Raw genomic sequence first — 111595 nt, 5'->3', positions numbered from 1 at the left:
CCCTACATCAGGATTATCGACATTTGGCCGGACAATCGGGCCGTTCCGCCTTGGCATGCCAGGCGCACGTTCAGACACTCTTCCAAACTTCGACGAACCCGAGCCGAGGCGTGCTGTCGCGCGTCTTCGAGCTCACGTGCACTGATGCATAAACTCAAGGAATACTGCCATGATGACGGGCACCGTTAAGTTCTACAACGATCAAAAAGGCTTCGGCTTCATTCAGCCGGACAACGGCGAGAAGGACGTGTTCGTCCACGCCACGGCTCTCGAGCGTGCTGGCCTGCGCGGCCTCCGCGAAGGCCAGAAGGTCTCCTTCGACACCGCCGAGGATCGTCGTTCCGGCAAGGTTGCCGTCAACAACATCCAGACGGCCTGAAGAATGACGGGCGCCTCATACAGCGCCTGACGATGAAGCCGCTCCCGCGTGGGGCGGCTTCTGCTTTGTGCAACCCCATCTTCGATGGGCTACCGGCGAGGACGCGATGAACACCTTTCGAAAAGCAACTGCAGCGAAATCCGTGATGTTCGTGGTGGACTATGCCGACGCTCGCAGGGCCTATCTCTGGGTCGACGATCCGGGCAAAGCCAGCGACCCCCGCGCTGTCGGGTTGATCGCGCGCGCCCAGCAGGAGCAGGGCACTCTTCCCGGCGGCGACATCGCCAGCATACGGCGCGTCCGGTAATCGGCCTTAAAGTTCGGCGAAGCAGCAAACAGGAACAATGAGCGGAATGAAGCATCAGGATCTCGGCGAACGGCTCAATGCGGCCAAGAACGCGAAGCAGGCCATGGCAGAAAAGTTCCGGCAGCGCCCGGGACTTGATGATCCTGCGGTTGCTGAGCGGCGGGCTGCTAGGGCGTCGGTGAGCGCCGCGCGTGATGCGAGGGCCGTCGAGCGCGAGGCCAAGCGCCTCGCGGAGAAAGCCCGTATGGTGGCAGAGCGCGAAGCCCGCGCGGCCGAACAGGCGGAGCAGGACGAGCGGATGGCGGCTGAGAAGGCCGCGGACGCCGCAAGGCTCGAGGTCGAGCGCAAGGCAGCTCGCGATGCCCGCTACGCAGCCCGCAAAGCCCGCAAGTAAGAGAGGAGATCAACCGATGTCTCACAAGTTCAAGGTTCGACAGATGGTTCGACTGGCGCAGCCCGGGATTTCCGATACTCGGACGAACTCCCCCACGGTCTACGAGGTCGTGCGGCTCATGCCCGCCGACCAGACTGGAGAGGTCTCGTACCGCATCAAGTCGGGCGCGATCGAGAGGGCCGTCCGCGAGGGTGAAATCCGCAGCGCCTAGGCGCCTGCGCCGAAAACCCTCGTTCAACGATCCGCAAGGCCAAGGCCCGAGCGGAGCAACACGCTACTCTAGAGAGAGGACATCCATTGCAGGTTCTGGTACGCGACAACAACGTCGATCAAGCCCTCAGGGTTCTCAAGAAGAAAATGCAGCGCGAAGGGATCTTCCGCGAAATGAAGGCGCGGAAAGCCTACGAGAAGCCCTCCGAGCGCAAGACTCGTGAGAAGGCCGAGGCCGTCCGGCGTAATCGTAAGGCTGCCCGCAAGCAGGCCATCCGTGAAGGGTTGATCGCGGCTCCCAAGCCGAAGCCCCGTCCCGGTGCCGGCCCCCGCCGACCGATGGCGGCCCCGAGCGCTGCGCCTCGCACCGAGGCTGCAGAGTAAGGACCCACAACAGGGTTCTCATGAGTTTTGCAGGCGGCGCATGTGATCATGCGCCGCTTCGTTTTTTGTTGATCGTGAGCCGGTATCGCGGCAGAGCGTGATGCGCATCGAACGCTGATTCATCTCAAGCAATTTACCGTTATGCAGTTTCTCCGCTCCAAACTCTTCGATCTTTATCTGGCTCTCTGGACGGGCCTCTTCGCGCCCGTGCTGGCCGGGCTGTGGCTGTGCGGCTCTCCCGAGCGTGGCGTGCGCTTGGCGTCGCGGCTGTGGGCGCGGGGCATCTTGGCCGGCCTGAGGTGGATCGTCGGGCTGAGCTACACCGAGCGTGGCCTTCACAACATTCCTGACGAGCCCTGCCTGATCATCGCCAATCATCAATCGACCTGGGAGACCCTGGCGTTCCTGGCGCTCTTTCCGGATGTGGCGATCGTCGCGAAGCAGGAGCTGCTGGGCATCCCGGTCTTCTCGTGGTTCCTGCGCAAGTCGCCGATGATCCTGATCGACCGGGAGAGCGGCTCGAAGGCTGTTCGGAAGATGGTGGACGAGAGTCGCGCCGCACTGGCCCAGGGGCGCTCCGTGCTGATTTTTCCCGAGGGCACCCGAAAGCCCGTTTCCGAACCGATCGCGTTCAAGCGCGGCGTGGAGCTTCTCTATGCCAAGCTCGACCGGGTGGTCCTGCCAGTGGCCTTGAATTCAGGACATTTCTGGGGGCCGGACAGACCGGTGAAAAGGGGAGGGACCATCTCGGTCTCCTATCTCGATCCCATCGAGCCCGGCCTGCCCGGCAACGAATTCACCCGCAGGGCCGAACAGCTTCTCGAGACGGAGAGGCAGCATTCATGGCCTCAGGCTGCCTGATCTTTGAGCAAAGAGGTTCAGGCGATGGCCCGCGCGGGCTTTTGAAGGCCTTCAACCTCCGCCATGAACGCCGCAAGCGCCTCGCGCGGCATGGGCTTGGCAATCAGATAACCTTGAGCCTGTGAGGCGCCGGCCAAACGCAGGGCGTTGAGCTGCTCATGCGTTTCGACGCCCTCGGCCGTCGTGCTCATCTTCAGGTCGTTGGCAAGCCCGATTGTCGCCTTGATGATCGCGCGGCTGCCCGCCGAGTCCATCATGCCGCGCACGAAGGACTGATCGATCTTGATCTTGTCGAAGGGGAAGCTTCTGAGATAGCTCATCGACGCATAGCCGGTGCCGAAATCGTCGAGCGAGATCCCGACGCCCAGGGTCTTGAGCCGCCTGAGCGCCGCGGTCGCCTCGTCGTTAAGCTTGACGGATTCCGTGATCTCCAGGACGAGGCGATGGGCCGGCAGACCGGACAGGTTCAGGGCCTTCGTGACGCTGGCGAAAACGTCGCGGCGCTTGAACTGCACCGGCGAGAGATTGACCGCGACCTTTAAAGGACGATCCCAGGTCATGGCCGTCACGCAGGCCTCCTCCAGGATCCAGTCGCCGATGGGCGCGATGAGGCCGGACTCTTCGGCGGTCGGGATGAACTGCAGGGGCGGGATCATGCCTTTCGTCGCGTGCTTCCAGCGCACCAGGGCTTCGCAGCCCCACATGCGGTTTGTCGCGAGATCGAGGATCGGCTGGTAGAACAGCTCGAACTCTCGGTTGTCGAGGGCGGTTTTGAGGGCTCCTTCGATGGCGCGGCGCTCGGCGCGGGAATCCTGGATTTTCGGGTCGTAGAACCGGTAGCTGCTGTCGGCGTCGGACTTTGCCGCGAAGAGTGCGACGTCGGCCGCTCGCATGAGTTCGGTCGAGGTCTTGCCGTCGGAGGACGCGATGGCAATGCCAGCCGTGAGCCCCACGTCCATCTCCGTGCTGCCGATTGTGCAGGGCGTCTTCATGGCGGCCTGGATGGCCATCACGAGGTCTGTAACCTGCTGCTTGCCCCTGACCGGTCGTTGAATGATGGCGAACTCGTCTCCGCCGATGCGAGCGATGAAATCGCCTTTCCGGACACGCTCGCGCAGGCGCCGCGCAACGGTCTGGATGATCTCGTCGCCCGCGCTGTGGCCGTGATTGTCGTTGATGTCCTTGAAGCGGTTGAGATCGAGAAGATGCAGGGCGAAATCCGTACCGGATCGATGCGAAGCGAGATAGGTCCGCTTCAGCTCCTCGATGAAGAACGGTCTGTTGGGAAGCCTGGTCAGGACATCGTGACGCGACAGGTAGCTTTCGCTCGCGGCGCGCAGGATGCCGGTTCTCACATGCCTCAAGCCCATTAGGCTCGCCGTGTCGACCGCAACGCCCATGAGGTAGGCGATGAACCCGACCACGCGTGCTTCGAGCCTCTGTCCGGCCATGAGCTCCGCCACGGTGCGGCTCACCGCAATGCCGCCCGGGTGATTGGCGAGCGGATGCAGCGCGAACAGCCGCTCCTGCCGGTCGATCCAACTCACGTCGCGGATAAGCGTCGGGCTGTTCTTGGCAATCATCCGCTGCAGCGGCGTGTCCGGTTTCCAGATCTTGCGGCCCAATGCCCGCTCCGACAGCGGGCTGTGCGCCAGCACGATCCCGTCGCGTCGGTAGAGCGTGACCGCTGATGAAGGTTTACGCAGATGCTCCTTGAAGAGAGTCTCGAAATGGCTGAGATCGATGGTGGAGACGACGATGCCGAGAAGATTGCCTTCGGTGTCGTTGATCCTGCGCGCGAGCGATAGAACCTTCTTGCCCGTTGTGCGGATCCGCATCGGCTCGCTCAGGTACGAGGTGAGCGCCGGATCCGTCGAGAGCGCCTGGTAGTAGGACGCGCCCGTCAGGTAGATGGGGTCGGACATCGGCCTGGGGTTCGATGTGCCGACGAGCCTGCCCTGAGCATTGACGAGATCGATGCGGACGATCTGAGGCAGGGAGCAGGACGCTCCGACCAGAACCGCCTTCGTGGCCTGCGACCTGGCGAAGCCGTCGAACTCGCTGGCCCGAAGGCTCGCCTGCGGAATGCGCTCGACGAGATCGCGCAGAACGCCCTCGATGGACTGCAAGATGCCGTCCGTCCGCTCCTGAAGGGTCAGGGCGAGGTTCGCCAGGTCGCCTTCGGCGCGCGCGAGATCGTCGGTGTGGCCCCGCACCAGAAGGAGCACGGCGCCGACGATGACGGCAGCCGCGAGAACGACGCTGAGGACGATGATCAGGGTGGCGGGCACGACGGGTTTCGATGAAGCCTTTGAGCGACGATCTGCGTCACCATCGGCCCGGAGGTGTAGTTATTCCGTTAACTTCTGCCGGAATCCGGCTTCCGTTAGGCAAAAAAGCAAAGCTTCCGGCTTTCTACCGGGCTCAATCCTTCTCGGTCCCACGCAGGCACCCGATCTTCGTCTGATCTCTCCTGCCCTTGAGGGCGTTCGGATGGGTCGCGGCGCATGCGTCATGGGGCGCAAGATCGCCTTGCGATCAGCGCTGGCCGCCCATGCGCCGGCTCAGCCACTCCTCGGCGGCGCCCAGATCGGCGAAGGTAGGGTGGCTGGGGCCATCCAGGCGGCCAAAGCCTACTTCCAGATACCAGTGCCCGGACACCCCGCCATACTGATCTCCCAGGTGGGTCAGCACAGCCACGAGACGTTTCCCGCCGTTGAACACCAGCATGCCCTCCTCATCGCTGCCGGTCGCTACTCGCACAGACTCGAAAATCAGGGTCATGCCGCCACCTCGTCCGGATTCTCCAGGTGGAGGTAAGTCGGGTCGAACTCGCCTGCCTCCTTCAGTTTCTCCCAATCGGGAACGGTCAGGCGATTTCCCTTCGTCTGGATCAAGCCGGCGACCCGCAGCTGCTGCATCATCCGGTTGACATGGACCGTGGTCATGCCGAGCGCGTCCGCGAATTCGCCCTGGGTGATCGGCAGCTCGCAGACATGGTCCTCGGCCAAGCCCATCGCCCGCAGGCGCACCAGCAACTCGCACAAGATGTGGGCCAGGCGCACGTAACCTTCGCGGCGCCCGACATTCATCACCCATTCCCGGAAAATGGCGGCATCGATCAGGGTCTCGCGCCAGAGGGCGGCGGCGATGCGAGGCCAGCTTCCGCAGAGATCGTGCAGGTCGTAGTGCTGGATGAATCCCACGCTGCATGGACTGATCGAACTCACGCCGGTGTCGAGCACCTTCAGGTGCAGGCTCTGAAGGTCGGGAATATCGCCGGGGACAGTAAAGGACACGATCTGGCGCCTGCCCGCGGCCGTGAGCTTGTAGGCGCAGGCAAAGCCGCTCAGGATCAGGCAGGAGCGGTTGGGGCGGTCGCCCTCGCGCACGATGTCCTGGTTCTCCTTGAGCGCCACTACCTGCATGGGCAGGCCCAGGAGCGCCTGCCTCTCATCGTCGGTGAGCGTGAAGATGCTCTCCAGCTTGCGGATGAGCGGATTGTATTCGGGATGGAAGGGGGTGTGCATGTTGCGCTCCTCCTGTTGCAGGCGGGAGCACACGACTCTCAGTCACCAGCGCCCAAGGTTCGTGGCCGGTAATAAAACAATCGTCTCATGGATATGACCGACGGTCCCTAATGTATGTTAATTTTTGAACTGATGGTGATCGAACAAAAGCTTCGATGCGTCAGCCTGTTCGCTTTGAGGCCGTATTGCGCAGCCTGAAGCTTCAGAAGGGCAGGGAAGGCTCGCCTGTCCTGCACCTCCGCACACGGTTATCCTAGGTTAATGGCAACGCTCTCGGGCTCGGGTAAGGCAGAGTGTCCTGGTACGCGATTGGCGTGCAGGGCAGCCTGGCTGTGTCTGGAGAAGCGAGCGTGTCCAAAAAAGACCCTATCAACAGCATCGCTCTGGAAAAGCCGGATTCCCTTGAAGACCTGCTGAACGTCAACGGTGACCCCGGTCCGGAGCCAGCCCTGCCGCCCCATGTGGCGACCTTCCTGGGCGAGCAGCTCCAGGCCTATTACGCCCAGCTGATGAGCGAGCCGGTGCCCGATTGCCTCGTTCAGCTCCTTGCGCAACTGGACGGAAAAGCGGGCGGTCACGATGGCGAGTGAGGATCCCATCCGCCAGTCGATGCTGGAAGCCATTCCGCACCTGCGCGCCTTCGCCATCTCGCTCACCGGCAATGTGACCTATGCAGACGATCTCGTGCAGGCGGCGCTTCTGCGCGGGCTCGAGAACCTCGACAAGTTCCAGCCTGGCACGAGCATGCAGGCTTGGCTCTTCACCATCCTGCGCAACCAGTTCTACACGGATATGCGCCGCAGCCGCCGGGAGGTGGACGATCCGGACGGAGCACTCGCCAGCAAGTTGGCGGTCATGCCGGAGCAGGGCGCGCGCCTGGACTTCACCGACATGCAGGTGGCTCTCGCCAAGCTCAGCGTCGAGCAGCGCGAGGCGCTGCTGCTGGTGGGGGCAGAGGGCGTATCCTACGAGGAGGCGGTTCAGATCTGCGGCACCAATCTCGGCACGATCAAGAGCCGCATCAACCGCGCCCGGACACGCCTGGCGGAGCTCCTCGCACTTGATGCGCAGGAGGATCTCGGTCCCGACCGCCTGGTCAAGGCGGCGCTGTTCGTGCAGACGCCCTGAGCCGTCTCTGTTACTTGCCCGCTGCCTTGCGGAGGGCCGCATTGATGCGGTCCTGCCATCCCGGACCATCCTGCTGAAAGTATTCGAGCACATCCTGGTCGATCCGCAGGGTGACGCTCTCCTTCACGCCTGGAATGGACGGAGCCTTCGCGGGTCCCTCGATGGGCTTGGTCGTGACCTTCTTGAAGGCAGCCTCGGCCGCCTTCAACGGATCGGCCGGCCTGCGTCCTCCTGGTGATCTCGACATGTTCATCTCCCCCCGCGGATGCTGCTTCTGCGCATCCAGAATAGTCGAGATGGGGTGCCGGGCAAAGGCCGCATGGCCTCACGTGATCTCGGACAAGGCAACAAAGATCGATTATAATGCCTGCTCGGACTGATATCTGAGCTTGAGGCGAATTCGGCGCCACGCAGGATCCCGAACTTCGAGTGTTAGGGAGAGGCCTCCTCCATGATTGCGCAAGCGTTGAACTCTCTCAGGTGACAGGGGTCAAGAGCAGGCACACGGCGACGGAGGAGAGGAGGTTCCGTTGTCCGCGTTGCGCGCCAGGAAGTTGACCGAGTCGAACCGGGGGCTGCTCTGCGGAGGAGACCATGGCAATTTTCTATGGAGATGACTGGCGGGACATCATTCACGGCACCAATGCCAGTGACCTGATCTACGGCTTTGGCGGCGATGACGACCTCTTCGGCAATGATGGTGATGACGACATCTATGCCGGCTGGGGCTACGACATCGTGTACGGCGACGCCGGTGACGACTACCTCAACGGCGGCGAGGGCCCCGACGACCTTTATGGCGGATCGGGGCAGGACCGCCTCGTCGGCGGCAGTGGCTACGACATCCTTTTCGGGCAGTCCGGCAACGACGATCTGTATGGCGGATCAGGCTACGACGACCTCTACGGCGGCTCCGGTCTCGATTACCTGAACGGCGGCTCCAGCGACGACTGGCTGGACGGCGGAAGCGGACGGGACTGGCTCGTGGGCGGCACGGGCATCGACGTGTTCGTGTTCAACCGCGGCTCCTCCGGGATCAGGACGACGAGCGCGGATACCATCGCCGACTGGAATGCATCGCGGGACTGGATCGAGACGCCCATCCGGGGCACGTCGACGAACTATCGTGAGGCCAGCACGACCGCGACCTCGATCGAGGCGGCAGCCTCTCAGGCTGAAAGCACCTTCACGAGTGCCAGCATCGCCCATGTCTTCCTGTACAATTCGGCGATCGACCAGGGTTATCTGCTGTCCGACCTGAACAACGACAATCGCTTCGAAACGGGCGTGATCTTGCGCGGTGCGGGCAGTGCAGGCGATATGAGCTATCTGTTCATCGTCTGATCGAAGGAACGGCAGAGGCGCCGATCAGGCGCCTCTTGCGCTCATGTCACTGAGCGCATCGTGCGCTCACGGGGTCCGATGCTTTAGCCGCGGCTGGCGCCGTTCAGTATTCGCAAACCTGAACGCTGCGACGGACGACCCGGCCCCAGGGGTCGATGACCCGGCGCCGGACCCAGTAGCAGTCGTCCTCATAACCGACCCCCGAATAGAGGTATGGATCATCGTAGCCGTAATAGGGATAGCTCAGGGCCCCGAGCGTCAGGCCGGCGAGCAAGGCTCCGCCGTAATAGGGATAGCCCCAGCCCCGGCGATAATAGCCGCCATAGTACGGGTAGCGCCCATAATACGGATAGCGCCAGCCGCCCCGATAGCGTCCCACATTGGCCACCCGGCCATAGCCGCCGCGGAAACCCGGTGCGGCGAAGGCTGGACGAAAGCCTCCGGGACCAACCCCGATGGCGCCTCCGCGGAAGGCCGGCCGACCGGCGAACGCAGGGCCGCCGAAGCCGCCCCCCATCCCGATCCGGGGAGCCATCATTCCGCCGCCGCCCCGGAAGCTTGGTGCGCCTCCACGGAAGCCAAACCCACCCCTTTGGGCGGCCGCATCATCGGGGATGAGAAAGACACTTGCTGCAAGAATACCCAACACCACGAGAGATCGTTTCATCGCTCTCCTCCGTGTCACGGTGAGGTAGGGCATTCTAGCACGGCGCACGTTTTCACGAGAGTTGAATTCGGGATGAGCGGACGCTTTCCCGGCCTGCTTCGAGGCTAAAGCATCGTGCGGACCCAGCGGGTCGCGCCCAACGATGCTCTCATCCAAGAAGGAAGCATCGGATGGATCCAAAAAGTGCAAATCCACTTTTGGGTCCGATGCTTTAGTGCGCTGGTCTTCCAGATTTCCTCAATGGGATTGCGGGTTGAACGGGATCGCTTCCATGAAGGGGAATTCCAGGACGATCTCGTCAAGATCGTCCCTGACCTCGATATGCGACGCGGCCCAGTTCACCGGCTGCTCGAACTCGGTGCCCATCAGGTTCTGCGCCATCGCCTTGGCCACTTCCCAGGCCTGATCCGCATCGCGCAGATCCTGCCCCTCGGGGTCGGGCAGGGCATCCTGGCCGATATGCACGTTGAAGAAGTAGCGCGGCATGAATGTCCTTGGCTTGAGTGGTGAGAGGCCAATCAGGCGGGATGCGTTCGGTTCCGTCTGGTCTCCGGAATTGGCCTCAGGCGGGCTATCGCTCGGCGAGCGTGAGCCGCGACGACCATAACGGGCGGAGAAGCGGTTCGGCCACAACACCTCCGATCAAGGCAAAGGCCATCAGGATGAGGCCGAGACGGCCATAAAGCGCAACGCGATTCTTACGGGCCATGAAACCCTCGCAATCGTGGGCTGGAATCAGATCACCGGATCCTTGTTGCCGATTGTGGCGACAATACTGCTCAGGTGGACCGGGATACTGCGCACGGGGCGCGGAGTGGCAGCAACGCTATACCAGTCTTTAACCATGCGACAACAAACGCATCCGCATGCCGCTCCATCGGCAGACGCTCGGCGGAACGGAGGTCGGACGGAACTGTTAGACAATCTCGCGGGGCGGCTGGGGAGCGGGTCCTTTGAGTTCTTACCTACGATAATGGCATTGCGTGTATCAGAATTGTCCTCCAGTCATGTTGCCGACCACCTGAGTGCTCTTACCGAAAAGGTCGATGAGATTGCCCAGCGCGCCGGTGTGCCCGCTGTTGCGCGGTTGGATCTTGAGACCACTCTGGCGGCATTGCCGTGGCCAAGCCGACGGCGCCTCGGGCTGGTTCTTGAGAGCGCCCGTGTCGGCACGAGCGACAAAGCCGTGCGCGAGGCTGTCGCGGTGATGCTGGCGGTGGCGGCCGACGTCTGGGCCCGTACCCCTCCACCGGTCGAGAACGGCCGCGGCGGGTTGCAGGAATGAGGCACGCCGCTCACGAGAGTCTTGAATACGCGTCCCGTCCAGCATCCCAGACCACGATCCGCTCGTCGCCTTCTTCCATCACGACGCCCGCGGCCTTTCCCAGGCGGGCCGACGCTTCGGCCACGACGACAGCCGCTTCGATGGCCTTGGGCCGGTCATCGAAGCGGGCCAGGATTGCGTGAGCGAGGTGAACGGCCCAGCCCTGCCCGGACGGGCGAATGATATAGAGATCCTGCTCACGCATGAGGGCCCTCCTGATCGTGCCGTTTCCGGCGTGAGGAATAACGGCCGGCCGGCAAGGTTTATTCCCTCTGAGCCTCTCAACGCTTCGTTCTATTGGCGGAAACCCGGCCGCCGCTAGATTGTCTGAAGCGGATCCTGGTCCCCTGGTCGTCGAAGGCATGGGGTCTGGGGCGGCCCTGCGCCGGCTCAAGCGATGGGTGGTTGATGCGCTGCTACTTTCATCTGGTGAACGGTGACGAGGTCATCGCGGACGATACGGGTGTTGAGATCATCGACCTGGCAAGGGCGCACGAGCTCGCCCTGCAAACCATCGAGGACATCCGCGCCGAGACAATCCAGCTTGGCGATTCCTGGCAGGGCTGGCGGCTCGAGGTGGTCGATCCATCCGGCGCCGTCCTGCTGTCCATTCCGCTGGATCCGGTCCTGCATTGATCGGGCAGGGAGCCTTTACCACCATCCAGCAGTCCGACGTTCTAGCCGCGTGGTGCAGGCCTGTGTTGACCGGCCACCAAGGTGAACGAGACGATCGCCAGCAATGAGCAGATCGTCATGATGACGATCAGCGGCCAGACGGTTGAACTGAGGGCCGCGCCGACGATGGGGGCGGCGACCGCACCGAACCCGATCTGGAAGCTTCCCGACAGGCCTGACGCGGCTCCTGCGAGATCCGGCCTCACGCTCACGGCACCTGCAATGCCGCTCGGCAGGACCAGCCCGTTCGCCACGCCGATGAAAAGCATGGGACCGAACAGGGCAACCGGGACCAGGAATCCTGCGGCGATCAAAGCGGCCATGGCCGCGATGCTGGTCAGAGACAGGAGCGTCCCCGCCAGGATCATCCGGTTCGGCCCCATGGTGGCTGCGATGCGGCCCGTGGCGAAGTTGCCGAGCATGTAGCCGCACGGCACCATGGCGAAATAGAGCCCGTACTCCGCCGGGCTGCGGCCGAACAGTTCGATCATCACATAGGGGGCGCCCGCCAGAAAGGAGAAGAACATGGCCGACACGAAGCCGGTCACGAGGGTGTAGCCCCAGAACTGGCGCGAGCGAAAGAGGCTGCCGTAACCCTGCAGGAGTTCACGCGCAGCCTCCCCCGAGGCGCGATTGTGATTGGTCTCGCTCAGCCGCCAATACGCGAACACCAGGGCGAGCCCGCCGAAGCCGATCAGAAACGCGAACGAAGCGCGCCATCCGAAAAACGTCTCGAGCAGGCCGCCGATGGTCGGTGCGATCATGGGAGCGACCGCCATGCCCATGGTGACATAGGCGATCATGCTGGCCACCTGATTGCGCCCGTAGAGATCGCGCACGATGGCACGGCTGAGCGTGACCCCGGCACAGCCTCCGAGGGCCTGCACGATGCGGCCGAAAATCAGGACGCCTATGCTCTGAGCCGTCAGGCACAGGGCGGAGCCCGTCAGGAACGTGAGAAGCCCGATCAGCAGTACGGGCCGGCGTCCGAACCGATCGGACAGCGGACCGATGATCAGCTGCCCCAGCGCCATCGCGCCGAGATAGAGCGACAGGGTCAGCTGGATGGTGGTGAAATCGACACCGAGCGCCCGCGCCATTCCGGGCATCGAGGGCAGGTACATGTTGATGCCCAGCGGGCTCACGGCCGAAACGGCGATGAGCAGCGCAATAAGGCCAGGCTTCACGGCAGGCCGAGCCTCTGCGGCATTGTGATGGTTCATACGGTCAAGATCGCTTCCGGCTTTGCCCGAGGTCAGCTTGGCAGGTGGGCATCCTTTTGCACAAGCCAGGACGTCTATAGAACCGTGACAGTGCTCGGTCTCTTCGACCGGTGCAAGACTGACCTGCGCGCATTGCAATCGTGGTGCGCCGCAGTTCCGCGTCAGATCCGGTGGTCGGGCGAGACGGGAGGGATCACGGGGCTCTGATCGACGCTCGTGTCCCTGGACGGAGATTGAACCGGGAGGTTTGTCGGGCCGGCCGCGAGGCGCTGCTCCAGAGCAGACACCTGCCTGGCCAGATTGTCGATGGCTGCCTTGAGAGCCAGAACATCGGCGGCATCCGGAATGCTCGACACCGGAGCTGCCGCCCGGCTTGCAGCCGGCTGGGTCACGGCCGGTTCGATACGGTTGTGGCCGGGCTCATCGGATAGGGACGGCTCCACCCGTCTCTCCCGGGGCGAGAAGAGACGGCGCAGGGCCCGCCAGATCAGCCAGAGCACACACGCGGCCAGAAAGAGCGTGAGCAAGGCAGCCGGCAGATTGTCGAACATGGTTGTGGTCATTCCCGTGCGTGTCGATGAAGCTCTGGGGCAATGCCACAGCAACGCTTATCGTTCCCAACAAGAGGCCGATGCTTCCCTCGCCGTTGCTCCTGAGTGCCATTGCGATCGAGGGTTGATGCCTAATGAGGCATCGCGGCTTTCTCTTCGATATGAGCGCTGGAATAGATCCTGTGAGCAAGAGCCGCCAGACCGAGCAGCGTCACGGCCGCGAGGGCGCAGCAGGCCGCAAAACCCAGCGAGAAGCCGCTGCGTGCCACGTCCAGCCACGCCGGTGCGGTGTCGCCCATCGCCTTGGCGGTCTCGACCGCGCCGGCAAGCGTGGAGGAGACGGCAAGCTGCTGCGCGGCGTTCAGCCCGCTCAGGTCCACGCCATCCATCGTCATGCGGTAGACCAGTGTGCCAAGGCTTCCGAGAATGGCGACGCCAAGCGCGCCGCCGAACTCCGCGCTTGTCTCAGAAATCGCGGAGGCGGAGCCTGCCTGCTCGGGTGGCGCGGTGCCGACGATCAGGCCCGTCGTGGTGAGGACCACCGGCACGAAGCCGAGGCCCACCAGCATGCTGGCCGTCAGCACGCCGACGAGGCTCTCGGCATAGGCGGCAAAGGCCATCGCGGAGACGCCGATTGTATAGACGAGCAGCCCAAAAAGAACGGTCCTGACCGGCCCGAGCCGGCTCGTGAAGCGGTACGCCTGGAACGACATGACCGTGAAGACGAGCGCTGACGGCACGGACCACACGGCCGCCTCGAGCGGCGACAGGCCGAGAACCAGCTGCAGGAACAGGTTCTGAAACAGGAACACGCCGAACACGAAGAACATGCCGGCAAGATTGACGATCAGGGATGCCGTGAAGGCCGGGATGCGGAACAGGCGCAGGTCGATCAGCGGATGCGCGAGGCCCTTCTGGCGGCGCACGAACAGCACGCCGACCAGCAGACCGGCCGCAATAGCCACCAGTTGGCGCGGCGCGAAGCCATCGGCCGCCATGTGCTTGAAGCCGTAGATGATCGGCAGCACCGTTCCGAGCGACAGCGCCACGCTGAGGAGATCGAGCTTTTCGCCGCCCTCGTTCCTGTATTCCGGCAGCAGGAAGGGTGCGACGACCAACAGCGCGAGCATGACCGGGATGTTGATCAGGAACACCGATCCCCAATGAAAGTATTGCAGCAGCGCCCCGCCGATCAGCGGTCCCACCAGCCCGCCCAGCGCGAAGGCGCCACCCCAGATCCCGATGGCGCGGTGCCGCTCGTTTTCGTTCGAGAAGAGATTGACCACGAGGGACAAGGTCGACGGAGCGAATGTCGCGCCGGCGATGCCGAGCAGGGCGCGCGCCATGATGAGCTGCTGCGCGGTGCTTGAGAATGCGGCGAGCGCCGATGCCACGCCGAACGCCGAGGCGCCGATGAGCAGCACGCGCCTGCGGCCGATCCTGTCGCCCAGCGTGCCCATGGTCACGAGGAAGCCCGCGACCATGAAGCCGTAGATGTCGTTGATCCAGAGCAGTTCCGATGCCGATGGATCAAGATCCGCCACGATGGCCGGCATGGCCAGAAAGAGAACGGACAGATCCATCGAGTAGATCAGGCAGGCGACCGACAGAACGCAGAGCCCGATCCACTCGCGACGTCCAGCAAGCGGCTGGTCTTGAACAATGGCCTCTACTTGCATGGATCGACTTTCATCTTGGCAGGGGCAGGTTCTTACACGCCCCTGCGCGGATTCGGCAACCCGAACAGCCCTGATCTCCGGATGTGCTAGTCCAGTACCACCACGGCTTCGACCTCGAACAGCATGGGCTCGATGGCGAGCTTGGGGACGGGAACCAGGGTCTGCGCCGGCAGTGCCGCGCCGAACATCGCCTTTACGTTCCGGGTCAGCACCTCGAGCTTCGACATGTCGTGATCGACCACGTAGACCGTGAGCTTGGCGACCTGATCGGGCTTTGCGCCAAGCGCCTCGATGGCGGCGCGCAGATTGGCATAGGCCTGCTCGACCTGGACGGCAAAGTCGGGTGACAGGCCGCCCGTGCTGTCCTGGCCGCCCTGGCCTGAAATGTACGCCACTCTGGCGCCGGCGGGCACGATCACCGCCGTGCTGTAGCCGTTGGGCGACGGGTCGTAGAGGTTCTTCGGGTTGACGATGGTTGGCTTGCGGCTGGTCTCAGTCGCTGTGGCTGCCTGGGAAACACCCATGCTCATGATGATGAACCCTCCTATAAACAGATGTTTGATGGCGCGTGACATGATGGTCTTTCGGCTCCGCCGACCGGGAGCATTGAGCCCTCGTAGCCGGCGGGATTGAACTTCGAGCCGCCGCTGCTAGACTCTATCGTACGGCGTACGAGTGAATGACATCGTACGGCGTACGAGTCAATGGTGCGGGATCGACAAGCCTCAGGGTGTCGGTCTAGACCGGCGACCTGAACGGCATGGAAAGACGATGGCAGTCAAACGCAGCAGCCCCGGGAGCAGGAAGCCTCGAAGGACGGGCGTATCCCCAAAATCCGGGCAGGAGCCGGCAGGCGAGGCGTCGCTGTCTCTGGAGCGGATCGTGGCGAATGCAGTGGACCTGCTCGACACGCAAGGCATCGACGGATTGACCATGCGCCGGCTGGCCGACCGGCTCGGCGCGGGCGCCATGAGCCTGTACTGGCACGTGGACAGCAAGGAGGCGGTCTTCGATCTCGCGCTCGACTCGGTGCTCGCCTATCGCGAGCCGGCGCAAACCGGCAAGGCACAACACTGGCGCGCAGACGTCATTCACATGCTCGAGGACTGGCGCGCCTGCATGCTGCGCCACCCCTGGTCGGCCTCGCTGCTGCCGCGCCGGGCGCTCGGCCCGAACATCCTCGGCCGCCTGGAACGGCTGGCCAGGACCCTGTCCAGAGCCGGCGTCGCGGATGCGGATCTGAACGCAGGAATCTGGTCGCTCTGGAACTACGTGATGGGCGCCACCGTCACCCGGGGGAGCTTCGACCGCTCCGACGATGACAGGGCCGCCGCGCAGCAGCGCTTGAGGGATCTCAGCCAACACTACCCGACCATCGAGCGCTCGCGTCTCCTGCTGGATGACGATTGGGACGGCGCCTTCCGAAGAGGCCTCGACTTCCTGCTCGACGGCATCGCGCCGAGGCGCAGCAAGGCTCAGCCAAGATAACGCGTTTATGCCTGCACCCAGTGACCTGACGTCAGGCGCACAAGGCATGCGGGTTTTACCATGACGAACATCCAGCTTCCCGATATCGGCGTCACCATGGCCCTGGTGGCCAATCTGCAGGCGAGCCTGCCGGATTTCGGCCGCATCGTCGATCGGTTCGGGCACCCGGCTCCCGCCCTGCGCAAGCTCGGTCTCATGCATTGGGAGAACGGACGGTTCGACACGGCCGCGCGCACCTTCGAGGCAGCACTGTCCCTGACCCCTGAGGATCCCGATCTCTGGCGCGATCTGGCGAGCGTCTACAGCGCCTCGGACCGCGACGAGCAGGCCCTGACGGCGATCCGGACCTCTCTCGATCTTGATCGGAACAGCGCCCCCTCCTGGCAGGCATTGGCCAGCATTGCGGACCGGCTCGACGCTGCCGAGACGGCGGAGGAAGCCTATCGCTGCACCATCGCGCTGGATCCGCAGGCGTCCGCGGCTCATCTCGGGCTCGGCCTGCTGCTGTTCAGGAAGAAGCACTATGAGGAAGCGCTCGCTGCCGTGCGCATCTCCGTCGAGCTCGATCCCGTCAATGGCCTGGCGCATTTCGCCCTCGGCCATCTGGCCTTCATCGTGTGCGATTTCGCTGCCTGCGCGCGCGCCTTCGACACGGCTGCCCGCCTCACCTTGGAACTCGATCAGCCTTCCCGGCAGAAGCGGGCCCGCGCCATCACGTTCCAGGCCATGATCGAAGGGCGCGTTCAGGAGGCTCTTCAAAACTACGGTGCAATCGCCGGCGAGGACCGCGAGGATCTCGACATCATCGCGCGCGATGCCTTTTCCGTGCTCAGCGCCTCCGGCCATCTCGAAGCCGCCGCCGAAATCGGCAGGATGCGGTTGGCCGAGAAGCCCGACGATCCGGTCCGGCGCTACCTGCTCGATGCCGTCCTCGGGCGGAGCGTGACGGGCGCTCCGACGGACTACATCGAAACCTATTTCGATCTTTTCGCGCCCCAGTTCGACAGCAAGCTCACGGAGACGCTCCAGTACAACGCTCCGCGCCAGATGGTAAAACTCGTGGCCGGACATCGGACCGGCTTCAGCCACATGCTCGATCTCGGCTGCGGCACCGGGCTTGCCGCCGCAGAGTTGCAGCCGCTCGGCGAAAACCTGATCGGCGTCGATCTGTCCTCAGGGATGCTGGCCGAGGCGGCAAAGCGCGGTCCATACACTGAACTCGTCAAAGCGGAGGCCCGCGCCTATCTGGAGGCCGCGCAGAGCCGCTTCGATCTCATCTTCGCGGCGGATTCGCTGATCTATTTCGGCGATCTTAAGCCCCTGATGCGCGCTGCCGCCGACGCACTGGTGCCAGGGGGGATCTTTGCGCTCAGCATCGAGCTTGCCGCAGGAGACGGCTTCACCCTGCAGCCCTCCGGCCGCTTCGCCCACTCCCTCGACCACCTCAAAGTCGCGGCGGCCTATTTCGCAATCCTGGAGACCCAGGAGAGCACCATCCGGCTCGAGGCAGGCAAGCCGGTGCCAGGTCTTTACATCGTCATGCAGAGGCAGTGACGCGGCAACGACTAGAGCATTGAACGCAAAAGTGGGCACCGGTTTTGCGTGGAAAGATGCGTCAAACCAAAAAACTTAAAGCATCGAATGTGAGTTCGAATTCACGGCCGATGCTTGAGATACCTCAGGGGCGCGGCATTCAGCGACCCTGACGCTTGTGCCGATGAACGCCAATCAGGCTGGTGCTGCAGGATGGCAGCCGGCTGAGCCCTCCGAAGGTCGCTGAACAATCATTGTCGGTTTCGGCGTGGGATCATTCCGGTCCCGTCAGCGTTTTCCTCCGCCTCCGTTGCCGCCACCATTCCCTCCGCCATTGCCGCCCCCGCCATGGCTGCCGCCGTTCCCGCCGCCGTTGCCATTACCACCGCCGCCTGCACCGGAGCCGCCGGAGCCACCACCATGTCCGCCGCCGTGATCGCCACCTCGGCCGCCGCCCTGATTGCCGCCGCCGTTGCCTTTACCGCTGTTGCCCCCATCGCCTGAGCGATTGCCGGAGGACCCGCCCTGGTTGTCACGTCCGCGGGCGCCACCCGGCGCAGAATCCTGCCGGGAAGGACCGAAACCTGGATTGGGATCGCGCGGTCCGGTCCCGCGTCCCCGCGCATCCGCCGGCGTGCTACGCGAATTGCCGCTCTCCACCCCTTGGGTCGATCGGCCCGATGGCGTCGGTTTTCCTTCGAGGGACACACGCTCGACGCCGAGACGGCCTCTCTGATCGCTCACGACCGTCACCACCGCCGGGGCATAGGAGCCGACCGGCAGGGTCGCGGAGGGGCGGCCCGTTACCTCAAGTCCGGAACCGAGGCGCAGCCCGGTTCGTGTCCGCTCCACATAGGCCTCGATGGAGAACCGCCGGACATTCGCCCCCAGGAGATCCCGCTCCTTGGCCGTTCCGGTCACCTGGAGCGTGCCGTTGGCATAGGCTCCCTCAAACACGGCCCGGGTGCCGACGAGGGCTGGATCAACGCCAGTGAGCTTCAACGTCCCGATGCCGAGGTCACCGTTGCGCGATCTGCTCACCTGGCCGGCGACCCGCTCAGGCCCGCCCTCCCGGCGCTCGATCAGGCTTGCGACGATCGTGCCGTCCGGCCGCCGCAGGCCGAACACCGCCACGCGGTCGCCGCGCTGCCACGAGCCTGCGGCGGTGAGCGCCTCCGTGGAGATGGTCTGCCCGAGCACCTTCAGGCTCGTCCTGTCGGCTGTCTCGACCGGGCCGACAACCTCGCTGGCAACATCGATCTGCCGTGTGGCCAGCCTGCCGTTGCGGGTCTCGGCGACCACCCGCACCACATGGCCGATCTTCAGGTCGGACACCGCACGGGGCTGCCCGTCGATCCGCACCGGCACGTCCGGCGCGTAGTTCACGTGAAGGCCATTGACGATGATGCTGCCGAAGCCGCGGATGCGGCCCATCATGCCGGTGCCGCCGATGCCCCGGTCGCCGTCCTGATCGTCGGCCACGACTCCGGTGCCGCCGATGCCGCGATCCTGCCCGTTCTGACCCCACGCAAGCGTCAGCGACGCGACAAGCAGCATGAGGACCGCAAGCCAGCCAGCGGAGGTTCGCGCAAGAGAAGCGGCGTGGTTCCTCACGGCTTGGCTCCCTTGTCGCTGGTGTCGGTGGGTGCCGCGGCAGCGGGTGGCGGCGGCACCTCTTCGGAATAGACGTAAACGCCGAAATTCCACCGCCACTGCCCCGGAGGAGCCTTGTCGCTGGCGGCGTGGGCTTCCCGGTTGAGCGTATGGAGAGCCTCCATGGCAACGTCGCGGGAGCGCTGCTGCAATTGCTCGGCCATCTCCTTGGTCAGCCCGTCATAGTGGACGGCCCGTTCCAGGAAGGGCGGTGACCCGGCTTCCACATTCGCCACCGCGGCGGCGATGTGGTCGTGCAGGTTGCGTCCGAGATAGTAGAGCTGCTGATCGTCTCCGCCGCGCGGCACGTAGGCCGCCTCGGCCAGGACAGCGCGATCCTCAGCGTCCAGCACCACCAGCCTGCGGTCGAGCCATTCGTCCAGCACGGCGCGGGGCCGCACGTCGCGCGTGACCGAGGCGACGAGGCGCTCGAAAGATGCTTGCGACGGCTCGGCTGTGCGGGGGAGGGGCAGGGGGCGCCCATCGGGGCCGGTGAAGTCCGGGTCCGCGAGCCAGCGGGCCAGGATGCGGCTCGTCTGCGAGACCGTCGCCGGGACCGCGTTGACCGGGGCTCCCGCGCCCCGCAGCCGGCGGACCTCCTTGCGGTGGATGCCGGTCAGCAGGCTGACGCGGCTGTCCGTCTGCTCCTTGCCCTGAAGGGCGAAATCGTACTCGGCCACATTCACGTAAAGCTCGCGCAGCAGCTCCGCCAGCATGGGGAACGTAATCCCGCTCCGGATCAGGAGCCGCACGAGGGGGCGCAGCAGGCGCGCCAGGGGCGCGTGCAGCTTGGCTGGGTCGAGGGAGCGGGGGGCGTCGCCGGACATAAGGTCTAAGTAAGCCGATCAGACGTGGGAAGCAATCCCACAACCAGGTTGACGTGGGAAAATTTCTCACATAATTCTTGAGACAAGGGGGCTGATAGGCTCACACGTTTTGGAAGGAAACCTCATGACACGACGTCTTGCTCTGACTGTTTCGGCGCTCGCCTTAGGGTTCGCCATCAGCCTGCAGCCGCTGTCGCTCGATCTCACCTCGCTCAAGCTCGACAAATCTCAGGCTCAAGCCAAAGGCGGCGACGGCGGCGGTAACGGGGGTGGAAACGGCGGCGGCAATGGCGGCGGCAACGGCGGAAATGGCGGTGGCAACGGAGGGGGGAACGGCGGCGGCGGCCATGGTGGCGGCAACTCCGGTGGCGGTGGTGGAAACGGCGGCGGCTCCGGTGGTCGCGGCGGCGAGTCGCGGGGTGGTGGGGCCGAGAATTCCCGCAGTGGCGGCGAGCGCAGCGGCCGCAGCTCCGGGGCTGGCGATGCAGCCTCGAAGGGGCAGGCCAGGGCCGAGCAGGCGCACAGCACCCGCGATGCCAGGCGCGAGGCCAGAGAGACCGATAAGACCATCTCGTCCGACGCGAAGAAGGCAGCCTCCAGCGCCAAGACCATCGGCCTCGACACCGCCAAGCTCGGCCGCATGAATGCGGTGAATGCCTCGGCGACGGCCCGGCGGAATGCTGCGCCGAATTCGACGGTCGGGCTGATCGCCGCCTACGAGAAGGCTCTCACGCTCGGCACGGATGTCGAGGACGAGATCACCGATGCGGAGATCACCGCGGCCGCCACGGCCTTGGCTCAGCTGTCGAAGCCCGGCGTGCCGGAAGAGCCCGTCAAGGTGCTCAACGAGCGGCTCGGGCTCGACATCGATCCGGAATCCGCGGTGTTCGATGAGATCGTCGCCGAGGCTCGCGAGATCCAGGCCTCACAGCCGTAACGATCCTGGCGTCCTGCCGCCGACCGGCGGCAGGACGCATCTTCCATCACGATCCACCCAGCGCCGGCGGGCTCACATGCAAGGATCCATTCATCACGTCCGGACCATCGGGGAAGCGCCCATGCAAACTGTCCGCAGCCCGCGTGTTCTCGTCGTCGAAGATGAGACCCTCGTGTCGATGCTGATCGAGGACATGGTGTGCGATGGCGGCGGACACGTCGTCGGCCCTGCCGCCACCTTCGAACAGGCGATCACGCTGGCGCTCGAAGAGGACCTCGATCTCGCCATCCTCGACGTCAATATGGCGGGCCTCGTGGTCTATCCCGTGGCCGACATCCTGCGCCACCGGGGCATTCCGTTCATCTTCGTGACGGGCTACGATCCCGGCATCATCCCCGCACGCTACCGGCATGAGCGCGTGCTCCTGAAGCCATTTGCGCACGAGACGTTCAGCGAGGCGTTCGACACCATTGTGGCCGAACGGGCTGATGTGATGGCGCTCTCCTGAACCCGCGGATCGTTCCTCCCCGATAACGCGTCATCGCTTTGGCCACGTCCCAGGCCTGATCCACATCGCATCCATCGCGGCTGTCGACTGTCCGAAATTGTCAGCCCACTGTCCCGTCCGGTCAAGCAAGTTCGTCAGCTTCGCCTATGATGGATGACCAGCGACGGCACCCGACAGCCTGGGAGGGACGGCATGCTCCGGATCGCAAGCCTGATAATGTTGCTGCTGGCCACCCCAGTCGCATGGGCGGAGGAGCTCCCGCGGTTTGACATCGCGGCGATGTGCAAGGCCGCCCCGCGCCTTGAGGCGAGCGACAAGGACACCGATCAGAACTGCGTCCGCGACGAGACCGAGGCGCGCCGCCAACTGGAGCAACAATGGGCGAGCTTCGATCCCCGTCAGCGTGAGATGTGCGCCCGGGAGACCACTGTCGGCGGCGCCCCGAGCTATGTCGACGTCCTCACCTGCATCCAGATGGCGAGCGGCAATGCCCCGCCGGCCTCGACCCGGCGCGCACGCGGCAATCCATGAGCCAGCAGGCACCCTGCTTCTGTTGAAGTGAGTGAACTGTCGTCACGACGCCGATCAACCTCAGCCCATCGATACCTTGGCACCGGCGCATGGGCGCATTTCAGGGAGTGGCCATCTCATGTCCCAGCTTCTCAATCACACCACCAAGTGGCTTGGCACCGCGGTTCTGGTGGGCGCCGTCGGGATCGGAGGTGCCGTAACGAGCGCCTTTGCGGTCACCGAGCAGGAGGCTCAGGACATTGCGGTCGAGGCTTACGTGTATTTCTATCCGCTGGTCACCATGGACGTGACACGAAAGCAGCTCACCAACCTCGAGCCCGGCAAGGTCCCGGGCCGCGGTCCGATGAACATGTTCAACAACCTGCCTGCCTATCCGTCTCCCGATGACAAGGCCGTCGTTCGACCGAACTTCGATACGCTCTATTCGGTCGCCTATCTGGACCTCGCCAAGGAGCCCGTGGTCATCTCGGTCCCTGACACAGGCGGGCGCTACTATCTCCTGCCGATGCTCGACATGTGGACGGACGTGTTCGCGTCGCCGGGCTGGCGCACGACGGGAACCCAGGCGGGCGAGTTCCTGGTTGCGCCAGCCGGCTGGCGTCCCGACCTGCGAGACAGGTTCGAGGAGTTCCGGCTGCCCGCCGGGACGCAGCGCATCGACGCCCCGACACCCTATGTCTGGATCATCGGCCGCACCAAGACGGACGGCCCGCCCGACTACGATGCAGTCCACAGGGTTCAGGCAGGGTTCAAGATCACGCCCCTGTCCGACTGGGGAAAGCCTCCACGGGCGCCTGACGTGAAGATCGACCCGAGTGTCGACATGAAGACGCCGCCAAAGGAGCAGGTCGACACGATGCCGGGCGTCAGGTACTTCGCCTACGCGGCGGAACTCCTGAAGGTCAATGGCCCCCATGTCACCGATGAGCCGATCCTGGCGCGCATGAAGCGGATCGGCATCGAGGCGGGCAAGAGCATCGACGTCGAGAAGATCGACCCGGTCGTCAGGAAGGCGCTCGATGCCGCGCCGGAGAGCGCCCAGAAGCTCATGGAGTGGAAGATCAGGACCATCGCCCGCGTTGCGAACGGCTGGTCCATGAACACCGATACGATGGGCGTCTACGGCAACTACTATCTCAAGCGGGCCATCGTGGCCCAGCTGGGGCTTGGCGCCAATCTACCGGAGGACGCGATCTATCCGCTCAATCTGGGCGACGCGGACGGCAGGCCGCTCGACGGCGCGAACAGGTACACGATCCACTTCGAGAAGGGCAAGGCGCCCCCGACCGCCGCGTTCTGGTCGATCACGCTCTACGACCCGGATGGCTTTCAGGTTGCGAACACTCTCAACCGCTTCGCGGTGAGCAGCTGGATGCCCTTCAAGTACAATGCGGACGGCTCGCTCGACCTCTATTTCCAGAATGAAAGTCCCGGCAAGGACAAGGAGGCCAACTGGCTTCCTGCGCCAAAGGGACCCTTCAACCTGACGATGAGACTTTACGCCCCGATGCCGGATGCCCTGACGGGACGGTGGAACCCGCCTCCGGTCACGAAGCTCGAAAGGATGCCGAGCATCGTCGTCCAGTGAACGGTCTTCCAGAGAATTGCACGTGAAAAGTGGATCTGCCGCTTTTCACGTCCGATGCTCCCTCTTTTGAAGAGCGCATCCTCGAGTCCAGACCCGCAGGGCCACGTCAGTAACGTCCGCTCCCAGCGTTCCTCGCAATCCCGCTCCTCGGGCTCGATGCGCTGAAGATGGCCCAAGAGTTCGTCACGCATTCGTGGCGGCGAGGAAGGGTGGGCGTGCCTGTCCATTTTCGCCGCGTGGTAGAGCATCGTGCGGAAAAGTGGACTCGGTTTTCGCTTGCGCGGCCCGCTGGGTCCGCCCGAACGATGCTCTCATTCAAGAAGAAAGCATCGGATGGATCCCAAAAGTGCAAGTCCACTTTCGGGTCCGATGCTTTAGCGGAACGAGCGCGTGTTCTTGAAGCCATTCGCACACGAGACGTTCAGCGAGGCGCTCGACAGCATCGCGGCCAACGCACTGATGAGATGGCGCTCTCCTGAACCCGTGCGTCGCTCGTCATCACGTGGCGCTCAGCTCGTCACGGGGGAAACCATCAGAACACTTTTCTTCTCGGGCTGAGAGGCGTGATCGAGCAGGCGGGCGACCTGCTCCTTGGACAGGGCTTTGGAATACCGGTAGCCCTGCAGTTCGTCGCAGCCCGCACTGCGAAGGAAGCGCTCTTGCTCGTGGGTCTCCACACCCTCGGCCGTGACCGTCAGGTTCATGGCCTGGCCCAGGGCGATGATCGCGCCGACGATCGCCGTCGCGCTGTCTTCCTTACCCAAGCTGCTCACGAATGAACGATCGATCTTGATCTTGTCGACCTGGTAGCGGTGCAGGTAGCCAAGGCTTGAGTAGCCGGTGCCGAAATCGTCGAGCGCAATCCTAAAGCCCGCCGACCGCAAAGCGCTCAGCGTCTGGGCGGTTTGACCGCCGTCCTCGAGCAGCACGCCCTCGGTGATCTCAAGCTCGATCCTGCCAGGATCGGTCCCGCTCTCACGGGCGATCTTGATCATGCGCTCCGCAAAGCCTTCGACGCGGAATTGAACCGGAGAGAGATTGACCGAGATGAAGAGGTTCGGCCATTGGCGCGATGTGGCGCAGGCATCCCGAAAAACCCATTCTCCGACCTGTGAAATGAGACCCGTTTGCTCTGCGACGGGAATGAACTGGTCAGGCAGGATCATTCCCCGGGTCGGATGGCGCCACCGCACCAGCGCCTCAAGCCCCACGACAGGCTTGCCGGCTCCGGCAACCTGAGGCTGGTAGGCAACCTCCAATCCTTCACCTGCCGCCAGCGCGTCCCGAAGTTCCTCCTCGATGGAGCCTCGCACCTTCACGGTCTCATCCATCTCGGCTGTGAAGGTGCGATAGCAGCCGCGGCCTTCTGCCTTGGCGCGGTAGAGCGCGATGTCGGCCTTCCGCATGATCTCGACACGGTCGGACCCAGCATCGGGCGCAGAAGCGATCCCGATGCTGATGCCCACGAAGGCTTGGTGGCCGAGAACGTCGAAGGGCTGGCGAACGGCCGCCAGAATGCGGTTGCACAGAGCGTCGATGTCCTTGTCACCCGCAATCCCCGTCTGGATGATGGCGAACTCATCGCCCCCCAGCCGGGCCAGCGTATCGCTGCTCCTCAACAGCTTCTGCAACCGTCCTGCGAACTCTCGGATGAGACTGTCGCCGGCGTGGTGACCCAACGTATCATTCACATGCTTGAAGCGGTCCAGGTCGAGCATCAGCACCGAGACCTTCTCACCGCGCTGGGTTCGGGCCAGGGTCTGATCAAGGCGGTCATCGAACAGAGCCCGGTTCGGCAGGCCCGTGAGCACATCGTGAAAGGCAAGATGCTGCGCTTGCGCCTCACTGGCCCTAAGCTCCACAACCATCCGCTGGAGAGCCGACATCGCGCGACCCAGCCAACCAAGCAGCAGCCCCATGAGAGCAAGGATGAGAAGGCTCAACAGCGCGCCGGCCGGCCCGATCATGCCGAGGATCTTCGTGCCCGGCGTTTCAGGCTTCCAGACGAGGTAGCCGATGAGGCTTCCCATATCCGATCTGAGAGGAACCGAGACTTCCTCCGAGTCCGTGTGGCCGGTGGGCGAGAAGCGCAGCCCCTCGATGAGGTTTCTCTCGGAGAGTTGCCGGAGGAAGGCTCCATCCAGAAAACGAACGCTGACGAGAATGAACTCGCTGCCGGGCTGCTGCGTCACCGCGTCTGAATGGGGAACAATCCGCATGGCGCTGACAGCGGCGGGCCGGCCGATCAGCTTCAGAAGGTGAGCATCGTACACGGCTCGCCCTGACGTCAGATGTTTGCCATCCGGTGCAGACTCGGTGGATTTCTTCAGAAACTGTCCCTGCTGTTCCCGTAATTCGGCAAGGTGACTTCCGAGATCCACCTCGACCTGGTTGAAGGTGCGCGTGTCAACCGGAGCACCGTCTGCGGCGGCAAAGACCGGCTCGTTCCGGGTGTTCAGAATGTAGACCTGATCATGACCATAGGTGCGGGTCAGCCAGGAACCGAGATTCTCGTCCAGCCATTGCGTGTCCAAAGGGCTTTTGTTGAGCTGGAGCACCGGATCGTCCCAAACGGCGACGACTTCCTGTTGCAGCGAAAGCTCGCGTACGATGCCCCGGACACTCCGCTCCGTCATCTGGAGCTGCCGCTCGATGGCGGCCGCGTCACTTTGGCGGACAGCCCAGAAAACGGCGAATGCCGCCAGGCTGAGCCCTGTCAGGGTGATCAAGGCAATCAACGGCAGAGCCTTACCTGAGACCTGCGGGCCCGCCAGGCGAATGGAGACAGATTCTTTACGCAATTGTGCCACCTATCGCGTAAGGGCGGTCAGTATCGTATCAGGCCCCCGTTACGCCGAATTGTTGTTCTTATGGCTTTGAATATTTGAGTATTCTGCTGATCGTGATGAGGAAGAAGGGTCTGTTCTGCCAGACCTGACAATGCCGGACTCTCACCGGCGCGGTGGGGCGGCGTCATGCCTTTGAGGAGGAGCGCACGGCTCGCTTTCCCAATCCAGCGCGATTGATCACTTTGAGCTTCGCTGATCCTGGCGACAAGTCAATATGACCGTGCCGATCGGTGCAGGAATTATGCCGATACGGTTAACCATCGGTCATCTTCGTCGCTGGACTGTCCCAGCCCGAACGGAGCAGCTGCGTGAGACGGGAGAGGGGCCGGAGACTGCGCCGGGAGGCCCGGGGTTGCCAATCGAGCCGTGCGACGGCAATCTGAAGCCTAACAAAGACGTTCAGCGGGTGGTTGCCGGAGCATGGTCTCGTCGGGCACCAGGACAAGGGAAGCGGCCCAATCATGATCATGGACGGTAGGAACGCCGGTGCCGGCGAGAGAGACGAGGCGGCTTCGCTCAAGGCTGGAACGGGGCTTCTCACCCGCCGGTCGTTCCTGGCCGGTTCGGCCGCCGGTCTCGGCGCGCTGGGACTGGCCGGCTGCATGTCATCCGACGGCATGAGCCATGCCGAGGCCGCGAAGCTCTACGGGCCGGTGCCCGACGAAAAATTCCCGATCCCGGCGATCGACGTCAGCAAGGTCGATCCCAAATACTTCCGCCGGACCGTCCGCTACGACACCAAGGAGGCGCCCGGGACGATCATCGTCGATCCCGGCAACTACTACGTCTACCGCGTCGAGGAAGACGGAAACGCCACCCGCTACGGAGCCAATGTCGGCCGCGACGGGTTCCGCTGGAGCGGGGACGCCTATGTGGGACGCAAGAGCGAATGGGCGACCTGGACCCCGCCCGCGGCGATGATCAAGCGCCAGCCCGAGGCGGCCAAATGGGCCCGCGGCATGCCGGGCGGCCTCGACAACCCGCTCGGCGCCCGCACGCTTCATCTCTACCAGAACGGCGCCTACACGCTCTACACGATCTATGCCAGCCTCGACGCGGAATCGATCGGCAACGGCATCACCAGCGGCTGCGTCGGCCTTCTCACGCAGGACATGATGCACCTGTACGACCGAACCCCGGTCAAGACGAAGGTGATCGTCCTGCCGGCTTAAGGCATCGGACCCAAAAGTGGACTTGCACTTTTGGGATCTATCCGATGCTTCGCTTCAGGTACGCCCTGCGTTCGTTTGCGACATGATGGTCCTCAGGCAGCGAGCAGGCCGTGCCAGCGCGTGTCTCGCGACGACGGGCGGCGGTGCAGACGACGGTCGAGCAACTCGCGGGCCTTCGCGGTCTCGCCGCTGCGCATGAGTGCCAGCAGCAGCATGTCCTCGATCATCTCACGCTGAGCGCCGCTGCCGCCGATGCGCACGACCTCGGCGGCGACCGGCGCGAGAGTGCGCACGCAGGCTGCGTAGTCCTCGTCCGCGAAGGCAAGCGCCGCGCGGCAGATCGCCGGCACCACCGGCCCCGCCGGCAAGGCTCCGGTATCGATCAACTCCATCTGAGCCTTCACACGTGCTTCGACTGCGGCCTTGTCGCCTGTCGCCGCCGCAATGAGAGCCATGTGCACGTCGGCAAAGGCGAAGCCGGCCTTCTGGAAGTAGCCTTCCGAGTAGGCCGCCGCGTCCTGCCACAAACCTGCCGGCACATTGTGGCCGTAAGCCTTCAGCCGCCACAGGAAGGAAGCGGTATCGCTGACCACGTTGACCGGCATCCCGGCCGTCACCGACGGCTGGATGTGTTCGGCGTAGATCGAAAGCGCCTGCTCCGGATCGCCGCGCTCCAGGGCGCCCAGCGCCGAGTGCCAGGCGATGTGGCCGTGAAGGATTCCGCTGCGGTCGTAGCGCGGGAGCCAGCTCTCGATCAGCCGCTCTGCCTCATCGTGCGCACCGCCCTCGTACAGGGCGTGCGAGAGCGCATGCGCCGCGTTGGCGTTCTCGGTCCGCAGATCGTAGCCACGCTGGGTGAGTGCACGGCCGTGCGCCACGTTGCCGTTCTCGGCATGCGCCCAGCCGCGGTAGGTCAGGAACCACCAGTCATTGTCATCGAAGTGCCGGGCATGGCGCTCGCAGAGATCCACGCGCGCCTGGTCATGGTCCGCCATGCCGGAGAAGGCGAAGAGCCCGAAGGCGCCGAGCGGCAGCGACAGGATGAGAACATCCCGCGGCCAGACCTCGGCATGCGCGAGCGCCCGCTCCAGCGCCTTGGCGGAGTTGCCGTTGATGGCCAACGACAGGATCTCCACATGGCTGCGCTCGCGCTCCGTGCCGCGCCGGGCGACGATCTCCTCCGCCGTGGCAATCCGTGCCTTGGCCTTGGCCACCTCCGTGCGGATCACGTGCAGGCGGGCCCGCGCGGCATGGGCGAGGGCGAAGTCCGGGTCGGCCGCGATGGCCTCGTCCAGGACCTCGGCAACGCCGGGCCAGGCCGAGAGGAGCAGGTCGACGCCCTCCCGGTAGCGTTCGACCGCGCGGTCGGAGGCTGTCGAGAGGGGCAGGCCACGGCTGTCGAGGCGGGTCATGACAGGGTCCTCGGTCTAAGGATCGGACGCGCATCGGCGCATGTTTCAGGCATCTATACGCACCTTCCTTTTGTCCGTATTTTGACAGCCGGCCATTCTGTATCGAATAACCGCCAAACTGGAGATCGGCATGACATGGCAAAGGATTCAGGCACCCCCCGGCCTCGACCCGCCCAGACCGGTCACCGTGCGGGCGCAGACGATCCCGGCACGCCACGTCTTTCCAGACCATGCCCATGACTGGAACCAGGTGGTGTACGCGATCTCCGGCGTTCTCACGGTCACGGTTGAGGGGCACTCCCTCGTGATCTCGCCGGAGCAGGCCGTCTGGCTGCCGACGGGCTTAAGGCACCGGGTCGGATCCCTGCTCGGAGCGGAATTCCGCAGCCTCTGGATCGCCAACGAGGTGGGTCGTGGCCTTCCGCAGAACCCGACCGTGTTCGCCGTCACGCCGCTGCTGAACGCGCTCATCGTCGAGGTGACCGCGCTCGACGGGGAAGAGGATGCGGACGGCTATGCCGGCCGCGTGACGGGCCTGATCCTGGACCAGCTCCGGCGGGCGAAAGCCCTCTTGGGCGCGCTCCCGTGGCCGCGTGGGGGCTCGTCCCTGACGGCGTTGTGCGAGGCGCTCTATGCGGATCCGGCCGACCCGCGTGGGCCGGAGGCGTGGAGCCGGGAGCTTGGGATGTCGGAACGGACGCTCGCCCGCCGCTTCGAGGCCGAGACAGGCATGAGCCTGCGCTCCTGGCGCCGGCGTCTGCGGCTGTTCAAGGCCATCGAACTCATGGGCGGTGGCCTGGACGTGACCCGCACGGCCCTGGAACTCGGCTACGGCTCGACCTCGGCGTTCGTGTATGCGTTCCGCACCGAGATGGGATGCAGCCCCCAGGCCTATATGCGCGGACGTAGGGCGGATATGCGGCACGGTTGATCTGCCGCGGCGGGGGGCGTACGAGGTCCTGATCGCGACCAGCCATCCGGCGGCTCACGGGCTGAGCCGGTTGAAGGCCTTTGCAAGGGACCCCCTCATGAAGAAGATCGGTTTTCTTTCGTTCGGACATTGGTCGCCTGCACCCGGATCGCAGACCCGGTCCGCCCGCGACACCCTCCTTCAGTCCATCGACCTTGCGGTGGCGGCCGAGGAGCTCGGCGCGGACGGGGCGTATTTTCGCGTACACCATTTCGCGCGCCAGCTCGCCTCGCCGTTTCCGCTGCTGGCGGCCATAGGGGCGAAGACGAACCGTATCGAGATCGGCACCGCCGTCATCGACATGCGCTACGAGAACCCGCTCTACATGGCCGAGGATGCGGGGTCGGCCGATCTGATCAGCGCTGGGCGCCTCCAGCTCGGCATCAGCCGCGGCTCGCCCGAGCAGGTGATCGACGGCTGGCGCTATTTCGGCTACGCGCCGGAGGAGGGGCTGAGCGATGCCGACATGGCCCGCCAGCACACGGAGGTGTTTCTCCGCGTCCTCAGCGGCGAGGGATTTGCCCAGCCGAACCCGCGCCCGATGTTCCCCAACCCGCCCGGCCTGCTCCGCCTGGAGCCGCATTCGGAAGGCCTGCGCGAGCGCATCTGGTGGGGTTCCGCGTCCAACGCCACGGCCATGTGGGCCGCGCAGCAGGGCATGAACCTCCAGAGCTCGACCCTGAAGGAGGACGAGACGGGCGAGCCCTTCCATGTCCAGCAGGCCAAACAGATCCGCCGCTACCGGGAGGCCTGGAAGGAGGCTGGTCACAAGCGCGAACCGCGCGTCTCCGTCTCGCGCTCCATCTTCGCCCTCGTGGACGAGCGCGACCGCACCTATTTCGGACGCGGCAAGGAGGGCGACCAGATCGGCATCATCGACAACATGCGCGCGATCTTCGGCCGCTCCTATGCGGCGGAGCCGGACAGGCTGGTTGAGGAACTGAAAGCCGACGAGGCGATCGCGGAGGCCGATACGCTGCTTCTGACCGTGCCGAACCAGCTCGGCGTCGCCTACAACGCCCACGTGATCGAGGCCATCCTGAAGCATGTCGCTCCGGCCATGGGCTGGCGGTGAGGATCGGTTCGAGGTTCAGGCGCGCCACCGGGTCGGTAGGGGCCGGCACTCGTACTTCCCTCGCGATGTTCCATGAAGAACGTCACGATCCTGAAGTACCGGAGCTTATGGGGACATTCTGGCTGGAAAGTACAACGATCGGAGCCCTGGGCCGCTCTGTCTTCATTTCAAAAGAAACGCCCCGCCAGACAGAGCCAGCAGGGCGTTCCTGTTCGTGATCTCGACATAGGTTAGATGATGAGGAAATCCTTTTCGGTCATCTTCAGGTGCTTGGACAGCTTGGCGAATGCAATCTGTCCCTGTCCGCCCACGCCATCCGCATCGTAGTACAGCATGCCCTTCTTGGCATTGTAGATGATGCGGTCCTCCTTGTCCGCCGCCTTGGCTCCGATGTGGAAGGCATCTGCCTTCAGCCAGCCGCGGCTGCCCACACCCTTGAAGATTGCATTCTCCAGCCAGATCGTATCGGGTCCGACATTGAAGTTCGTGAGCGTGTCGACCTCACCTTTGCCGAGCCGCGTGTTGAACACGATTGCGTCACGCCCGTAATTGTCGTCGATCACGTCGGCACCAAGCCCGCCATAGATGACGTCATTGCCTGAGCCACCGGTGAGCCTGTCATTGCCTTCGCCGCCAATCACAGTGTCGTTGCCGCTCTCGCCTGCCAGGATGTCATTGCCGGTGCCGCCATCAACACGATCGTTGTTGGACCCGCCATAGAGCCGATCACGACCGGCGCCGCCGCTCAAGCGGTCCTGGCCGCTGCCGCCTGAGAGATGATCGTCACCATCTCGGCCGGAGATCCGGTCATTGCCACTGCCGCCTTGCAGAAGATTGTTTCCCGCACTGCCGGTCAGGGTATTGTCGAGTGCGTTTCCGCGCGCACGCGCATTGCCGCCGGTGAAGGTAACGTTTTCGATGTTGCCCGGCAGTGCCACTGTTCCTGACCCACCGTACAACACATGATCCACTTCGCCCGTCCCCAGCGCCGCTGTCAGCTGCGACGGATCCGTGATGGTAATGTTCACTCCACCCTTTGCATTGGGCGTGATGATAGGACCTGCAGGCTTGTCGAGGAAGACGCTGAAGTTGAAGGTTGTGCCGTCCCCAATGCCCGCGAAGTTGTTGCCGGCAGAGTCCTTGAGAACCCCGGCGGATGCCGTGAGATAATAATGGCCGCTCCCGGTGCTGAGCGGGTTCGTGGGATCGATCGTGAGAACATTGCCCGAGATCGCAAGACGGCTGCTGCTCGCCGCATCGAAACTCTCGATGATGGCGCCGGTGCTGTCATGCAGCTTGATCGTGCCGTTGCCTCTATGAACCGCCTCTGAGAAGGTCAGCACTAGATTGGCCGTGGGAGCCACGTTCACAGCGTCGTCGGCAGGGCTGGTTTGCACAAGCGTCGGAGCAGCGACGTCAATGAACACGGTGAGGCCAGCGGATGCCGGCGATCTGTTGCCTGCTGCATCCGTCACCCTTGCGATGAGGGTGTGGCTGCCGGCGGCAAGAGGCGACGTCGTGATTGACCAAGCGCCTCCGGTTGCAACTCCGCTGCCAATTTCCGTGAGGCCATCGGTGTCATAGAGCCTGATGGTGGCACCGGATTCGGCCGTGCCGTTCAGGGTCAGCGCCGTGTTGTTTGTCAGGTTGTCTGAGTTGGAGTTTCCGCTGTCGCTGCTGGCGGCGAGATCCGGTGCAGACGGCACGCCCGGCGCCAACGTGTCGAAGTGCAGCGACGGCATTGCGCCAGCCGTTCCGACATTGCCTGCCAGGTCGGCATAGGCACCCGCATTTACGGTGATGCTGGCCGTGCCATTGTTCGTGCCGGCGGCAGGGGTGAAGGTTGCGGTGCGGGTGAGGCCTGAGCCCGACATGGCCGACAGCGTACCGCCAGTGACGACAACGTCACCCGCGCTGCCATCCCAGGTGAAGTTCGCGCCCGGATCTTCGGTGAACGTGAAGGTGATAGTGGCCGTCTCGCCCGCTTGCAACTGCGAGGCGCTGCTGTTGATGGTCACGCTTGGGGCGACAGTATCGAGCGTGTAGTTCCAGGTGCCCACCGGACCATTGCTGTTGATCGCGTCTGTCACGCGCACCTGAAGCGTATGGGCGCCTGCGGCCAGTGTGGTGTTCAGCGACCAACTGGAATCGCCTGTCGCGGCGGTGGCGGCCGTCCAGGTGCTGCCGTTATCGAACGAGACCTCCACGCGCTCACCTGCGGCGAGATTGGCGCTCAAGCCCCCAGAGATGGTCTGCCCGGCGACGCGGGTGATCAGGTCCGTGGCGGACGCACCGGTATCGGACGAGAAGGAGACACCTGTCACTTCAGTGACGGTGGCCTGAGTCTTGATCTCCACTGCAAGGGCGGGCGAAGCAGGGCTCTGGTTGCCGGCGAGGTCGGTCACCCTGGCGGTGATGCTGTGCATGCCATCGGTCAGGGGAGTGCTGGTGATGCTCCATGTGCCGCCGGTCGCGACAGCCGAACCGATGACCACCGCGCCGTCGTACAGGGTGACAGTGGCGCCGGCTTCCGCATTGCCGGTGAACGTTGGTGTCGTATCGCTGGTGACGTCGTCGTCATCGGCGCGGCCGGTGTCCGATGAGGCATCCAGATCGGGACGGGGCGGAGCCGCCGGCGCGGTGGTGTCGACCGTCCAGCTGTAGGTTGCCGGAGACGGGTCGACATTGCCAGCCGCATCAACGGCACGGATCGCGATCGTATGATTGCCATCGGCGAGCCCGGAGAAACTCAGGGGGCTTGAGGCATTTACAAACGAAGAGCCGTCGAAACTCACCTGGTATCCCACATCGCTCTCATTCGACGAGAAGGTGAATGTTCCCGACGATGAATTCGACAGGCTGGGCGGGCCGGACAGGATGGTGGTTTCGGGAGCCAGTTGATCGACCGTATAGACTTGCCCTGCGGAAAAGCCGCCAGCGATCAGGTTTCCGGCGGCATCGCTGATGCCGGTACCGCCAGAATTCAGTCGGATTTGAGCCGTTCCGTTGCCGGAACCCAGAGAGACGGTCACTGTGTATGTCGAGCCGCTTCCGGTGACCTGAGAGATGAAAGCGCCGCTGAGACCGCTGGTGACAAGAGTGAAGTCGCTGGCATCGACTCCCGACACACCTTCCGAGAAGGTGACGGTGTAATTGACCAGGCTTGAGCCTGTCGGGGAGGGATTGGACCGATTGATGCTGGCGACAAACGGTGCGGTGTTGTCGAAGGTGATAACGTTGTCGGCCACCGAGATCCGGCTGGCCGCGCCATTCACCGTGATCCAATACGCAAGTCCATCGACCGTATAGTTGAGGATATTGCCGGTAAGGCTTGCGGCCTGCAATGTGCCGCTCAACAGAGTGATGGTCTCACCATCCTGAATATCGGTGATGGTATCGCCCGCCAGCGTCTGAGCGGTTCCCTGGAACCGGTCCAGGCCTCCGCCGCCGGTCAGCGTGTCGAAGTTCAAGCCGCCGAGCAGATAATCGCGATAGTTGCCTCCGAGTAATGAAACTCGTCCTGTGTGTTGAGAAAAATCAAAGTAATATCCAGCATTCCCGAGCTGGGCCCACGGAAGGGATCCGAATGGTACGGGCTGTTCAAGGAACAGTTCTACGTAGTCTCCAAAATCAGTTCCATATACGAGGAGGCCAGAGTCATTGAAGATTTGGACATTTACTTCGAGGGGGTAAGCATAATTGGCCGTCTCGCCGCTGTGGAGATATAGGTAATCCCACTGCAAGGGATTGTAATCTCCGTATCGTGTCGCCCGTAATTGCGCCATGCCCGCCCCCGTGTGCTTCGCAGCACTTCAACTGCCGTTGTTTCCCTATGGGAAGGGGATAGCACATTTTCCTAGGAGGGGAATGACCGTTCGCCTTATGGGGCGCTACCCAGCGCCGCAAGTTTCAGCCGGAACACTCAATTTTCAGCACTGTGTCCTGCCGGCGACGCTCTCTCCCGCTCGCCGAGGGGACAGCGCAGACAGCCTCAACCTCCAAGCCGTTCACTGCGCCCAGCAATAGCCGAAGGCGCAACCGGAAATCGCGACCTTCTGCGAGACGGCGAAGGGGTTCGTGTCATCGAGGGTGATGCGGGCCAGCCGGGAGCGGTCGCGCGGGCGGAACATGTTCTGGAACTCCGCAGGCAGCGCATCGGCAACCGTCAGGATGGCGTCGATCCGCCCCTTCGCCGACAATGCTCCACCTCTCACGTTCACCGGCATGCCTTCGGAAATGTCGAACAGGTAGTCGTCGGGCAGGTAGGCGAGGATATAGGATCGGCCACCATTGATCTGCATCAGCTCGTCGCCGAACTTCATGATCTGTCCCGGTATCGGCACCTTCGCGCCGACGATGCCCGGTACGCCGGCCCGCAGATAGCCGTCGTCGTAGATGCCGTTGAGCTTGCCGATGGCTTCGCGGAAGATGGCGCGTGACTGCCGGAGAAGCTTCAGCTCGTTTTCGGTGGACAGCTTCTCGCTCTGCATCTGCGCCACCCGTTCGGCGGCCTGCAGGCTGTTGCGCAGGGCGTCGTCCTTGGACAGCGACGACACGATGCCCTTGCTCATCACGGTGTCGAACTGGGTCGCCGTCACCATGGTCTCGCGCGCCGTGCGCAGCGCCAGCGGCGAAACCGCCTCGAAGGCCGTCAGCCTGCCGCTGAGCTGGCCCTCGCGGATGGAAAGCTCGCTGTCACGCAGGGCAAAGTTGGCGAGCTCCTGCACCATCTCGAAGGATTCCAGCCGCAGCAGCGGCGTTCCGGCCTCGACCCGGTCTCCTTCCTTGACATAGACGTCCACCACCTTGCCCGGATAGCTTGCGCCGACGGAGTAGCGGTCGTTGAGCACCGTGCCGTCGATGGACAGCACGACCATGCCGCCGGCCAGGTAATAGGCGAGGGAGCCCAGGAAGAGAACGACCAGCCCAAGGTAAGTCAGTCGGCCGAGCCTGCCGGATGACGAGCGCTGTTGAGCATCAAGCAGGTCGATGCGAGGGTGTTTGCGGAGGCGCTTCACGTGATGTTCCGTTCTACCAGGGGCGTTGCATGCGGACTTTGGCCGGGGTGTAGTTGTCGCGGTGAGAGCCGGAGAACGCCCATTCGTCGATATAGGCGATCAGCCTGACGGGCCGCATGACATAGGTCATGAACAGGGAGTATCCCGGCACGAAGAGAATGTTTCGCAGGAAGATGTGACGGCCCGTGCTCCAGGCCGAAGCCGCCAGGATGAGCACGTCAATGGCCATGATCCCGATCTGCATCGCAACGAGGATGGCAGGCGCGAACGAGCCGTACTGCACGAAGAGCAAGGCTACATAGACCGGGAGGATGAGCGCGCCGATCACGTTGAACAGGATGAAGTCCCATTGATGGATCGCTTCGCCCAGGCGGAAATCGGGAGAAAACGGGTTCATCAGCTTGGGGTGCTTGCGGAAGCGGATCCAGATGGCGTCGCGCTCCCAGCGCAGGCGCTGGCGGATATACTGGTACACCGTCTCAGGAACATCCGTGTAGCACACGGCCTCGGGCGCGTAGGCGACCTGCCAGCCCTTGAGGCGCAGCCGGATGGTCATGTCGAGATCCTCGCCGCCGCCGACATCGAAGCCGCCGATGTCATCGAGCGCCGTGCGCCGGAACGCCCCGAAGGCACCGGACACGCAGACGACCTGATTCAACGCGTCGGCGATGCGCTTGCCGATGGAGATCGACTGCAGATACTCGATTTCCTGAAACTGCGTGATGACGCTCGCATGGCTGTTTCGGGGCGCGATGTCGCCGGAAACGGCGCCGATGCGCGGATCGGCGAACGGCTCGATCAGACGCTCGATGGCATAGCGGTCGAACGAGCAGTCGCAATCCACGTTGATGATGATCTCGCCGGTCGTGTAGGCGCAGGCCAGATTGATCCCGCTGGACTTGCCGCCCCTGAGATCCGTGGAAAAGACGCGGGTCGCGAGGCCGCGCTTCACGAGGTCCCGCGCCCGCTGCGACATGCGGTCGGTCGATCCGTCGCTGACGATGACGATCTCGAAGCCCGATATCGACTGCTCGTGCAGGGACCGCACGCAGGCCTCGAGAGACTCCTCCTCGTTGTGGCCCACCAGGATGATGCTGACGCTCGGCCGCGACGCTGCCTCCGATTCCGCAGGAACAGCCTCCATGTCGGGCGAGCGCATGGTGAGGCCTGCCACCATGAAAGGCATCATGTAGCGGGGGAACTCGAAGAGCAGGGTGTACCAGAAGACCGACAGGATGCTGAGGATCGACTGGCTCAGAAGGAGGGCGAAGCCGACCTCAAGCGTGTTCACGGCGCGGGGCTCCCGAAACGCTGGGCAATCGTCAGCTGCGCCCCGAGCCTGTGCCGAAGGAGTTCCTCCGCACGGGCGACAACCGCGCGGATTTCGCGCTCCAGGTCGTCATCGAACCGCTCCGCCAGAATATAGGCCGCGTCCGCGCCCACATGCAGCGAGGCAGCGCCTCCGAGTCTGTTGCGCACATCCTCGAAAAACAGATCGCTTGCTCGCTCGAACGCCGAGCGCCCGTGGCCGGCGATCAGCGCCTCCTTTTCGGAGAAGCGGATTTCGGCCACCGCCGCCTGCGCATTGATCGTCCCTTGAACCCGCGCGATCTCGCGCTGGAGCGACACCGGAAGCGTCGTGGCGAGGGCCGTGGTGCTCCCCCCGAGGAAGGCGATACATCCATCCGTCAGGGTGTAGCTGTAGAGATCGACCCGCTCGGCCCCTTCGCCATCCATGCGCGCATTGCAGTCGAGGCACACGAAGCCGACCTCCAGCTCGGACGAGCAGGTGTCGCAGGTGTTGCAGACATAGGCGTTGCCGGGCCGGTCGTAATCCTTGCCGTAATTGCGCATCTGGCGCTTGCACTTCGGGCAGACCAGGGCCGGGCCCTGGCGGAACTGCTCTTCCGGCAGCAGGGCCGCGCAGTGGAAGTGATGGATCAGCGACGTCTCGCGCAGATCCGCCGAGCGGCACGACGGGCATTCCTCGCGCACGCTGAGCCGGCGCGAGCGGCACGTCCTGCATTCATGCAGCCGGTCGAAGAAGGTCTTCTTGAGAAAGCCGCGCAGAACGAGCCGCTCGGCGATCTCGACCACCGTGCCGGCCGACATGAAGCCGGGATAGCACACGGCTTCCGGAGTCAGCGGGTAGCGCATGCCGCGCAGCTGGCGTCCGGACACGTACATATGCGCGAGAAGCTGAAGATCGGGATCCACCGTATGGCGGTATTGCGGTGCGAGGGTCTCGCGCCTCTGCCGGAACTTGATGATGCGGCGCGCCGTCTCGGTCCAGGTGCGCGGTTCCATCAGGTCGAAGTGAGCGTCGGCGAATTCTCCCGCGCGTCCTCCGAGATCGATCATCGGAACCTGGAGCCCGCCCGCGAAGTCGCGGATGTTGTGCAGAGGCGCGGAGCGCCGCTCGTCGGAGAACAGGATGACGTCGATGTCGTCGCCATCCGCGGGCTCGAACAGAAGGCTGAAAACCTCGTCAAGATAGACGGGGATGCGCGGAAACCAGCGGGCCTGCGGCTTCCAGTTCAGGCCGGCCTCGCGCCAGACCTCGAGAACCTGGTTGGCGAGCTGCTCGGGGGACGAGATCACCCCACCCAAGGAGAGGGCTGACCGGGCAAGGAGTGATGTCATGATAAAAACTCAGGTGTCGTTACAAAGAATCCGGCGGCCACGATGTGATCGCGCTGCCTGCAAATGTTCTATGAAGATGTTGTTGTGTAACAATCCGGATTTGCACCGGTATGGCGGAGCGGCATCATGCCTTTGAGGCAACACTCTCGGTTGCGTTGCTCAAACCGTCATACATATCATCAGAACAATTGTTCCTTTAATCCTATGCCCGAGTCAAAGCGAAGTTGATTTGACATAGATCATATTCACGTTGTCGTTAATTAAAGAACTCGATGCTGTATGTTACTTCATTTCTATGATGCGACGAGCAGCTCGCCGGGGAAGACCCGCGCCTCGAGACTTTCTGTTCGCCAGTATCGCGCCGAGGCAGCGAGAGCATTCGCCATCGCCTGTGCTGCACTCGGGATGTCTGGTTCAGTGTTTCTCAGGAGAGATTCTTCGGCTTCGTGAGATCGCGCTTTGGCGGAACGATCATCTGGCTCATAAAGAGATGCAGAGCCCTGCGCACAGCGATGGCGGGCGGTTCGGACGGATGCCATTCCGGGAAGTGGCCGTCGATGGCCATGCGGGCCAAGCCATAGACATAGGCGCGGGCGGCCAGAATGAGGTGGTCCAGGTCAACGTCCGGGGCAAGCTGACCTTGATGTTGGGCTCGGGTCAACAATTCAACCATTGTCTCACGAATGGCTCCGTTCTGGTCACGCAGACTAGAGGATTCGTCGAAGTCGATCAGCGTGCGGGAACTGATGATCTGGAAATGCGTGGGATTGGCCAGCGCCCATTCGAGATAGCCCTGGCCGATCGCTTCGAACGCCGCTGCGGGATCAGCGCTGTCGACGTCCGACACGGCTCTGGCGACTGATGCCGTGAGTCGATCCATCGCCTGTTCGGCGACAGCCGTCAGGAGCGCCGTCTTCGATCGGAAGTGCCGGAACGGCGCTCCGGGCGAAACGCCCGCGCGCTTTGCCACCTCGCGCACGGACAGTTGCTCGACCCCGCGTTCCTCGATGAGTTCGACAGTCGCCGCAATAAGCGCCTCGACCAGGTTGCCATGGTGATAGGGCTTGGGCTGCTCGCCTGCCTTCGTGACGGATTTCTTGGCCATTTCTGATCGATAGCACGCTTCGATGTAATCAGCGATTATTTTGTTGACTCGGTCTTTCCCGAATGTAATCAGTGATTACACCGCAGATGGAGACCCACATGTTTCGTTCCGCCTCGATGATCGGCCTTGCTCTCCTGGCATCGCCGATCGGGCTCGCCCGAGCCGAAGATCGGCCCACCTTGGAGATCGTCTGGCCGCGACCTGACACAGCCGTTGACCTCGGGAACGATCCTGAAAAGGCGATCGGCGTCGTGGTGAGGAGCAACTTCACACTGCTGCCCGCAGGCCAGTGCGGCACGAACCGCCAATGCGGCCATGTGCATATGAAGATCGATCCGGACGGCGATACGTGCAACATCCCAGGCAGACCATACAACAGCATGAACAGCGACTTCGGGGGCGACCTCATCAAGGCCCGCTTCGGCCATTGCCCAAAAACTGCCGGCCGGCACGTGATTGGCGTCCTTCTTGCCGACGATCACCACAAGCCCGTTCTCGTGGACGGCAAGCCGGTGACTGCCCTGGTGACCGTCACGACGAAGTGAGCCAATGGGGCGCCGTGTCGGAAAGACTCAACGGTCACGGCCCTAGAGCATCGAACGCGAAAGATGACACCGGTCTTACGTGAGAAGATGCGTCAAACCAAAAAACTTAAAGCATCGGACGTGAGTTCGGATTCACATCGGATGCTTTAGCCCAGCGCTCCGTATGGCGAGGGCCGACCTCGTCCCAATCACTCCTGTGTTTGATTTTGGCGGTCGCCTCAGGTGCGGCTGCAAGGATATCCGATGAACATTGCTCTCGATGACGATCCCGAAAAGTTAACTGTGCTGGTGACAGGCATTGGCGGATTTCTCGCTGGCCACATTGCTTTGCAATTGCTTGAGCAAGGGTATCGGGTTCGGGGCAGCCTGCGGCACATCGACAAGAGCGATGCGATACGCAGCGAACTTGGATCCCATACTCATAGGGATGTTGCGGAGAATCTCAGTTTTGTGCAGGCCGATCTTGACAGCGATGATGGCTGGGCTGCGGCTGTCAAGGATTGCCGATATGTCATTCATACGGCGTCGCCCTTTCCCCCAGGGTTTCCCGAGAATGAGCGTGAGCTGATCCGGACAGCCCATGATGGTGCGTTGCGAGTGCTCCGCACAGCGCACCAGGCGCGGGTGAAGCGCGTCGTGATGACATCGTCGGTGGCGGCCACGAACCATGGCGACGGCCAGGCGCCTTATACCGAGGACAACTGGACCGACCCGGAAAGCCCCCGTGCGACTCCCTATTACAAATCGAAGACACTCACCGAGTGGGCTGCCTGGAGCTTTGCGCGGGACGTCGGGCTCGACCTTGCCGTCATCAATCCCAGCGTGATCCTTGGGCCTTTGCTCAGCACGAAGATTGGGACATCCGTGGGCTTGATTCATCACCTGATGTCAGGGCACTTCGACGGCATCCCGCGTTTTGGCTTCTCCGTTGTGGATGTACGCGATGCTGCGGATGCCCACATCCGGGCAATGACAGTTCCAGCGGCTGGCGGCCAACGCTTCATTGTCGGCGGCGGGTTTTTCTGGCTCAAGGATTTGGTGGCCGTTCTTGCACGCTCCTTTCCCCACCATGCGTCCCGGCTGCCGATCCGTGAAGTTCCCGATGACGTCGTCAGAGATATGGCGAAGTCCGATCCCAACGCACGAACGATCGTTCACGAACTCGGTCGGGATCTGAGCGTCAGCGCAGCAAAGGCGAGGCGGATCCTGAACTGGAGCTCACGACCGGACGAGGAGTGTATCCGGGCCAGTGCACAAAGCCTCATCGACTTAGGCTTGGTGCCCGCCGTGAGGCCTGACCAGCACGCTTGACCCGCCGATTTCAACAGCGATCAATCGATCTTTTTTCCATCACGGAGAACACACATGACAATCCCGACCACCGACGCGTTCTCACCGACCGGCGACGCCGAAAATCTGCGGGAAACGGAACGTGCCAGGCTTCGCGCCCTGGTCAGCGCTGATATCGATCAGGCAAAACGCTTTCATGCTCCGGACTTCCAGCTGATAACGCCAATCGGCGTGGCTCTTTCAAAGCAGGACTATATGGGTGCCATCGCCTCCGGGCAGCTCAAGTACCTGACATGGCAGCCAGGCGACATCGCCGTGCGGCTCTACGACGGGGTCGCGGTTCTTCGATATCGCGCTCAGCTCGAAGTCGTCTTCGGCGGGCACAAAGTTCCCCTCAGTGACTACTGGCACACCGACACTTATGAAGATCGTGATGGACATTGGATGGTCGTCTGGTCGCAAGCCACGGCCATCCGGTAGTTGAGATCCTCTTGGCGCGCCATCTGCTACGACAGCTCTAAACACCGTCATCATATCATCAGACGGACTTGCTCAAGGTGCAGAACAAGGAGGAGCGGCAGACCGCGAAAAGCCTTTGCTGGGAGCCTGATCGAGCGTCGCGTCGCCAAGTGCGACTTCGCGAGTTTACTTCAAATCCCCGCCCCATTCTCGAACGTCCAGCGATAGCGCTCATCGTATTCCTTCTCCTCGCGCTCGATGCGCTCCAGATGGGCCACGAGCTCGGCGCGCAGCTCGTGGAGGCTGCGGCGGGGCTGGTTGTCGATCTCGTATTGCCCTGGCGGTAGAGGCGGGTGGACGTGCTTGTCCATCTCGCCGAGTGTCCGGGTGAGGCGGGCGAGGGGCTGGAGGGCGCGGTGGGCGTGGGCGATGGGCTGGTGCTCCAGTTCCTCCGCATGGCGTTCGGCGAGGCGCCAGAGCTTTTCCGTGATCTCCTGGCGCCGCTCGCCCGAAACAGGGCGAGGCGCTTTGCGCCGGCGCTCCGGCTCCGGGTGGCGCTTCCCTTTGCGGGTGGGCGTGGCCGCGCCGGGCGGACGCCTCCAGCCGCCTTCCGTGGCATAGCGCGACAGGGTGGAGGCCGAGACGCCCAGCGTCGCCCCGAGACGCTTGAAGGAGACAGTGGAGCCCTCCACCCATTCGCGCAGCTCGGCGATCCGCTCCGGGCTGAGCTTGTCGCGCAGGCTGGACGGGGCCGAGGGGCCGGGCGGGAGAGGGGCGGAGGCGGGGTCAGAATCCGTCATGGCGATCGCTTCTTCATAATCGACGAGTACAAAACAAGAACAAGATAATGTTCAGAGAGAAACCGTCAAGGTTGGCTACACCGTCATTCATCCCTGGAAGCGTCCAGGCTTGGCGGATTGTCATTCCCGGCCGGAGATGGCGCAGCCATCGGAGGGGAAGGGAATCCACTCACGGGCTCGGCGTCATGGATCCTCTTCCCGGTCCTGCGGACTGCCGGGGTTGACAAGGGCCGGACGGGCTCCTGCCTAGTCTCAGCAGCATTGCCGCGCTTACACCTGCGCCGTACACTCATCCAGGGGCGCGGAGGATTGTCCGATGCCGAACGAGCCGGGTCTGTGGGGCGCAGGCGAATCTTACGAACGCTACATGGGCCGCTGGAGCCGGGAGGTCGCGCCGCGTTTCGTGGACTGGCTCGCGCCGGGACCCGGCGGGGCTTGCGTCGATATCGGCTGCGGCACCGGGATCGTGACCTCCGCCCTGCTGGAGAGGGCCGCGCCGGCGCGGATCGTCGGGATCGACAGCGCGCCGGGCTTTCTCGAACTGGCGCGGACTCGGGTGTCCGATCCACGGGCGGCGTTCAAAGAGGGCAATGCGCTGGCGCTGCCGGAGGCCGACGATGCCTTCGACTTCGCGGTCTCGGGGCTCGTGCTGAACTTCCTGCCCGACAAGGCGGCGGCGCTGGCCGAGATGGCCCGGGTGGTGCGGCCCGGCGGCCTCGTGGGGCTCTATGTCTGGGATTATGCCGGGCACATGCAGATCATGCGCCACTTCTTCGACGTGGCGGCAGCCCTCGACCCGCGCGCGCTCGACTTCGACGACGGGGTGAAGGCGCCGGTCTGCCGGCCCGGTCCGCTGCGGGAGCTTTTGGCTGGCGCCGGCCTCGAGGGCGTGGAGGTGCGGGCCATCGACATCGCGGCCGCCTTCGAGAGTTTTGAGGATTACTGGACGCCCTTCCTCGGCGGCACCGGCTCCGCGCCGAAATACTGCATGTCGCTCACCGAGCCGGCCCGGGAGGAGCTGCGCGAGCGGCTCCGTGCCCGGCTGCCGACGGGGCCGGACGGGGAGATCCTGCTGGCGGTGCGGGCCTGGGCGGCGAAGGGGCGGGTGGCCGGGTAGGAACGGCCGTTTCAAGCCGTTCCAGAAGAGTTTCAAGGCCTTGGCGGGCGTTCCAAGCCGTTCCAAGGCCGTTCCAGGAGCATTCCAAAGGGCGTTCCAAGGGCGTTCCAGGGCGAAGCGCCGTTTCGGGTTCTCTCATCACCGTTTCAAGGGCAAATGATCAGATATCATCATTTGTCGTGATGGCTCATCGGGCGTATTCGGGTGGTCCCAAGAGGACCACACTGCCATGAGTCACGCCACCGCCGCCATGCCCGCGCAGAATCCGAGCCGGATCGACGGTTCCACCCTGGGCCTTTACGCCGCCACCGTTTTCCTGTGGGGCGTGAGCTGGATCGGCATCCGGGCGCAGCTCGGGGTGGTGGCGCCGGAGATGTCGGTGCTGTGGCGCTTCCTGCTGGCGGCCGTGCTCATGTGGGCCTGGGTGCTCGCCACCGGCCACAAAGTGCGCTTCGCGCTGAGCGACCACCTGCGCTTTGCCGCCGTGGGCTGCTGCCTGTTCTCGTTCAACTTCATCTCGTTCTATTACGGCGGTTTGAGCATCCCGTCCGGCCTGCTCTCGGTGGTGTTCTCGCTCGCGTCCGTGTTCAATCTCGTGCTCGGTTTCGTTATCTTCCGGCAGCGGCCTGAGGCCCGGGTGGCGGCGGGCGGCGTGATCGGGGTGCTGGGAATCGTGTTCCTGTTCTGGCCGGAGATCACGGGCGCGGGCTTCAATGCGGCGGCGCTCCAGGGGCTGGCGCTCTGCGTGATGGGCACCCTGTTCTTCTGCTCGGGCAACATGATCTCGACCATCGTGCAGCGCCGGGGCGTGCCGCTGCTCTCCGCCACCGCCTGGGGGATGACCTATGGCTGTGCGGTGCTGCTGGCGCTGAATCTCTTGCGCGGCAACGAATTCATCATCGAGCCGACGGTGAAGTATGTGGGCTCGCTCGTCTATCTCGCGGTCGGCGCCTCGGTGCTGGCCTTCATGTCGTACCTCACCCTGCTGCGGCGGCTCGGGGCCGCGCGGGCGGGTTACGCCACGGTGCTGTTTCCCATCGTGGCGCTCACGGTCTCGACCCTGATCGAGGGCTATGTGTGGACGCCGCTCGCCGTCATCGGTGTCGTGCTGGCGCTTGTGGGCAATGTGCTCGTGCTGCGGCGGCCCTCGAAAGCCTGATCACTCGGCAGCGATCGGCTGCACCGTGCGGGTGGAGCCGAGATTGTCGAGCGACTGCTTGATGTGGAAGCCGAGCGCATCCGCCAGCGGGTTCTCCTCGCTGCGGGCGCGGATGAGGCCGATCTTGCACGAGGGCAGGGCCGGGAAGCCGTCGGACGGCCCGAGGATCCGCATGCCGGGGCGCACGGCGCTCTCCGGCAGCACGGAGACCGCCAGTCCCGCCAGCACGGCCGCGCCGACAGCCGTCGAATGCCAGCTCACATAGGCGATGCGGAACGCGCGGTCGGCGGCCTCCAGGGCTTCGGTCGCCGAGTGGCGCCAGCCGCAGTTGGGGCGCCCCAGCGCCAGCGGGACCGGGCTCTCCTCGTGCACCCCGTGGCGCGAGGACGTTACCCATAAAAGCTGCTCGATGCGCACGATCTCGGACGGGCCGCGCCGGTCCACATGGGTGATGATCGCCAGATCGAGATCGCCGTGCTGGATGCGCTCGATCAGGTTGTGCGTCGGCTCGCACATCACCGTCACCTCGGCCTTCGGGTTGGAGCGCGAAAAGCGCGCCAGGATCTCCGGCAGGTAGCGGTCGGCGTAATCGTCCGGCAGGCCGAGGCGCACGCGGCCCGTGAGCTCGTTGTCGTTGAAGGACGCCATGCATTCGGTGTTCAGCCGCACGATCCGGCGGGCGTAGTCGAGCAGGCGCTCGCCCTCATCGGTGAGCTTCGACAGGCGCCCGTCGCGCTCGAAGATCGCCTTGCCGACCCGGTCTTCCAGCCGCTTCATCTGCATGGACACCGCGCTCTGCGTCTTGTGCACGATCTCCGCCGCGCGGGTGAACGAGCCGGTATCGGCAATGGCGACGAACGTTCTGAGCTGGTCAATGTCGAGCAGGTGCATGGCGCAAACCTCATCATCAATCACATTGATGATACATATCTCAAACAATCGTTTCAAGTGATGAAAGAGATCTGGTAAAACCTGTCACATGAAATTGAAAGACAAGCACAATCAAAGGCTTAGCTGAGAGCTTCCTGGCAGTCGCTCTCAGAAAGTCATTGGCAGGTGACAGGAAGATTACCACCCATCTTCCAAAACCAATGAATCAAGAGTGAGAGCAAGGAAACCAGCGATGACCAAGTCGATAGCAACCAGAATGATCTTCGCTGACATGACCGCTCTGGTGCAGGTCGTCCGTTCGCTGACGAATCTTGCCAAAGCTCTGAGGCATCGCCGCGAGATCAGGCACCTTGCCGAGCTGGATGAGCGGATGCTCAAGGATATCGGGCTCACCCCGAGTGATGTGTCGAGTGCTTTGTTGGAGCCGCTTCTGCGCAATCCGTCGTGGGTGTTGATTCGAAGTGCAGAGCGACATTCCCGAAGCGAGAAGGTCGATCACTCGGCAAGGCCTGCTCGACCGGTCGTTCCGTTCGTGACGCCGGCGAAGCGCTGCGCCTAAGACTTCTTGTCGTCGGCCTTGCTGACGTCGGAAAAAATCGACTGGAGGGACGCGAGATACTGCATCTGCATCTCGCGCCCTTTTTCCATCATCTCGTCGAGCGATGGGGACGAGGATGGCGGTTCCGGTTTCGGCGGCTCCGCCGGCGGAGGCATCTGGAAGAAACCTGCGACCATCTCCTCGAAGGGGTTGGCCGGCTTCTTCTCGGGCGAGGCGGCCTTCATCCAGTTCGTCCAGAGATCAGCCCATGGATTGGCTGCTGCTGAAGAGGCCTGCTGACTATCTTTCGACTGGGCGAAATTCTGAAAGGCCTGCGCGTGGGCCATCATCCAGTGGGACGTGCCGCCCGCCAGGATTCCGGCGAGCACCGGCAACAATTGCTGCATGGTGTCGGCACTAATGCCGGCATAGCTCGCCGCCTGGTGCGCCACGCGTCGGCTGACCTCATCGGAGCCGAAGATCTGGTCGAGCAGCTGTCGGCCTTCCTGCTGCGCCTGGGGCGTGAAGGGATTGCCGGCCGCCTGCCAGAAATTCTGATAGGCTCCTCCCATCAAGGATTGAAGCACACGGGCCGGATCGCTCGACGCCATGGCGTGCTGGAGCCCCATGGCGAAGGCCGGCATGAAGGCCGCCATGGTCCGCTGCGGCTGGTCGCCGGAAAGCCCGAACTGCCGTGCGAGGGCATCCAGGGCTGCACTGGTCTGCGCTTGGCGCATCAGATCGAACCAGTTGAACATTGCAGCCTCCTCGCCAAAACGTCCGCACCTGATGGTCAGGTGGACGGAGCAGCTTGCCTCTCAATGCGTCGGATTGTCCAGAACGCCGTGATGATCGCTGCAATGCCGAAGGCGACGGAGCCGAGGCCGATCCCCACGAGGGCTCCCTTCGGGCCCGCCATCTGAGCGCCGAAATAAGCGAACGGAATCATGCCGAGCGTCGCGCGTCCCCAGTTGAAGAAGGTCGAGAGCAGGGGATAGCCGAGATTGTTGAACGAGGCGTTCGACACCAGGACGAGCCCGATGAAGAGCCAGATAAAGCCGCTGAGCTGGCAGAAGAACTGCACGAGCTCGGCCGTCTCCTCAGGGGCATTGAAGGCCCGCGTCAGCGGAACCTGCACGAGGAACAGGATCAGCCAGACGCAGCCCACATAGACCACGGTGAGGGTGAGCGCATCCTTCAGGATCTGCTTCATACGGTCGTAACGCTGCGCGCCCCAGTTCTGCCCCAGCACCGGACCGATCGCGGCGGCGAGCGCGAACAGTCCGGCGAAGGCCACCGGCGTGACTCGGTCGATGATGGCGGAGGCTGCGATGATCTGGTCTCCGAACCGGGCGATGACACCTGTGAAGAAGGCATTCGCCGCAGGAGCCGCGATGTTGGTCAGGATGGCTGGAATCGCGATGGCCAGGAAGGGGCGCGCATCGTGCCGCATTCCTTTCCAGGTAGGGAGGGCGAGCAGGTTATGGATGCGCGTCACATACCGGAAGCTGATATAGACCGTGACAAACCGCGCAATGCTGATTGTCAACGCTGCGCCGTTCGATTGCATGTCGAGTCCGAAAATCAGGATCGGGTCGAGAAAGACTGTGACGACTGCAATGGACAATGTGGCGTACATGGCCCGCTTGGCGTCGCCAACCGCGCGCAACACAGTGGACAATCCCATGCCGAACGCCATCACGGCATTGGTCGGCAAGGCGATCCAGAGAAAGCTCAGGGCAACGTCGTAGGTCCGGTCATGCCCGCCCAGTGCTTTCAGGATGATGGGCAGCATGAGCAGAACGAGCAAGCTGATCGCAGCGGCGATCGCCGTCATGAGGATGCAGCACGAGGTTGCCAGACGCCGCGCATCGTCTGGCCGGCGCGCCCCGAGAGCGCGCGAGACGAGCGCTCCGATGGGGATCATCAGGCCTACATTGATCGAGATCGTGAAGAACATCACCACGGTGGCGAGGCCGACGCCAGCTGTCATGCTCGGATCGTTGAGCCATGAGATGTAGAGGAGCGACACCAGATCGACGATGAAGATCGCGACAAGCCCGGCCGCTCCCGTTCCCGTCATGACAAGCACATGACGCATGGTCGAGCCGACGACAAAGCGCGGCGTGTCGGCCTTCCGGCCCAGTTCTTCCGTCGAAGGACTTGCGTCCATCAGATGACCCCTTCGCCGAGGATGTCCCGTGTCTCAGGGCTGAGGGCTCTCGCCTTGCCGGCGGGAGCCGTGAGTGGCTCGGGGGTAATCTTGGAACCCACCACGAGTTCCGCTCCACCCATCGCGCCGACCTCCTTTTGGAGGACAAGGCGGGCAATGTCGCGCTTGCGGACATCGTTGGCCGCTTGGGCGGCCATTTCAGGATCCGTCCCGAGTTCCTCCAGGGCAGCGCGCCCGAATACGATGGCGGATTCGAAGACCTCGCGAATCTGATAATCGACATCGCGGTTCATGAGCTCAATCGCATGAATGCGGTCGTAGGCGCGCACGAAGCTGCGGGCGTTCTGGAAGTTCTCATGAATGATCTCGATGATCTTCATCATCGCTTCCTGATCGTCGATGCAGACGCAGATCATTTCGGCTTTTTCGGCGCCTGCTGCGCGCAGCACGTCGAGGCGGGTCCCGTCGCCGTAATAGACCTGAAGGCCGAAGCGTCCGGCATCCCGGATGCGCTCCACATCCCTGTCGATCACCGTTGCCTGAATGCCCTGTGCCAGCAAAACCTGGTTGACGATCTGCCCGAACCGGCCGAATCCGATCACGAGCACACGGCTCTCGAGTTCGCCTTCGGGAACATTCAGCCCATGCAGGTCAGGCTCGTCTGCGCTCCCGACATGGTTCTTGAGAAGCCTCTCGACGAGTGTGGACAGGAGCGGTCCCAACAGCATGGTGATGGCGGCCAGCGCGGTCAGCGGCTGCGCCTCGGCGGGCGACATGATGCCGAGGCCTGCCGCGACCGGGATCAGCACGAACGCGAATTCGCCGGCCGTGCACAGGATCGTGCCCGAGCGCAGACCATCGCGCCAGCTGGCGCCGAACAGCCGCGACAGGACCGCGATGATGAGGGTCTTTCCTAGGAGAACGACCGGCGCTGCAAGGGCGAGCATCACCCATTGCTCCCGGACGAGGGCAAGGTCGATCGACATGCCCACGCTCATGAAGAAGAGGCCCAGCAGCATGCCGCGGAAGGGCTCGATATCGGCCTCCAGCTGGTGCCGGAAATTGGACTCGGCGAGCAGCAGCCCTGCCAGGAAGGCGCCCATGGCCATGGACAGACCGATCTCCTGCATGAGAAGGGCTGCACCGAGCACCACAAGCAGCGCCGATGCGGTCATCACTTCGCGGGCGCCGCTGCGGGCGAGGATTCGGAAGAAGGGATTGAGCCCGTAACGGCCGATCAGAACGACGACAGCGATCCCGAGGAGTGCCTCGCTGACCGCCAGAAGGCTGTCGGCCAGCGAGCCTTGGTCTCCAACCTGAGTCGCGAGCAGCGGCAGAATGGCCAGGAGGGGAACGACGGACAGGTCCTGAAACAGCAGGATCGCGAAGGAGCGCTGGCCATAGGGCGTCGGCAGATCGTTGCGTTCCCCCAGCATCTGGAGAGCGATGGCGGTTGCCGAGAGCGCGACGGCAACCCCGGTGACGAAGGAGGCCGGTGGTGAGAAACCGAGGGCCATGGCCGCAGTGCCGAGGAGAAACGCCGTGATGGCCAGCTGGGCGAAACCGAGCCCGAAGATGTCGCGCTTCATCTCCCAGAGATGCGAGAGCTTGAGCTCGAGCCCGATGATGAAGAGCAGGAGCACCACCCCAAGCTCTGCCACCGTGGCGATCGTCTGCGGATCCTCCACCAGGCTCAGGCCCGATGGCCCGATGGCGACACCTGCCGCGAGATAGCCGAGCACTGCGCTCAATCCCAAGAGCCGAAACACCGGCACGGCCACGACCGCCGCGCCGCAGAAGGTTAGGATGGGTGGAAGAAAGCTGACGTGGGACGCGGTGGATGCCATGGGGATCAGGGAAGGTGAGAGGCTGCTGCACCGTTGTAGGGATTCTTGGGCGGAGGCGCGAGCGATTCTTGAGGACCATGCGGGGCATCCGGCGCTCCGAGTGCGCCTTGTCACATCCAGCCACTGCGACAGGTGAGGTTCTGTCCCTCTCCCGCCTGCGAGAGAGGATGTCCCGGTGTCATCCTCAGGCCAAGCCGGAGGCGAGGGAAGGGGATCCATAATGCTGAGGGTGCGGGTGGATTCCCTTCTCCTCCGCTGCGCTGCGGCCGGGAATGACACGGAGCTGGGATCACCCCCCGCCGCGAATAAGCGTCGCTCCCGCTTGACAGGAAGGGCCTCGTCTCGCCACATCGCCTCATCATGACGAAGCCACCCCTCGACATTCTGCTCTGTGCCCCGCGCGGCTTCTGCGCCGGGGTCGTCCGTGCCATCGATGCCGTCGAGAAGGCGCTGGCGATCCATGGGGCGCCGGTCTATGTGCGCCATGAGATCGTGCACAACAAATACGTGGTGGAAAACCTGAAGCGGAAGGGCGCGGTCTTCGTGCGGGAACTCGACGAGGTGCCTGACAACGGGGCGCCGGTCATCTTCTCGGCCCATGGGGTGGCCAAGTCGGTGCCTGAAGCGGCCCAGGCCCGCAACCTCTTCGCCATCGACGCCACCTGTCCGCTGGTGACCAAGGTCCATCGCGAGGCGCAGGTCCATTACAAGCGGGGCCGACACATCATCCTGATCGGCCATGCCGGCCATCCCGAGGTCATCGGCACCATGGGCCAGCTCCCCGAAGGGGCGGTGACCCTGGTCGAGACCGTCGACGACATCTCCCGGCTCGAACCGGAGGATCCCGACAACCTCGCCTTCGTGACGCAGACCACCCTGTCGGTCGACGACACGCAGGACATGGTGGATGCCCTCAAAACGCGCTTTCCCGCCATCGTCGGGCCGCACAAGGAGGACATCTGCTACGCCACCACCAACCGCCAGGGCGCCGTCAAGCGGGTAGCCCCGCAGGTCGACGCCATGATCGTGGTGGGCTCGCCTAATTCCTCCAATTCCCAGCGCCTGCGGGAGGTCGCCGAGCGGGAGGGCTGCCCTGTGGTCCGCCTGATCTTGCGGGCCGAGGACATCGACTGGTCGCTCTTCGGCAACATCCGGAGCCTCGGCATCACGGCCGGCGCCTCCGCGCCCGAGATCCTGGTGGAGGAGATCATCGACGCCTTCGCCGAGCGCTACGAGGTCTCGGTCGAGAGCGTGTCCACGGCGGACGAGAGCGTGTTCTTTCCTTTGCCGCGCGAGTTGCGTGAGCAGGCGGCGGAGTAAACGGTGGCGGTCTATACGGAAGTCAGCGACGAGGAGCTGTCGGCGTTTCTCGAAACCTACGACATCGGCACGGTGCTCTCCTACAAGGGCATCGCCGAGGGCGTGGAGAACACCAATTATTTCCTCCACACCACTAAAGGTTCCTACATCCTCACCCTCTACGAGAAGCGGGTGCGGGAGGACGATCTGCCCTTCTTCCTCGGACTGATGCAGCATCTGGCGCAAAAGGGGCTGAATTGTCCGTTGCCGGTCAACAACCGTAGGGGCGAGCCCTTAGGGAGGGTCGCCGGACGGCCCGCCGTGATCATCACGTTCTTAGAGGGCATCGCGGTCCGCCGCCCGACGGCCCAGCATTGCGGGGCTCTCGGCGGCGCCTTGGCGAAGCTGCACCTGGCCGGGCAGGATTTCGACGGGTACCGGCCCAACGCCCTGACGCTGGAGGCCTGGAGGCCGCTCTTCGCCCAAGCCGAGGCTCAGGCCGATACGGTGTCGCCGGGCCTTGCCGAGCGGACCAGGCGGGAGCTGGCGAACCTTGAGGCCTCGTGGCCGCGCGGCCTGCCCAGCGGCATCATCCATGCGGATCTCTTCACCGACAACGTGTTCTTCATCGGCCCGGAAGTCTCGGGACTGATCGACTTCTATTTCGCCTGCACGGATGCCTTCGCCTACGACGTCGCCATCTGCCTCAACGCCTGGTGCTTCGAGATCGACGGTTCGTTCAATCTCACCAAGGGACAGGCGATGCTTGCCGGCTATCAGGCCGTGCGGCGTCTGAATGCGGAAGAGGTCGAGGCGCTGCCAACTCTCTGCCGGGGATCGGCCATGCGCTTCATGCTGACCCGTCTGGTCGACTGGCTCAACGTGCCGCCGGGTGCGCTGGTGAAGCCGAAGGATCCGATGGAATACGACCGCAAGCTCAATTTCCACCGCCACGTGAAGCACGCGCGAGAATACGGACTTGAAGCATGAGTGATACCAAGCGCGTGATGATCTACACCGACGGCGCCTGCTCGGGAAATCCCGGGCCGGGAGGCTGGGGCGCGATTCTGTTCTTCAACGGAAGCGAGAAAGAGATTTCCGGCGGGGAGGCGCACACCACCAACAACCGCATGGAAATCCGCGCCGCCATCGAGGGGCTGAACGCCCTCAAGCGCTCCTGCGCGGTCGACCTGTTCACGGACTCCCAGTATGTCCGCCAGGGCATCACCCAGTGGATGCACAACTGGAAGCGGCGCGGCTGGCGCACCGCCGACAACAAGCCGGTGAAGAACGAGGATCTCTGGCGGGAACTCGACGAGGCGGCCTCCCGCCACGACGTCGCCTGGCATTGGGTGAAGGGGCACGCGGACGATCCGACGAACATTCGCGTCGACGAACTCGCCGTTGCGGCGATGCAGCCGTTCAAGAAGAATGGCCGGAGGGCTAGCGCCTAACCCTCCGGTGGGGTCGGATCAGAGATCCTTCATGAGGTTCTCGGCGCCGGAATGCTGCGCCTTCGAGGGGGCGTCCTCCACGTTGAGGGCCTTCACCACGCCGTCCTCAACCACCATGGAATAGCGCTGGGACCGGGTGCCGAGGCCGAAGCCTGCCCCGTCCATGGACAGGCCGATGGCCTTGGCGAAATCCGCATTGCCGTCGGAGATGAACTCGATGCCTGTGGCCTCGGAGGCCTTGCCCCAGGCCTCCAGCACGAAGACGTCGTTCACCGAAGTCACGAGGATCGCATCGACTCCTTTGGCCAGGATCTCGTCCTTCTTCTGCACGTAGCCCGGCAGGTGGTTGCGGTGGCAGGTGGGGGTGAAGGCGCCGGGGACGGCGACGAGAACCACCTTGCGGCCTTTGAAGAGATCGTCCGTGGTCTTGGCCACGGGACCGTCAGACGTCATGACGCGAAAAGTGACCTGGGGCAGGCGTTCGCCGACCTGGATGGGCATGGCAGGGTCTCCAAAGCTATGATGCTGAATGCTTTATCCCTAGCGCGGCTTCCCGTTCTCGTCGAGGCTGACTTCCGTCTCGACGGCCTTGTCCCCGGCCACCAGGGTCAGGTGCAGGGGAACAGGCCCCGAAACATCCTTCGGCTTCTCTTCGATCGTGACGGTGAAGCGGTCGCCCTCGGCCGGGTGGGACGCTGAGAAGAACCAGTTCTCCGGCCCCTCCGGGAAAAGAGCAGGCTTCGTACCGGGAGGCGCCTGGATGGTGACCGTAAAGGCCGGCTTGTCTCCGGCGACGGGAGCGATGGACAGGATCGACAGATCCGCCTGGGCTCCCAGCTTTTGAAGGAGTGGAACTTTGGCCAGTGCCGCCTCGATGGCCTTGCGCTCGGAATCGGCGCCGCTGAGGTCCAGGGTGAGATCCGCATTGGCCGGAATGCAGATGTCCTTGCAGACCCCGTATTCCAGCGCCAGGACGAGCCTGATGGGCTTTGTCGGGTCCTTGGGCTTCACAAGGACCGGAATCACCGCCTGCTTGCCGTAGACATAGGCGACCCCCGCCGCATCCTCATGCCGCTTGGGGGCCGGCCAGCGAATCTCGGTGCTGGCGACGTTCTCCGATCCGGACCAGTCGAACCGCGGGGGCAGACCGGAATCCCCAGGGGTCCGCCAATAGGTCTTGAAGCCCTGGTCGAGGGTGATCTCGATCCCGGCGAGCCAATGCTCGCCCTGCTGCCCGCCACCGATCAGGCGGGCACGGGAATGGAACCCTTGGGTCGAGGCGGAGGGCTTGATGGGTTGCGCGTCGGCTACGGCAATGGACAAAATACAAAAAAACGCAACCGAAGCGGCGCGGAACATGGATGCCATGGAACTGACGCCTCCCTGAGGCACTTCCCTTATGCGTTTATTCTCGGGTCTGCCATCCACGATCCTGTGATCGGGCGGCAAGTCCGGCAAGGCAGATTGTAGGATATGGGCTCTCACCTTTCACCATACGGCACCGAATCAACTTACCTCGACGGGCAGCTTCTCGTGGCGATGCCGGGAATGATGGACGAACGCTTCGCCCGGGCCGTCATCTTCATCTGCGCCCACTCGGCCGAAGGGGCGATGGGTATCATCCTCAACCGGCCTGCCGCCAACGTCACCATGCCGGATCTGCTGGTTCAGCTCGAGATCGTGCCCGAGATGGAGCGCATCCGCCTGCCGCAGAAGGTGGGGACCATGCAGGTGCTCATGGGCGGTCCTGTGGAGACGAGCCGCGGCTTCGTGCTCCATTCGCCAGATTTCCACCTCTCCCAATCGACCCTGCCCATCGACGACAGCATCTGCCTGACCGCCACCATCGATATCCTGCGCGCCATCGCGGCCGGCCACGGGCCTGAGAACGCGGTGCTGGCCTTAGGCTATGCGGGCTGGGGCGCGGGCCAGCTGGAGATGGAGATGCAGGCCAATGGCTGGCTCAATACCCCGGCCGATGCGGAGCTCGTCTTCAACACGGCCGCGGATGTGCGCTACGAGATGGCCCTGCGCCGGATTGGAATCGAGCCCGCCATGCTGTCCATGGAAGCCGGCCACGCCTGATCTGACGTGGCGGACTGATCACGCCGCCGCCGGAGCAGCCCCCACCAGCTGGCGCGCCTGGAGCGTCGACATCGGCTCGCCGAAGACGGGACCCTGTGCGTATTCGCAGCCGAGCTGGTAGAGCTCGATCGCCTCGGACTCGCTTTCTGCGCCTTCCGCCACGATCTCCATGCCGAGCTCGTGCGCCATCTTTACGATGGAGCGCAGGATCACGGGCCTGCCGGCCGCCATCTGGCGCACGAAGGACTCGTCCACCTTGATCGTGTCGAACGGGAAACGCTGCAGATAGGCGAGAGCGGAATAGCCGGTGCCGAAATCGTCGAGCGACAGGCCGGCCCCGAGGTCGCGCAGGCGCGAGAGCATCTGGGCCGAGTATTCCGGGTTCTCCATCACGAGACTTTCCGTCATCTCGATCTTGAGCGTGCCGGGAATGACCCCGGAGCGGGCGATCACCGTCTTCACGTCCTGCAGCAGGTCGTGGCGCAGCAGGTGATGGCTCGACATGTTCACGCTGGCGAAGATCGGCGGTTCGACCTCGAGGGCGTTCTGCCACGCGGCCAGTTCGCGGCCGGTCTGCTCGAGCAGGAACACGCTCAGCTTGACGATGAGGCCCGTCTCCTCGGCAATCGACATGAAGTCCTCAGGCCCGACACGCCCGAGCCGCGGATGATCCCAGCGCAGCATCGACTCGAAGCCTGCGATGGTTCGGTCTTCCAGGCGCACGATCGGCTTGAACAGCACCTTCATCTCCCCCCGGTCGAGGGCGTGGCGCAGGTCGGTCTCCATGGTGAAGTGATCGCTGCGGTCGGAGCGCATGGTGGGCCGGAACACCTCGATCCGGTCGCCGCCGTTGCGCCGCGCATGTGCCATGGCGATCTCGGCGTTGCGCAGCACCTCCTCGCGTCGCGCGGCGATCTGCGGATCGTAGAGCGCGATGCCGATGGACGCGGTGAGGAAGAACTCGCGCTCCGAGTAGGTGAACGGTGTCGTGACCACGCGCCGGACCATGTCGGCGAAGGAGATGATGCGGTCCGTCTCCCGCTCCGAGAGCAGGATGATCGCGAACTCGTCGCCCGAGATGCGCGCCAGCGTATCCTGCGGTTTCAGCAGGCGGCTCAGGCGGCGTGACAGGGTCAGCAGGATCGAGTCGCCGGCGGCATAGCCTGCGGTGGCGTTGGCGTCCTTCAGCTTGTCGATGTCGATGACGACGACGGTCGGACGTAAGGAATCGTCCTGGCTAGCGAAGGTGAGGGCCGCCTCCAGACGATCATAGAAGAGCTGGCGGTTCGGCAGGCTCGTCAGATTGTCGTGCACGGCGTCGTGCAGCAGGCGCTCTTCCGCGGTCTTGCTGTCCATGACGTCCGCGAGGGTGCCGACGATGCGCAGCACCTCGCCGTCAGAACCGATCACCGGGCGGGCCCGGAGCCGGAACCAGTGGTGCGCGCCGGTCGACGAGCGCAGGCGGAAGTCCTGGGTCAGGCGGCCGCGACGCTGCTCGATGACCGCATCGAGGGCGAGCCGGTAGCGGTCCTTGTCAAAGGGATGGATCAGGTCGAGCCACGCGGAGGCCGGCCCTTCCAGCGAACCGCGCTTGAGCCCGAGCTGATGCTCGACCTCCGGGCTGACGAAGATGTTGTCGGAGACCACGTCCCAGTCGAACACGATGTCGCCTGCCCCGGTGAGGGCCAGCGCCCGACGCTCCGTGTCGTTGACAAATCCGCGCGCGAAGCCGCCTCCGGCGAAAGCGTGCTGCATGACCGTGAAGCCGATGAGCATGACCACCAGCACAAGGCCGCCGACCAGGGCAGGGGGGACGAGATCGGAGGAGAGCTGGCCAACCACGGTGAAGCTCGCGGCCGTCACCCAGGCGACCAGGAGCAGCCAAGTGGGAACGAGCATCACGGCGCGGTCGTAGCCGTGCGTCGCCAGATGGATCACGAGAACGAAACCGATGCCGGCCACCGCGGCAATCGACATGCGGGCTACGCCCGAGGCCACCGGGGGATCGACGATGGCGAGCGCCACCATTCCCCCGAGGAACAGGAGCCAGAACGCCGTGACGTGGCTGTAGCGCACGTGCCAGCGGTTGAGGTTGAGATAGGCGAAGAGGAAGACGAGGAGCGTTGCCGAGAGCACCGCCTCGGCACCGGCGCGGTAGATCTGCTCGGTGGCTTCCGTGATCGGGAAGACGCGCTGGAAGAAACCGAAATCGATGCAGGCATAGGCCAGCACCGCCCAGGCCAGCGCCGCGGCCGCCGGGAAGATCAGGGCACCCTTCACCACGAACACGATGGTGAGGAAGAGGGCAAGCAGGCCCGCGATGCCGATGATGATGCCCTTGTAGAGCGTCAGGCCGTTGACCCGGTCCTTATAGGCATCCGCATCCCACAGATGAACCTGGGGCAGGTTCTCGGAGCGCAGCTCCGCCACGAAGGTGACGGTCGTGCCGGGATCGAGGGTGATGAGGAAGAGGTCGGCGTCCTCGCTGTCGTCGCGCTCCGGCCTGATTCCTTGGCTCGCCGTGATCGCCGCGATGCGGGTGGCGCCGAGATCGGGCCAGATCACCCCGGAACCGGTGAGGCGGAAATGCGGAGCGACCAGGAGGCGCTCGATCTGCTCGTCGGTGTCGTTGGTGAGCGCGAAGACCATCCAGTCCGGCCGGGTGCCGGCCTCGCGCGCCTTCACGGCGATGCGGCGGACGATGCCGTCGCGCCCCGGGGCCGTGGAAATGCGGATCTCGTCCCCGTCCGAGTTGTAGCGTTCGATGGCCGGGGTGAGGTCGATGGCCTTCATCTTGGGGTCGACGCGCACGGATTCCACGGCCCAGCCGCTGGTCGGCCAGGCGAGCCCCAGGAATGTCGCCAAGAGAAGGGCTATGGCGAAAGATACGATCCGCAATGCTTCGGTCTTTCGTCCGGTACTAAAACAAAGGAACAGGATTGGTACCGGTCAGGAGGCTTGAGAGCAAGGCGGAGCCGGAACAGGCCCCCACTTGTCCGCAGGACTCATTGGTTATTGTTACCATCGGGCCATGGGACCCGTTTACGGCGGGATTGAGGAGAATTGGGCGTGACCTAAAGGCAGGCGTGGCAGAAAAATCAGCCGCGCAGCCCCTGGGCGATGCTCTCCAACGAGGGCAGCGCCTTGATCGGACCAATCGCCGCGAGGGTGGGCGCACCCTGCAGCAGACGGCGACCCGCCTCGCGCACATGCTCCACCTTGAGGGCATCGACCTTTCGGACGATCTCCTCGCTGCCGACCACCCGGCCCCAAGACAGGAGCTGGCGGGCCACCCGCTCGATGCGGCCGCCTGGAGTTTCCAGGGCCGTGAGCAGGGCCACCTTCATCTGCGCCTTGGCGCGGATCAGCTCGATCTCGCTGATGTCCTGCGTGGCCTGGACCATGCAGGCCAGCGTCACGTCCATCAGTTCCCGCACGTCCGATCCGGCCGTTCCGGCGCCGATGCCGAAGAGGCCGCAATCGGAGAAGGGCCAGTGGAAGGAATCGATAGAATAGGCGAGGCCGCGGGTTTCGCGCACTTCATGCCAGAGCCGCGAGGTCAGGCCGCCGCCCAGCATATGGGCGAAGAGATGCGCGGCGTAGTAGTTCGGGTCCTTGAACGACAGCCCGGGCAGGCCGAGCACGATGTTCGCCTGTTCGAGCTTGCGGGAAATGCGCCGCTCGCCGCCGGTATAGTGCCCCGCCTCGGGCTGGCGGGCCGGAACAGTCGGCATGGCGCCGAACAGGCGCTCGGCCAGATCGACGATCTGGGCATGCTCCACGTCGCCGGCGGCCGCCAGCACCATCTTGCCAGGGGTGTATTCCCGCGCCAGGAAGGCGCGGATCGTCGCCTCGTCGAAGCTTTTGATGGTGTCCGGAGTGCCGAGGATCGGGCGGCCGACGGCTTGGCCCGCGAAGGCTGTTTCCATGAAGGCGTCGTAGATGAGATCGTCCGGCGTGTCCTCGACGGCGGCGTATTCCTGCAGGATCACGCCCTTCTCGCGGGCAAGCTCGCCCGCGTCGAAAGCCGAGTGGATGAGGATGTCGCCGAGCACGTCGAGGGCGACATCCACGTTCTCACCGAGGACGCGCGCTGTATAGCTCGTGTATTCGACGCTGGTGGCGGCATTGATGTCGCCGCCCACATTCTCGATGTCCTCGGCGATCTGTCGGGCGGAGCGCCGCGCCGTGCCCTTGAACGCCATGTGCTCGATGAGATGCGAAAGCCCATGCTCATGCGGCTGCTCGTGGCGCGAGCCGGTGCCGACCCAGACGCCGAGCGTCGCGGTGGCGATCTCCGGCATTCGCTCGGTGGCGACCATCAGGCCGTTGGACAGGGTGGTGATGTCGATCCGCTTCTCGCGGACGAAATGCTGGTTCATGCGGCAGCGCCTTTGACCGCCCGCGCGCGCTCGCGGATGAAGCGCTCGACCGCAGCCTGGTCGTTGGGAAGAACCGTGAAGCTTTCCCTGCGCTCCATCAGATCAGCCATGTGCGGCGGAAGTGCGGGGCGAACGCCAGTCGCACGCTCGACCGCGTCCGGGAATTTCGCCGGATGGGCCGTGGAGAGAGCCACGACCGGTGTTGCGGGATCTTCTTTGAGCAGGGCGCGTGCGGCGCGGGTGCCGACGGCGCTGTGCGGGTCGAGCACGTAGCCGGTGCTGCGATAGGTCTCGGCCATCTCCGCTATGACGTTGTCCTCGTCGACGGCCTGAGCCGAGAACTCCTCGCGGATGCGAGACAGCGGCTCGGCGTCGATGAGGAAAGCGCGGGACTGGTTGAGACTCGCCATGAGGCGGCGGATCGCTTCGCCATCGCGGCCGTAGGCCTCGAACAGCAGGCGCTCGAAATTGGACGAGATCTGGATGTCCATGGATGGCGAGGTCGTGGGATGCACACCCTTGATCTCATAGGATCCTGAGCCCAGCGTGCGGGCCAGGATGTCGTTGGCATTGGTGCCGATCATCAGCCGCTCGATCGGCAGGCCCATGCGCTTGGCCGCCCAGCCGGCGAGGATGTCGCCGAAATTGCCCGTGGGAACGGAGAACGAGACCGGGCGGTGAGGGGAGCCCAGCGCAACCGCAGCGGTGAAGTAATAGACGGCCTGCGCTGCCACGCGGGCCCAGTTGATGGAGTTCACGCCCGAGAGCTGCAGTTCGTCGCGGAAGCGGGCATGGTTGAACATGCCCTTCACCATGGTCTGGCAATCGTCGAAGGTGCCCTCGACCGCGAGCGCATGGACGTTGGGCGAAGCCACCGTGGTCATCTGCCGGCGCTGCACGTCCGACACGCGGCCATGCGGGTAGAGGATAAAGATGTCGACCTGATCGAGGCCCTTGAAGGCCTCCACGGCCGCGCTGCCCGTGTCGCCCGAAGTGGCGCCTACGATGGTGGCGCGTGCCCCACGCGCCTTCAGCACGTGATCCATGAGGCGACCGAGCAACTGCATCGCCACGTCCTTGAACGCGAGCGTGGGGCCGTGGAAGAGCTCGAGCACGAAGAGGTTGTCGCCAAGCTGCGTCAGCGGGCAGACGGCGGCGTGGCGGAACGAGGCGTAAGACTCGTCGATCATGCGGCCGAGCGCGGCCTCGGGGATGTCGCCGTCGACCAGCGGCCCGAGCACGGCTTTGGCCACCTCCGCATAGGGCTTGCCGGCGAAGCCGCCGATTGTCTCAGCAGTTAAGCTCGGCCAGCTTTCGGGCAGATAGAGGCCACCGTCCCGGGCGAGGCCGGTCAGCAGGGCATCACTGAAACCGAGCGCCGGGGCTTCCCCCCGGGTCGAGACATGGAGCACAGTCGATCTCCTGGAAAATTCGGCCGGACATTATGGTTATGAACCGGACACGGCAAGCCGCATCCGGTCGCAGAGTTCATGGTTTTATCCGGGCCATTGCATAGGCATCGGCGAAGGCGCCGCCCCGGAAGGCGAAATCCCTGTGCGTACCCTCGATCTCGAACCCATTGCGCTTGTAGAGCGCGATTGCGGCTACGTTATCCACATAGACGGTCAGTTCGATCCGTCTCAGGTTGAGCCAGTCGTCGGCGATCATGATCAGTTCACGCAGCAGCCTGGAGCCGATGCCGCGGCCGTGGAAATCGTCGTGCAGGCCCATGCCGAGATAAGCCACATGGGAGCGTCGGCCCTGGTGTCGCTCGAAGCCGCCGCTGCCGATGATCTGGCCGTCTCTCTCCACCACGAGACTGACATTGCTGGCCGGGTTGATGCCCTCAAGCCATTTCCGGGTGGCCTCGGGTGTCTGATGGGGCAGGCGCAGGGTGCCCCAGCGATAGCCGGGCATATTGCCCAAAGCGGCAATGCCTTCGCAATCGGTGAGACGCGCCGCGCGGATGACAATGTCGTCGGCGGAGCTGGGCGGATGAGTTGTTGGCTGAATGTCCATGTCGCTCTCCTCTGGATGAAGGCGGAGGCGAACCGAACCTTTGAGAAGCCCTGCTCGTCTCCGCAGGGCTTGTCGGGAATGCTCGACGCTGACTTAGACGCGCAAAGCCTCTCCCGTACGCCCTGCAAGGCGCATCGTGAGATGGGTTACGGTCATGAGCAGCGTGAACATGATCATAGAATAGCTCCGCTCGGCTGAAATGACAAACGTCCTATTTCAGCTCGGCTGAGTCCAGCCCCTTCAGGCGCCGCCAGGCAAAGGCCCCGAAGACGCCGATCAGGGTCAGGGCGATGCCGTACCACGTGACTGCGTATTGCAGGTGGTTGTTCGGCAGGGTCAGGGGTGTCTGCCCGCCCCGCGGCCAGCCGCCCGGATTGGGGCTTGCATCGGCGTCGATCAGGAAGGGCGCGACGCGCTCAAGGTTGTGGGCCGCCGCCATGGCCTGGGGATCGCGGGCGAACCATTGGTTGCGGGCCGGATCGTCGTTAGGCGTGAAGGGATTGCGCGCCTCGGGCGCCCGCACGAGGCCGGTGATCGTGACCTCGCCTGTAGGCCGGCTCTCGGGGCGCCGCGCCGGGTCGCGCAGGTCCGTCGGCACGAAGCCGCGGTTGACCATTACGATGGCCCCGGAGGCGAGCTTGAGAGGCGTGATCAGGTAATAGCCCTGGAGGGGCGCTCCCTGCCGCTCACCGCGGGCAAGGCCATAGACCGGGGCCTCGAACTCGTGAAGGAAGGTGCCGGTCACCCGCACTTTGCGGAACTCATCCTGGTCGGCGCGCCAAGCGGACCAATCCAATTCCGGCACGATCGGGCCGGGATCGCCATAGGCGCGGGTTTCGATCTGCTGGATCAGGTCCTCCTTCCAGGCCTTGCGCTGGAGCTGCCAGGTACCCAGACCGAGCAGGGTGGCAAGCGCCACCAGGGCCGCTAGGCCCGGAACGAGGAGGGAGCGGCTCCTGTGCAAGCGGGAGGCGGTCACTTCTCGAAGCGCCCTTCCTCGGCCTTGTGGTGGTACTGCAGGTTCATCAGAACGCCTTTGAGCGGCCGCACCAGGAGGAGGCTCAAGACGATGCTGAGCGCCGTCCACATGACGAGATGGAGCCAGATCGGCGGCTCGTAGGTGAATTCGGTCCAGAGGGCGAGAGCCACCACCACGATGCCGACGAAGGACATGACGAAGAACGCCGGGCCATCGCCCGTGTCCGTGAAGGCGAGGTCGAGGCCGCAGACCTCGCATTTCGGCTGCACCGAGAGGAAGCCCTTGAACACGTGCCCTTTGCCGCAGCGGGGGCAGAGCCCTTTAAGGCCGGTGGTGATGGGCGAGGGGGCGGACGGGTCGTGAGCCACGGCTTTTCTCCAGATTGGGCCGGCGGGGCTGACCGACAGATGGTGATGCAACCCCGAAAATGCGAAGGGCGGCCGTGAGAGCCGCCCCTGCCGAATTGATGCTGCGGTGAGCGGGATCAGTGACCGCCGCCGGCCACCGGTCCGCCGTAGCCCCACACATAGATGGCGGCGAAGAGGAAGAGCCACACCACGTCGACGAAGTGCCAGTACCAGGCGGCGAACTCGAAGCCGAGATGCTGCTGGGGCGTGAAGTCGCCGCGATAGGCGCGCAGCAGGCACACGGCCAGGAAGATGGTGCCGATGATCACGTGCGCGCCGTGGAAGCCCGTCGCCATGAAGAAAGTGGCGCCGTAGATGTTGCCGCTGAAGCCGAAGGCCGCGTGGCTGTACTCGTAGGCCTGCACGCAGGTGAAGATGAAGCCGAGGATCACCGTGAGCCACAGGCCCATCTTCAGGCCTTGGCGGTCGTTGTGCAGGAGCGCGTGGTGCGCCCAGGTGACCGTGGTGCCTGAGGTGAGCAGGATCAGCGTGTTGAGAAGCGGCAGGTGCCAGGGATCGAAGGTCTCGATGCCCTTCGGGGGCCAGACGCCGCCGAGCGTCTCGACGCGGGAGTAGAGCTGCGGGTCGCCGGCATAGAGGGCCGCATCGAAATAGGCCCAGAACCAGGCGGCGAAGAACATCACCTCGGAGGCGATGAACATGATCATGCCGTAGCGGTGGTGAAGCTGGACCACGCGGGTATGCGAGCCGGTATTGGCTTCCTTCACCACATCCGTCCACCAGGAGAGCATGGTGTAGAGAACGCCGATGATGCCCGCGCCGAAGACGAAGGGGCCGAGATGCATGCCGGCGATGGCGATGTCTTTCCACCAGGTCACGAACCCGGAGGTCAGCAGGAACGCGCTGACCGCGCCGATGAGCGGCCACGGGCTCGGTTCAAGGATGTGGTAGTCGTGGTTCTTGGCGTGGGCCTCGGCCATTTCGTGTCGTCTCCGTGCCTCGAAGGTGAACTCGCTTTAGGACGTTTCCGCCCAGCTTGTCACGTGTCTTATTGCGCGATGGGTGTGGTGGATGATGTCACTTCCGCCACCGGCTTGCCCCCCTTGGAGGGGAAGTAGGTGTAGGAGAGGGTGATGGATGAAAGGTCCTTCACGTCGCGATCCTGCACGAGGCGGGGATCGACGTAGAAGACGACCGCGGATTCCAGGGTTTCGCCCGGCTGCAGGGTCTGCTCGGTGAAGCAGAAGCACTCGAGCTTCGAGAAATAGGTGCCGGCGAGGTCGGGCTGCACGTTGTAGGTGGCAATGCCCGTGCTCGGCCTGTCGCCCTTGTTGGTGACCTTGTAGAGAACCGTCGTGGTCTCGCCGAGCTTGACCTTGACCTCGGGCGTTTCCGGCGAGAAGCGCCAGTTCAGCCCGGGCGCCACATTGGAATCGAAGCGGACGGAGATCGTCCGGTCCAGCACCTGCGATCCGTTGTTGTCGACCGCGACAGGCGTGCCGCCGAATCCGGTGACCTTGCAGAAGAGGTCGTAGAGCGGAACGGACGCGTAGGCGAGGCCGACCATGCCCGCCACGAGACCGACGCAGGCAAAGGCCGTGCGGTTCATCTTGCGCTGGATGTGCGGATTCTCAGCCATGTCTCACCTCACATGGGCCGTTGCAGGACGCCGGGTCCGAGCTTTGCCAGGGTGACGGCAAAAAGCAGGATGCAGAACACGCCGAGCGCAAGGGCCAGGGCCAAGGAGCGCTGGCGGCGTCGCTTCTGTTCCTCAGGGGTTAGGCGGACGGGAGGAGTGGGATCTGCCATCATCGATTACCCGAACACCGGCCGGAAGAAGCCGAAGCCGTGCTCCACGAGCAGGGTCGCGAAGAGCAGGAAGAGATAGAGGATCGAAAAGCCGAAAAGCTGCTGGGCGACCCGCATGGCAGGCTCGCCCTGGCGCAGGCGGTAGACCTGGACGGCCAGCGCCAGCATGCCGAGGCCGCCGACGAGCGAGATGATGGCATAGGCCAGGCCGCCAAACCCTAGGGCCACCGGAGCCATGCCCAGCGGAGCCAGAAGGATCGTGTAGGCGAGGATCTGGAACCGGGTGGCATCGGGGCCCGCCACGTTCGGCAACATGGGGATGCCGGCGCGCTCGTAATCGCCTGACTTCACGAGAGCCAGAGCCCAGAAATGGGGCGGGGTCCACATGAAGATGATGGCGAACAGCACCACGCTGTCCCAGGCCACATGGCCCGTGACGGCCGCCTGCGCGACGATCGGGGGGAGGGCGCCCGCCGCACCGCCGATGACGATGTTCTGCGGCGTCGAGCGCTTCAGCCACATGGAATAGACGACCACGTAGAAGAAGATCGTAAAGGCCAGAAGGCCCGCGGCCAGCCAGTTGCTCACGAGGCCCAGGATGATCACCGAGCCGACGGAGAGCGACACCCCGAAGGCCAATGCCTCGCCGGGCTGGATCTTGCCGGCGGGAATCGGGCGTTTGCGGGTGCGGGTCATGACCGCGTCGATATCCGCATCCCACCACATGTTGAGGCAGCCTGAAGCCCCGCCGCCGATGGCGATCATCAGCAGCGACACGAAGGCCACGACCGGGTGGACGTTCGAGGGGCTGATGACCATGCCGACGAGGGCCGTGAAGACGACGAGAAACATCACGCGCGGCTTCAGCAGGGCGAAGAAGTCGGACACGTCCCCCTGTGACAGGCCTGCCGTGGCGAGGCTCTCAACGTGGGATTCGGCCAGACTGTTCGACATGGTGCTCATCACAAAAATCCGAAATGCCGGGACGAGGCCGAAAAGGCCTCCGGGTGGTCGGCTCCTCGCCGGAAGGCTTGTTAAAGCCAAGCCCTCTGGGGAGGAGCCGGGCGGCGAAAGCCGCCCAGCTCAGCTGTTTGAGTGCATCGTGCGGAAAAGTGGATCCGGTTTTCCGCGTGCAACGATGCACTACTTTTTAGATCAAGCATCGGATCAATCCCAAAAGTGGGTTCCACTTTTGGGTCCGATGCTAGTGGCCCGTGTCGATGACGCGGGGCAGGGTCTCGAACTGGTGGTACGGAGGCGGAGAGGACAGGGTCCATTCCAGCGTCGTCGCACCCTCACCCCACGGATTGTCGGCAGCCTTTTCCTTGCGGATGAAGGCATAGACGACGCCGAACATGAAGATGAAGAGACCCGCGAAGAAGATATAGGCGCCGATGGAGGACACCATGTTCCAGCCCGCGAAGGCGTCCGGGTAATCCGCATAGCGGCGCGGCATGCCGGAGAGGCCGAGGAAGTGCATCGGGAAGAACAGCACGTTGGAGCCGATGAAGGCGACCCAGAAGTGCAACTTGCCGATCCACTCGGGCATCACGTAGCCGGTGATCTTCGGGAACCAGTAATACATGCCGGCGAAGATCACGAACACTGCGCCGAGAGACAGCACGTAGTGGAAGTGAGCCACCACGTAGTAGGTGTCGTGCATGTAGCGGTCGACGGGAGCGTTCGCCAGCACGACGCCGGTGACGCCGCCCACCGTGAACAGGAACACGAAGCCCACAGCCCACTGCATGGCCGCCGTGAAGCGGATGGAGCCGCCCCACATGGTGGCGATCCACGAGAAGATCTTCACGCCAGTCGGAACCGCGATCACCATGGTGGCGAACACGAAATAGGCCTGGGTCTGGAGCGAGAGGCCGACGGTGTACATGTGGTGTGCCCACACGACGAACCCGACTACGCCGATCGCCACCATGGCGTAGGCCATGCCGAGATAGCCGAAGATCGGCTTCTTGGAGAAGGTGGAGATGATGTGGGACACGATGCCGAAGGCCGGCAGGATCATGATGTACACTTCGGGGTGGCCGAAGAACCAGAACAGGTGCTGGTAAAGCACCGGATCACCACCGCCCGACGGATCGAAGAAGGTCGTGCCGAAGTTGCGGTCGGTGAGCAGCATCGTGATCGCGCCCGCGAGAACCGGCAGCGACAGGAGCAGCAGGAACGCGGTCACCAGCATGGCCCAGGCGAAGAGCGGCATCTTGTGCAGCGTCATGCCCGGAGCGCGCATGTTGAGGATCGTGGTGATGAAGTTGATCGCGCCCAGGATCGACGCCGCACCGGCAAGGTGCAGGGCGAAGATGCCGAAGTCGAGCGCCGGACCGGGGTGGCCGACTGTCGAGAGCGGCGGATAGACGGTCCAGCCGCCGCCGAAACCCAGCGAGCCCGGAGCACCCTCGACGAAGAGCGAGCAGAGCATCAGGGCGAAGGCCGAGACGGTGAGCCAGAACGAGATGTTGTTCATCCGCGGGAAGGCCATGTCGGGCGCGCCGATCATGAGCGGGATGAACCAGTTGCCGAAGCCGCCGATCAGCGTGGGCATCACCATGAAGAACACCATGATGAGGCCGTGGCCGGTCACGAAGACGTTGAACGCCTGCGGGTTCGAGAAGAACTGAAGGCCGGGCTCCTGGAGTTCCAGGCGCATCCCGATGGAGAGAAGGCCGCCGACGATACCCGCCGTGAAGCCGAAGATCATGTAGAGCGTGCCGATGTCCTTGTGGTTCGTCGAATAGAACCACCGGCGCCAGAAGCTCGGAAGGTGGTGATCGTGGTGATCCGCGTGAGCGGCATCAGCTGCATGTGCCATGATAGACCTCTGTGGTCCTTTTCAGATTACTGAGCGTTCGCGAACTTGACCGGGCCGGAGCTGTCCGTGGAAGCATAACGCTGCTTCGCCTCGGCCAGCCAAGCGGCATATTGCTGCTCGCTCACGACGCGGATTTCGATCGGCATGTAGGGATGGCCGTTGCCGCAGAGCTCCGAGCACTGGCCGTAATAGACGCCTTCCTTCTCGGCCTTGAACCATGTCTCGTTCAGGCGTCCGGGAATGGCATCGACCTTGATGTAGAAGGATGGCAGGGCAAAGGCGTGCAGCACGTCCGCGGAGGTCACCTGAACCCGCACGACCTTGCCTACCGGCACGACCATAGCGTTGTCGGCGCCCAGCAGGCGCGGCTGGTCCGGCTTCCGTTGTCCGTCTTCGGGGATCATGTTCGAGTCGAACTTGAAGCCGCCGCCCTGATCGGCCGGGTACTCATAGCCCCAGTACCAGGAATAGCCGGTCGCCTTCACTACCAGGTCGGCCTGCGGCGGCACGAGCTGCTCGCGCAGGAGGCGGAAGGACGGAATGGCAATCGCCACCAGGATCAGAACCGGGACGATGGTCCAGGCGACTTCGAGGAGCGTATTGTGGGTGGTTTTCGACGGAACCGGGTTCTTGTTCTCGTTGAACCGGGCGATGATCACGAGGATCAGGGCCAGCACGAACAGGCAGATCGCCGCGATCAGCCAGACCAGGTAGGTGTGGAAGCTGGACACGCTCTGTCCCAGCTCTGTTACCATCTCCTGCATGCCGGTTTCCCAGGGGGAGGGCTGCCCCGCGGCAGCCGACGCCACATTGATGCCCAACACAAGTGCGACCGCTGCCGTGGAGAGGGCGGTCACCGATCGACGTGCATTCTCGATCCGCATCGGTGTTCCAAAGCTCCTAAAGATGTGATGGCCCAGGGCCATGAAAGCATCGGGGAAGGCGCGGGCGTGCGAATAGCGGCGCCCGGCTTGCGCCATCACCTTTGATCTGCGTCAAAGACCACATGATCCGTCCAAGCGCAACGGTAGAAGCGTTCCAAACTGTGCGTCATAACCGCCAAAAAGCGTTTCAGCTCTCCAAATCGCCCCTCTCGCTTGACATTGCGCCCCCTGGCATGGTCCCAACGGGCCAAACTCGGATCGAAGCGGCGGCATGCCGCGACCCTTTGAGAGGGTTGAAGGAATGGAGAAACCGATGGGCGCATCGCAATGGGTTCGCCACGGCGCGGCAGTGGTCCTGGGGCTCACAACTCTGCTCGGCGCCAGCAACGCCGGCGCTCAGGGCATGGTCAAGAACACCTTCGGTGACTGGCAGATGCGCTGCGAGACTCCGGCCGGGGCCACTGCCGAGCAATGCGCCCTTGTGCAGAACGTCGTTGCGGAAGACCGCCCCAACGTCACCCTCGTGATTATCATGTTGAAAACCGCTGATGGCAAAAGCCGCCTCCTGCGCGTCGTGGCGCCTCTGGGTATTCTGCTGCCCTCAGGGCTTGGCCTGAAGATCGACCAGACGGATATCGGTCGGGCCGGATTCGTGCGCTGCCTGGCTTCGGGCTGCGTCGCCGAGGTCGTCATGGAGGAGAACCTGATCAATCAGATGAAGACCGGCCAGCAGGCCACCTTCATCGTCTTCCAGACGCCCGAGGAGGGAATCGGCATCCCCGTGTCCCTGAACGGGTTCTCGGCCGGGTTCGATGCTCTTCCGTAAGACATAAACAGAGGGTGGGGGGACAGTGATGAACAAGGGATTGAACCGCAGGGCGGGATTGGCCTTCGCCGTGCTCGGGATCTCGACCCTGGCCGGCTGCGGAGCGCCGGGCGAGGGCGGCTTCGGCATCGGCGACATGCTGCTCACGGCGGGGACGACCCAGACGCCGCCTCAGGCCGCCGAGACCCGCGACGTGTATTGTCCGGTCGTTGAGGTCATGGATGGCGGTGCGGTCATACGGGCCGGAGGCGTTGATGGCGGCTCCGTCCGCAGCCAGATCTCCCTGGGCGACTTGGCCCGCGAATGCGTCGGCCAGCCGGATGGCAGCACCCTCGTGAGGGTCGGCGTCGAGGCCCGGGCGCTCCTCGGCAACGCCGGGTCGGCGGGCCGCTATGACGTGCCGCTCCAGATCGTCGTCAAGGACGGCTCGACCGTCTTCGCCAACCGCTCCCGCCGGGTGGCGGCCGCAATTCCGGCCGGCCAGACCCAGACAATGGTCTCGGTCGTCGAGGAGGGCATCGTGGTTCCGGCGGCCTCCGCCGAGCGTTTCGAGATCCAGGTCGGTCTCGGCACCCGCGCGGCCGCAGGACGGCGGGGCTAAAACATTGATCCCAAAAGTAGACTTGCACTTTTGGGATCGAATCCGATGCATCAAGCCTAATACAGAACGGCCGCGCCTGCTCTCTGGTTGAGGGGCGTGGCCAGGACCTTGTCGATCCGGCGCTCGTCGAGATCGATCACCTCGAAGCGCCAGCCTAAGGTCTCCACGTGTTCGCCCGTGGTCGGCAGGTGCTGCAATTCGCTGATCACCAGGCCGCCGACCGTGTGATAGCTGCGGGTTTCGGGCAGGGTCATGCCGAGAATCTCGGCCATTTCGTCCACCGGCATGGAACCGGCGAGCAGCCAGGAGCCGTCCTCGCGTCGGATGGCGTCGGGCTCCGGCGCCTCTCCGTCGGACCGGAAGGCGCCGACGATGGCCTCCAGGGCATCGGCCGGGGTCACGACCCCTTCGAAATGGCCGTATTCGTCATGGACCAGCGCCATGGGCACCTCGGCATCCCTGAGAATCGCCAGGGCATCCAGCGCGTAAAGCGTATCCGGAATGACCGGCGCCTGCTGCAGGTGCTTGCGGATGTCGAGGGGCTGGCCCGACAGCATGGCGGCCAGAAGCTCCCGTGACTGAACGACGCCGATTACGTTGTCGGGGGTGCCTTCGCTCACCGGCAGGCGCGAATGCGGGGTCTCGATCAGCAGGGCCCGGATCGTCTCTTCGTCATCCTCGGTGTCGATCCAGTCCACGTCCGTCCGGGGCGTCATGAGGCCGCGCACCGTCCGGTCGCCGAGGCGCAGCACGCCCGAGATCATGCGGCGCTCCTCCTCCTCGATCACGCCGGCGCTCTCGGCCTCGCCGACCAGCATCTTGATCTCCTCTTCGGTGACGGTCGAGGAATCGTCGGACTTGGTGCCGAACAGGCTGAAAATCAGGCTGGTGGAGGCATTGAGAAGCCAGACGGCAGGGGCGGCCACTTTCGAGACGACCATCATCATTGGCGCCATCACGCAGGCGATGCCCTCCGGATGGCGCAGGGCCAGCTGCTTGGGCACGAGCTCGCCGATCACGATGGACAGGTAGGTGATGATGCCGATGACGATGCCGTAGCCGAGAGGCTCGGCCGCACCCTCGGGCATGCCCTGGGCGAGGAGGATCTCCGTCAGCCGGCCGCCCAAAGCCGCGCCCGAAAAGGCGCCGGCCAGGATGCCCACCAGGGTGATGCCGATCTGGACCGTGGAGAGGAAGCGGCCCGAATCCTCCATGAGGGTGAGGGCCGTGCTGGCGCCCGAGCGGCCCTGCTCGGCCATGGCCTTGAGCCGGGGCCTGCGGGCGGACACGATGGCCAATTCGGAAAGAGCGAAGACGCCGTTGAGGGCAACGAGAGCGAGAGCGATGATCAGTTCGAGCAACGATGCGTGGAGCTGCTGACCGGATCAGGCCGCGCTTCTCCCCTTCTGTGACAGATAGCCCTAAGATGGAGCCTGCGGAGCCTGCCGTCAATTAAAGGGTGAACAGGCCTGGCTTGCTTTGTTGACAGGCGGACATTTCCTCTTCAGAGGTTAGGCCAGCCGATGATCCCCGCGGAAGAGTCCGGACGACAGTCCGGCGCCGAAGGCGCAACCGCCCCGGAAACGCTCAGGCCAAAGGACCGCGTGGGAGCTGGCACTCTGGAAAGCGGCGGCGTTTGAAACGCCGTCCACCGACGGGCGTAACCTGGGGCTTAGGCCTTAAGGGAAATCTCTCAGGTCTCGGGACAGAGGGGGCGCAGAGCAACGGGCCGCAAGGCTCGATGGAACGCGCACCTTTGAGGGAAACCGATGGCCGAGCCAGCGCACAGCGACGAGCCGCTCCTGAAAACCCCGCTCCACGCGGAACATGTGGCGCTTGGCGCCCGCATGGTGCCGTTCGCCGGCTACGACATGCCGGTGCAGTACCCCACCGGCATCCTTACCGAGCACAACTGGACCCGCGAGCATGCGGGTCTGTTCGACGTCTCGCATATGGGCCAAGCCTTTCTCGTTGCAGAGGACAAGAGCCACGAGACCGTGGCCAGGGCCCTTGAGGCGCTCATCCCCGCCGATGTGCTGAATCTCAAGCCCAACCAGCAGCGCTATTCGCAGCTCCTGGCCGACGACGGCGGTATCCTCGACGACCTGATGGTGACCCGCGTCGGCGCTCCCGGTCATGAAGGCTGGCTCTACCTCGTCGTCAACGCCTCCATGAAGGAGCAGGACTATGCCCATATCGAGGCTCGCCTGCCGAAGGGCGTGAGCCTGAAGCGCAAGGACGAGCTCGGCCTGATGGCCCTGCAGGGGCCTTCCGCGGAGGCCGTCCTGGCGAAGCTGTCGCCCGAAGCCGCCGCGCTGTCCTTCATGATGTCCGCTGACGTGCAGATCGACGGCATTGGGTGCCATGTGTCCCGCTCCGGCTACACCGGTGAAGACGGCTTCGAGATCTCCTGCAAGGCCGAGGATGCGGCGAAGCTCTGGCGCGCCCTTCTTGCGGATCCAGAGGTGAAGGCCATCGGCCTCGGCGCACGCGATTCGCTGCGTCTCGAAGCGGGCCTCTGCCTTTACGGTCATGACATCGACCCCACCACATCGCCCATCGAGGCCGGCCTGATCTGGTCGATCCAGAAGCGCCGCCGCGAGGAGGGGGGCTTCCCCGGTGCCGCGCGCGTTCAGCGCGAGATCAAGGACGGTGCGGCGCGTGTTCGCGTCGGCATCAAGCCGGAAGGCCGCGCTCCCGCCCGCGAGGGCAGCGTCATCACCACGCCTGACGGGCGAGAGGTCGGCATCGTGACCTCCGGCGGGTTCGGCCCCACGGTCAACGGCCCGGTTGCCATGGGCTATGTGGCCAAGGACGTGTCCGCTGTCGGCACCGACCTGCATCTCATCGTTCGCGGCAAGCCGCTGCCGGCCAAGGTCGCGGCCATGCCGTTCGCCCCCCATCGCTACAAGCGCTGACATTCAAAAAGAGGGAATTCACATGACCACGCGCTATACCAAGGACCACGAATACATCCGCGTCGAAGGCGATGCCGGTATCGTGGGCATCTCCGACTACGCCCAGGGCCAGCTCGGCGACGTCGTGTTCGTGGAGCTGCCGAGCGTCGGCAAGACCCTGTCGAAGGGCGACGAGGCGGCCGTCGTCGAGAGCGTGAAGGCGGCCAGCGAAGTCTATGCCCCGGTTTCCGGCGAAGTGGTCGAGGTCAACAGCGAGCTCGAAGCCTCTCCCGGCACGGTCAACGAGGATCCGGCCGGCCGCGGCTGGTTCATGAAGATCCGTCTGACGAATGAGAGCGAGCTCGACGGGCTCATGACCGAAGAGCAGTACCAGGAATTCGTGAAGTCGATTTCCTAAGCGAGCTGCACGGCCATGGCGCACGAATACAGGGCGACGATCCGCTGGAAGCGGGGAGACAGCGAGAGCTTCTCCGACAACCGCTACAGCCGCGGCCATACGTGGTTCTTCGATGGCGGCATCGAAGTCCCCGGCTCCGCATCGCCCTCTGTCGTGCCCTTGCCCCTCTCGCGGGAGGATGCGGTCGACCCGGAGGAGGCTTTCGTGGCGGCAATCTCGAGCTGCCACATGCTCACCTTCCTGTCGATCGCGGCCAAGAAGCGCTTCACGGTCGATGCCTACGAAGACAAGGCGCTCGGCATCATGACGAAGAACGAGAACGGCAAGCTCTTCGTCTCCAGGGTCACCCTGGATCCAATGATCGAATTCTCCGGCGACAAGCTCCCCAGCCCTGAGCAGATAGCCGACATGCACCATCTCGCCCACAAGGAATGCTTCATTGCCAACTCCGTGCTCACGGAGATCGTGGTGGCGGGCCTTCCCTCGCATTAACAAACAAGGTTCTTTCGCCGATGCGTTATTTGCCTTTGTCCGACACCGACCGCAGCGAGATGCTCGCACGGATCGGCGTCAATCACGTCGATGAATTGTTCGCCGACGTGCCGAAGAACCTGCTCCTGAAGGAGCCGGTGGATCTGCCGCGCCGCAAGGGCGAATGGGAAGTGGAGCGTATCCTCTCCCGCATGTCAGCCAAGAACATCTCCGCTTCGAGCGTGCCGTTCTTCGTCGGCGCCGGCGCCTACAAGCACCACGTACCGGCCACCGTCGATCACCTGATCCAGCGCTCAGAGTTCCTGACGAGCTACACGCCGTACCAGCCGGAGATCGCTCAAGGGACGCTGCAGTATCTCTTCGAGTTCCAGACTCAAGTTGCCGCGCTCACCGGCATGGAGGTGGCGAACGCCTCCATGTATGACGGCTCCACCGGGACGGGCGAGGCGGTGCTCATGGCGCACCGAATCACCAAGCGCCGCAAGGCGGTGCTCTCGGGCGGCCTGCATCCGCACTATGCCGATGTGGTGAGAACTCTCTCCGAGATGTCGAGCGACGACGTCGTCACCATGGCGCCCGACGTGGGCGGCACCGAGGACATCCTGTCCCAGATCGACGACAGCGTCTCCTGCGTGGTTGTGCAGTCGCCGGACGTTTTCGGCAATGTGCGCGATCTGAAGCCCATCGCCGACAAGGCGCATCAGCATGGCGTGCTGCTGATTGCCGTGTTCACGGAGGCCGTGTCGCTGGGCCTACTCGCATCTCCCGGCAGCCAGGGTGCCGACATCGTGGTGGGCGAGGGCCAGTCGATCGGCAACGCGCTGAACTTCGGCGGGCCTTATGTGGGCCTCTTCGCTACCCAGTCGAAGTTCCTGCGCCAGATGCCGGGCCGTCTCTGCGGCGAAACCGTGGATGCGGACGGCAATCGCGGCTTCGTGCTGACGCTCTCCACCCGCGAGCAGCATATCCGCCGCGACAAGGCGACCTCGAACATCTGCACCAATTCGGGCCTCTGCTCGCTCGCCTTCACCATCCATATGACGCTGCTCGGTGAAGCAGGCCTCTCGCGTCTTGCGCGCATCAATCATGCCAACGCAGTAAAGTTGGCAGATCAGCTGGCGTCCGTGAAGGGCGTCGAGGTGCTCAACAAGACGTTCTTCAACGAGTTCACGTTGAAGCTCGCAAAGCCCGCCGCCGAAGTGGTCGAACGCTTGGTCGAGAAGGGCGTACTTGCCGGCGTGCCCGTGTCGCGCCTCCTGCCCGGCGCCGGCCTCGACAACCTGCTCCTCGTCGCTTCCACCGAAGTGAACACCGATGATGACCGTGCGGCTCTCTGCGCCGCCTTGAAGGAGGTTCTGTGATGTTGAACCGCCAGGGACGTCCCTCTTCTGCCGGCCAGGCCGGCACCACTGAACACCCGACCTTTACCGGCAACAAGGCGCTGGCGCAGATCGAGCCGCTGCTGTTCGAGATCGGCCGCTATGACACCACCGGCGTCGACCTTGACGAGCCCGAGGACTTCAAGCCGCGCCTCGGCGGGTTGGAGCGCCGGGAGCCCATCGGCCTGCCGGGTCTCTCCGAGCCTGAGACCATGCGCCACTACGTGCGCCTCAGCCAGCAGAACTACGGCATCGACACGGGCCTCTTCCCGCTCGGCTCCTGCACCATGAAGCACAATGCGCGCCTCAACGAGCGCATGGCCCGCCTGCCGGGCTTCTCCGACGTGCATCCGCTGCAGCCGGTCTCCACCGTGCAGGGCGCGCTGGAGCTCATGAACGAGCTCGGCCGCTATCTCGTCACGCTCACCAACATGACCGCCGTGGCGCTTTCGCCGAAAGCCGGCGCCCATGGCGAGCTCTGCGGCATGATGGCGATCAAGGCGGCCATCGAGGCCAAGGGCGAGGGCGCGACCCGCAATGTGGTGCTCGTGCCCGATTCGGCGCACGGCACGAACCCGGCGACCGCGGCGCTGATCGGCTTCAAGGTGAAGCCGGTGCCGGCCCGCGAGGATGGCTGGGTCCATGTGGAGGACGTGAAGGAGCGTCTCGGCCCGGACGTGGCGGCCATCATGCTCACCAATCCCAACACCTGCGGCCTCTTCGAGCCGCAGGTGGCGGAGATCGCCAAGGCGATCCACGATGCGGGCGCGTACTTCTACTGCGACGGCGCGAACTTCAACGCCATCGTGGGCAAGGCGAAGCCGGGCGATCTCGGCGTCGATGCCATGCACATCAACCTGCACAAGACCTTCTCGACGCCCCATGGCGGCGGCGGCCCGGGCTCCGGCCCGGTGGTGCTCTCCGAGCGCCTCGCGCCCTTCGCGCCGGTGCCATTCGTGCGGATGAAGGATGGCAGCTTCGAGCTGGTTGAGCAAAACAATGAGGCCGGCGGCACTGCCGCCCCGTTCGGCCGCATGACCGCCTTCCATGGCCAGATGGGCATGTATGTGCGTGCCCTGTCCTACATGCTCTCCCATGGCGCCGATGGTATGAAGCAGGCGTCCGAAGATGCGGTGCTCAATGCCAACTACATCCGCGCCGGCCTCGCCGATCTCATGTCGCTGCCCTTCGGCAACAAGCCGTGCATGCATGAGGTGCTGTTCGACGACGCATGGCTCAAGGACACGGGCGTGACCACGCTGGACGTGGCCAAGGCCATGATCGACGAGGGCTACCACCCGATGACCATGTATTTCCCGCTGGTGGTGCATGGGGCCATGCTGATCGAGCCGACGGAATCCGAATCGAAGGCGTCCCTTGACCTCTTCATCGCGATGCTGCGCGACCTCGCTTTTGCCGCGAGGAACGGCGACAAGGAGCGCTTCACCGGTGCGCCGTACCACGCTCCGCGGCGGCGTCTCGACGAGACGCGCGCAGCCAGAAACCCGGTGCTTAAGTGGACGCCGCCGTCGCCGGTGGCGGAAGCGGCAGAGTAACTGAGCTAAAATCGTGTTCTGGAAATGCCGCCTTAAAGGGCGGCTTTTTCATGTGCAGGGTTGCGGCCATATGCGCAGGCTGAGAACCTGTTCTTGAGTGACACCCTCTCCGTTCAGAGAGGAGGCAAATCGGCTGGCTCGGGTTAACCATGCTGTAACGTTTCGGCAACAGGCATGATCCGGCAGTCTTCGGAAAGATGAATTCTCCCTTTGCCTCACCCGGCTGCGGGTAGAGCGCTCACGTAAGCGGAGCATCCGTCAAGCAGAGCTGTGCTCGGACATCATGCTGGCAATGACAGCAATCGATGAGCGCCTTCAGCACCAAAACCTCCGGCTACCGTCCCGAGATCCAGGGGATTCGTACGATCGGTGCACTTCTCGTTGCCAGTTTCCACATCTGGGGCGGGCGGGTATCCGGCGGCGTGGATGTGTTCTTCGTCATCTCGGGTTTTCTGATCACTGGTTCTCTCTACAGAGAAGTCCAGCGCAACCAGACGATTGATGTCTTCGCCTTCTGGGGCCGCATCGCCAAGCGCATCGCCCCCATGGCCTATACTGTTATGGCCATCACGCTTCTCGCGGCCTTGCTGTGGTTGCCCCAGTCGCGCCAGCAGGGGTTTCTCACCGAGGTGATTTATAGCGTCCTTCATCTTGAGAACCTCAAGCTCATGATGAACGCGGTCGATTATCTCGCTCGCGACGAGGCTCCCAGCCCGGTCCAACAGTTCTGGGCACTATCGGTGCAAGTGCAGTTTTATGCCGTCTGGCCCTTCCTGCTGCTGGGCGTGACCCTTGCAGTGCGCCGGCTGGGCGGTGGAGCTTATACTTATGCTGCTGCCTTTGCGGCCGTATTCCTTGGCTCTCTGGCCTATTCGGTTGTACAGACTCGCCTTGACCCTTCGCCCACCTACTTCAACACGTCGGCGCGCGTATGGGAGTTCGCCCTAGGCGGCGTTCTAGCGATCCTGGTTCCCTATATTCAATTGCCGGAGCGGCTTCGCGAGATTGTGGGATGGGTCGGATTGGCGGCTGTGGTAAGCTGCGGCTTCGCCGTTCCGGCATCGGCTCATTACCCGGGATACATTGCGCTGTGGCCGACGCTCGGAGCAGCCTTGGTCATTCTCTCGGGAGGTGGCACGACGCGCTTCGGTGCCGATAGAATTTTGGCCGCAAAGCCGCTTGTCGCTATGGGCGATATCTCGTTCTCATTCTATCTCTGGCATTGGCCGGTTCTGGTTTTCGCCTTGATCGTTACTGGTCAGAAGCAACTCGGTCTCTGGGATGGGCTGGCTGTCATCGCGATCGCATTGTGCGGCGCCTATATGACCGCGCGCGGGCTGGAGCAACCGATTCAACGATCAGCACTCGGTAAGAGGAAGGTTTGGCACATTCATGCACTGGCTACGTGCTTTGCCATACCTATTGTCGTCACTGCCGCGGTATGGATCCTTCTGCTTGAAACCAAAGCGGATCCAGACAACCTTCCAATCGCAAATTACCCTGGGGGGACTCTGCCTGCATCCGTCGAGACTATGATAAAACCTGGTATCCCGTTGATGCCAGAATTTGCCAACGTGAAGCGTGATCTCGCCAGGGGATTGCTTAAGGAGTGCCATCAACGCGTAGATGAAGCGGCTGTTATTGAATGTGAATTTGGAAATCTCGGCGCCCCAACGAAGACTATAGCGGTTGTTGGCGGATCGCATTCATCGCATTGGTTACCTCCACTGGAAATTCTTGCGAAAAAGTACGGATGGCGGGTTGTCAACATCACGAAGAGTGCATGCCCCTTCACAGTGGGAGGAAAACTGGACCCAACTTGCATTGAGTGGAACAAGAACGTGATCGCCAATCTGGCGAGGCTGAAACCAGATGTTGTTTTCACACCATCAACCCGGAGGCAGTACATTCAGGGAAGAAAGGAAGAATACATCCCTGAAGGGTATCAGGCGCAATGGAACCGTTTGGCTGAAATAGGTGTGGAGGTGATTGCGGTTCGGGACAATCCATGGTTGGGTTTTCACGTTCCTGAATGTCTTGAAGCTAATTATCCCAACATTATGGCTTGCAGCCGTCCGCGCAATAGAGTTCTAAGCGATACTGACCCAAGTCGGCTGCTTTCCGCTCGTCCGTCAAATGTCAAATTCATCGATATGACAGATCGATTTTGTGATCAAAAGACATGCTTCCCAGTCTCAGGAAACATTATGATCTATGGTGACAAGCATCATTTCACGGTCACATTTTCCCGCTCTATGTCTACGATCCTGGGTGAGCGGATGAAACAAGTTCGACCTGACCTCTTCCCGTCGGAATCTGATGGGCAAAAGCAAGAGCAGCAAAGTGCGGATGTGGGGGAGTAGCCCCACGCGATTTTCGGAGAGCTAAGTGAGAGCGATCTAGCACTCATGCCTCTGTCCTAAAAAAGGATCGCACTTTTGTTTTTTTTCGCAAGTACTTTTGAGCGATAGGCGTAGACGGAACAAGCAATTCGGGTTTCTACCCTGTTGAGCCTAGTCATACGATTGATGATTGAACCTCGATCCTTCAGGAACACACGCTCCTAGAAGTGCGTTTCGCGAGAGATGCTGGCAGGTCATCCGTGTGCCTGAATTGGATTCTTCAACTGAATGACCGACTACGTTCTTGACGGCCTACGCTTGTCTAAGCGCGTCAGAAATTCTTTAAATGGATGTAAATCCGTCATTCGTCCGATAACGACGCATGCGCCTGCCTGTTGCAGCATCTCCGCATGTTCCGGTCCGCAATGTGAGCCACCGGCGAAGCCGATGACGCGCATGCCGGCTGCCAACGCGCCTTGAACCCCCGCGGCGGAGTCCTCGATCACTATGCAATCCTCTGGGCACGTACCCATCTGCGCGGCGGCGTGGAGAAACAGATCCGGCGCCGGTTTGCCGCGCGCGACCTGAGTGGCGCTGAAGACGTGGTCGAAAAGGTCGGACAATCCGGTGATCTGGAGCGACAGCGCAATACGGTCGGGTGTCGAGGAGGAAGCGACGCAGCGCGGGTAGGGGAGCGACAGGATAGTTTCGCGGACGCCCTCGATCGGCTTCAGGTGCGTTTCGAATTTGGCAAAGAGGGCGCGGTCGATCTGAGAGCCCAGATCGGCCGGAAGGGTGCAACCGTGCTCCGCCTCGAGGCGTGCCACCATGTCCTTGAAACTGACCCCGACGAATTTGCGCGCGATGTCCTGTGCCTGATAGGGCAGTCCGATCTCCGTGAGGATCTGGGCGTCGATCTCGCAGGCCAGGGCCTCCGAATCGACCAGAACCCCGTCGCAGTCAAAGATCAGCACCATGATGGTCTCCAGCAAAAAAGGCCGCCTCGAAGGGCGGCCTTTGAAATCTTCCGTCCGGAACGGAGCCCTTACTGCAGCTTCGTGCGCACGTCGTTGAGGCTGGACGAGACGAGCGAGGCGGCCGTGGCGCCGGTGATTTCGTCGCGCAGGACGCGCTCGGAGGCCTTGACGGCCGCATCGACGGCGGCGGCGCGCACTTCGGCGGAAGCCTGGGCCTCGGCCTGGGCGATCTTCGCCTCGGCGGTGGCGGTGCGGCGCTTCACGAAGTCGGCCATCTTCTCCTGGGCCTCGGCGGCAAGGCGCTCGGCCTCGGCGCGGGCGTTGGAGACGATCTCGGCGGCCTCGCGCTCGGCGGTGGCACGCTTCGTCTCGTACTCCTTGAGGAGCCGCTCGGCATCCTGGCGCAGGCGCTTGGCCTCGGCCAGTTCGTCGGCGATCCGCTTGCCGCGGGAATCGAGCTGGTTCATCACGTTACCCGGGACGCCCTTGTAGAACAGGATGCCCCAGAAGATGACGAAGGCGACCGCAACCCAGAATTCAGCGCTTTGGAACATGCGGATCTCCTGATCAGGCCTTGATCTGATTGAGAGCGGCTTCGACCTTCTGCGGGGCCGGAGCCTTGCCGGTCAGGCGCTCGATGATGGCGGAAGCTGTGTCGCGGGCGATGGCGTCCACGTGGCTCATGGCCTCGGTCTTCTTGGCCGAGATAGTAGCCTCTGACTCAGCGAGGCGCTGGTTGAGGTCGGCTTCGAGGGCCTTGCGCTTGGCATCACTCTCGGCGGACAGCTTGGCGCGGGTTTCCTGGGCCAGGGCCTGAGCCCGGCTCTTCGCCTCGGCCAGCGACTTCTCGTAAGCCGTGCCGGCCTCTTCCGCGCGGGATTTCATGGCTGCCGCGTCGTCGAGATCGCTGGCGATCATCGCACGGCGGTTCTCGATGATTCCGCCCAGACGCGGGAGAACCAGCCTCGAAAGCAGCGTGTAGAGCACCACGAAGGTGATCGCCAGCCAGAGGAGCTGACCGGCATAGGTTTCCGTCTCGAAGGGCGGGAAACCGACATCCGCATGAGCGCCGCCGGGGGCCTCTGTTGTGGCATGGGTCGTCTGAGCCTGAGCCATGAGCAGATCCTAACGGATAAAGAATCCTACAAACATGAATGACGGCGGTTGAGCCCGCCGTCACCCCTGTTGAGGCGAAGCGCGTGAAGCGCGCCTCAGCCTCCCGATCACCGTCTTGAGATTAGGTGAAGAGCAGAACGAGAGCGACGACGAGGCAGAAGATGCCGAGACCTTCCGCGAGCGCCGCACCGATGAAGGCGCGGGCGAACTGGCTGTCAGCAGCCGAAGGGTTGCGCAGGGCACCCGAGAGGAAGTTGCCGAAGATGTTGCCCACGCCCATAGCGGCGAGACCCATGCCAATGCAGGCGAGGCCCGCGCCGAGGAACTTGAAAGCAATCGGATCCATTGTGATCTCCTTGGGGATACTGTGATCGGGAGGGAAGGTTAACTCAGCGCAGACCTAGTGCCCCGGGTGCAACGCGTCGTTCAGGTAGATGCAGGTCAACACCGTGAAGACGTAGGCCTGCAGAGCGGCGACGAGGAACTCGAGCGCCATGAGAGCAACCGCCATGAGGAGCGGCAGCGGAGCGAGGATCGTCAGGGCGCCGCCGGCAGCCAGGAGGCTGACCACGAAGCCTGCGAAAACCTTCAGCGCGATGTGTCCCGCGAGCATGTTCGCGAAGAGACGCAGGGACAGCGAGATCGGCCGGGACAGGAAGGAGATGAGCTCGATCACCACGATGAAGGGCAGGAGCCAGCCCGGCACGCCCGACGGCACGAAGAGGCCGAGGAAGTGGGTGCCATGCTTCATGAAGCCGTAGACCACCACGGTGCCGATCACCAGCATCGCGAGGGCGAAGGTGACGATGATGTGGCTGGTGACCGTGAAGAAGCCCGGGATCATGCCGAGCAGGTTGGCCGTCAGCACGAACATGAAGAGCGAGAAGACGAGGGGGAAGAACTTCATCCCCTCCTTGCCGGTCGCGTCGACCAGGGTGTTCGCGACGAAATCGTGCAGGACCTCGGCCACCGACTGGGCGCGGCCCGGAACGACGGCGCGCTTGCGGGTGGCGTAGAGAAGGCCGCCCACGATCACGGCGGCAGCGCCGATCATGAATGCGGACGAATTGGTGAAGTTGATGACCGGAATGATGGGCTTGATCTGGAATTGTTCGATCGGGCTCGCCATGATCCGCTCTCAAAAGTTCGCTGTTGCCAATGCCGTACGGCGTTCGAAGTCGAGGTCTGCTACCGCTCGTCGTGATACCGGGCGGGTTTGACCACCCCGGCAGCTCGCATCAGATTGAGCATCCCGGCGCAGAAGCCGAGTATCAGACAAACGATCAGACCCCAAGGGGAAGATCCGAACAGGTAGTCGACGATCCAACCCAGGATCCCACCGGCCGCAACTCCTGCAACGAATTCGGCCGAGAGCCTGAAGGCCTGGCCGAGAGCAGTGGAATTGGACGTCGGGCGGGCGCGAGGTTCCGACTCGGCTCGTTGAGCGGATGCTTGAGAGATCCGCGCATCGAGCGATTTCAGTCTCGCTGACAGGTCGGCATCATCGGCGCTGCCCGGTTTCCTCTCATCTTCACCGTTCCGCTCGTGAGGGTCCGCCATTGCGATCTCCTGTGAAGCGTTGCGGGAAAATGCCTGGAAAACCAGCCCCGAAAGCCGGGCGCACCATATGAGCGGGGGTTACCCCTGTCAAGAACAGTCTGAAAAGAACTAAGTATCTGATATCGCTTGATTATAGATGTTTTTGCGCAGCCTGAGGCTGAAAGCGCACATGTTTTTGAGGCCGAAGCATGGCAGGGCCTGAAAACCTTAGGCTACCTCAAGAATGCGCTCGGCGCTCTGCAGGTCGACGGAGACCAGTTGCGAAACGCCGCGCTCGGCCATGGTGACGCCGAACAGTCGGTCCATCCGGGCCATGGTGATCGGGTTGTGGGTGATGACCACGAACCGGGTTTCGGTCTGGCGGGACATGTCCTCGAGCAGGGCGCAGTAGCGCTCCACATTGGCGTCGTCGAGGGGCGCGTCCACCTCGTCGAGCACGCAGATCGGCGAAGGGTTGGTGAGGAACACGGCGAAGATCAGGGCGGTGGCGGTGAGCGCCTGCTCACCGCCGGAGAGCAGGGTCATGCTCTGGGGCTTCTTGCCCGGCGGGCGGGCGAGGATTTCGAGGCCGGCTTCGAGCGGATCGTCCGAATCGACAAGGGTCAGCTCCGCCGTGCCGCCGCCGAACAGGGTGGTGAAGAGCTGCTTGAAATGGTTGTTCACCACGTCGAAGGCGGCGAGCAGCCGCTCACGACCTTCGCGGTTGAGGCTGCCGATCGCCTGGCGCAGGCGCTTGATGGCCTCGACGAGGTCGTCACGCTCGCCGGCAATGCTGTTGTACTTAGTTTCAAGCTCCGAGAGCTCCTCGTCGGCGCGCAGGTTCACCGCACCGAGGCGCTCCCGGTCGCTCTTGAGAGAGTGGAGCTTCGATTCGATTTCCGCATGCGGCGGAAGTTCGGTCGCCTCCTTCAGGCCCGCGAGTTCGATCAGCCCGGCGGGGGTCGTCTCGAGGTTCTCCGCGATGGTGCGAGTGATCTCGGCCAGACGTGCGACGGCGGCCTCGTGACGAGCCTGTGATCCGGCGCGGGCTTCGCGGGCGGCTGAGAGCGCCTCCAGGGCAGCACGGGCGGTGCGGTCGGTCTCGGCGAGGCCCGTCTCCGCATCGGCGAGGCGGTCGGCGGCTTCCTTGCGCTTCGCTTCGGCTTCCTCGACCTCAGCAATGAGGGCGCGGCGGCGCTGGAGATAGGTGTCGGGAGCCTCCAGCAGGCGCTGGTGCTCGTCCTGTGCGCGCTCCAAGCGCTCGCCCAAATCCTCGAAAGCCTTGGCGGCGCGGGCGGCGCGCTCGGTCCACAGGCGGATATCGGCGGCAAGCGCGTCCTGCCGGCGGCGGCGCAACTCGGCCTCGTGCGTGAGCGATTGCAGGGCTGCCCGCGCCTCGGAGGCGGCCGCCCGGCGCTCGGCCACGCGGGTGCGTTCCTCGAGCAGGCGGCTTTCGAGATCGGGTGCCGGAGCGAGGTCCTGCAGGGCACCTTCAGCATCCTGCACCCGCTCCAGCGCTTCCGCCTCGCTCTCCGAGAAGCGGGTCAGGCCCTCCTGGAGTGCGGAGCGGCGCTGGCCGAGTTCGGCTTCCTTGCGCTCGGCAGCCGTCAACCGGGTCCGGGCAGCGTCGAGGGCCTGCCGGGCCTGACGGGCAGCCTCGATGGCCTGCATCTCGTGGGACGCGGCCCGGCGCACGGCTTCCAGGGCCACTTCCGCCTCGTGGCGCAGGTGCTCGGCCTGCTCACGGGCTTCCTTCGCCTCGCGCTCCAGATCGCCGAGGCGGTTCTTTTCCGCCAGACGCCGAGCGGCCGGGGAGGGCGCTTCCGCCGCATTGGTGAAGCCGTCCCAGCGCCACACGTCGCCTTCCTGCGAGACCAGGCGCTGGCCAGGCTTGAGGAGGGCGCGCAGGCGCAAGCCATCGGCCCGGCTCACCACGCCGATCTGGCGCAGGCGGCGCTGCAGCTCGGCCGGTGCGCGGGCGAGATCGGCCAGCGAACGAACACCGTCCGGCAGGGTGGGATCGCCTTCGCCGGCGCCGGTCATTTCCCAGTGGGCGGGAGCGGAAGGATTGGTCGAGGCTTCAAGATCGTCGCCAAGCGCGGCGCCCAGGGCGGCCTCATAGCCCTTCTCGACCGTGATCTGGTCGAGGGCCGGAGGCCACAGGTCGCCGGTAGCGGAGGTCACGAGCTTGGCCAGCGTCAGCGCTTCGGTTTCAAGCCGCTGCGCCTTGCGCTCGGCCTCATTCAGAGGCTGGCGTAGGCGGTTCTCGGCTTCACGAGCAGCCGAGAGGGTCTCGCGCGCCTCGATCACGGCCTCTTCGGCCGATTGGGCACTTTCCTCGGCCATCGCCATATCCTCGCGCATGTCGTCGAGGGAGGGACCGTCCTCGGTTGAACCAGTGAGCGCCGCGATCTCGCGCTCCAGCCGCTCCTTCTCTGACCGGAAACGGGCGGCGCGCTCCATCTCCTCGCGCACGGCGCGCTCCAGGGCGGCGCGGCGGGCATTGAGATCGGAAGTCTGGGCCTGAAGGGCGCTTAAAGATGCCTCGGCCTCGTGCAGCTCCGCTTCGGCGGCGTGGAGGCGCTCCTCTGCCTCGGCGCGGGCATCGTCCGCTCCGTCGGTGGTGAGCGCAATCTCGTCAGCCTCGGACTGAAGGCGCTCGATGGTGGCTTGGGCATCCGTGCGCTGGGCAGCCTCACGGGCGAGGTCGCGGTTAAGGTCGCCGATATGGCGCTCGAGCTCCGTCACGCGCTCCTTGGAGCGGCGCTCCTCCGATTCGAGCTCGTTGCGGGCATGGGTCAGGCGCTGCAGAGCTGCCGCGGCAGCAGCCTCTTCCTGGCGCAGGCTGGGCAGGGCATGGGCGGCGACCGCCTGGGTGGTGGCGGCGCGGGTCTGCTCCTCGGTGGCGTCGGCCACGGCCTTGAGGGCGTCGGCCACTTGGCGCTCGGCGGTGGCGGCCTGCTCCCGGGCCTCGGCGAAGCTGATGGCGTACATCAGGGCCTCGAGCCGGCGGATCTCGGCGGAGAGGTTCTTGTAGCGCGAGGCCTGGCGGCCCTGGCGCTTCAGGCTCTCGATCTGGCTTTCCAGCTCGCGGATTACGTCCTCGACGCGGACGAGGTTGTCCTCGGCAGCCTTGAGCCGCAGCTCCGCTTCGTGGCGGCGGGCGTGCAGGCCTGCGATGCCGGCGGCGTCTTCGAGGATGCGGCGGCGGGCCTGGGGCTTGGCCGAGATGATCTCGCTGATCTGGCCCTGGCGGACGAGGGCGGGCGAGCGGGAGCCGGTGGCGGCGTCGGCGAACAGGATCTGCACGTCACGGGCGCGCACCTCCTTGCCGTTCACCCGGTAGGTCGAGCCTTCCTCGCGCTCGATCTTGCGCGAGATTTCCAGGAGATCGCTGTCGTTGAAGGCGGCGGGCGCGGTGCGCTCGGCGTTGTCGATGGTGAGCATCACCTCGGCCCAGTTGCGGGCCGGGCGGCCGCCGGAGCCGGAGAAGATGACGTCGTCCATCCCCGTGGCGCGCATGTTCTTGAAGGAGTTCTCCCCCATGACCCAGCGCAGGGCCTCAACGAGGTTCGACTTGCCACAGCCGTTCGGCCCGACAACGCCGGTGAGGCCCGGCTCGATCAGGAAGTCGGTGGGCTCGACGAAGGTCTTGAAGCCTGCGATGCGAAGGCGCGTCAGCTTCATGAACGCGCCTTCCCGTCCCGCCCGAAGAGGGCAGGGCCGCGGAGGTTACTCTCCGAGAATTGGCTTGATGACCTTTTCAATCTCATCGATCGACAGGCTTCCAGGATGACGCTGACCATTGATGAAGAAAGTCGGCGTGGAGTCCACACGGAACTGCTCCATACCTCGGTTCTTCACCGCGTTGACTGCGTCATATAGTTTCTGGTCCTTGAGGCAAGCGTCAAATTTTTCCTGTGAAAAACCGGCCTGCCGCATCAGGCCGCGCAGGGCGTCGAGGGGCTTGTCCACAAAGGCCCAGTTCCGCTGCTGCTCGAAGAGCAGGTCGGTGATCGGGTAATATTTGTCGTTCCCATCGCAGCGGGCGAGCATGAAACCGGCGGTAGCAAGCGGGTCGAGGGGGAACTCGCGCAGGACGAAGCGGACCTTGCCCGTGTCGATGTAGCGCTTCTTCAGCTCCGGCCAGGCAGTCTTGTGGAAATTGGCGCAGTGGGAGCAGGTGAGCGACGCGTACTCGATGATGGTCACCTTGGCGTTTTCCGGGCCCAGGGCCACGTCGCCGAGGGGGCCCTGGACCGCGAGGTCCGTAGCGGCCACGTTCTGGGCGAGAGCCGGGAGGCTTGTGGCGAAGTAGGCGGCCGCGGCTGCGGTCCCGAGAAGCTGAAGCGTCTGACGCCGGGTGATCATCGTGGGAAGGCTCCTGAAGAGATTTCGTCCTGCGGTAGAATGACTTGTCTTGCGAGGCAAGCGCCAGATATCTCACGCTTTCGTGCGTGAACCGGAGCTGACGATCGCCTGACCGAGCCGGTCGAGGGCGGCCTTGAGGGCCTCCTCCTCGATGGGCTGGACGGCCCGGTCGACCTTCTCCCGGTCCGCCGGGGTGAGAACGGGAGCGGCCGGTCGCTTCTTCTCAACCCTCCGCACGGGTCCTTGTTTCAGCACGATCTTCCCGATGCAGCGCCAGCCGTAATAGGTGTTCACCCGGTCGATGACGGTGGGGGCCATGTGCTGCAGTTCGAGGGCGAAGGCGCTTTCCACCCGGATCACGAGGGTCGCGGGCTCCGGCCGCGCTTCCGGATCGGCATGGGGGGCTTTTCGCTTCCATTCGATCTTGAGGGGCTGGGTGAAGGCGGCGAGCCGCTCGCCGACGATCTCGGGCCAAGCCATGATGACGTCCGACGTGGCAAAGCCCTGCGCCGCCAGACTGGGGGACAGGCAGACATCGAGAAACTCGGCGAGGGGGCGGGCAAGGGGCCGCGGTCGTCTCATGTTGAATGTCCAAAAGCCGCGTTGGAATATTCCGTGTAGAACGCTATTCCGAATCTCATGTTAACGCCCGCCTCGAGCGCGACCAAGCCCGACCCGCAGGATCTTCTCGCCTGGTACGACCGTCACCGGCGGGATTTGCCGTGGCGCGCCATGCCGGGCGTGACCGCAGAGCCTTACCGCGTCTGGCTGTCCGAGATCATGCTCCAGCAGACGACGGTTGCGGCGGTCAAACCCTATTACCTCAAGTTCCTGGAGCGCTTCCCGACCGTCGAAGCCTTGGCCGAAGCGCCATCCGACACAGTCATGCATGCCTGGGCGGGGCTCGGCTATTATTCCCGCGCCCGCAACCTCCATGCCTGCGCCAAGGCGGTCGTGGAGAAACATGGTGGGCGCTTTCCCGCTACGGAAGCCGAACTCCTGAAGCTTCCCGGCATCGGCGCCTATACGGCAGCGGCCGTGGCGGCCATCGCCTTCAACGAGAAGTCCGCGGCGGTCGACGGCAATGTGGAGCGGGTCATGTCCCGCCTGTTCATGGTCGAGGAGCCGCTGCCGAAGGCCAAGCCACTAATCCGGAGCCTCACAGAGGCGCTGGTGCCGGAGGGCCGCCCCGGCGATTTCGCCCAGGCCGTCATGGATCTCGGCGCCACCATCTGCACGCCCAAGCGTCCGGCCTGCGCGCTCTGCCCCTGGATGGTGCCCTGCCGGGCCCGGGCCGAGGGGCTGCAGGAGACCTTTCCGAAAAAGCAGAAGAAGGAGGCCGGGCAACTGCGCAAAGGGGCGGCCTTCGTGGTTCTGCGCGCCGACGACACGATCCTGCTGCGCACTCGCCCGCCCAAAGGATTGCTCGGCGGCATGGTGGAGCCGCCGACGAGCGAGTGGGTGCCGGATTACGAACCCTCCCGCGCCGTGCTCGACGCCCCCATCGAGGCGCGCTGGCAGCGCCTGCCGGGCACGGTGCGGCACGTCTTCACCCATTTTCCTTTGGAACTCACGGTGCTCTTCGCCAAGGTCGCTAAGGGCACGCCGGCTCCGCACGACATGCGCTGGACGCCGCGGCTGCAATTGCACGAGGAGGCGTTGCCCGGCGCCATGAAAAAGGTGCTGGCGCATGCGCTTGGGGATTTGCCGGGGGCAAAGAAGTCTTCGGCGAAGCCGCAGGCCTGATCAGCCTCCAACCAGCGCCTTCTGATTGCGCTTGAACAATGCCGCGAGCGCATTCGCCACCCGCGTGACGTTCGGACGGTTGCGGCTGCGGCGGTGCATGACGAGGAAGACATCTTCGATCAGGTCGCCCTCGGGCTTCATGACCTGCACGAGGTCCGGGTCCGAATCGCCGAGCCAGCAGGGGAGGAAGGCGGCGCCGAGCCCTGCCTTGGCGGCCTGGTAGCGGATCGGCATGTCGCCGATGCGGGCCGCGATGGTGCGGCCTTGCGCGAACTCCGCCACGTAGGCGGCCTGCCGCGACAGGGTCGGGTCCTCCGGTGGGGCGATGACGGCTTGGGGATTATGGTCACGGGCATAGATCGCAAAGGCGATCTGCCCGATCTTGCGGGCGACAAGATCGTCCGTGCCCTCCGGCAGAGTGCGCATCCGCAGGCCGATATCTGCTTCGCCGGACGCTAGATCGAGCCGTTGCCTCGTCGGGATATAGGCGATCTCAACGGGCGCTGCAGCTTCGTGCAGCTCCGCCGAATGCAGCGACATGAACAGGGTGACCGAGGCTGTGGCCGTGATCCGCACCGGGGCGTCGGGGTCGGGCCGGTAGGCCGCGGCCGTGCGAGACACGATGGCGGCGGCCTCGCCCATGGGAGCGGCGGCTTCGAGAACGGCGTGCCCAGCCTCCGTCAGTTCGAGATTGTTGGGGCCGCGCTGAAACAGGGTGAGCCCGAAGGTTTCCTCCAGCACCTTGATGCGCCGCGCGATGGTGGGCTGGCTCTGGCCCAACGCCTTGGCGGCGCTGTTCATCGATCCATGAGCCACCACGGCAAGAAAGATCCGCAGATCGTCCCAGGACGGTTCGGTGAGGGCGAGGCGGAAGGGGTCGAGAGACGAAGAAGCCATGTGAGAATGCTAAAACGTTGAACCGGGTTCGGCATAGCGGGATCTTCAAGCCTGGGGACAAGCCGCACCATCGCTTGAGAAACGCAGCCTCGCAGCCCGACAGGAGCGTTGTGCACCTCTTCATTTTTGTGGGAGGGCCTTCACAAACCTTTCCGTTTAGGCGAGAAGGGCCACCCCGACAGCGAAGGACATTCACCGTGCGCCTGATCCGTTAGCGACGCGATCCGACAACAACATTGTGGCCGAGGAGCCACGACTTGTTTGTGCCGAAACATCCGTTTCGGCCGGATCATGACGCATGGATGAAGGAACCATCATGTCTGACAGCAATCGCGCCATCGTGCGCGGAACCATCCACTCGGGCCCGTTCGAGCTGGCCTATTCCATCGAAGGTGAAGGAACGCCCGCCCTCGTCATCGGCAGCGCGGTCTATTACCCGCGGGTTTTCTCGCAGGATTTAAACCAATCCCTGAAGCTCATCTTCGTCGATCATCGCGGATTTGCGCGACCGACAGGCGAGATGGCGCCCACGGACTACACGCTCAATGTCGTGCTCAACGACGTCGATCTCGTGCGGCGGCATCTCGGCTTGGAGAAGGTGATCATCATCGGCCATTCCGGCCATGGATACATGGCGCTCGAATATGCCAAGCGCTATCCGCAGCATGTGTCCCATGTGGTGATGATCGCCACCGGCCCGAGCCATAGCGCCGCGCACCAGATGGCGACGGAGCAGTACTGGCAGGAATCCGTCTGCCCCGAGCGGAAATCGCAGCTCGCAAGAGATTTGGCGATGCTGCCGGCAGAGATCGAGGCTGCGCCCGACAAGCGCTTCATCGCCTTCTGCGTGAGGATGGGCGCGCGGAGCTGGTACGATCACAGCTTCGACGCCGCGCCCCTGTGGGACGGCGTGCATGTGAACATGCCTGTCTTCGACCACCTCTGGGGCGAGGTCTTCCGCGACATCGATGTCGCGCAGGGGCTGGAGCATCTTGACCGGCCGGTCTTCCTCGCACTTGGCCGGTACGATTACCTCGTTGCGCCCTATGCCACTTGGGCGCCGTATCGCGAGCGCTTCAAGGACCTGACTGTGCGCGTGTTCGAGAAGAGCGGACACACGCCGCAATTCGAAGAGAGTGCTCTCTTCGATGCGGAACTGCTGCAATGGCTTTCGACGCGGTGATGCTCTGAAGATGCGTCATGGCCGATTCGTTCCGGCCATGACGCCGGCAGTTCAAGCGCTCAGGGCCGGGCGAGGCTTGAGCTGGCCGATCGGTCCTGTGCGGGCGGGTATTCGGTCCGGCTTGCGGGCGGAGAATGCCGTGCCTTCCGCCTCGATATGCCAGGGCAGGGTGCCGTTCGGCAGGTACCGGCCCAGTGCATTCAACGCGAGCATGGCGAGGGTAACGACGGCCACGATGACAATGGCAACCGCCGAGGCCTGGCTTGCGAGGCCCGCCTCTTCGAGGTTGTAGAGCACCACCCCGATGGTCTCCGTACCGGCCGACCAGAGCAGGGCCGAGACAGTGAGTTCGCTGAAGGCGAGCAGGAAAGCCATCAGCCCGCCCGCGACCGCTGCTGGAAGAAGCGATGGCAGGATAATATCGGTGAGGCGGCGCATGATCGTTGCGCCATCGAGCGCTGCGGCCTCCTCCTGCGCCATGTCGACCTGAGTCATGCCGGCGAGCACAGGCTTGAGCACCACTGGCAGAAAACGGGCAAGGTAGGCGAACACGATGATCCATGGCGTGGCATAGAGAGAGGCGCCGAAGAGCGGCAGCGGCTTCAGGAACAGAAGGATGCACGCGATGGCCAGCACGATGCCGGGGAGCACATAGGAGATCTCGAGAAGGGCCGTAGCGAGGATCCTCATCGGTCCCATCAGTCTGACCAGACCATAGGCCATCGGGACAGCAAAACATGCGAGCAGGCAGGCCGCGCCGCCTGCGTAAAGCAGCGAATTCAGGAAGGCCCGGATGGTGACCTCCTGCCGCGCCAGCACCTCGACGAAGTTGCCGAGAGTGATGGTCGAGAGCGTCAGCGGCATGCCGTAGGACGGTACCAGGGCCGCAGCGAAGAGCGACAGCATCGGCAGCACCAGCGTGACGGCGATCACCGCGATGACGAAGATCTCTGCGACTGCGCCGGCGCGTCCCAGGCTCCAGAACGGCTGAAGCGGAGCATCCTCTTCCAGGAGTACATCGCCCCGGCGGCTCAGGAACTGGCTTGCCGCAACGCACACGATGGCGATGACCGCCACGAGAAGGCCGAGCGCCGCCACGTCGCCGAGGATGCCGGTGCCGAAACTCGACAGACGGCGATAGATGAGCACCGGCAGGGTGAGATAGTTCACCGGTGCGCCGAGAAGTGCGGGAATGCCGAAGTTGCCGATGCCCGCCACGAAGGCGAGCAGGCCCGCGCTCAGGAGATGCGGCCGCAGCAGCGGCAGGAGATGATCGGTCACGACCCTGAGCGGCGGCGAGCCGTCCATGCGCGCCGCCTCGACCACCGCGAGCGGAATGCGCTTCAGGCCCGCGCTCATGATCACGTAGACGAGGGGCGCATGGTGCAGCCCCAGCACGAGAATGATGCCGAGGCGCCCGAGCATCGGGTTGGCGCTGCCGGCCTCGGGTGCAATTCCCAGGGTGTTGAGGATCGGTGAGGCCGGGCCTGCAAGGTGCAGGAAGGCGAGCGCGATCACCTGGGGCGAGATCATCAGCGACAGGACGAACAGGAACGACGCGACCTGACGCCTGCGGATGTCGGTGATGCCGAGCACCAGGGCCATGAGCGTGCCGAGGGGCAGCGCCAGCAGGGTGGAGAAGAAGGCTGTCTCCAGCGTGGCCCAGGTAGCGCGGATCGCCGATCTGCTGGCGAGCGCCGAGAGCGCCTTGTCGGGATCGAAGACTCCGCCGGGCGCAAGTGCCGTCAGCAGCAGGCGGCCTGCGGGCAGCACGTCGAAGATCACGACCGCCAAAGCAATGGGAGCGAGAAGACCGAGGCCTCCCCGCTCCAGGAACGATTTGGCGTGTGCGCGATGTCTCACTGGCCAAAGATGTCGGCGAAGGCCGCCTTGTTCTTGGTCTCGTCGGCGAGCGCCCTGGCGGCGTCGAAGCCCATGACCTTGATCTGCTCGCGCGGCGGATAGCCGGCGGGCAGCGCGACGGCCGGGTGAGCCGCGATGTAGCCCTGCTTCAGCGCCAGTTCCTGACCTTCCTTCGAGAGCAGGAAGTCCACGAAGGCACGAGCAGCCTCCGGGTTCTTCGTAGACTTGAGAATGGCGACGGGCTCCGACACGGCGGAGACGCCTTCCTTCGGGAACACGAACTCGATCGGAGCGCCCTTGGCCTTCTCGCGGATCGGCATGTAATCGACAATGACGCCGTAGAGCTTCTGGCCGCCCGCCACCTGCTTGAGCACGTCGCCATTGCCGCCGCCTGCCGCCGCCTCGTTGTCCTTCAGGGCCTCGTAATAGTCCCAACCGCCTTCGATATTGCCCGTGAGCGTCGCGGCGTGGATGAGGGCGGCGCCGGAGGTGAGGGGGCTCGGCATGACGAGTTGGCCCTTGACCTCAGGCCTCGTGAGATCGGCCCACGAGGCTGGCTTGAAGGATGCCTTCGTGTTGTAGGCGATGCCCGTGGTGATCAGCTTGGTGGCGAACCAGAATTTCTGGGGGTCGTGCGTGCCCGTCGGATAGGCGGAGGTATCTGCCTTCTCGTGCACCAGGAGACGGTCTTCCTTCTTGAGGCCCTCCATGGTGACGCTGTCGGCAATCAGCAGCACGTCGGCCTGGGGCTGGCCGGCCTCGAACTCGGCGCTGAGCTTGGCAAGGATCTTCGGGGTGCCGTCGCGAACGAAGGTGACGTTGACGCCCGGATGCTTCGCCTTGAAGGCATCGATGGTCTGCTGCGCATCGGTGTTGGGTTGGCTCGTATAGAGCACGAGGTTGCCGGAGAGATTTTGCGCCTGCGCGAAGGCAGGCACCAGAATGGCGAGCAAGGGCAGAAGGCGCTTCATGGACACGGGGCAGTCCCTCTCTTTCGGTAAGGCTGTCCCGCGCTAGCGGCCTTGGATGACGCCTCTGTGACGAAAACATTAGTGCAGGAAACAAAAAGGGCCAGCACGTGGCCAGCCCTTTCACAGCTTTGCGATGTCGCAGGGAACCTCAGGCCGCCATGTCGGCCCGAACCTTGGCCCTGAACTCGTCGATGGAGACCAGCTTGCCGCCCCGCTCCACGTTCCAGAAGGTCCAGCCGTTGCAGGAGGGGAACCCCTGCGTCAGCGCGCCGATCTTGTGGATCGACCCGACGATGGCGCCAAGCGCCAGCGTGCCGTCGGCCCGCACCACGGCCTTGTGGCGGCGGCGCTCATCCACCAGGGTCTCGCCAGCCTTCACGAGGCCTGCCTCGATCAGCGAGAGGAAGGGTACGCGCACTTCCGTGCGCTTCTCGGGGGCTGCCGCAACCGAGATGTCGGAGAGCGGCACCACCGCGTCGATGCGCTTGCGCGCCGCCTTGGCATAGGTCGAATCGCGCTCGAGGCCGATGAAGTTGCGCCCAAGCATCCTGGCGACCGCACCCGTGGTGCCGGAGCCGAAGAAGGGATCGAGCACCACATCGCCGGGATTGGAGGAGGAGAGCAGGATGCGCGCAAGAAGGGCTTCGGGCTTCTGCGTCGGATGAACCTTGCGCCCTTGAGCATCTTTCAGGCGCTCGTCCCCGGTGCAGATCGGGATGAACCAGTCCGAGCGCATCTGCACGTCTTCGTTGCCGGCTTTCAGCGCATCGTAATGGAAGGTGTAGCCCTTCGATTCGGCGCTTTTCGACGCCCAGATCATGGTCTCGTGCGCGTTGGTGAAGCGGCGGCCCTTGAAGTTCGGCATCGGGTTGGCCTTGCGCCACACGATGTCGTTCAGGATCCAGAAGTTCAGATCCTGCAGGGCCGAGCCCACGCGGAAGATGTTGTGGTAGGAGCCGATGACCCAGAGCGTCGCGTTCTTCTTCATCACGCGGCGCACGGCGAGAAGCCAGGCGCGGGTGAACGCGTCGTAATCGGCAAAGCTCGCGAACTTGTCCCAGTCGTCGTCGACGGCGTCGACGAGGCTCTGGTCCGGACGCGTGAGCGCCTGTTCGAGCTGGAGGTTGTAGGGTGGATCCGCGAAGACAACGTCCACGCTCTCAGGGGGAAGCTTCTCGAGATTGGCGATGCAGTCGCCGAGAAGAATCTCATTGAGAGGAAGAGACGGCGGCAGAACGGAGAGGGGCGTTTTACGCCCCGTCCGAGGTGCCGGCGCAGACCGCCCGGTACGCGAGACATGGATCCGGGAGGCGGCGCCGGCAGCCCCGGTACGCGAGGTACCCATGGGTGATCACCGGTTACGCAACTGACACTCAGGATCATGATCGGATAGGGTAAAGAGGAGGTTTCCAAACGCGCGGAAATCCAAATATTTTGGATCGGCAAATTCTGCCTACGCTTTGAAAATATTGCGATTTTTCGTTAATCAGCGTTAAGGGAGGTTACAGGTCCAGTAACCCTTGGCGTAAGGGAGAAAAACTCATGCGGTGGAACGGGCAGGGACCCTCGCTCGCGACCGCCGTGAGATGCGCCTTCGTCGAGTAGCCTGCGTTGCTGGCAAAACCATAGGCGGGATAAGCGTTCCCAAGCCGCGCCATCATGCGGTCTCGGATCACTTTCGCGACAATCGAGGCCGCGGCAATCGACGCGATGCTCGAATCACCCTTGATGACCGCTTCCGTGGCACAGGGCAGAGCTGGCGGATCGTTGCCATCGACGAAGGCCATATCCGGCGTGCAGGGGAGCGCCGCGAGCGCCCGGCACATGGCAAGCAGCGAGGCCTGCCGGATGTTGATGGCGTCGATCTCCTGATGGGACACGGACGCTATGCCCACCCGCGAGGTCGCCAGGATTTCAGTAAACAGCGCCTCACGCTTGGCCGCCGTGAGCGCCTTCGAATCGGCCAACCCCTGAGGCACGTTGCCGAGATCGAGCACCACGGCCGCCGACACCACCGGCCCGGCCAACGGCCCGCGCCCGACCTCGTCAAGCCCGGCGATGCAAGTGAAGCCCTCGGCTCGGGCAGTGAGTTCGCGGGCGAGGCCGAGGCTGGAGGTTTTGGAGGGGCGAATCGGTGCGGTCATGGGGGGATCAAAGCGGGAAGGGGGCGGCTTTGTCATCCGCACATGATGCCGCCGGTATGAGCACCCGCACCGTTATCCCCGGGCTGGTTCCAGGGATCCACGTCTTGCTTGCTTAAAACGTGTCCGGCAGGGATGACCCCGGCCATGACGATGGCAGAGTTAAAGCCTGCTCGCCCGGAACGTATCGCAGGCCTGGACCTGTCCGGTCTTCAATCCCGTGGTGAGCCAGCGCATGCGTTGCTCGGAGGAGCCGTGGGTGAAGCTGTCGGGCACGACGCGGCCCTGCGATTGCTTCTGCAGCCGGTCGTCGCCGATGGCCTCTGCGGCCCGGATGGCCTCCTCGATGTCGCCCTGCTCGAGCGACTGCCAGCGCTGGTTGGAATGGTGCGCCCACACGCCCGCGAGGCAATCCGCCATCAGCTCGACGCGCACGGAGAGCTGGTTGCCTTCGGTCCGGCTGACCTGCTGCTGGCGCTCCTGTACGCGCGGCAGGATGCCGAGCACGTTCTCCACGTGGTGGCCAACCTCATGGGCGAGCACATAGGCATAAGCGAAATCGCCGCCGGCGCGGAAGCGTTGCTGCATTTCCTGGAAGAAGGAGAGGTCGATGTAAACGGTCTGGTCGAGCGGGCAGTAGAATGGCCCCATGGCCGATTGCGCGCCGCCGCAGCCGGACCGAGTGGCGCCGGAGAACAGCACCAGCTTCGGTTCCTGGTATTGCCGGTTCGCCTGCTGGGGCAGCACCGTCTTCCACACGTCTTCCGTGTTGCCGAGAATGGCGGAAGCGAAACGGCCCATCTCGTCCTGGGGCGTGCCCTGTCGGCCCTGCTGTTGCTGCTGGTAGCCGGAGCCGCCGCCTGCGATCATCTCGGCCCCGCCGATCAGGATGCGGGGATCGATCCCGAGCGCCCAGCCGACAAGGCCGAGGATCACCATCGCTCCAATGCCGAGCCCTCCGCCGCCCACCATCCCCATGCCGCGACGGTCTTCCACATTGGACGAGGTTCGAAAGTCTTCCCAGCGCATGATCCACCTTCCAGCTGCGACACGGGATGCCGCAGGAGCTTAAGGCGTAAGCATATAAACGGGTTCCGAACGGGTGCCTATTCGCGCCCGTCCAGCGCCCGCCGCAGGGCCTGGAAATCGCGCCAGCCGAGGCGCTTCTGCAGAGGCTGGCGCAGGAGGTAGGCCGGGTGCAGGGTCGGCAGGGCTTTGATCTCGCGCCCGTCCTCGGTCTTGTAGGTGAACCAGCGGCCGCGGGTGCGCAGGATGCCGTCCTTGATGCCGAGCAGGTTCTGGGCGGCCGGGCCGCCGAGGCAGAGCACGAATTCAGGTGACGCCAGCTCGATCTGCCGCGCAATGAAGGGCTTGCAGATGGCGATTTCCTGGGGCGTCGGCGTGCGGTTGCCCGGCGGGCGCCAGGGCACGATGTTCGCCACATACACTTGGCTGCGGTCGAGCCCGATGGTCGCAAGCATCCGGTCGAGGAGCTGGCCGGAGCGGCCCATGAAGGGCTTGCCGATCCGGTCCTCGTCCGCACCGGGAGCCTCGCCCACCAGCATCACCCGGCCTTGCGGATTGCCGTCCGCGAAGGCGAGGTTCTTGGCGGAAAACTTCAGGGCGCAGCCGTCGAAGCCCGCCAGGATCCCTTCAAGCTCCTCAAGGGATTGAGCATGGCGGGCCTGCTCGCGGGCAAGGCTTGCCACCTCCTCGGGAGCGCCGGCAGCCACCTTGGGGAGGGCACGGGGAGAGGGGGCAGATGGTGGAGGGTTGGACTTGGATGCAGGGGCCTTTGCAGGAGTCTTGGCCTGAGCAGGAGCAGCCTTCGGCTCCGCGAAGCGGTTATGCGGCGTCTCGTCGAGCGCAAGATCGACACCTGCCTCGACATGGAAGTCGAGCAGCGCCTGGAGAGCGTCGCGGTCGGAGGGGAGATCCTGCATGATCCGTATGTAAGCATCCGAGGGGCTGTGGACAACTCAGGTTCGCGAAGAACCCAACAGATCTTGTCATCACGAAATCAGGTCGAAGAGGGTCGGATTCTCGTCACGTCTGGCGTCCTCAATGGCGAGCAGGCGGCGCTTGGTCGTAGAGCCGCCATTGGCCGAGAAGCCGCCCAGCTTGCCGTCTGCCGCGACAACCCGATGGCAGGGCACGATGACGGCAAACGGATTGCGCCCGAGAGACTGGCCGATGGCCCGGGCGTTGTTGATGCCGAGCCGGGCCGCAACCTCGCCATAGGTCAGCACGCGGCCCGGTGGGATGCTGCGGGCAATCTCGTAAACGCGGCGGTCGAACTCCGTTACGCCTTCCATGTCCAGCGGCACGCAGGACAAGTCGCGCGCCTCGCCCTGTAGCAGAGCCGTCACGTCGGCAATGATGTTCTGGATGACCGGCGGGGGCGGGGCCTCCATGATTCCGGGGAAGCGCTTCGCGAGGCGGCCGCGAGTCCTGGATTCATCGTCCTCGGGGAGCTGAAAGCCGATCACGCCGCGCTCGTTCCAGGCCAGCCCGCAAGGGCCGATGGCGGTCTCGAAGAGCGTATAGAACGCTGGGTTGGACGGATGGCCCTGCATGATACGCATCTTAAGCGCCCCGGCACATGCGAACAACCGATGGCTGCTATCCGGCGCAGAAATCCTCTGCCATCTTGCGTCTATTGGGTTCATGAACGCGGTTGGCCCAGGCCCGAAGTTCACCATCATGAATTGGATGATTTCGCATAACCTTATGCGGAAAGAGAACTTTCAGCCTCGCTGCAATGAAGCTAGGGAAGTGTCTCAACTTAGAACGACTTGAGAAACCCGGCAGATTGTTCATATATAAACTATCTGCCGTTTAAGAGCGTATCCCAGGAGGAGACACCAATGTCCGATCTGCCTGCCCGTGAATCGATGGAGTTTGACGTCGTTGTCGTGGGCGCAGGTCCAGCGGGTCTCGCCACAGCCATCCGGCTCAAGCAGCAGGCGTCGGAAGCCGGCGCTGACATCTCCGTGGTCGTGGTGGAGAAGGGCTCCGAGGTCGGCGCACACATCCTCTCCGGCGCGGTCATCGACCCGATCGGCCTCGACGGGCTCCTGCCCGAGTGGCGCTCCGATCCGGACCGGCCGCTCAAGACTGAGGTGACGGCCGACGAGTTCATGTATCTGGGCCATGCCGGCGGCGTGAAGCTGCCCAATGTATTCATGCCCAAGCTCATGAACAACCACGGCAACTTCGTCGGCTCGCTCGGCAACGTCGCCCGCTATCTCGGCCGCAAGGCGGAGGAGCTCGGCGTCGAGATCTATCCCGGCTTTCCGGCCTCCGAGGTCCTGATCGAGGACGGCAAGGTGGTGGGCGTGGCCACCGGCGACATGGGGATCAGCCGCAACGGCGAGCCCAATGCCAACTTCACCCGCGGTATGGAGCTGCGTGCCAAGTACACGATCTTCGGCGAGGGTGCGCGCGGCTCGCTGACCAAGCAGATGGTCGAGCGCTTCGGCCTGAATGCGGGCAAGGACCACCAGAAATACGGCATCGGCATCAAGGAGCTGTGGCAGGTCAAGCCCGAGCACTTCCGCCCGGGCCTCGTGCGCCACTCCATGGGCTGGCCGCTGCCGAACAATTCCGGCGGCGGCTCCTGGCTCTACCACTTCGACGACAACCTGGTGTCCGTCGGCTTTGTGGTGCACCTCAACTACAAGAACCCGACCCTGTCGCCCTTCGACGAGTTCCAGCGCTTCAAGACGCATCCGATGGTGCGCGACGTGTTCGAGGGGGCAAAGCGCATCGGCTACGGGGCGCGCGCCATCATGGAGGGCGGCTGGCAGTCGGTGCCGCGCCTGTCCTTCCCCGGCGGCTGCCTCGTCGGTGACTCGGCCGGCTTCGTGAACGTGCCGCGCATCAAGGGCAGCCACAACGCGATCCTGTCGGGCATGCTCTGCGCCGACCATGTGTTTGCGGCCCTGCAGGTGGGTCGGGCCCATGACGAGGTGGCGTCCTACGAGGAGGCCTGGCGCTCCTCGCCCATCGGCTACGACCTCAAGCGCGTGCGCAACGTGAAGCCACTCTGGTCGAAATACGGCACGGCGGCCGGCGTGGCGCTCGGCGGGCTCGACATGTGGCTGACCGAGATCTTCAACTGGTCGCCCTTCGGCACCATGAGCCACGGCAAGCCCGATCACGAGTGCCTGCTGCCGCTCTCCCAGGTGACGCCGATCAAGTACGACAGGCCCGACGGGGTGCTCACCTTCGACCGGCTGTCCTCGGTGTTCCTGTCCAACACCAACCACGAGGAGGACCAGCCGGTCCATCTCAAGGTCAAGGACATGGGTCTGCAGAAGGGTTCCGAGCACGATGTCTTTGGCGGTCCGTCGCAGCGCTATTGCCCGGCGGGTGTCTATGAATGGGTCGAGGGCGAAGGCGGCGTGCGCTACCAGATCAACGCTCAGAACTGCGTCCACTGCAAGACCTGCGACATCAAGGACCCGAACCAGAACATCAACTGGGTCACCCCCGAAGGCGGCGGCGGGCCGAACTACGTCAATATGTGAGGTTAAACCCCTCCAGCAGTCATCCCGGACGCCGCAGGCGATCCGGGATCGCGAGCCGCATGAGGCGCCATTCTCGTCGGGCGATCCTGGGTTCTGCTGCGCAGCCCCGGGATGACACGCCTGGCTTGAAGCTAAACTCCCCCTCTCACGAGGCTTTTACGCCCCAGCGTCAATTGTCCCCTTGCGGCGCTCTGAGGGAGACGCCATTCTCCGGCCTGATTTGGCGCACATCTCCCTCTGATGAGATGTCGCGATGATTGGAGCCGCGCTTCGTGCCCACCTTGAAAATTCTGAAGTCCCGCAGGGGCTTGACCGCCCTGATGTTGATGGCCGCCACCGTGCTGGTCTCTCCTGCTGCCGTGGCGAATGCCGCCGAGGACGAGATTCTTGAGCCGGCCCAAAGCCTTGAGGGTAATTTCCTGTCGGCCTACGTGGCGGGTTCCGCGCGGGACACGGAGGCTGCGACGCTCTTCTTCCGCCAGGCCATCCAGGAAGACCCTCGTAACCAGGAGCTTCTGGAGCGGGCTTTCGTGGCGTTCCTGGCCAACGGCTCCATGCCGGATGCCATCCGGGCGGCGGAGCGTCTCTCGGCCCAGGACGGGTCGAACAACCTCGCCCAGTTCGCGCTGAGCGTCCGCGCCATCAAAACCCAGAAATATGCCGATGCCCGCGCCCGGCTCTCCAAGAGCATGCGCGGTCGCCAGGCGGATCTCACGGCGACGCTTCTCTCCGCCTGGACCTTCGCCGGCTCCAAGGACGGCAAGCAGGCACTCGCCACCGTCGACAAGCTCAAGAACGAGCGCGCCTTCGACCAATTCCGCGAGTACCACGCCGCCCTCATCGCCGATGTGACCGGCAATGCGGCCGAAGCCGAGAAGCGCTTCAAGGCGGCTTACGAGGGCGAGCGCAACACCTTGCAGGTGGTTGACGCCTATGGCCGGTTCCTCGCCAAGCGCGGCCGCAAGGACGAGGCCCTGAAGGTCTATAAGGCCTTCGACGACGTGTCCCCGCGCCATCCCATCGTCCGCGCTGCCATGACGGCCCTGGAGGAGGGCAAACCCCTCCTGCCGCTCGTCAACAACGCGCAGGACGGTGCGGCGGAACTCCTCTACGGGCTCGGCGTCGTCGGTAACTCCCAGGGCGACGAGCTGACGGCGATCATCTATCTCCGTCTCGGCCTCGATCTCAAGCCGGATCACCCGCTGGCCCTCGTCACCCTCGGGGACGTCTACGAGCGCCTGAAGCAGTACGACAACGCCAACGCGATCTTCGCGCGAATCCCGAAGGATTCCCCAATCCGCACGAGCGCCGACATCTCCATCGGGCACAATTACGAGCTGATGGGTCGCGGCGAGGATGCCATTGCGCATCTCGAGAAGCTCATGAAAGAGCATCCCGAGGAAGTCGACGTGGTCATGGCGCTGGGCAATGTGCAGCGCTCGCGCAAGAAGTTCGCGGAAGCTGCTGAAACCTATACCAAGGCCATCAACCTCGTCGGCCAGCCCGAGCGTGGCCACTGGATCCTGTTCTTCTACCGCGGCTCGTCCTACGAGCGCTCGAAGCAATGGGACAAGGGCGAGGCCGACCTGAAGAAGGCCCTGGAACTCGTCCCGGAGACCCTGAACGCCGCCCGGGCCCAGGTGATGAACTATCTCGCCTATTCCTGGGTCGACCAGAACATGAATATCGACGAAGCCTTCAAGATGCTCACGAAGGCGGTCGAACTCGCGCCCCGCGACGGCATGATCATCGACTCGCTGGGCTGGGCCTATTTCCGCATGGGCCGCTACGAGGATGCCGTGCGCGAGCTGGAAAAGGCCGTCGAGCTGAAGCCGGGCGATTCCACCATCAACGACCACCTGGGCGATGCTTATTGGAAGGTCGGCCGCAAGCTCGAGGCGAAGTTCCAGTGGGACCACGCCAAGAACTCGGATCCGGAGCACGAGGAGCTCGTGAAGATTCTCAAGAAGATCGACAACGGTCTTGAGGAGGATCCGAAGCCGGCTGCGGCGGAGAATACGCCTGCGCCACAGACGGAAGCGCCGAAGCAGAACGGCGGGTAAGTTCTCTCGATAACAAAACGTTCTACGTCATGGCCGGGCTCGTCCCGGCCATTGCTTTTCAAACTGGTCACACCCTAAGCCCTCATCCTGAGGAGCGTAGCGTCTCGAAGGACGAGGGCGTCTCCAGAGTGCGCTGGATCCTCCTTCGAGACGCAGCTTTGCTGCTCCTCAGGATGAGGGGCGAGGAAAGTGGACGTGCTGTAACTTCTCTTCCCATCCGCCGCTCTCTCGGGCATGGAAGCGTCATGCCCCAGCCGCTTGCCACCCGCGCCCCAGCCAAGATCAACCTGACGCTCCACGTGCTCGGGCGCCGGGCCGACGGCTATCACGACCTCGAAAGCCTCGTGGTCTTCGCCGGCACCGGCGACGACCTGCAGCTAACGCCGGGGTCTAGCCTGATGCTTGAGGTCAGCGGCCCGACGGCCCCGCTCGCCGGGAGCAATGCCGACAACCTCGTCATGAAGGCGGCCCGCCTTCTGGCAGAGCGCCTGGACGGCCTGAAGGTCGGCACTTTCCATCTGACGAAGCGCCTGCCGGTGGCGGCCGGGATCGGCGGCGGATCGTCAGACGCCGGCGCAGCCTTGCGGCTCTTGGGCCGCCTCAACGGCCTGCCGGTGTCGCATCCAGCCCTGAGGGAGGCCGCCCGCCTCACAGGAGCCGATGTGCCCGTGTGCCTTGAAACGAGAGCCCGGATGATGTGGGGGGCGGGGGAGGAGCTGGGACCTGCGCTGACCCTGCCGCGCCTCTTTGCCGTGCTGGTCAACCCGCGCGTGCCTGTGGAGACACCGGCGGTTTTCAGGGCTCTCGGCCTGCAGCCTGGGCAAGGGCTGGCTGCCACCGCGCATCCCGCTCCCGATGGCCCCTCCCTGGACGTTCTCCTCGCCATGCTGGAGCAAACCCGCAACGATCTCGAACTGCCCGCACTCAAAGTGCAGCCGCTGATCGGCGAGGCGCTCGGCTTGCTCCGCGAGACGGATGGCTGCCGCCTGGCACGCATGTCCGGTTCGGGCGCGACGGTGTTCGGGCTCTACGATGATTGCGAGGCAGCCGCCAAGGCGGCGCAGGGGATCCGTCGCCTGCGGCCGGACTGGTGGGTGAAGGCGACGAGCCTTCGGTAAACCACAAGATAATGACGGCGCTCTGGGAGGGCCAAAGGCCTTACGCATTATCAGGGCGGCGAAACTCTCCTGTAAATCTGCCGATTGTGCCGGCTGATGGGATTTTCGCCAAGGAAGGATCGAGATAGTGTTCGATTCCGGCGCGGCCCACGCCTCCCCCCTCCACTCGGGAAAGTAGAACTCATGCAGGGCTGGCAGATCATCGAACCGACTGTTCGAGCAAAAGCACAAGGAGGGACTGCGATGACCGCTCGCGATGGAAGGTTTACCGATGAAGCTATCAGCTCCCATTTATCTTTTGAAGCGCAGAGCCAAGCGGCTGGCTCGCGAACAAGACATTCCGCTTAACGAAGCACTCGATCGCATTGCCCTTCAGGAGGGCTGCAAGACTTGGAGTTTGCTCGCCTCCAGACATGCCGCGATCACGCCAGTCGGCAAGCTGTTTGGGAGATTGGCGCCGGGCGATCTGGTGCTGATCGGCGCCCGGCCAGGGCAGGGCAAGACTCTGATGAGCCTTGAATTAGCCGTGGAGGCGATGAGATCCGGAAGTCGAAGCGTGTTCTTTACGCTGGAATATACGGAGAAGGACATCCGCGATCGCTTCCGTACAATCGGTTGGGATCTGGATCATTTCGATGGCCTGTTCAGCTTCGACTGTTCCGATACCATCAATGCCGACCACATCATGCGAACACTGACATCAGCGCCTCGTGGCACGCTCGCCGTCGTAGACTACCTTCAGTTGCTCGATCAGAAGCGCGAGAATCCGCCATTGGCAGATCAGGTTCGCGCATTGAAGACATTCGCGTTGGGCCGAGAACTGGTGATTGTCTTCGTCTCGCAGATCGACCGGTCATACGATCCTTCGAAGAAACCTTACCCAGATATGCACGATATCCGGTTGCCAAATCCTCTGGACCTAGAGCTTTTCAGCAAGGCCTGCTTTCTGAACAACGGCAAGCTTCGGGTCGAGGCGGTGAGCTGATTCCTTCATGATCGGAGGCCCGCTCGCATCGCTTCGCTGCAAGCGGGCTTCTTTGCTTAGGATCAGCCGCTTACCAGGCCGGGATGATGGCGCCCTTGAAGCGCTCGTCCAGGAACTTGGCGACTTCCGTCGACTGGTAGGCTTCCACGAAGGTCTTGATCTCCGGGCGTGTGTCGCCCTGACGGGCGGCGACGAAGTTGGCATAAGGGTTGCCCTCGCGCTTTTCCGTCGCGATGGTGTCCCGGCGGATGTCGAGGCCGGCGTTGAGCGCGTGGTCGGTGTTGATCACCGCCGCATCGAGATCGGGCAGGGCGCGGGGCAGTTGCGCCGCGTCGAGTTCGGAGAACTTGATGCCCTTCGGGTTTTCGGCGATGTCGAGGAGGCTCGGCGACAGGCCTTTGCCTTCCTTGATCTTGATCAGGCCCTGCTCGGCGAGCAGGTTGAGAGCGCGGCCGCCGTTGCTCGGATCGTTCGGGATGCCGATCTTGGCGCCCTTGGGCAGATCGGCGACGGCCTTCACCTTGCTGGAATAGAGGCCGATCGGCTGCACGAAGGTGAGGCCGACGGGCACGATCTTGTAACCGCGGGCGGCGATCTGCGCGTCGAGATAGGGCTTGTGCTGGAAGGCGTTGGCGTCGAGGTCCTTGCGCTCCAGCGCCTCGTTGACGAGGGCATAGTCGGAGAAGGGCACGAGCTCGACGTTCAGGCCCTTGGTGGCCGCGACCTTCTTGACGACCTGCGCCACCTCTTCCTCGGCCCCCGACATGACGCCGACCTTGATGCTATTCTGCTGGGCGGCGGCCGGCAGGGACGCGGCGATGACCCCGAGGACGAACGAGGCGGACAGCAGGGTGCGGCGGGTGAAAACGGACATGGGAGGTCTCTTTCAGACAAAGTTCGTCGCGGCTTCAACACGAAGCCGGACAGGTTGTTCGAGCGATGCGGTTTAAGATTTCAGGCCGTGATGCGACGACAGCTTTCAGCCAGGAGGGGCTGAGAGGCAGGCCAGCATGTCATCATGGGTGAAAGGCGCGTCATAACCATCAATCCTCGTGAACCACGAGGCGGGATTTGCCCGTGGCGCTTTAGCCCTTGATCACGCGGGGCAAGCTGCTCGTCTCAAATCGCCGCGGTCCCGAGGCGGTGGTGGCCGCCCCGGAGACAAGGATGCTTTTAAAGGCTCTGGTCTTTAAGTCAACCGTTTCGTTCTGTAAAAAGAACAAGTCTGCCATGCTCAGTGAGCACGGGCGATGCAGAAGTCGACAGCATCGAGCAGCGCCTGCTTCATGGGGCTCGACGGGAAGAGGGCCAGCGCGTCGCGGGCCATGGCGCCGTAATGGCGGGCGCGCTCGACGGTGTCCTCGAGCGCCCGGTGGCGGCGCATGATGGCGATGGCCTGTTCGAGGTCGGCGTCGTCGATATTGCCCTGCTCCAGCACCCGCTTCCAGAAGGCGCGCTCCTCGTCCGTTCCACGGCGGAAGGAGAGGACCACGGGAAGGGTGATCTTGCCCTCGCGGAAATCGTCGCCGACGTTCTTGCCGAGCGTTGCGGCCTTGCCGCCGTAATCGAGGGCATCGTCCACGAGCTGGAACGCGATGCCGAGATTCATACCGTAAGAGCGGCAGGCGGCCTGCTCTGCCTTGGGGCGTCCGGCGATGACGGGACCGACCTCGCAGGCGGCGGCAAAGAGTTCCGCCGTTTTGCCGCGGATCACGGCGAGGTACTCGTCCTCGGTCGTTTCGGTGTTCTTGGCAGCGGCAAGCTGCATCACTTCGCCCTCGGCGATCACGGTCGCAGCGGCGGACAGGATGTCGAGCGCCCGCAGCGATCCTACCTCCACCATCATGCGGAAGGCTTGGCCGAGGAGGAAATCGCCGACGAGCACGCTCGCCTCGTTGCCCCATTTGATTCGGGCCGCGATCTTGCCGCGGCGCATGTCGCTCTCGTCCACCACGTCATCGTGGAGGAGGGTGGCGGTATGCATGAACTCGACGGAGGCCGCGAGCTTCACATGCCCGTCGCCCTGGTAGCCGGAAAGACCGGCTGTCGCGAGCGTCAGCATGGGGCGCAGGCGCTTGCCGCCCGAGGAGATCAGGTGGTTCGCCACCTCCGGGATCATGGTGACCTCGGAGCCCGTGCGCGACAGGATCATCGCATTGACCCGCTCCATATCGGAGGCCACAAGGGACACGAGCTTCTCGATGCTCGCATTCTTCTCGGGATGCTTGTCTTCGAACGGAACGACGACGCCCACTGTCACGACCCGGGTTGCCGGCCGGAAAAGCCGGTAGGAATATGAACTGGCATGGCACTTTCCATGCTGCAATGCAAACGCTTACCGCAGGGGAAAGGGTCTCACGCCGATGGTCGAAATCGTCCGAAGCAGCGATCTCGTTCTGGTCGGCTTCCTACAATCCTTATTGGAAAACGCCAATATCCCGGTTCTGGTGGCTGACAGGCACATGAGCGCCTTGGAGGGCATGATCGGCGTCTTTCCGCGCCGGATCCTGGTGCCTGACGATCACGTGGCGCAGGCCCGCCGCCTCATTGCCGATGCCGGTCTCGGAGCCGAGCTGCGGCATGACTGACATCACGCAGGATTTGCTCCTCGGCGGGCGCGTGCACCTGGCTCAACCCGCCAAGGGCCACCGGGCCGGCACCGATGCGGTTCTGCTCGCCGCCTCCGCGCCCGTAAAGACCGGCGACGTGGTGGTGGATGTGGGGGCCGCCACCGGGGCGGTCGGGCTGATGGCGGCCGCCCGGGAGAAGGATGCGCGCTTCGTCTTCGTGGAGCGCGATCCCGACCTCGCGGACCTCTGCCGCCGGAACTGCCGGGATAATGAGGTTCGGAGCGGGGTCGTCGTCGCAGACGTGCTGGACAGGAGCTCGCGTCAGGCCGCCGGCCTCATGCCTGACAGCGCAGACCTCGTCCTGACCAATCCGCCGTTTCTGGAGGAAGGGCAGGTCCGCATCTCGCCCGACCGGGGAAGGGCGGCGGCCCATGCCCTGCCGGCCGGCGCTCTGGAGGCTTGGCTCAAGGCCTGCACGGGACTGCTCAAGCCCAAGGGGCGGCTGGTGCTGATCCACCGGGCTGACCGGCTGGCCGAGTGCCTGGAAATCTCAGGCAGATGGCTCGGAGGGATGGAGCTTCGCCTCGTTCACCCCACCAGTGACAAGCCGGCGATCCGCTTCCTGCTCTCCGGGATCAAGGGCAGTCGGGCTCCTCTGGCCGTTCTGCCACCCGTGATTCTGAACGGTCCCGATGGGCGCTTCACCTCTGAAGCCGAGGCGCTGCACCGGGGCGAGGCCAATCTCCTATAAGAAAGGGCGCCTTTCGGCGCCCTTTCGTGAGTTACCAGCGGTAGCCAGGTCTGCGTACTGTGCGGCAGACCTCCACCGGACGGCGCACCCAGCCGTAATTTGTCCAGACCCTCCGCCGCTCGACCCAGCAGCGCCGGACCGTGCGAACCGGGCGATACGCCGGGTAGGGACGTCCATAGTAGGGGCGGCCATATTGGACGCGGACAACCGGACGGGGGCGGCCGTAGTAGCGCTCGACCACGGGACGATAGCCATATCCATAGCCCGGATAATAGGGCTGGGCCTCGACCGGTTGCGCCGAGAGGGCACCGAAGCCAAGGGTCGCAAAGCCAAGAAGGCCGAACAACAGCTTACGCATCTTCTCTCCTCGACAGCCCCAGGTGCCGGTTGATGGGAGTCATGGCGGGGCTGTGCCTTATGCCTGATCTTGTAAAGAGTCCTAGCTGAACGGAGACCAACGAGTTCCCTAACGGTATGTTCATCTTGGGAAGCCGGGCCGTGCACCCTACATAGAGGTCATGGCTCAAACATCCATCTCCTCCATGCTCCCCGCACGTCTGCAATTCCTCCTTCCGGCCAAATACCGCGCCTATCCCCATCCCGTCGTGCCGGTGGTGCGCCTGTCTGGCCCCATCGGGGCCGTGATGCCCCTGCGGTCGGGGCTCGCCATGTCGAGCGTGGCGCCCCTGCTGGAGCGGGCCTTCTCCGTGCCGGGCGCGAAGGCGGTGGCTCTCGTGATCAACTCGCCCGGCGGTTCGGCGGCGCAATCCCACCTGATCTTCAAGCGCATCCGGGCCTTCGCCGACGAGAAGAAGCTTCCCGTGATCGCTTTCGTGGAGGATGCGGCGGCCTCCGGCGGCTACATGATCGCCTGCGCGGCGGACGAGATCTATGCCGATCCGGCTTCCATCGTAGGATCCATAGGGGTGGTCTCCGCGAGCTTCGGCTTCCACGAGCTGATCGAGCGCATCGGCGTCGAACGACGGGTGCATACGGCCGGCAAGAGCAAGGCCATGCTCGACCCGTTCCGGCCTGAGAACCCGGACGATGTGGTGCGCCTCAAAGGCCTCCAGCGCCGGATCCACGACATCTTCGCCGATCTCGTCCGGGAGCGCCGGGGCGAAAAGCTCAACGATTCCTATGACGATCTCTTCTCCGGCGCCTTCTGGGTCGGGGCTGAGGCCCTGGATCTCGGCCTTGTGGACGGTTTGGGCGACATCCGCACCATCATGCGCCACCGCTTCGGCGACAAGGTGCAGTTCCGCATGATCGAGCCCGCCCGCCGGCCGCTGCTGGGGCGTCTGCTCGGCCGCCGCCCGATCGGCGAAAGCAGCCTCATCGATCCGGGCAAGATCGTCGGTGCCCTGGAGGAGAGGGCCGCCTGGGCGCGGCTGGGGCTCTAAAGGGCTTGGTGTCATCCCCGGCGAGCGTAGCGAGGGAAGGGGATCCATAGCTCCGAACGTGACATTGGATTCCCTTCCCCTCCGCTGCGCTCCGTCCGGCCGGGAATGACAAGGGGTGTGCCCCAGTGCTTGACTTGAGCCGCCCGTCATCCCAAGGGTTCGCCTGAAATTTTTGGATAAAACCGGACGCCGACATGACGAGCGAACCCGCGCATATGAACCCTGCGCGCTCTTTCCAGGGCCTGATCCTCACCCTCCAGCGCTACTGGGCCGAGCAGGGCTGCGTGATCCTCCAGCCCTACGACATGGAGGTGGGTGCCGGAACGTTCCATCCCGCCACGACCCTGCGGGCGCTCGGCCCCAAATCCTGGCGCGCGGCCTATGTGCAGCCCTCCCGCCGCCCGAAGGACGGGCGCTACGGCGAGAACCCGAACCGGCTCCAGCACTATTACCAGTTCCAGGTCATCCTGAAGCCGAACCCGCCCAACCTGCAGGAGCTCTATCTCGGCTCGCTCAAGGCCATCGGCATCGACACGGCCCTGCATGACATCCGCTTCGTCGAGGACGATTGGGAGAGCCCGACGCTTGGCGCCTGGGGTCTGGGCTGGGAATGCTGGTGCGACGGCATGGAGGTGTCGCAGTTCACCTACTTCCAGCAGGTTGCGGGCTTCGAGTGCTCGCCGGTTGCGGGCGAGCTCACCTATGGCCTTGAGCGTCTCGCCATGTACCTGCAGGGCGTGGAGTCGATCTACGACCTCAACTTCAACGGGCTCGAGGGTGTCGAGAAAGTCACCTACGGCGATGTCTTCCTGCAGGCCGAGCAGGAATATTCGCGCCACAACTTCGAGCATGCCGACACCGAGATGCTGTTCCGGCATTTCCGTGACGCGGAAGCTGCCTGCCGCAAATATCTGGAGGCCGGCGAGCCGAAGCCGGGCACCAACGACAACCGGCATCTCATGGCGCTGCCCGCCTACGACCAGTGCATCAAGGCCAGCCACATGTTCAACCTGCTCGACGCCCGAGGGGTGATCTCCGTCACCGAGCGCCAGAGCTACATCCTGCGCGTCCGCGAGCTGGCGAAAGCCTGCGGCGCCGCATGGCTGAAGACCGAGGGCGGAGGCGTGGCGGCCTGACCGCTGCACCCTCCCGTTCCCCGCCCTCTCAGATAAAAAGTTCTCACATGCCCGATCTCCTCCTTGAACTCTTTTCCGAAGAAATCCCGGCCCGCATGCAGCGCCGTGCGGCGGAGGATCTGAAGAAGCTTGTGACCGATGCGCTCGTGGAGCGCGGCTTCCTCTACGAGGGCGCGAGGGCCTTCGCGACGCCGCGGCGGCTGGCGCTGCATGTGGCGGGCCTGCCCGTGAAGGGGCAGGACGTGCGCGAGGAGCGAAAAGGCCCGCGCGTCGGCTCGCCTGAGGCTGCCATCCAGGGCTTTCTGAAAGGCGCGGGGCTCGCCTCCATCGAGCAGGCGAAGATCGAGAGCGATCCGAAGAAGGGTGAGTTCTACGTCGCCGTGATCGAAAAGCCCGGCCGCTCGACGCCGGACGTGCTGGCGGAGATTTTGCCGACCATCATCAAGAGCTTCCCCTGGCCGAAATCCATGCGATGGGGCGCGGCCTCCCGCGAGTCCGGCTCATTGCGCTGGGTGCGTCCGCTCCATTCCATCGTCTGCACCTTCGGCCCCGAGACCGAGGACCCGGAGGTGGTGCGCTTCGATGTGGACGGGATCGGCTCGGGCGACGTCACGAAGGGCCACCGCTTCCTCGCGCCGGACGAAGTCCGCGTGAAGCGTTTTGATGATTACGCGCCGACCCTGGAACGCGCCAAGGTCGTGATCGACACCGACCGGCGCAAGGACATGATCCTTCACGACGCCAAGGATCTGGCCTTCGCGCAGGGGCTCGAACTCGTCGAGGACGAGGGCCTGCTCGAAGAGGTCGCCGGCCTCGTGGAATGGCCGGTGGT

General features: G+C 64.0%; 110 protein-coding genes and 1 riboswitch (1 of these 111 only partly in view). Of the genes, 49 read left to right on the top strand and 61 right to left on the bottom strand.

Annotated features, from left to right (window positions below):
- Window positions 1-169 precede the first annotated feature (169 nt).
- From FHR70_RS10030 to FHR70_RS10005, 6 genes are all read left to right on the top strand, one after another.
- On the top strand, window positions 170-379 hold the full coding sequence (locus FHR70_RS10030) for a cold-shock protein (protein WP_183449626.1): 210 nt from the start codon (window positions 170-172) through the stop codon (window positions 377-379).
- 106 nt (window positions 380-485) lie between these two features.
- Window positions 486-686 (top strand): hypothetical protein, encoded by a 201-nt coding sequence (locus FHR70_RS10025; protein ID WP_183449624.1) that lies wholly within the window; start codon window positions 486-488, stop codon window positions 684-686.
- Between the two features lie 37 nt (window positions 687-723).
- Complete coding sequence (locus FHR70_RS10020; RefSeq protein ID WP_183449622.1) at window positions 724-1080, top strand: DUF6481 family protein; 357 nt, start codon at window positions 724-726, stop codon at window positions 1078-1080.
- Between the two features lie 16 nt (window positions 1081-1096).
- Window positions 1097-1291: a hypothetical protein gene (locus FHR70_RS10015; protein ID WP_183449620.1), complete on the top strand. Its 195-nt coding sequence runs from the start codon at window positions 1097-1099 to the stop codon at window positions 1289-1291.
- A gap of 86 nt (window positions 1292-1377) precedes the next feature.
- A complete protein-coding gene (gene rpsU, locus FHR70_RS10010; protein WP_183449617.1) occupies window positions 1378-1674 on the top strand; it encodes a 30S ribosomal protein S21 in 297 nt (98 codons plus the stop codon).
- A 141-nt stretch (window positions 1675-1815) separates the two neighbouring features.
- Complete coding sequence (locus FHR70_RS10005; protein WP_183449615.1) at window positions 1816-2535, top strand: lysophospholipid acyltransferase family protein; 720 nt, start codon at window positions 1816-1818, stop codon at window positions 2533-2535.
- A gap of 17 nt (window positions 2536-2552) precedes the next feature.
- Here the strand turns inward: FHR70_RS10005 and FHR70_RS10000 are convergent, their stop codons facing one another.
- The 3 genes from FHR70_RS10000 to FHR70_RS09990 all read right to left on the bottom strand — a co-directional run bounded on the left by FHR70_RS10000 (window position 2553) and on the right by FHR70_RS09990 (window position 6065).
- Window positions 2553-4826: an EAL domain-containing protein gene (locus FHR70_RS10000; RefSeq protein ID WP_183449613.1), complete on the bottom strand. Its 2274-nt coding sequence runs from the start codon at window positions 4824-4826 to the stop codon at window positions 2553-2555.
- Between the two features lie 247 nt (window positions 4827-5073).
- Window positions 5074-5319: a hypothetical protein gene (locus FHR70_RS09995; protein ID WP_183449611.1), complete on the bottom strand. Its 246-nt coding sequence runs from the start codon at window positions 5317-5319 to the stop codon at window positions 5074-5076.
- Window positions 5316-6065 carry a Crp/Fnr family transcriptional regulator gene (locus FHR70_RS09990; protein ID WP_183449609.1) on the bottom strand — a complete coding sequence of 250 codons (750 nt, stop codon included), beginning with the start codon at window positions 6063-6065 and terminating at the stop codon, window positions 5316-5318. The genes FHR70_RS09995 and FHR70_RS09990 overlap by 4 nt, the downstream gene beginning before the upstream one ends.
- 350 nt (window positions 6066-6415) lie before the next feature.
- Between FHR70_RS09990 and FHR70_RS24500 the strand changes: the two genes are divergently transcribed.
- Together FHR70_RS24500 and FHR70_RS09980 are read left to right on the top strand one after the other, a co-directional pair.
- Window positions 6416-6655, top strand: a complete 240-nt coding sequence (locus FHR70_RS24500) for a NepR family anti-sigma factor (protein ID WP_183449606.1) — start codon at window positions 6416-6418, stop codon at window positions 6653-6655.
- A complete protein-coding gene (locus FHR70_RS09980; protein ID WP_183449604.1) occupies window positions 6645-7193 on the top strand; it encodes a sigma-70 family RNA polymerase sigma factor in 549 nt (182 codons plus the stop codon). The genes FHR70_RS24500 and FHR70_RS09980 overlap by 11 nt, the downstream gene beginning before the upstream one ends.
- A gap of 10 nt (window positions 7194-7203) precedes the next feature.
- Here the strand turns inward: FHR70_RS09980 and FHR70_RS09975 are convergent, their stop codons facing one another.
- A complete protein-coding gene (locus FHR70_RS09975; RefSeq protein ID WP_183449602.1) occupies window positions 7204-7440 on the bottom strand; it encodes a BrnA antitoxin family protein in 237 nt (78 codons plus the stop codon).
- Between the two features lie 347 nt (window positions 7441-7787).
- Here FHR70_RS09975 and FHR70_RS09970 point away from each other — a divergent pair, with 347 nt between their 5' ends.
- Window positions 7788-8537 carry a calcium-binding protein gene (locus FHR70_RS09970; protein WP_183449600.1) on the top strand — a complete coding sequence of 250 codons (750 nt, stop codon included), beginning with the start codon at window positions 7788-7790 and terminating at the stop codon, window positions 8535-8537.
- A 103-nt stretch (window positions 8538-8640) separates the two neighbouring features.
- Here the strand turns inward: FHR70_RS09970 and FHR70_RS09965 are convergent, their stop codons facing one another.
- From FHR70_RS09965 to FHR70_RS09955, 3 genes are all read right to left on the bottom strand, one after another.
- Entirely contained in the window at window positions 8641-9204 is a 564-nt protein-coding gene (locus tag FHR70_RS09965; RefSeq protein WP_183449598.1) for a hypothetical protein, read from the bottom strand.
- Window positions 9205-9441: 237 nt separating this feature from the next.
- The gene (locus FHR70_RS09960; RefSeq protein WP_183449596.1) at window positions 9442-9690 is read right to left on the bottom strand and encodes a DUF6894 family protein; all 249 of its coding nucleotides are present in this window, start codon (window positions 9688-9690) and stop codon (window positions 9442-9444) included.
- An 85-nt stretch (window positions 9691-9775) separates the two neighbouring features.
- A complete protein-coding gene (locus FHR70_RS09955) occupies window positions 9776-9913 on the bottom strand; it encodes a hypothetical protein (RefSeq protein ID WP_183449594.1) in 138 nt (45 codons plus the stop codon).
- A gap of 270 nt (window positions 9914-10183) precedes the next feature.
- On the opposite strand from FHR70_RS09955, the gene FHR70_RS09950 reads away from it, so the two are divergent.
- Window positions 10184-10489 carry a hypothetical protein gene (locus FHR70_RS09950; RefSeq protein ID WP_425487855.1) on the top strand — a complete coding sequence of 102 codons (306 nt, stop codon included), beginning with the start codon at window positions 10184-10186 and terminating at the stop codon, window positions 10487-10489.
- A gap of 10 nt (window positions 10490-10499) precedes the next feature.
- On the opposite strand, the gene FHR70_RS09945 is transcribed toward FHR70_RS09950, so the two are convergent.
- On the bottom strand, window positions 10500-10733 hold the full coding sequence (locus FHR70_RS09945) for a hypothetical protein (protein ID WP_183449591.1): 234 nt from the start codon (window positions 10731-10733) through the stop codon (window positions 10500-10502).
- Between the two features lie 203 nt (window positions 10734-10936).
- On the opposite strand from FHR70_RS09945, the gene FHR70_RS09940 reads away from it, so the two are divergent.
- Window positions 10937-11164 (top strand): DUF6894 family protein, encoded by a 228-nt coding sequence (locus FHR70_RS09940; RefSeq protein WP_183449589.1) that lies wholly within the window; start codon window positions 10937-10939, stop codon window positions 11162-11164.
- 41 nt (window positions 11165-11205) lie between these two features.
- Here FHR70_RS09940 and FHR70_RS09935 read toward each other — a convergent pair whose 3' ends face one another.
- The 4 genes from FHR70_RS09935 to FHR70_RS09920 form a co-directional block, all read right to left on the bottom strand.
- The gene (locus tag FHR70_RS09935; RefSeq protein ID WP_183449587.1) at window positions 11206-12426 is read right to left on the bottom strand and encodes a multidrug effflux MFS transporter; all 1221 of its coding nucleotides are present in this window, start codon (window positions 12424-12426) and stop codon (window positions 11206-11208) included.
- A 161-nt stretch (window positions 12427-12587) separates the two neighbouring features.
- Window positions 12588-12989: a hypothetical protein gene (locus FHR70_RS09930; RefSeq protein ID WP_183449585.1), complete on the bottom strand. Its 402-nt coding sequence runs from the start codon at window positions 12987-12989 to the stop codon at window positions 12588-12590.
- Window positions 12990-13108: 119 nt separating this feature from the next.
- Window positions 13109-14656 carry an MFS transporter gene (locus FHR70_RS09925; RefSeq protein WP_183449583.1) on the bottom strand — a complete coding sequence of 516 codons (1548 nt, stop codon included), beginning with the start codon at window positions 14654-14656 and terminating at the stop codon, window positions 13109-13111.
- An 86-nt stretch (window positions 14657-14742) separates the two neighbouring features.
- Window positions 14743-15231, bottom strand: a complete 489-nt coding sequence (locus FHR70_RS09920; RefSeq protein WP_183449581.1) for a RidA family protein — start codon at window positions 15229-15231, stop codon at window positions 14743-14745.
- Between the two features lie 196 nt (window positions 15232-15427).
- On the opposite strand from FHR70_RS09920, the gene FHR70_RS09915 reads away from it, so the two are divergent.
- Together FHR70_RS09915 and FHR70_RS09910 are read left to right on the top strand one after the other, a co-directional pair.
- Window positions 15428-16144 (top strand): TetR/AcrR family transcriptional regulator, encoded by a 717-nt coding sequence (locus tag FHR70_RS09915; RefSeq protein WP_183449579.1) that lies wholly within the window; start codon window positions 15428-15430, stop codon window positions 16142-16144.
- A gap of 60 nt (window positions 16145-16204) precedes the next feature.
- Window positions 16205-17698, top strand: coding sequence for a tetratricopeptide repeat protein (locus FHR70_RS09910; protein ID WP_183449577.1), 1494 nt, complete (start codon window positions 16205-16207; stop codon window positions 17696-17698).
- 267 nt (window positions 17699-17965) lie between these two features.
- Here FHR70_RS09910 and FHR70_RS09905 read toward each other — a convergent pair whose 3' ends face one another.
- Together FHR70_RS09905 and FHR70_RS09900 are read right to left on the bottom strand one after the other, a co-directional pair.
- Entirely contained in the window at window positions 17966-19291 is a 1326-nt protein-coding gene (locus FHR70_RS09905) for a DUF5666 domain-containing protein (protein WP_343058775.1), read from the bottom strand.
- Window positions 19288-20157, bottom strand: coding sequence for a DUF6502 family protein (locus FHR70_RS09900; RefSeq protein WP_183449575.1), 870 nt, complete (start codon window positions 20155-20157; stop codon window positions 19288-19290). The genes FHR70_RS09905 and FHR70_RS09900 overlap by 4 nt, the downstream gene beginning before the upstream one ends.
- 124 nt (window positions 20158-20281) lie before the next feature.
- Here FHR70_RS09900 and FHR70_RS09895 point away from each other — a divergent pair, with 124 nt between their 5' ends.
- The 4 genes from FHR70_RS09895 (at window position 20282) to FHR70_RS09880 (ending at window position 23721) form a co-directional block, all read left to right on the top strand.
- The gene (locus FHR70_RS09895) at window positions 20282-21094 is read left to right on the top strand and encodes a hypothetical protein (protein WP_183449573.1); all 813 of its coding nucleotides are present in this window, start codon (window positions 20282-20284) and stop codon (window positions 21092-21094) included.
- 121 nt (window positions 21095-21215) lie between these two features.
- Entirely contained in the window at window positions 21216-21602 is a 387-nt protein-coding gene (locus tag FHR70_RS09890; RefSeq protein ID WP_183449571.1) for a response regulator, read from the top strand.
- Window positions 21603-21794: 192 nt separating this feature from the next.
- Entirely contained in the window at window positions 21795-22133 is a 339-nt protein-coding gene (locus FHR70_RS09885) for a hypothetical protein (protein ID WP_183449569.1), read from the top strand.
- 118 nt (window positions 22134-22251) lie between these two features.
- Complete coding sequence (locus FHR70_RS09880) at window positions 22252-23721, top strand: DUF1254 domain-containing protein (protein ID WP_183449567.1); 1470 nt, start codon at window positions 22252-22254, stop codon at window positions 23719-23721.
- 509 nt (window positions 23722-24230) lie between these two features.
- Here the strand turns inward: FHR70_RS09880 and FHR70_RS09875 are convergent.
- Entirely contained in the window at window positions 24231-26522 is a 2292-nt protein-coding gene (locus FHR70_RS09875) for a putative bifunctional diguanylate cyclase/phosphodiesterase (protein WP_183449565.1), read from the bottom strand.
- A gap of 509 nt (window positions 26523-27031) precedes the next feature.
- Here FHR70_RS09875 and FHR70_RS09870 point away from each other — a divergent pair.
- Window positions 27032-27742, top strand: coding sequence for a L,D-transpeptidase (locus FHR70_RS09870; protein ID WP_183449563.1), 711 nt, complete (start codon window positions 27032-27034; stop codon window positions 27740-27742).
- A 92-nt stretch (window positions 27743-27834) separates the two neighbouring features.
- Here the strand turns inward: FHR70_RS09870 and FHR70_RS09865 are convergent, their stop codons facing one another.
- Window positions 27835-29154 carry a tetratricopeptide repeat protein gene (locus FHR70_RS09865; protein WP_183449561.1) on the bottom strand — a complete coding sequence of 440 codons (1320 nt, stop codon included), beginning with the start codon at window positions 29152-29154 and terminating at the stop codon, window positions 27835-27837.
- Window positions 29155-29284: 130 nt separating this feature from the next.
- Between FHR70_RS09865 and FHR70_RS09860 the strand changes: the two genes are divergently transcribed.
- Window positions 29285-30085 carry an AraC family transcriptional regulator gene (locus FHR70_RS09860; protein ID WP_183449559.1) on the top strand — a complete coding sequence of 267 codons (801 nt, stop codon included), beginning with the start codon at window positions 29285-29287 and terminating at the stop codon, window positions 30083-30085.
- Window positions 30086-30182: 97 nt separating this feature from the next.
- On the top strand, window positions 30183-31199 hold the full coding sequence (locus FHR70_RS09855; protein ID WP_183449557.1) for an LLM class flavin-dependent oxidoreductase: 1017 nt from the start codon (window positions 30183-30185) through the stop codon (window positions 31197-31199).
- A 230-nt stretch (window positions 31200-31429) separates the two neighbouring features.
- Here the strand turns inward: FHR70_RS09855 and FHR70_RS09850 are convergent, their stop codons facing one another.
- From FHR70_RS09850 to FHR70_RS09830, 5 genes are all read right to left on the bottom strand, one after another.
- On the bottom strand, window positions 31430-34669 hold the full coding sequence (locus FHR70_RS09850; protein ID WP_183449555.1) for an Ig-like domain-containing protein: 3240 nt from the start codon (window positions 34667-34669) through the stop codon (window positions 31430-31432).
- A 537-nt stretch (window positions 34670-35206) separates the two neighbouring features.
- Window positions 35207-36217 carry an HlyD family secretion protein gene (locus tag FHR70_RS09845; protein WP_183449552.1) on the bottom strand — a complete coding sequence of 337 codons (1011 nt, stop codon included), beginning with the start codon at window positions 36215-36217 and terminating at the stop codon, window positions 35207-35209.
- Between the two features lie 13 nt (window positions 36218-36230).
- Window positions 36231-37508, bottom strand: a complete 1278-nt coding sequence (locus FHR70_RS09840) for a glycosyltransferase (protein WP_183449551.1) — start codon at window positions 37506-37508, stop codon at window positions 36231-36233.
- On the bottom strand, window positions 37505-38860 hold the full coding sequence (locus FHR70_RS09835; RefSeq protein WP_183449549.1) for a TackOD1 domain-containing metal-binding protein: 1356 nt from the start codon (window positions 38858-38860) through the stop codon (window positions 37505-37507). Before FHR70_RS09835 ends, FHR70_RS09840 begins: the two co-directional genes overlap by 4 nt.
- Window positions 38861-39284: 424 nt before the next feature.
- Window positions 39285-39965 (bottom strand): TetR/AcrR family transcriptional regulator, encoded by a 681-nt coding sequence (locus FHR70_RS09830; RefSeq protein ID WP_183449547.1) that lies wholly within the window; start codon window positions 39963-39965, stop codon window positions 39285-39287.
- Window positions 39966-40063: 98 nt separating this feature from the next.
- Here FHR70_RS09830 and FHR70_RS09825 point away from each other — a divergent pair, with 98 nt between their 5' ends.
- From FHR70_RS09825 to FHR70_RS09815, 3 genes are all read left to right on the top strand, one after another.
- The gene (locus tag FHR70_RS09825) at window positions 40064-40510 is read left to right on the top strand and encodes a hypothetical protein (protein WP_183449545.1); all 447 of its coding nucleotides are present in this window, start codon (window positions 40064-40066) and stop codon (window positions 40508-40510) included.
- A gap of 243 nt (window positions 40511-40753) precedes the next feature.
- Complete coding sequence (locus FHR70_RS09820) at window positions 40754-41821, top strand: SDR family oxidoreductase (protein WP_183449543.1); 1068 nt, start codon at window positions 40754-40756, stop codon at window positions 41819-41821.
- 54 nt (window positions 41822-41875) lie between these two features.
- A complete protein-coding gene (locus FHR70_RS09815) occupies window positions 41876-42280 on the top strand; it encodes a nuclear transport factor 2 family protein (protein ID WP_183449541.1) in 405 nt (134 codons plus the stop codon).
- 170 nt (window positions 42281-42450) lie between these two features.
- Here FHR70_RS09815 and FHR70_RS09810 read toward each other — a convergent pair whose 3' ends face one another.
- On the bottom strand, window positions 42451-43059 hold the full coding sequence (locus tag FHR70_RS09810; protein WP_183449539.1) for a hypothetical protein: 609 nt from the start codon (window positions 43057-43059) through the stop codon (window positions 42451-42453).
- A 316-nt stretch (window positions 43060-43375) separates the two neighbouring features.
- On the opposite strand from FHR70_RS09810, the gene FHR70_RS09805 reads away from it, so the two are divergent.
- Together FHR70_RS09805 and FHR70_RS09800 are read left to right on the top strand one after the other, a co-directional pair.
- Entirely contained in the window at window positions 43376-44176 is an 801-nt protein-coding gene (locus tag FHR70_RS09805; protein WP_183449537.1) for a class I SAM-dependent methyltransferase, read from the top strand.
- A 229-nt stretch (window positions 44177-44405) separates the two neighbouring features.
- A complete protein-coding gene (locus tag FHR70_RS09800) occupies window positions 44406-45335 on the top strand; it encodes a DMT family transporter (RefSeq protein WP_183449535.1) in 930 nt (309 codons plus the stop codon).
- Here FHR70_RS09800 and FHR70_RS09795 read toward each other — a convergent pair whose 3' ends face one another.
- A complete protein-coding gene (locus FHR70_RS09795) occupies window positions 45336-46226 on the bottom strand; it encodes a LysR substrate-binding domain-containing protein (protein WP_183449533.1) in 891 nt (296 codons plus the stop codon).
- A gap of 271 nt (window positions 46227-46497) precedes the next feature.
- Between FHR70_RS09795 and FHR70_RS09790 the strand changes: the two genes are divergently transcribed.
- Entirely contained in the window at window positions 46498-46785 is a 288-nt protein-coding gene (locus FHR70_RS09790) for a DUF1127 domain-containing protein (protein WP_246407995.1), read from the top strand.
- Here FHR70_RS09790 and FHR70_RS09785 read toward each other — a convergent pair.
- Genes FHR70_RS09785 through FHR70_RS09775 form a run of 3 tightly spaced genes read right to left on the bottom strand, consistent with a single transcriptional unit; the run spans window position 46782 to window position 50784 of the window.
- Window positions 46782-47522, bottom strand: a complete 741-nt coding sequence (locus FHR70_RS09785; protein WP_183449529.1) for a DUF937 domain-containing protein — start codon at window positions 47520-47522, stop codon at window positions 46782-46784. The two genes, FHR70_RS09790 and FHR70_RS09785, sit on opposite strands and share 4 nt — an antisense overlap.
- A gap of 35 nt (window positions 47523-47557) precedes the next feature.
- Window positions 47558-48937 carry an MATE family efflux transporter gene (locus FHR70_RS09780; protein WP_183449527.1) on the bottom strand — a complete coding sequence of 460 codons (1380 nt, stop codon included), beginning with the start codon at window positions 48935-48937 and terminating at the stop codon, window positions 47558-47560.
- Complete coding sequence (locus FHR70_RS09775) at window positions 48937-50784, bottom strand: monovalent cation:proton antiporter-2 (CPA2) family protein (protein ID WP_183449525.1); 1848 nt, start codon at window positions 50782-50784, stop codon at window positions 48937-48939. The genes FHR70_RS09780 and FHR70_RS09775 overlap by 1 nt, the downstream gene beginning before the upstream one ends.
- A 360-nt stretch (window positions 50785-51144) precedes the next feature.
- Between FHR70_RS09775 and ispH the strand changes: the two genes are divergently transcribed.
- The 3 genes from ispH to rnhA are packed head-to-tail and all read left to right on the top strand — an operon-like array spanning window position 51145 to window position 53537.
- On the top strand, window positions 51145-52104 hold the full coding sequence (ispH, locus tag FHR70_RS09770; protein WP_183449524.1) for a 4-hydroxy-3-methylbut-2-enyl diphosphate reductase: 960 nt from the start codon (window positions 51145-51147) through the stop codon (window positions 52102-52104).
- A 3-nt stretch (window positions 52105-52107) separates the two neighbouring features.
- Window positions 52108-53073: a homoserine kinase gene (locus FHR70_RS09765; RefSeq protein ID WP_183449523.1), complete on the top strand. Its 966-nt coding sequence runs from the start codon at window positions 52108-52110 to the stop codon at window positions 53071-53073.
- Window positions 53070-53537: a ribonuclease HI gene (gene rnhA / locus FHR70_RS09760; RefSeq protein WP_183449522.1), complete on the top strand. Its 468-nt coding sequence runs from the start codon at window positions 53070-53072 to the stop codon at window positions 53535-53537. Before FHR70_RS09765 ends, rnhA begins: the two co-directional genes overlap by 4 nt.
- Window positions 53538-53555: 18 nt before the next feature.
- Here the strand turns inward: rnhA and FHR70_RS09755 are convergent, their stop codons facing one another.
- Together FHR70_RS09755 and FHR70_RS09750 are read right to left on the bottom strand one after the other, a co-directional pair.
- Complete coding sequence (locus FHR70_RS09755; RefSeq protein WP_183449521.1) at window positions 53556-54038, bottom strand: peroxiredoxin; 483 nt, start codon at window positions 54036-54038, stop codon at window positions 53556-53558.
- A 39-nt stretch (window positions 54039-54077) separates the two neighbouring features.
- Window positions 54078-54905, bottom strand: coding sequence for a protein-disulfide reductase DsbD domain-containing protein (locus FHR70_RS09750; protein WP_183449520.1), 828 nt, complete (start codon window positions 54903-54905; stop codon window positions 54078-54080).
- A 105-nt stretch (window positions 54906-55010) separates the two neighbouring features.
- On the opposite strand from FHR70_RS09750, the gene FHR70_RS09745 reads away from it, so the two are divergent.
- Window positions 55011-55622, top strand: coding sequence for a YqgE/AlgH family protein (locus FHR70_RS09745; protein WP_183449518.1), 612 nt, complete (start codon window positions 55011-55013; stop codon window positions 55620-55622).
- Between the two features lie 18 nt (window positions 55623-55640).
- On the opposite strand, the gene FHR70_RS09740 is transcribed toward FHR70_RS09745, so the two are convergent.
- The 12 genes from FHR70_RS09740 to coxB form a co-directional block, all read right to left on the bottom strand.
- The gene (locus FHR70_RS09740; protein ID WP_183449516.1) at window positions 55641-58520 is read right to left on the bottom strand and encodes an EAL domain-containing protein; all 2880 of its coding nucleotides are present in this window, start codon (window positions 58518-58520) and stop codon (window positions 55641-55643) included.
- A 200-nt stretch (window positions 58521-58720) separates the two neighbouring features.
- Entirely contained in the window at window positions 58721-60004 is a 1284-nt protein-coding gene (locus tag FHR70_RS09735) for a M16 family metallopeptidase (RefSeq protein ID WP_183449514.1), read from the bottom strand.
- Window positions 60001-61416 carry a threonine synthase gene (gene thrC, locus FHR70_RS09730; protein WP_183449512.1) on the bottom strand — a complete coding sequence of 472 codons (1416 nt, stop codon included), beginning with the start codon at window positions 61414-61416 and terminating at the stop codon, window positions 60001-60003. Before thrC ends, FHR70_RS09735 begins: the two co-directional genes overlap by 4 nt.
- Before the next feature lie 76 nt (window positions 61417-61492).
- Window positions 61493-62023: a GNAT family N-acetyltransferase gene (locus tag FHR70_RS09725; protein WP_183449510.1), complete on the bottom strand. Its 531-nt coding sequence runs from the start codon at window positions 62021-62023 to the stop codon at window positions 61493-61495.
- Between the two features lie 211 nt (window positions 62024-62234).
- Window positions 62235-63002, bottom strand: a complete 768-nt coding sequence (locus FHR70_RS09720; RefSeq protein WP_183449508.1) for an SURF1 family cytochrome oxidase biogenesis protein — start codon at window positions 63000-63002, stop codon at window positions 62235-62237.
- The gene (locus FHR70_RS09715) at window positions 62999-63370 is read right to left on the bottom strand and encodes a DUF983 domain-containing protein (protein ID WP_183449506.1); all 372 of its coding nucleotides are present in this window, start codon (window positions 63368-63370) and stop codon (window positions 62999-63001) included. Before FHR70_RS09715 ends, FHR70_RS09720 begins: the two co-directional genes overlap by 4 nt.
- Window positions 63371-63486: 116 nt before the next feature.
- Window positions 63487-64350: a cytochrome c oxidase subunit 3 gene (locus FHR70_RS09710; RefSeq protein ID WP_183449504.1), complete on the bottom strand. Its 864-nt coding sequence runs from the start codon at window positions 64348-64350 to the stop codon at window positions 63487-63489.
- 68 nt (window positions 64351-64418) lie between these two features.
- A complete protein-coding gene (locus tag FHR70_RS09705) occupies window positions 64419-65009 on the bottom strand; it encodes a cytochrome c oxidase assembly protein (protein ID WP_183449503.1) in 591 nt (196 codons plus the stop codon).
- An 8-nt stretch (window positions 65010-65017) separates the two neighbouring features.
- Window positions 65018-65179: a hypothetical protein gene (locus tag FHR70_RS09700; RefSeq protein ID WP_210277556.1), complete on the bottom strand. Its 162-nt coding sequence runs from the start codon at window positions 65177-65179 to the stop codon at window positions 65018-65020.
- Window positions 65180-65185: 6 nt separating this feature from the next.
- Window positions 65186-66142 carry a heme o synthase gene (locus tag FHR70_RS09695; protein WP_183449502.1) on the bottom strand — a complete coding sequence of 319 codons (957 nt, stop codon included), beginning with the start codon at window positions 66140-66142 and terminating at the stop codon, window positions 65186-65188.
- 241 nt (window positions 66143-66383) lie between these two features.
- Complete coding sequence (gene ctaD, locus FHR70_RS09690; RefSeq protein ID WP_183449501.1) at window positions 66384-68006, bottom strand: cytochrome c oxidase subunit I; 1623 nt, start codon at window positions 68004-68006, stop codon at window positions 66384-66386.
- Between the two features lie 26 nt (window positions 68007-68032).
- Entirely contained in the window at window positions 68033-68890 is an 858-nt protein-coding gene (coxB, locus tag FHR70_RS09685) for a cytochrome c oxidase subunit II (protein ID WP_183450217.1), read from the bottom strand.
- Window positions 68891-69203: 313 nt separating this feature from the next.
- Here coxB and FHR70_RS09680 point away from each other — a divergent pair, with 313 nt between their 5' ends.
- Together FHR70_RS09680 and FHR70_RS09675 are read left to right on the top strand one after the other, a co-directional pair.
- A complete protein-coding gene (locus FHR70_RS09680; RefSeq protein WP_183449500.1) occupies window positions 69204-69716 on the top strand; it encodes an invasion associated locus B family protein in 513 nt (170 codons plus the stop codon).
- A gap of 28 nt (window positions 69717-69744) precedes the next feature.
- A complete protein-coding gene (locus FHR70_RS09675; protein ID WP_183449499.1) occupies window positions 69745-70317 on the top strand; it encodes a hypothetical protein in 573 nt (190 codons plus the stop codon).
- Between the two features lie 56 nt (window positions 70318-70373).
- On the opposite strand, the gene FHR70_RS09670 is transcribed toward FHR70_RS09675, so the two are convergent.
- Entirely contained in the window at window positions 70374-71678 is a 1305-nt protein-coding gene (locus FHR70_RS09670) for a hemolysin family protein (protein ID WP_183449498.1), read from the bottom strand.
- A gap of 162 nt (window positions 71679-71840) precedes the next feature.
- Window positions 71841-71930: riboswitch (glycine riboswitch) on the top strand.
- Between the two features lie 156 nt (window positions 71931-72086).
- On the opposite strand from FHR70_RS09670, the gene gcvT reads away from it, so the two are divergent.
- The 6 genes from gcvT (at window position 72087) to FHR70_RS09640 (ending at window position 79422) form a co-directional block, all read left to right on the top strand.
- Window positions 72087-73235, top strand: a complete 1149-nt coding sequence (gene gcvT, locus FHR70_RS09665) for a glycine cleavage system aminomethyltransferase GcvT (protein ID WP_183449496.1) — start codon at window positions 72087-72089, stop codon at window positions 73233-73235.
- Between the two features lie 22 nt (window positions 73236-73257).
- Window positions 73258-73632, top strand: a complete 375-nt coding sequence (gene gcvH, locus FHR70_RS09660) for a glycine cleavage system protein GcvH (RefSeq protein ID WP_183449494.1) — start codon at window positions 73258-73260, stop codon at window positions 73630-73632.
- Between the two features lie 15 nt (window positions 73633-73647).
- On the top strand, window positions 73648-74124 hold the full coding sequence (locus tag FHR70_RS09655; protein ID WP_183449492.1) for an OsmC family protein: 477 nt from the start codon (window positions 73648-73650) through the stop codon (window positions 74122-74124).
- A 20-nt stretch (window positions 74125-74144) separates the two neighbouring features.
- A complete protein-coding gene (gene gcvPA, locus FHR70_RS09650; RefSeq protein ID WP_183449490.1) occupies window positions 74145-75485 on the top strand; it encodes an aminomethyl-transferring glycine dehydrogenase subunit GcvPA in 1341 nt (446 codons plus the stop codon).
- On the top strand, window positions 75485-77059 hold the full coding sequence (gcvPB, locus tag FHR70_RS09645; protein ID WP_183449488.1) for an aminomethyl-transferring glycine dehydrogenase subunit GcvPB: 1575 nt from the start codon (window positions 75485-75487) through the stop codon (window positions 77057-77059). The genes gcvPA and gcvPB overlap by 1 nt, the downstream gene beginning before the upstream one ends.
- A 305-nt stretch (window positions 77060-77364) precedes the next feature.
- Window positions 77365-79422, top strand: a complete 2058-nt coding sequence (locus FHR70_RS09640) for an acyltransferase family protein (RefSeq protein WP_183449486.1) — start codon at window positions 77365-77367, stop codon at window positions 79420-79422.
- 275 nt (window positions 79423-79697) lie between these two features.
- Here the strand turns inward: FHR70_RS09640 and FHR70_RS09635 are convergent, their stop codons facing one another.
- From FHR70_RS09635 to FHR70_RS09595, 9 genes are all read right to left on the bottom strand, one after another.
- Window positions 79698-80378, bottom strand: coding sequence for an HAD family hydrolase (locus FHR70_RS09635; RefSeq protein ID WP_183449485.1), 681 nt, complete (start codon window positions 80376-80378; stop codon window positions 79698-79700).
- A gap of 68 nt (window positions 80379-80446) precedes the next feature.
- Window positions 80447-80932: a F0F1 ATP synthase subunit B family protein gene (locus FHR70_RS09630; protein ID WP_183449484.1), complete on the bottom strand. Its 486-nt coding sequence runs from the start codon at window positions 80930-80932 to the stop codon at window positions 80447-80449.
- A 13-nt stretch (window positions 80933-80945) separates the two neighbouring features.
- Window positions 80946-81494: a F0F1 ATP synthase subunit B family protein gene (locus FHR70_RS09625; RefSeq protein WP_183449483.1), complete on the bottom strand. Its 549-nt coding sequence runs from the start codon at window positions 81492-81494 to the stop codon at window positions 80946-80948.
- A 121-nt stretch (window positions 81495-81615) separates the two neighbouring features.
- The gene (locus FHR70_RS09620) at window positions 81616-81840 is read right to left on the bottom strand and encodes a F0F1 ATP synthase subunit C (protein ID WP_036357820.1); all 225 of its coding nucleotides are present in this window, start codon (window positions 81838-81840) and stop codon (window positions 81616-81618) included.
- A 54-nt stretch (window positions 81841-81894) separates the two neighbouring features.
- A complete protein-coding gene (locus FHR70_RS09615) occupies window positions 81895-82623 on the bottom strand; it encodes a F0F1 ATP synthase subunit A (RefSeq protein WP_183449482.1) in 729 nt (242 codons plus the stop codon).
- 59 nt (window positions 82624-82682) lie between these two features.
- On the bottom strand, window positions 82683-83054 hold the full coding sequence (locus tag FHR70_RS09610; protein ID WP_183449481.1) for an AtpZ/AtpI family protein: 372 nt from the start codon (window positions 83052-83054) through the stop codon (window positions 82683-82685).
- Between the two features lie 207 nt (window positions 83055-83261).
- Window positions 83262-86720: a chromosome segregation protein SMC gene (gene smc / locus FHR70_RS09605; RefSeq protein ID WP_183449479.1), complete on the bottom strand. Its 3459-nt coding sequence runs from the start codon at window positions 86718-86720 to the stop codon at window positions 83262-83264.
- Window positions 86721-86765: 45 nt separating this feature from the next.
- Window positions 86766-87404 (bottom strand): DsbA family protein, encoded by a 639-nt coding sequence (locus tag FHR70_RS09600; protein WP_183449477.1) that lies wholly within the window; start codon window positions 87402-87404, stop codon window positions 86766-86768.
- Between the two features lie 72 nt (window positions 87405-87476).
- A complete protein-coding gene (locus FHR70_RS09595; RefSeq protein WP_183449475.1) occupies window positions 87477-87986 on the bottom strand; it encodes a DUF721 domain-containing protein in 510 nt (169 codons plus the stop codon).
- A 57-nt stretch (window positions 87987-88043) separates the two neighbouring features.
- On the opposite strand from FHR70_RS09595, the gene mutY reads away from it, so the two are divergent.
- A complete protein-coding gene (gene mutY, locus FHR70_RS09590; protein WP_183449473.1) occupies window positions 88044-89150 on the top strand; it encodes an A/G-specific adenine glycosylase in 1107 nt (368 codons plus the stop codon).
- Here the strand turns inward: mutY and FHR70_RS09585 are convergent, their stop codons facing one another.
- Window positions 89151-90047, bottom strand: coding sequence for a LysR family transcriptional regulator (locus FHR70_RS09585; RefSeq protein ID WP_183449471.1), 897 nt, complete (start codon window positions 90045-90047; stop codon window positions 89151-89153). It lies immediately after the preceding gene.
- 316 nt (window positions 90048-90363) lie between these two features.
- Between FHR70_RS09585 and FHR70_RS09580 the strand changes: the two genes are divergently transcribed.
- Complete coding sequence (locus tag FHR70_RS09580; protein ID WP_183449470.1) at window positions 90364-91230, top strand: alpha/beta hydrolase; 867 nt, start codon at window positions 90364-90366, stop codon at window positions 91228-91230.
- Between the two features lie 51 nt (window positions 91231-91281).
- On the opposite strand, the gene FHR70_RS09575 is transcribed toward FHR70_RS09580, so the two are convergent.
- The 7 genes from FHR70_RS09575 to FHR70_RS09545 form a co-directional block, all read right to left on the bottom strand.
- Entirely contained in the window at window positions 91282-93093 is a 1812-nt protein-coding gene (locus tag FHR70_RS09575) for an ABC transporter permease subunit (protein WP_183449469.1), read from the bottom strand.
- On the bottom strand, window positions 93090-94064 hold the full coding sequence (locus tag FHR70_RS09570) for an ABC transporter substrate-binding protein (protein WP_183450215.1): 975 nt from the start codon (window positions 94062-94064) through the stop codon (window positions 93090-93092). The genes FHR70_RS09575 and FHR70_RS09570 overlap by 4 nt, the downstream gene beginning before the upstream one ends.
- Before the next feature lie 148 nt (window positions 94065-94212).
- Window positions 94213-95409, bottom strand: a complete 1197-nt coding sequence (locus FHR70_RS09565) for a site-specific DNA-methyltransferase (RefSeq protein WP_246407993.1) — start codon at window positions 95407-95409, stop codon at window positions 94213-94215.
- Between the two features lie 157 nt (window positions 95410-95566).
- Entirely contained in the window at window positions 95567-96208 is a 642-nt protein-coding gene (locus FHR70_RS09560) for a ribonuclease HII (protein ID WP_246407992.1), read from the bottom strand.
- 159 nt (window positions 96209-96367) lie between these two features.
- Complete coding sequence (ypfJ, locus tag FHR70_RS09555; protein ID WP_183449467.1) at window positions 96368-97234, bottom strand: KPN_02809 family neutral zinc metallopeptidase; 867 nt, start codon at window positions 97232-97234, stop codon at window positions 96368-96370.
- Between the two features lie 77 nt (window positions 97235-97311).
- Window positions 97312-98148, bottom strand: a complete 837-nt coding sequence (locus FHR70_RS09550; protein ID WP_183449466.1) for a uracil-DNA glycosylase — start codon at window positions 98146-98148, stop codon at window positions 97312-97314.
- A 69-nt stretch (window positions 98149-98217) separates the two neighbouring features.
- Complete coding sequence (locus tag FHR70_RS09545; RefSeq protein WP_183450211.1) at window positions 98218-98781, bottom strand: methylated-DNA--[protein]-cysteine S-methyltransferase; 564 nt, start codon at window positions 98779-98781, stop codon at window positions 98218-98220.
- Window positions 98782-99072: 291 nt separating this feature from the next.
- On the opposite strand from FHR70_RS09545, the gene FHR70_RS09540 reads away from it, so the two are divergent.
- The 4 genes from FHR70_RS09540 to FHR70_RS09525 all read left to right on the top strand — a co-directional run bounded on the left by FHR70_RS09540 (window position 99073) and on the right by FHR70_RS09525 (window position 104903).
- Window positions 99073-100737 (top strand): electron transfer flavoprotein-ubiquinone oxidoreductase, encoded by a 1665-nt coding sequence (locus FHR70_RS09540; protein WP_183449465.1) that lies wholly within the window; start codon window positions 99073-99075, stop codon window positions 100735-100737.
- Between the two features lie 272 nt (window positions 100738-101009).
- Window positions 101010-102800: a tetratricopeptide repeat protein gene (locus FHR70_RS09535; RefSeq protein WP_343058771.1), complete on the top strand. Its 1791-nt coding sequence runs from the start codon at window positions 101010-101012 to the stop codon at window positions 102798-102800.
- Between the two features lie 245 nt (window positions 102801-103045).
- A complete protein-coding gene (locus tag FHR70_RS09530; RefSeq protein ID WP_183449464.1) occupies window positions 103046-103918 on the top strand; it encodes a 4-(cytidine 5'-diphospho)-2-C-methyl-D-erythritol kinase in 873 nt (290 codons plus the stop codon).
- Window positions 103919-104189: 271 nt separating this feature from the next.
- Complete coding sequence (locus tag FHR70_RS09525) at window positions 104190-104903, top strand: DNA helicase (protein ID WP_183449462.1); 714 nt, start codon at window positions 104190-104192, stop codon at window positions 104901-104903.
- Between the two features lie 70 nt (window positions 104904-104973).
- On the opposite strand, the gene FHR70_RS09520 is transcribed toward FHR70_RS09525, so the two are convergent.
- Both FHR70_RS09520 and FHR70_RS09515 read right to left on the bottom strand, forming a co-directional pair.
- Complete coding sequence (locus FHR70_RS09520; protein WP_183449460.1) at window positions 104974-105777, bottom strand: MetQ/NlpA family ABC transporter substrate-binding protein; 804 nt, start codon at window positions 105775-105777, stop codon at window positions 104974-104976.
- Between the two features lie 360 nt (window positions 105778-106137).
- Entirely contained in the window at window positions 106138-107157 is a 1020-nt protein-coding gene (locus FHR70_RS09515) for a polyprenyl synthetase family protein (protein WP_183450206.1), read from the bottom strand.
- A 109-nt stretch (window positions 107158-107266) separates the two neighbouring features.
- Between FHR70_RS09515 and FHR70_RS09510 the strand changes: the two genes are divergently transcribed.
- Window positions 107267-107491 (top strand): putative signal transducing protein, encoded by a 225-nt coding sequence (locus FHR70_RS09510; protein ID WP_183449458.1) that lies wholly within the window; start codon window positions 107267-107269, stop codon window positions 107489-107491.
- On the top strand, window positions 107484-108224 hold the full coding sequence (locus tag FHR70_RS09505; protein WP_183449456.1) for a tRNA1(Val) (adenine(37)-N6)-methyltransferase: 741 nt from the start codon (window positions 107484-107486) through the stop codon (window positions 108222-108224). Before FHR70_RS09510 ends, FHR70_RS09505 begins: the two co-directional genes overlap by 8 nt.
- A gap of 31 nt (window positions 108225-108255) precedes the next feature.
- Here the strand turns inward: FHR70_RS09505 and FHR70_RS09500 are convergent, their stop codons facing one another.
- The gene (locus tag FHR70_RS09500) at window positions 108256-108582 is read right to left on the bottom strand and encodes a hypothetical protein (protein WP_183449454.1); all 327 of its coding nucleotides are present in this window, start codon (window positions 108580-108582) and stop codon (window positions 108256-108258) included.
- A 175-nt stretch (window positions 108583-108757) separates the two neighbouring features.
- On the opposite strand from FHR70_RS09500, the gene FHR70_RS09495 reads away from it, so the two are divergent.
- The 3 genes from FHR70_RS09495 to glyS form a co-directional block, all read left to right on the top strand.
- Window positions 108758-109627 carry a S49 family peptidase gene (locus tag FHR70_RS09495; protein WP_425487859.1) on the top strand — a complete coding sequence of 290 codons (870 nt, stop codon included), beginning with the start codon at window positions 108758-108760 and terminating at the stop codon, window positions 109625-109627.
- A gap of 194 nt (window positions 109628-109821) precedes the next feature.
- Window positions 109822-110763 carry a glycine--tRNA ligase subunit alpha gene (locus FHR70_RS09490; protein ID WP_183449452.1) on the top strand — a complete coding sequence of 314 codons (942 nt, stop codon included), beginning with the start codon at window positions 109822-109824 and terminating at the stop codon, window positions 110761-110763.
- Window positions 110764-110810: 47 nt separating this feature from the next.
- Window positions 110811-111595: the start of a glycine--tRNA ligase subunit beta gene (glyS, locus tag FHR70_RS09485; protein WP_183449450.1), read on the top strand. It continues 1471 nt past the right edge of the window; 785 of the gene's 2256 nt are visible here — the first part of the coding sequence; the start codon lies at window positions 110811-110813; its stop codon lies beyond the right edge, outside the window.

Source organism: Microvirga lupini (assembly GCF_014191055.1).
Taxonomy (GTDB): Bacteria; Pseudomonadota; Alphaproteobacteria; order Rhizobiales; family Beijerinckiaceae; genus Microvirga; species Microvirga lupini_A.
The sequence above is the reverse complement of the archived record's forward strand: the minus strand, read 5'-3'. Positions and strand labels throughout refer to the sequence as shown.

Coding starts and splice junctions, on each gene's coding strand:
- FHR70_RS09530 (WP_183449464.1), top strand. CDS start 103,046: ATGCCCCAGCCGCTTGCCACCCGCGCCCCAGCCAAGATCAACCTGACG.
- FHR70_RS09615 (WP_183449482.1), bottom strand. CDS start 82,623: ATGGCGAGCCCGATCGAACAATTCCAGATCAAGCCCATCATTCCGGTC.
- FHR70_RS09580 (WP_183449470.1), top strand. CDS start 90,364: ATGTCTGACAGCAATCGCGCCATCGTGCGCGGAACCATCCACTCGGGC.
- FHR70_RS09550 (WP_183449466.1), bottom strand. CDS start 98,148: ATGCAGGATCTCCCCTCCGACCGCGACGCTCTCCAGGCGCTGCTCGAC.
- FHR70_RS09600 (WP_183449477.1), bottom strand. CDS start 87,404: ATGATCACCCGGCGTCAGACGCTTCAGCTTCTCGGGACCGCAGCCGCG.
- FHR70_RS09880 (WP_183449567.1), top strand. CDS start 22,252: ATGTCCCAGCTTCTCAATCACACCACCAAGTGGCTTGGCACCGCGGTT.
- FHR70_RS09835 (WP_183449549.1), bottom strand. CDS start 38,860: ATGACATCACTCCTTGCCCGGTCAGCCCTCTCCTTGGGTGGGGTGATC.
- FHR70_RS09910 (WP_183449577.1), top strand. CDS start 16,205: ATGACGAACATCCAGCTTCCCGATATCGGCGTCACCATGGCCCTGGTG.
- FHR70_RS09610 (WP_183449481.1), bottom strand. CDS start 83,054: ATGGCGGACCCTCACGAGCGGAACGGTGAAGATGAGAGGAAACCGGGC.
- FHR70_RS09965 (WP_183449598.1), bottom strand. CDS start 9,204: ATGAAACGATCTCTCGTGGTGTTGGGTATTCTTGCAGCAAGTGTCTTT.
- FHR70_RS09870 (WP_183449563.1), top strand. CDS start 27,032: ATGATCATGGACGGTAGGAACGCCGGTGCCGGCGAGAGAGACGAGGCG.
- FHR70_RS09995 (WP_183449611.1), bottom strand. CDS start 5,319: ATGACCCTGATTTTCGAGTCTGTGCGAGTAGCGACCGGCAGCGATGAG.
- FHR70_RS09525 (WP_183449462.1), top strand. CDS start 104,190: ATGAAGCTATCAGCTCCCATTTATCTTTTGAAGCGCAGAGCCAAGCGG.
- FHR70_RS09745 (WP_183449518.1), top strand. CDS start 55,011: ATGGGCTCTCACCTTTCACCATACGGCACCGAATCAACTTACCTCGAC.
- FHR70_RS09640 (WP_183449486.1), top strand. CDS start 77,365: ATGAGCGCCTTCAGCACCAAAACCTCCGGCTACCGTCCCGAGATCCAG.
- FHR70_RS09505 (WP_183449456.1), top strand. CDS start 107,484: ATGACTGACATCACGCAGGATTTGCTCCTCGGCGGGCGCGTGCACCTG.
- FHR70_RS09635 (WP_183449485.1), bottom strand. CDS start 80,378: ATGGTGCTGATCTTTGACTGCGACGGGGTTCTGGTCGATTCGGAGGCC.
- FHR70_RS09500 (WP_183449454.1), bottom strand. CDS start 108,582: ATGCGTAAGCTGTTGTTCGGCCTTCTTGGCTTTGCGACCCTTGGCTTC.
- FHR70_RS09900 (WP_183449575.1), bottom strand. CDS start 20,157: ATGTCCGGCGACGCCCCCCGCTCCCTCGACCCAGCCAAGCTGCACGCG.
- FHR70_RS09620 (WP_036357820.1), bottom strand. CDS start 81,840: ATGGATCCGATTGCTTTCAAGTTCCTCGGCGCGGGCCTCGCCTGCATT.
- FHR70_RS09755 (WP_183449521.1), bottom strand. CDS start 54,038: ATGCCCATCCAGGTCGGCGAACGCCTGCCCCAGGTCACTTTTCGCGTC.
- FHR70_RS09790 (WP_246407995.1), top strand. CDS start 46,498: ATGACCGCTCTGGTGCAGGTCGTCCGTTCGCTGACGAATCTTGCCAAA.
- FHR70_RS09695 (WP_183449502.1), bottom strand. CDS start 66,142: ATGAGCACCATGTCGAACAGTCTGGCCGAATCCCACGTTGAGAGCCTC.
- mutY (WP_183449473.1), top strand. CDS start 88,044: ATGTTAACGCCCGCCTCGAGCGCGACCAAGCCCGACCCGCAGGATCTT.
- FHR70_RS09860 (WP_183449559.1), top strand. CDS start 29,285: ATGACATGGCAAAGGATTCAGGCACCCCCCGGCCTCGACCCGCCCAGA.
- FHR70_RS10005 (WP_183449615.1), top strand. CDS start 1,816: ATGCAGTTTCTCCGCTCCAAACTCTTCGATCTTTATCTGGCTCTCTGG.
- FHR70_RS09805 (WP_183449537.1), top strand. CDS start 43,376: ATGCCGAACGAGCCGGGTCTGTGGGGCGCAGGCGAATCTTACGAACGC.
- gcvH (WP_183449494.1), top strand. CDS start 73,258: ATGACCACGCGCTATACCAAGGACCACGAATACATCCGCGTCGAAGGC.
- FHR70_RS09565 (WP_246407993.1), bottom strand. CDS start 95,409: ATGGGTACCTCGCGTACCGGGGCTGCCGGCGCCGCCTCCCGGATCCAT.
- FHR70_RS09700 (WP_210277556.1), bottom strand. CDS start 65,179: ATGGCAGATCCCACTCCTCCCGTCCGCCTAACCCCTGAGGAACAGAAG.
- FHR70_RS09595 (WP_183449475.1), bottom strand. CDS start 87,986: ATGAGACGACCGCGGCCCCTTGCCCGCCCCCTCGCCGAGTTTCTCGAT.
- FHR70_RS09570 (WP_183450215.1), bottom strand. CDS start 94,064: ATGAAGCGCCTTCTGCCCTTGCTCGCCATTCTGGTGCCTGCCTTCGCG.
- FHR70_RS09920 (WP_183449581.1), bottom strand. CDS start 15,231: ATGTCACGCGCCATCAAACATCTGTTTATAGGAGGGTTCATCATCATG.
- FHR70_RS09990 (WP_183449609.1), bottom strand. CDS start 6,065: ATGCACACCCCCTTCCATCCCGAATACAATCCGCTCATCCGCAAGCTG.
- FHR70_RS09960 (WP_183449596.1), bottom strand. CDS start 9,690: ATGCCGCGCTACTTCTTCAACGTGCATATCGGCCAGGATGCCCTGCCC.
- ypfJ (WP_183449467.1), bottom strand. CDS start 97,234: ATGCGCTGGGAAGACTTTCGAACCTCGTCCAATGTGGAAGACCGTCGC.
- FHR70_RS09975 (WP_183449602.1), bottom strand. CDS start 7,440: ATGTCGAGATCACCAGGAGGACGCAGGCCGGCCGATCCGTTGAAGGCG.
- FHR70_RS09785 (WP_183449529.1), bottom strand. CDS start 47,522: ATGTTCAACTGGTTCGATCTGATGCGCCAAGCGCAGACCAGTGCAGCC.
- FHR70_RS09540 (WP_183449465.1), top strand. CDS start 99,073: ATGTCCGATCTGCCTGCCCGTGAATCGATGGAGTTTGACGTCGTTGTC.
- FHR70_RS09925 (WP_183449583.1), bottom strand. CDS start 14,656: ATGCAAGTAGAGGCCATTGTTCAAGACCAGCCGCTTGCTGGACGTCGC.
- smc (WP_183449479.1), bottom strand. CDS start 86,720: ATGAAGCTGACGCGCCTTCGCATCGCAGGCTTCAAGACCTTCGTCGAG.
- FHR70_RS09970 (WP_183449600.1), top strand. CDS start 7,788: ATGGCAATTTTCTATGGAGATGACTGGCGGGACATCATTCACGGCACC.
- FHR70_RS09945 (WP_183449591.1), bottom strand. CDS start 10,733: ATGCGTGAGCAGGATCTCTATATCATTCGCCCGTCCGGGCAGGGCTGG.
- FHR70_RS09865 (WP_183449561.1), bottom strand. CDS start 29,154: ATGACCCGCCTCGACAGCCGTGGCCTGCCCCTCTCGACAGCCTCCGAC.
- gcvPA (WP_183449490.1), top strand. CDS start 74,145: ATGCGTTATTTGCCTTTGTCCGACACCGACCGCAGCGAGATGCTCGCA.
- FHR70_RS09800 (WP_183449535.1), top strand. CDS start 44,406: ATGAGTCACGCCACCGCCGCCATGCCCGCGCAGAATCCGAGCCGGATC.
- FHR70_RS09520 (WP_183449460.1), bottom strand. CDS start 105,777: ATGTCCGTTTTCACCCGCCGCACCCTGCTGTCCGCCTCGTTCGTCCTC.
- ispH (WP_183449524.1), top strand. CDS start 51,145: ATGACGAAGCCACCCCTCGACATTCTGCTCTGTGCCCCGCGCGGCTTC.
- FHR70_RS09820 (WP_183449543.1), top strand. CDS start 40,754: ATGAACATTGCTCTCGATGACGATCCCGAAAAGTTAACTGTGCTGGTG.
- FHR70_RS10015 (WP_183449620.1), top strand. CDS start 1,097: ATGTCTCACAAGTTCAAGGTTCGACAGATGGTTCGACTGGCGCAGCCC.
- FHR70_RS09675 (WP_183449499.1), top strand. CDS start 69,745: ATGAACAAGGGATTGAACCGCAGGGCGGGATTGGCCTTCGCCGTGCTC.
- ctaD (WP_183449501.1), bottom strand. CDS start 68,006: ATGGCACATGCAGCTGATGCCGCTCACGCGGATCACCACGATCACCAC.
- FHR70_RS09750 (WP_183449520.1), bottom strand. CDS start 54,905: ATGGCATCCATGTTCCGCGCCGCTTCGGTTGCGTTTTTTTGTATTTTG.
- FHR70_RS09560 (WP_246407992.1), bottom strand. CDS start 96,208: ATGACCGCACCGATTCGCCCCTCCAAAACCTCCAGCCTCGGCCTCGCC.
- FHR70_RS09625 (WP_183449483.1), bottom strand. CDS start 81,494: ATGGCTCAGGCTCAGACGACCCATGCCACAACAGAGGCCCCCGGCGGC.
- FHR70_RS09735 (WP_183449514.1), bottom strand. CDS start 60,004: ATGAACCAGCATTTCGTCCGCGAGAAGCGGATCGACATCACCACCCTG.
- FHR70_RS09980 (WP_183449604.1), top strand. CDS start 6,645: ATGGCGAGTGAGGATCCCATCCGCCAGTCGATGCTGGAAGCCATTCCG.
- FHR70_RS09585 (WP_183449471.1), bottom strand. CDS start 90,047: ATGGCTTCTTCGTCTCTCGACCCCTTCCGCCTCGCCCTCACCGAACCG.
- FHR70_RS09930 (WP_183449585.1), bottom strand. CDS start 12,989: ATGACCACAACCATGTTCGACAATCTGCCGGCTGCCTTGCTCACGCTC.
- FHR70_RS09855 (WP_183449557.1), top strand. CDS start 30,183: ATGAAGAAGATCGGTTTTCTTTCGTTCGGACATTGGTCGCCTGCACCC.
- FHR70_RS09775 (WP_183449525.1), bottom strand. CDS start 50,784: ATGGCATCCACCGCGTCCCACGTCAGCTTTCTTCCACCCATCCTAACC.
- FHR70_RS09545 (WP_183450211.1), bottom strand. CDS start 98,781: ATGCAGGGCCATCCGTCCAACCCAGCGTTCTATACGCTCTTCGAGACC.
- rnhA (WP_183449522.1), top strand. CDS start 53,070: ATGAGTGATACCAAGCGCGTGATGATCTACACCGACGGCGCCTGCTCG.
- FHR70_RS09655 (WP_183449492.1), top strand. CDS start 73,648: ATGGCGCACGAATACAGGGCGACGATCCGCTGGAAGCGGGGAGACAGC.
- FHR70_RS09815 (WP_183449541.1), top strand. CDS start 41,876: ATGACAATCCCGACCACCGACGCGTTCTCACCGACCGGCGACGCCGAA.
- FHR70_RS09795 (WP_183449533.1), bottom strand. CDS start 46,226: ATGCACCTGCTCGACATTGACCAGCTCAGAACGTTCGTCGCCATTGCC.
- FHR70_RS09935 (WP_183449587.1), bottom strand. CDS start 12,426: ATGAACCATCACAATGCCGCAGAGGCTCGGCCTGCCGTGAAGCCTGGC.
- FHR70_RS10030 (WP_183449626.1), top strand. CDS start 170: ATGATGACGGGCACCGTTAAGTTCTACAACGATCAAAAAGGCTTCGGC.
- FHR70_RS09490 (WP_183449452.1), top strand. CDS start 109,822: ATGACGAGCGAACCCGCGCATATGAACCCTGCGCGCTCTTTCCAGGGC.
- FHR70_RS09830 (WP_183449547.1), bottom strand. CDS start 39,965: ATGGCCAAGAAATCCGTCACGAAGGCAGGCGAGCAGCCCAAGCCCTAT.
- FHR70_RS09885 (WP_183449569.1), top strand. CDS start 21,795: ATGCTCCGGATCGCAAGCCTGATAATGTTGCTGCTGGCCACCCCAGTC.
- FHR70_RS09955 (WP_183449594.1), bottom strand. CDS start 9,913: ATGGCCCGTAAGAATCGCGTTGCGCTTTATGGCCGTCTCGGCCTCATC.
- FHR70_RS09725 (WP_183449510.1), bottom strand. CDS start 62,023: ATGGACATTCAGCCAACAACTCATCCGCCCAGCTCCGCCGACGACATT.
- FHR70_RS09780 (WP_183449527.1), bottom strand. CDS start 48,937: ATGGACGCAAGTCCTTCGACGGAAGAACTGGGCCGGAAGGCCGACACG.
- FHR70_RS09630 (WP_183449484.1), bottom strand. CDS start 80,932: ATGTTCCAAAGCGCTGAATTCTGGGTTGCGGTCGCCTTCGTCATCTTC.
- FHR70_RS09705 (WP_183449503.1), bottom strand. CDS start 65,009: ATGGCTGAGAATCCGCACATCCAGCGCAAGATGAACCGCACGGCCTTT.
- FHR70_RS09825 (WP_183449545.1), top strand. CDS start 40,064: ATGTTTCGTTCCGCCTCGATGATCGGCCTTGCTCTCCTGGCATCGCCG.
- coxB (WP_183450217.1), bottom strand. CDS start 68,890: ATGCGGATCGAGAATGCACGTCGATCGGTGACCGCCCTCTCCACGGCA.
- FHR70_RS09915 (WP_183449579.1), top strand. CDS start 15,428: ATGGCAGTCAAACGCAGCAGCCCCGGGAGCAGGAAGCCTCGAAGGACG.
- FHR70_RS09890 (WP_183449571.1), top strand. CDS start 21,216: ATGCAAACTGTCCGCAGCCCGCGTGTTCTCGTCGTCGAAGATGAGACC.
- FHR70_RS09710 (WP_183449504.1), bottom strand. CDS start 64,350: ATGGCCGAGGCCCACGCCAAGAACCACGACTACCACATCCTTGAACCG.
- FHR70_RS09810 (WP_183449539.1), bottom strand. CDS start 43,059: ATGACGGATTCTGACCCCGCCTCCGCCCCTCTCCCGCCCGGCCCCTCG.
- FHR70_RS10025 (WP_183449624.1), top strand. CDS start 486: ATGAACACCTTTCGAAAAGCAACTGCAGCGAAATCCGTGATGTTCGTG.
- FHR70_RS09510 (WP_183449458.1), top strand. CDS start 107,267: ATGGTCGAAATCGTCCGAAGCAGCGATCTCGTTCTGGTCGGCTTCCTA.
- gcvPB (WP_183449488.1), top strand. CDS start 75,485: ATGTTGAACCGCCAGGGACGTCCCTCTTCTGCCGGCCAGGCCGGCACC.
- FHR70_RS09940 (WP_183449589.1), top strand. CDS start 10,937: ATGCGCTGCTACTTTCATCTGGTGAACGGTGACGAGGTCATCGCGGAC.
- FHR70_RS10020 (WP_183449622.1), top strand. CDS start 724: ATGAGCGGAATGAAGCATCAGGATCTCGGCGAACGGCTCAATGCGGCC.
- FHR70_RS09680 (WP_183449500.1), top strand. CDS start 69,204: ATGGGCGCATCGCAATGGGTTCGCCACGGCGCGGCAGTGGTCCTGGGG.
- gcvT (WP_183449496.1), top strand. CDS start 72,087: ATGGCCGAGCCAGCGCACAGCGACGAGCCGCTCCTGAAAACCCCGCTC.
- FHR70_RS09895 (WP_183449573.1), top strand. CDS start 20,282: ATGACACGACGTCTTGCTCTGACTGTTTCGGCGCTCGCCTTAGGGTTC.